This window comes from Streptomyces flavidovirens DSM 40150 (assembly GCF_000429085.1).
In the GTDB taxonomy this organism is placed as follows: Bacteria; Actinomycetota; Actinomycetes; order Streptomycetales; family Streptomycetaceae; genus Streptomyces; species Streptomyces flavidovirens.
In genome coordinates, this window is record NZ_AUBE01000003.1 from 1 (window position 1) to 115,343 (window position 115,343).

Genomic DNA, 115,343 nt, shown 5'->3' on the forward strand with positions numbered 1-115,343 from the left:
TCACGAACTCCGGCAACATGGCGGACAGTCAGCTCGCTACACTCGAAAACAAGCCTTTGACCAGCGGCAATAGCAAAGTGCAACTGGAGTACTAGCAACGTGAGGTGTCTACGTAACGTAACTGCACGCAGTGCGCGAACATGAGCCAGGGCGTGGGGGGTCCATGGCAATCTACGCAGTGGTTCGGGGACGCTGGCGAGCAGAGTCCTCCTAGACTCTGCGGATGCGGTGGGAGTGCGGGGCACAGAGGAAGTGGTGCGGCGAACGCCGAACGGTTCCCGATCGAGCAGGATCGAGGAGGATGCAGCCGGATGGAAACGGGTAGATATGTCCGATCCTTCGGCATCTTCGCAGGTGGGACGCGTCACTGAACTGGGTTCGAGTCCCACCCGCCCCACCAAAGAAAAACGTTCTGACCTGCGGAAACGTCCCTGCAGGGGTATTTTCTCGTGTGGCGATTGCTTCTCGTTGGTGCGAGGAAACGGGCGCCACTGCTCCGCCTGGCCGCGGCCCTGCCCTTCTTGACCTGGGCGTTTACAGGGAACGTGGGAGTGGAGCCACGACGATGATCCCACGGCCCCCACCTGTGACACGCCGCACACCATGCCGGTTTTTCTGCGTCCTTGTCGACCCCCTTGTCCGGCTGGTAGCTGGGGCCGCTCGTGATGACCTGGTGGCTACACCCAACCTCGAGGGCGAGGTCCACAGCGGCACCGGCGGAGAGATCCAAGGGGGCGGGGGGCTTGCGGAAAATGAAGAAGCCTTCACCGGTGTTCCTAGAAGCATCTGAGTTCGGGTATAGACACGGGGTCATCGGCTGGCGGCTCCAGGACCCGCTCGGTGTCCAGGAGGCTGTAACCGGTGAGAAGCGCCCCGCCTCGTCGCTCGCTCGGCGGGGGACCACGCCCACGCAGGCCGCGAGACGTCCGCGGCTGACGCGTGCCGATCGTATTCTGGGAGGCGACGGGAAGGAGCCGCTGATGAGCGTCGAGGCGATCATGCACACCGAGTTCCCCGAGGGATACACGGTCTTCTTCGGTGCCGACGGGAAGGTGATCATGACTCCGCAGAGCCTGGAGCACTCCAGCACGATCCGCTCTATGCAGATCGACACGCTCGCTCTGGGACGTCAGGCGAAGGTGACCTCCGATGTGTACATCGACTTCCCGGCCGACGAAAATTCCGCCCCCGATCTCGCGATCCTGCGCGAGGACGCGCAGAAGCAGGGCAAGCGCTACAGGTTCGAGGACGTCCTGCTGATCGCGGAGGTGGTGTCCCTCTCCTCGGCACGCAAGGACTACGACGACTGCACCGCCAAGTACGGCCGCTACGGGATCCCCGTCTACCTGGTGGTGGACCCGTACGCGGCGGAAGTCGTCGTCCACACCCAGCCCACCGGAACCGGCTACATCGCAGCGCACACGCACAAGTACGGCACCGGCAAGCTCCCCATCGATCTGGCCGACGGGCGCACCTTCACACTCGACCTGGACGAGTTGCCCCGGCCCGAGCCGGAGACCAGCGCGCGCTGACGAGCCGGCTGCTGGTGGCCGGGAACAAGCTGGCGTGTCATGGGCTGTCCCTCCGGCGGGCCAAAGCGATGGCGCATCCGAGTGCGTGCCATAGCTGGCACAGTAGACCGACCCGGCTCGAAGGCTGCGGGGTCAACACCAGATGTCAGCCCGCGCATGCGGGCAGCACCCGCGTGCCCCGAGGGCCGGTGCGATCACTCGCCCGGTATAGACGCCCAAAACGTCACCGTGTGCACGTCGCGGCTGATGTGGCGAAGGGCCCATCGTGTACCGGGAGTCCGCGCCCATCACACCTCATGTCCATGGGTGTGGCCACCAGGTGTCGCAAGTCTGTCTTGCGGCGCAGGGTTGCAGCCATCACTCCGAGGGGGTAGCCACGCCGAACCGAACGCGTCGTAGCCGAGTTCCCTAGGTTCTGTCGTCAAATGTCACGCCCACATCAGGAGTGATGCGAGGGTGACGGCTGCTTCGTAGGGCGGGGCGGTCTTGTCATAGCGGGTGGCGATGCAGCGCCACTGCTGGAAGCGTTTGAAGAGCGTTCCACGACGTTGCGACGCTTGTAGACCTCGCGGTCGAAGGCCGGCGGGCGGCCTCCGCGGCTGCCTCGCCGGGCCCGGTTGCGGGCTTGGTCGCCCGCTCGGGAATCGTGTGCGCGATGCTGCGGCGGCGGAGCCAGGTGCGGATCGCTCTCGAGCTGTAGCCCTTGTCGCCCAGGACATGATCGGGTCGCATCCGGGGTCGCCCCGGCCCCATGCGGGGCACCCGGATCGCCTCCATCACGGCGGTGAACCGGGTGGAGTCGTTGGTGTTGCCGCTCGTCACGACGAAGGCGAGCGGACGGCCCCGGCCGTCACAAGCCAGGTGAACCTTGCTGGTCAGACCACCTCTGGACCGGCCGAGTGCCGGGTCGCGGAGCCCCCTTTTCGGGCTGTCGCCGTGTGCTGGTGAGCCCGGACGATAGAGGAGTCGACCGACACCAGCCACTCGATGTCACCCGCCGCGTCCGCTTTCGCCTGCGCGGCCCGCAGTATCCGGTCGAACGTCCCGTCCGCCGTCCACCGGCGAAAACGCAGCAACGGCCGGACAAACTCCCACTCGGCATCGGACGGTTCATGGCGACGTATCACGACACCATGCTCCACCATGCGAGATCATTTGAAGACGCTGCCTAGAGAGGTCGCTGGGGTAGCCGTCGTGCGCGGTCATGTTTCTTCAGATGTACTGCGGGACCGCCGGGCTGGCGAGCGGTCACAGGGGGTCTGTTCGGGCGTGTTGGAGTGAGACGGGTAGAAATCCGGGTGAGACACGCCTTCGCGGGCGCACGGAAGACGGAGCTCTCACCAGACCCTCCAGCACTAGAGCGGTCCAACGAGTCCCGCAGCACGATGGCGTCGTCCCCGGCGACGCCATTCATTGAATGGAACCCGCAGTGACTGAGGTTAATCTCGAACCGACCGACCCCCATCGAGCTACGAGGCGACGCAGTCAGTTTTCCCGGGCGTGTGGGCAAGTGGTACAGGGGGCGGCGCGCGAAACATTAGCTGCTTTATCCCGCACCCCACTCTGCTGGAGTTCGTGACGCAGTCGGGCGGTCCCCTTCATCTGACAGTTTCCAACACTCGCGGTTACTCTCGTGCCTACGATGCCGCAGGGTTGGAAATGCCCTCTACTTCACGGACGTCGATCTATCGTTTTCGAATCAGGGACCGTGTTTTTGGATCTATGTCGCCGTGAGGGAAAATCCGGGCGCCCCGCAGAGCGGTAACTTGAATGTGTCGTTCAACGTGGCGGGGACCATTTCGAATTCCGGCACGATGTCCATCGTAAGTTAGTCGATAACCCGCCGACCTCTTCCACCCTCGCAAGCGCAGGGCATCCCGCAGACCAGCGATGGCCCATCAACGGGAACGATGAAGTGTGCCGTCGGCGCCGGCCGACCGCCGATGTCCGGCCGGCACCGCGCCGGCCAGCGAACCCACCACCCGACGGATGCTCCAGAACGTCGACGCCGCCCACACCTGCCGCGGCACCGTCGCGTACCTGGTAGAACAGCGTCACGCCGACTACGTCCTGGCGGTCAAGGGCAACCGGGCGGCCCTGCTCGCCCGGGTCCAGGCAGCTCTGCCACCCGCGGTCCCCGAAGCGGAGGAGCACGTCCAAACCGAGCGTTCCCACGGTCGGATCGTCCGCCCGTCGGTTGGACGGCCCCGGCGCCTGATCAACTGACTTTGACGCTGCCCTGGGGGCACATGGCTGAATCCCATAATTCGGCCATTCATTCGGGACGGCGGATCGCGAAGTGGAGCGGACGGCGGGCAGCGGACTCGGTCGTCTACAAATGCGCTGGCCGAATCGATTCTTCGAATGGCCCTTCGGTCAAGTGTCCGCTTTCGGCAGCCCGTAAAATACTCTAAATCCCCTCACGTAAAAGTGCGTTTGACGGAAAAGGGGTGTCCATTTCCAGGTTCCAGGCCGGTGTTTTCCAGACGTAATGGCCGGATGACTGTGCCACGCACACGCTCCGTATTGATGTTTCCGTGAACCTCGCATATTTTATTTTCCGTAACGGCACATAACGGCACAGGGGCCCCGCAGTTCCGCGGGCGCCTCACCCAACCGTGTCCACAGGCAGGGGTCACCCATGGCGCTGACGGTCGACGAACTGGTTGCACTGTTCCCGGCGGGGGGTGCCGGTACGTTCGAGCTCGACACCGGGCGGCTCGGGCTGACCGGCGAGTCCGAGTCCCTGGAGCACCTGCCCAGCGGCATTCTGACCCTCACTGAGGCGACTGCCGACAGCGCCGCTCTGACAGTGACCGGCAAAGTCACTTTGGCCGGTGAGGAGATGCCGGCCAGCGCCCGGTTCTTCGCCACCGGCACGGCGGTCGACGCGCTGCTCTTCGAGGCGAGCCCGGCGACCTGGCTGCTCCAGACCGCCGTCGCCCGCGTCGACCTGTCCGGACTGTCCGGCGGCCGGTCACTGCGGGTCCTGCTGGCCGCCGGACAGTCCGCGGCCACGGCCGGACGGTGCCCCGGCACCGGGCCCTGGGTGGGCTTCCAGCTCGGCGGGGCGGTCGCCGACCCGCTGGAGTTCCGCGCCGAACTGCGCAAGGAGTCCATCGGCACGGCCCAGCCCCTCGACGGACCGCCGCTGCTGATCACCCCGCTGCTCGAAGCCCTCGGCGAGTACGGCGTCGAACTGCCCGGACCGCTGGTCGACTGGCTGGAGCGGGTCCAGCTGCACCAGCATCCGATGGGCAAGATGGACAACCTGATGGTCACCGCCGAAGCGCCGGTGGACCACGGCACCGGAGCGAACCCAGTGGAACTGCTGGTGTTGCGGACCACGGTGCTCGGCCGCACCGGCCAGGACGGCAAAGTCAAGGCCACCACCGTCGCTATGGTCCGGGCCCGCACGGACTGGGACGGTTCCGGGCTGCCGGTAGTCGGACCCATGATCGGCAACGGGCTGCTGTCCCTGCCCGCGCTCCAGATCATGTACGTCTCCGAGAACCTCAGCGCCGAAGACGTCATCAAGATCAACCGGGTCGTCACGGAGTACAACCTCGGCCCGCTCCAGCAGTTGCCGGTGGTGAACGCGGCGGCAGGGGTCCCGCTGGGCAAGAACGTGAGCGCGGCGGTCCACCTCGCGGTCATGGGCAATCCCACCCCGGCACTGGTGATCACCGTCCCGCCGAAGTTCGGACCGGCTCCGGAGAGCCCGGACAAGCCGAAACTCGAATACGAGTTCGTGATCGGCAAGCAGTTCGGGCCGGTCTACCTCTCGTCGATCGTATTCCGCTACGACTTCAAAAAAGGCCTGCTGATCGAGCTCCAGGGCCAGGTCACGATCGGTTCTCTCACCTGGCAGGTCGCCGGACTCGGCTTCTACGTCGGCATGAGCGGCGGCTTCCCGCTGCTGCCCTTCCTGCACGGCATGAACGTTGAAGCCACCGCCGCCGACGGGCTCATCGGCCTCAAGGGCGGACTGCTCAACAAGACACCCGACGACCCCACCCTCGACTTCGAACTCGCCGGACTGATCCTCGTCCAGGCGATGGCGGTCGAACTCGGCGCCCAGGCCGTGTGGGCACGCAGCGTCGAAGGCTGGCACTCAGTCTTCATCTACGGCGAGATCTCCCTCCTCGGCGGCGCCTCAGTCTTCGGCCCGCCACCCTTCACCGTCACCGGCTTCTCCGCCGGATTCGGGATCAACAGCTCCTTCAAGAAGGTCCCCACCGGCGCCGAGATCGCCGAATTCCCTCTGGTGGCAAGGCTGGACGCCGCCCAAGCCCTGCCCGGCCTGCCGGCCCCGACGCCGTACACCCCCGAGGACGCGCTCAAGGCCCTCACCGGGCCCACCGGCTGGATCCGCCCCACCGAGGGCCAGTACTGGATCGCCGCCGGAGTGAAGTTCACCAGCTTCGGCTTCATCGAGACCAAAGCCCTCGCCGTCATCGAACTCGGCGACTCCGTCAAAGCCATGCTGCTCGGCCGCACCTCCGTCAGCCTGCCGCGCACCCTCAACCCGAACGCCCGGGCCATCGCCAAGGTGAACATCGGCCTGAGCCTCGGCTTCAGCTCCGCCGAGCACTGCCTGTCCATGGACGTGGCTCTGCTGCCCGGCAGCTATGTGCTCGATCCATCAATCGAACTCACCGGTGGCATTGCCGTCTACGTCTGGACTGGCGGAGGCCGCGCCGGGGACTTCGCCATCAGCCTCGGCGGCTACCACCCCGCCTTCAACGTCCCCACGCACTACCCCCGACCCAAGCGACTCGGGTTCGTGTGGTCCCCGGCCAGCGACATCACCGTGCGGGCCGAGGCCTACGCCGCGATCACCCCCGCCGCGTTCATGTTCGGCGGGCGCCTGGCCGCCGTCTACGACAAGGGCATCTTCTCCGCGTGGTTCACCGCACACCTCGACGTGCTGGTCCAGTGGAAACCCTTCTACCTCGATGTCCGGCTCGGCATCAGCATCGGCGTCGCGGCCACCATCAAGGTCTGGTTCGTCCGGGTCCGCATCTCCGTCGAGGTCGGCATCGACCTCCACCTGTGGCTGCCGCCCTTCGGGGGCCGGGCCACCGTCAAACTCTGGTTCATCTCCTTCAGCTTCGGTTTCGGCTCCTCCCGCGACAACACCCCCACCGTGGACTGGCCCGAGTTTCGCACCCAGATCCCCGCACCCGTCCGGGTCATCCCCAACGATGGCCTGCTCGCCGACGCCGATCAGGGCGAGATCGCCCGGCGTGCGGCTGCCAAGGAACCGACCCTCGTCTCCTCGGCCGGATTCACCTTCACGACCGAAGCCGGCATCCCCGCCTCGCACCTGTACATCAACGAACGGCTGATCAAGCAGTCCGACGAGGGAACCATCGACATCCGCCCCATGCGGAAAACCGGTGTCACCTCCGCCCACCGGGTCACCATTACCAAGGACGGCACGACCTTCCACCCCACCGACAATCACTGGGTGGTCAAACCGGTCACCGGCACGGTCGCCCCCGGCCTGTGGGGCAAGCCCCTGGCCAAACCCGGTGATGCGCTCGACGGCGACGAACTGCTCGAAAACCGCCTCACCGGACTGAGGATCACCCTCCCCAAGCCGGACTACGGCACCGACACCGGGCCCGTCACCTCAAAGGCGCTTTCGTACGAAGGACTCCCGGAGGGTCGCATGCCCCTGCGCGTGTCCGACCCCGCCGGGCCAGAGCCGCGGGCCGACGACCAGAGCGTCCGGACCATCGTCAACACCGTCGCCGCCCCCACCGTCGAGGCCCGCCGCACCGCCGTGCTCAGCACCCTCGCCCGGCTCGGCGCGGGACCCGGCGCCGATACCGACAGTCCGCTCACCGGCTACGCCGCACTCGCCGGCCGCAGCCTGACCACCCCGCCCCTGACCACCACCGCGACGAGGTGACCGGCCGTGACCGCTGAACCGGATCTGCGCATCCACTTCCTCGACCACCTGATCCCGCGTGCCACCCCCGGCGACTACCGGGTCGTGGTCAAGAACACCCTCAGCGACCCCGGCGGCGAACTGGACGCCCAGGACAAGCTGCTCCCGTCCGAGGAGACCTTCGAGATCAAGGCCGTCCGCTTCGTGCTCAGCGAAGCCTCCGTCCACGCCTACTACCCGCCGCGCGAGAGCACCGGCGCCTACACCAGGACCCTGCCGCACATCACCCTCAGCCGGTCGATCCTGCCCTGGGAACGCAACCTCGCCGGAACCCGCGTCGAGCAGCCCCCGGCCCGCCCGCCCTGGCTCGCCCTGCTCGTCTTCGGCGAGAACGAACTGCCCGACGACCCCGCCGCGTCCGGGGACACCGTGCTGCGCACCGTCGAGGAGCTCCGGAACCCTGCCGAGGCGGGGGTCAAGGGCCCGAACCTGCCGTCCGGCGGCGTCGACGAGGCTGAGGCCCGGAGCAAGTGCCGGACCATCGACGTCCCGGCGGACCTCTTCAACGCGGTCGCCCCGCGCGACGACGAGATGTACTACCTCGCCCACGTCCGCAAGGTCGTCGACGTGAACAAGGCCCGGGCCGACGGCGAAGTCCTCGAAGAAGGGGAGTACGCGGTCGTCAACGCCAACCGCTTCCCCCACAACCCCGGTAACTACGCCGTCCACCTCGTCTCCCTCGAAGGCTTCGAGGGCCGCCTGTCCGGCACCCTGCCCGGCGGCACCACGGCCGTACGCCTGTGCTCGCTGCACAGCTGGAGCTTCACCAGCAGCGAAGGGCCCGCCGCCGACCCAGGAGCGCTGCTGGAGAACCTCGTCGCCCACGGCGCCGAGGATCCCGAAGAGCTCGCCCTGCGTCTGTCGGTCACCGCACCGGTCACCGACGACACCGAGGACGACTACGTCCGCGACCGCCTTGCACTCGGCTACACCGCCGTCCCGCAGCTGACCCTCTCCGGCGAACGCACCTTCGCCTGGTACCGCGGCCCGGCCACCCCGGTCACCGCTTTCGACGTGCCCACCGAGCACAGCCCCGGCCCGCACACCACCTCCGACCACGCGCTCATCTATGAGCCCGAGCACGGGACCTTCGACGTCAGCTATGCCGTCGCCTGGACTCTGGGTCGCACCATCGGCCTGGCCGACCCCGAATACACCACCGCCGTCAGCCGGGCCCGCCGCGAACTCGCCAATCAGGCGACGACGTTGATGGCGCTGGCCGGAGATCCGGCGCGCGCCTCGGTCGACCCGGATGCCCCGCCCGCCCTCGGCGCGCTGCGCGAACTCGCCTCCGCAGGCTTCCGTGAGCGGCTCAGCACCGGGCTCAAGAGCCCCCAGGTCTCGGACGACGCCGGACGCAGGACGCCGCAGCTGAGAGTGACACGTACAGAGTCAAGGTCCGTGCTCGCGGAAGAACGTGCTGTCTCCCTGCTGCGGACCACCGCGGAACGCAACGCCGGGGCCATCGCCACCTGGCAGGCCCGCCTCGGCCTGCTCCAGGGCGTGCCGTTCCACCACCTCGTGCCCGACCCGCGCATGCTGCCCCTGGAATCCCTCCGGATGTTCCGCCTCGACCAGGGCTGGCTGGACGCGCTCGTCGCCGGAGCCGCCGACGTCGGCGTGCACACCTCCGTCGACAGCCGCCTCGCCCCCGAGCTCAACCGGGCCACCGCCCGGTCGGGCAGCGCGAAGCGGGCCGCCGGCGGGCTGCTCATCCACTCCGAACTCATCCCCGCCTGGCCGGATATCAAGGTCAACGCCTACCTCAAGGACGGCACCGTCCTCACCGAACTGCGCCGCGCCAAACCGGACAAGAGGATCCTGCTCGTCCTCTGGGACGGCGTTCCCGACAAGGTCGTCATCCGCGAACCGGGACAGGGTATCCACTACGGCATCGACTCCGGGAACCGCCTCGGCCTGCGCAGCCTGGCCGCCGACCCGCCGATCGGCACCCCACTGGAGACCTACTACCCGGCCACCGGCAGCCTCTTCGACCTCCACCTGCGCTCCGACCCGGACGCCGGACCCGCGGTGCTTCAGATGTTCGGCACGGGCGGCCTGGTGCCCGCCCTGGCCCGGGAGTTCGGGCTCACTGACCTGGATCCCGGACAACTAGCCCTGGAACTCGTCAACGCCCCGCTGGAACAGGAAATCCTCAGCCCCACCGGCACCGCTGCCCGGACGGAGACCGCCTGATGAGCGCCACGGACCTGATCGTCCCCGTCAAGGTGAACGCCCTTGTCGTCAACCGGCTGACCCGCACCGCCGAGACGTTCAACCGGTGGACGCCGAACTTCGACGCCATGATCGAGGAGGGCGCGGGCGCGGAGCCGCCCCCCGGCGTCGGCACCGAGACCATGGGCCCGGACAGCGAAGGCGTCTATGTCCAGTGGCAGTTGCCCGAGGCGCTGGCCAACGGGCACTACGACCAGGCGACGGGGGAGACGACCTTCCCCTTCGTCCCCAACCGCTGGCTGGTCGTGCGCTACAGCACCACAGCGGCGGCGGCGGATCGCAAGGCCGTCGGGTGGATCGTGCAGAGCGACTACCTGGAGAGCCGCCCGGTCCAGGACGCCGACGGCAACGACGTGTACGGCACCAACAAGCACCCGAACCCCGATTCGCCGAACGGCGCTCCGCTGGAGCTGACCTTCCTCGGCCGCCGCCACGACCTCACTCAGGCGCCGTGGACCGAACCACCTGCCCAGAAGCCGCACCTGACCGCGGCCGGGCCCGGACTGCCCGGCTTCGCGGCCTACCAGCCGTACAACAAAGACGTGTTCTCGATCCACGACACCCTTGAGGACCTCAAAGGCGGCCTGGACAACTACCCGCCCGACGCGATGTTGAGCTACTTCGTCGTCGGCTGGTACAGCGACGACGCACTCGACTACCTCAACCGCGCCGCGTCCGTACCCGGCCTGCTCCCGCCGGGCGCGGGCGGGACGGCCGACCTCCTCGAAGCCCTCGGCTGGGACACCCCCGAAGGCACCGCCGCCGACGCCCTGGACCGCACCCTCTACAGCGGCTCGGCGCTGGGAGTCGACTGGCAGCGCGAAGGCGCCACCCATGAGTCCGACAAACCGAGCAACATCGAGCTCAGCGAGATCCTCACGCTGGGCAGCAGCAGCGCCGAAGCCCTCGGCCGGCTGGCCGCCCGCCAGACTCGGTCCGCGCGCACCGGGGACCTCGTACGCTCGCTCTTCCACGGCACCCTCGAAACACTCGACACCGCCGACGGCGAAGAGGACCTCGACACCCTCACCCATCACTCCTGGTTCTCCGGCTCCAACGGCGGCTATGTGTGGAAGGTGACCGCGCGCCCCGTCGAAGGCGACGACGAGCTGCCGCCCCCGCCGCCGGAACCCGGGTGGCTGACCGAACTCAACGATGTCCAACGGCAGTACGACGACCTCACGCCCAGGCTCCGCCGTTCTCAGCAGCGCCTGTGGAACATCTGGTGGCTGCGCAACAAGCCGGTTCCCGCGTTCACCCCTGAGCACCCCGCAGGGTTCGACGCCGCAGCTGATGTCCAGCTCAACGAGAGGGATGCGACGAGTCTGGCCGGGCGGACCAAGGCTTTGCTCGACGAACAATTCGTGCTGTTGAGGCAACTGCCCACCGGTGGCACCCCGGAGGAACTCGCGGCCGACATCGTGGAGTACGCGACCGAACGCGGACTCGACCCGTGCTACCAGCTGGAGCGCACCGCCCGCGAGTCCTACTACCGCCCCGCCGACCCGGTCGTGCTCATCAAGGACACCGGTGCCAAAGAACCCCTCACCCGGGACACACCGCTGCCCTGCCGCCTTCCCGAGGCCCTGATCACCCGGGTCACCGTCGGAGGCAAGACCTACGACCGGCCCACCACTCCGCCCAGCCCGGGACTGGCCGGGCTCCCCGACGCCTGCACCCCGCTGCTCGCCGAGTTCGCCCTCCTGGACCAGGTGGCCCGGGTCCCCGGTGCTCTCGACGCGGCTCTCGCGGACCCTGCCGCCGTCGCCGGGCCCGTCCCCGAGCACACCGCGCCGTGGCGGCAGCCCTGGCTGCCCATGCACCTCGAATACGAACTGAAGTACTGCCCCACGCCCTTCCAGGCCGGCGACACCACCTACTGGACCTTCAACGGCAGCCGCTACGAATGGTCCGGCCGGGGAGCCCAGCCCGGCGGAGGCGAAGCCGACCTGCGTTGGCTCACCTTCAAGAACCGGGCGTTCCTCACCCCGAGCGCGCCGTTCGTCCTGCAGAAGCAGATCGACCGCTACCTCGACACCTACTCCGGCGCTCCCACCGAAGGCCTCCTCGCCCTGCGCGAGGAACTCGGCGACCCCGGAATGCTCTCCCAGGGCCTCGACGGCTTCCACGACTGGCTCGTCCAGCAGGACGGCACCGCCAGGACCACCGTGCACGTCCCCGAGGCCATCGCCAGGCTCGTCGGCGACATCCAGAGCGTCCCGGAAGGCGGCCCGCTCGAACCGCCCGCCGACGACCCCGGAACACCGTTCCAGCCGGTCCGCGCCGGCCAGTTCGCCTTTCACGACCTGCGCATCGTGGACCGCTTCGGCCGCACCTACGACATCGTCAACAGCGGCAACTACGAACAGGTCTCCCTCACCCTCGCGGAGAGCGTTGCCCCCGACAGCGTCCTGCACGAGGACCTCATCGGCACGGCCCGCTTCGTCCAGCTCGGCCCGCGTCTCCTCCAGGGCGCCCGCGTCCGGCTGGAGACCGTACGCGCCGTGGACGGACAGCGGCTCTCGCCGATGGCCCGTGCGGCCACGACGGAAGACCCCCTGGCCGGCTGGCTGCTGCTCAACCACCTCGACCAGACCCTCGTCGTCCACGGTCCCGATGGCGTCTCCCTCGGCGAACTCCGCGTCGTCAAGGACATCGACGGCGCGGACGACAGCGTGTGGCTACCGCTCCCCGGCTCGCCCTATCCCGACGTCGACGCCCAGGAGTTCGAGGACGCCATGCCGCACCTGGCTCGGTTCGTCCGCACCCTGAAGGACAAACCCGCCGCCGCACTCACCGGTCTGCTCGACACCATCGACCAGACCCTCGACACCATCCTGGACGACGCCGCCCAGGAGGACGGTTCTCCGCTGCGGCTCATCGGCCGCCCGCTCGCACTGGTGCGCGCCGATCTGGGCGTCGAGCTCGAAGGGCCGCTGCTGAGCAACCCGAGTTGGGACCAGGTGCTGGGGGAGTCGGAGGAGGAGTACGACGGCTACCGCTGGCCGGTCCGGCTCGGCAACGAGAAGCGGCTCGGCGACGGCCTCATCGGATACTTCGCCGGGGCGACCGGGCCCGACCAGGAGACTTCGTACGAGCTCTTCCACGCGGTCATGCCGGAGGGCGGCGGGGGCTATCTGACCCCGATCGACAAAGGCCACGGCCTGGCCGTGCCCGCGCGCACCCCGGACCAGCCGGTGACGCACCACCTGACGCTGCTGATGGATCCGTACGCGGCGGTGCATGCCACCACGGACATCCTCCCGGTGACCAAGGTCCAGCTGCCCGACGACCTGGTGTCAGAGGCGATGCGGCGGATCCGGGCGTCTTTCCGGCTCGGCCCACTGCTCGCGGCCGAGCGGGTCGACAAGGCCGAGGAAGCCCGGCGGACGCGGGCGGGGGAGGAGCCGACGGAGGCAGGTGTGGTGCTACCGCAGCCCGCGTCGTGGCACGGAGCGTGGAGTTGGGTTGAGCCGCGCGGGTCGGAGACCGAGTGGGTGGAGCTGCCGATCGTTCCGGCTGATTCCGCGGCGCACTTCGGGGATCCGCAGGCGGAGGCCCGGTATGGGTACCTGCTGCTCGACGCGACCGAGATGTCCTGAACCTCCGTTTCTAGAAGGGCTGTTGCATGAGCGTCGTCATGGTGAACGCCACCAACCTGCTGCCGTACGAACCGTCGACCGACCCGAAACCGTTGCGGGTGAGCTCCGCCGAGGAAACCGAATACGGCTCCGTCAACATCAATGTCGGCGGCGGCATCACCACGTCGGCCTGGTGCAACAAAATCACCGTCCGGGTGCCGGTCGGAACGGGGGCCGAGCACCTCACCACCGAAGGCGCCGACATCAAGACCGGCGCCAGCACCGGCTGGACGCCGTCCGCCGCCACCGTCTCCGGCGGCTTCGCGGTCATCACCTTCACCCCGGCCCGCGGGGTGCAGTTCACCGGGCAGATCGTCACCCTCACCCTGTCCAACATCGCAGTCAACCGCACGGCGGGTCAGGTCTCCATCGCGATCGTCGAGAGTTCGTCAAGGACGAACGGGAGCTTCACCAACAAGGACGCTGCGGTCGTGGTGGACAAGTTCCCGGCCGGGTTCGTGTTCCGGAATTTCGCGCCCGAGAAGATCATGGTGGAGAACGGTGAGGTCGCCGTGCTCCGTTGGGAGGGCTCGGACGCGAAGTACACGATGCACTGGGGCGACACCCCCGCCGGAGTCTCCCTCGACAAGGAACGTGTCTGGCCCACCCCGCGCGGCCTGACCACCGTCACCGGTTTCATGCTCCGCGCCGAAGTCACAGCCGGTGGCGTCACCCTCACCCACACCCTGACCACGGCGGTCACCGTACGCATTCCTGACCTCGTCGTCAGGAACCTCACCGTCCAGGGCCCGGCCACATTCGCCGACAGCGTCAGTCTCAGTAACACCGCCAAGGACCTGACGGTGGCCGGATCGGTGCGCGGTGCGGGCAGCAACCCCTTGAGGGTCAGCCAGAACGCGGGCCTGAAGGTCGACGCGGTCCTCACCGTCACCGGGGCGAGCACCTTCAACAACAACGTCACCGTCGCCACGGGCAAGACCCTCCGGGCCGCCGGGCCGGTTGAGTTCGCCGGTACGGTGCAGGGGTTCGGCCACCCCGCCTACCGGCGCTCCTGGACGCAGGGGACCGTGCCGGCCTACAGCAACTGGTTCCTCGCGGACGCCCCCACCGACGGAATCCTGTCCGGACAGGTAAGGGGTCCGAACGGATCCGACATCAGCACCAGTCTGATTGTCTTTACCGACGGCCGCTACAACTACGTCACCCCTCCGGCGCTGCCCGGCATGGCATCGTTCTCGATTCCGCTGCGCAAGAACCAGGCGTTCTACATCTACTCAGAAGTGAACTCTGACTTCTGGCGCCTTTTCATGACGCTGACCCTGCTCTGGTTCCCGCTGGGCCAGTCCGTCGACCTCCGGGTGCACTCCGCGGGAGCTCCGGCACCGACGGCAGAGACCGCGCAGGAGCCCGGGACCGAGCCTGTCCCGCAGGAGTTCGTTCCGCTGAAAATGCCTGAAGACATTCCTGAGGCCGCCCCTGAGGCGTGAATCTGGGAAGCCCAGAAAGGGGCCATGGGGTGATCTTGAAGCCCTAGAGGCCCGCCCGGCGTGAGGCACATGTGTTGGGCCTGGCTTGCGCGTCGGAGAGCCCGGGGAGCATTTCGTGAGGGTGGATGGCTTCCTGTACGACGGTGTGGGTCTTGGTGTTGTACCGGATGATGCGGTGCTCCGCGGCGCCGGACCAATACCTGCTGATGTACAGGTCGGTGGGGCTGCCCGGCACTGGGCAGACGGCGCCGAGGTGGACGACATGGCCGCTGGGCAGTCCGGGAAACCCATCCTCGATAGGGCGGGGGCCCACCCTTGTGTGCGTCTTCGCGTTGTACTGGATGTACTTGTCATATGCGAACAGCCAGATGTCGGTAGCGCTGCCCGGTACGCGGCAGCCCGTGTCGAGGTTGCGGCCGTAGTGGGTAGTCCAGCTGGTGCCCTTCAGACCGGGCAGTACTTCCTGGACGTTTTGGACCGGCGAGTGGGCCTGCTCGACCCTCACGTACAGGGTGAACTTGCCCTCGCCGCGTCCCAGCTGTTCGCGGCCGTTGAAGTAGAAGCCGATGTCCTTCATGTTCAGGGCCCGCAGGGTGGCGCGGTCTAGGGTGCACGTCTCATCCGCGATGGAGTCGTCCTCCATCGCGTTGGTGAGCGCTTGGAGCATGGCCTGTGGTGATCACGGCGCAGGTTGTCCGCGATGTCGCTCGGCGCCGACGCGTCGCCCCGATGCTTCCACCACCGTCGGGCCGCCCGCTACTTAACGTAGCTGTGCTGTCAGCAGTGAACAGGCCCAAGGCTTGTGAAACCCGTCGTCGCCGGATGGTGATCCGCCAGTTCGGGGAGCCGAGAGCCCCCGTACCCCCCGGAGGGCATCGGGGGGGCAGAAGCTGGTGTGGCGAACGCCTAACCGATCCCGATCGAGCGGGATCGAGGAGGATGAAGCCGGATGGAAACCGGCGTAAAAGTCCGTTCCTTCGGCATCTTCGCAGGTGAGACGCATCACTGGAATGGGTTCGAGTCCCACCCGCCCCACCACGCAGTGGTCGCGCAGAATCGTTTCTACTTGCGGAAACGTTGGGACGGGGGTCGCCACTCCAGGGTGATGACCCCCGTTCATTCGTTCAGATCAAGATCTAGTGGAGCGCAGTGGACGCGGGTGTCCAGAATGCCGCCCATGTCTCGTTCATCCTGTGATGTGATCACGAATGGCTTGCTGGCAAGTGGTTGACGGGCGGCGTCCGGCGGACGGTGCACCGGCCGGGAGCACACCGAGTGGATCCACCTGAGAGGCTTACCCGTCAGGTCTTTCTGAGGTCGGCAAGGGATCTCGGCATGCTTCGCGGCGACGTCAGCCCTAGCGTTTACAGGTCGTCGGGCAAGAGCCGGAAGGCTTTGTGGCCGGTCAGGGGTCGGACCATGCGGAAGTGGCGGTGCGTGGTGAACACGGCGTCGGTTCGGTACGCGGCGGCCAGGGCCACGTTCATTGCATCGGTCAATCCCATGCCCTTCCCTCCGTCAGCGTCTGCGTACCCTTCGGCGACAGCGATCGCTGCGCTCAGGTGCTCGGCGACAGAGGGCACCTCGAACCGGCGGGTGGCCGTGTTGCGTTCGATGAACCGGGCCGCGGCCAGAGCCTTGCGGAGCCCGCCTCTTGCCGCGATCAGGTAGTCCAGTTCGGCCAGGACCATGGGGGAGACGATGAGGTGACTGATGGCTGCCAGCGCCTCTTTGTGCTCCTCGTGCCCGGTGAGTTTCGGGTCGAGCAGACGGTAGAGGGCGTTGGTGTCGGCGATGGCGACCAGGCTCACGAACCCATCCCCCTGAGCGCGTCGTCGATCTCATCGTTGGTGAGGTCAGGAAGGTCGAGCTCCGGCAGGTCGATGGGGCCCATGGGATCCGTGGGGTACGGGGGGATGTCCTCGTCGGTGATCGGGACGACGCGCGCGACGGCGACGCCGTTCTTGGTGACGACGACGGTCTCGCCCCGTGCTGCAGCGGCGAGGATCTGCGAGGACTTCTGATTGAACTCGCGGGCGGTAGCCTCCATGTACTACATGTTACTACCGCGCGGGCTCCATCCCTCGGGTGAAGAGGGTGGCGGCTTACTTATCGGTACGGCGCCCCGATGTGCGGCCAGATGCAGCGCATGTTCCGTGGGGTGAAGTCGCACTCGAGATCGCGGAATGTGTGACACGGGAGCGTCACTGCCCAGAGTGAATTGCTGAAACGGCAATAAGGCTGGTTCTCCCAGTAGCGTCGGCGGAATGATCGGCCCTCAGGCCCGGCCCGGCGGATCGGCGGCGGTCGTGGCCCACGCAGGCCGATGGATTCGGAGTACTCATGCCCCCGCACCTCACGGATGTCTCTCACCGCTTAGTCTCCTCACCGGCAGGCCGGATCCATCTGGCCGAACAGGGAACCGGGCCGCTGGTGCTGCTCGTGCACGGTTTCCCCGAGTGCTGGTATTCCTGGCGCCACCAGCTACCGGTACTGGCAGCGGCCGGATATCGCGCGGTCGCCATTGATGTGCGCGGCTACGGCCGCTCCTCCAAGCCCGCTGACGCGGCCGCGTACCGGATGCCTGACCTGGTGGAGGACAACGCCGAGGTGGTGCATGCCCTGGGCGAGGAGACGGCCGTGATCGTCGGCCACGACTGGGGGGCGACCATCGCCGCCAACTCCGCCCTGCTCAGGCCGGAGGTTTTCCGCGCGGTGGGGCTGCTCAGCGTTCCCTACACACCACGCGGCGGACCGCGGCCCAGCGAGGTCTTCGCGAAGATGGGTGGGGACGAGGAGATTTACGTCTCCTACTTCCAACAGCCAGGCCGGGCCGAGGCCGAGATCGAACCCGATGTGCGCGGCTGGCTCGCGGGTTTGTACGCGGCCATGTCGGGCGACACCATGCCCGCGTCAGGGGCTCCGGACCCGCACTTCGTCAGCAACGGCGGCATGTTGCGTGACCGGTTCCCGGCCGGCCGGCTGCCCGCCTGGCTCAGTGAGGATGATCTGGACGTTTATGCCGGGGAGTTCGAACGTACCGGCCTGACCGGAGCCCTGAACCGCTACCGGAACATGGATCGCGACTGGGAAGACCTCGCGGCCTTCGACGGCGCCCCCGTCGCCCAGCCGTCGGTGTTCATCGGCGGCCGCCTGGACGCCTCCACCATGTGGCTGGCCGACGCGATCAACGCGTACCCCACCACGCTGCCCGGACTGAGCTCCTCCCACCTCCTCGACAACTGCGGCCACTGGATCCAGCAAGAACGACCCGCCGAGGTCAACAAGATCCTGACCGACTGGCTGACAACCCTGCCCCGCTGAAGCACCCGCGCAGGGCCGTCCCGTGTGGCTGCCTCAACTTGCCCTAACGTGAGGGGAGGGTGTGGGTATGCGGCTTGTCCGATACGGGTGGACAAGCCCTCGGCCATGCCATTCCGGCCACGTATGCTGGAGCGCTTCGATCTTTCGAAGGTCGGCGGGGCAGAGAAGGAGTAGGCGCGGCCATGACAGAGCGGCGGATGCAGATCGGCGAGGTGGCCGAACGGACGGGCTTGTCGCTGCGCACGATCCGGCACTACGAGGAAGTCGGCCTCGTCATCCCCTCGGCCCGCAGCAAGGGCGGTTTTCGCCTCTACACCGACGCCGATGTCGAGCGGCTGATGGTGATCCGCCGGATGAAGCCGCTGGACTTCTCCCTGGAGGAAATGCGGGATCTGCTGGACATCACCGACCGAATCGCTGCTACGGACGTTCCGGCCACCGGTGAGGAGCGAGAGCGTCTCCGTGAGCGTCTCGACTCCTACCGCAAGGTCGCAGACGCTCGCTGCCAGACGCTGCGCGCGCAGTTGATGGCCGCTGAGGATTTCGCGGCGACGCTGAGGCGCCGGATGCGTGCGGGGCACTGACGTGTACCTCCGCGACCCTGACGCGGGTGGGGAAGGTACGGGGTCAGAGCGTTCGCTGCATAGCGCCTTCCGCTGGAGGTTGCGGCTGAGCGGATTCGAAGCGGGCTCCGCGACGCCAGGCCAGCGATATCTACCTCGATGTTAGAGTTGGGTGCTCGGCGCTGATGTCTCGTTGCCCCTGCGGTTCATGGTGCGGACGGGCTCCGAGACTGGGGCCTGAGCCAGGACCGGGACTGGGACCCCGATCGGGACCGACGATGTTCCCGGCGACGATCGACGGATATGGCGGGAGGTCGCGTGCTACTGGCCACGATGTCGTATCCCGGCCTGCCCGCCTGACGCGCTGCCCGGTGGCGCACCACCTGGCGTTGTCCGCTCCCTGAGGGCCCCCAGGCCCGCCGCTCGCGGGCGTTCTGCGGGATGCCACCCGGCCTCTCGCGCTTCCATGCATGCTCCACCCACGGTGTCGCGGGCGTGCCCGAGTACGACAGGTCCTGCTCCTCTTGTCTTCTTCCGTACGGTCCGCCGCCGACCGGCTGCGTGATTACCGCCCGTCCTGGCTGTCCCCCAAGGTCTTCCGCACAGAGGTGCTCGCCGGCCTCGTGGTGGCGCTCGCTCTGATCCCCGAGGCGATCTCGTTCTCGATCATCGCCGGCGTCGACCCTGCCATCGGCCTGTTCGCGTCCTTCACCATGGCTGTGGTCATCTCGATCGTCGGCGGGCGGCGGGCGATGATCTCCGCCGCGACCGGCGCCGTCGCCCTGGTCATCGCGCCTCTCAACCGCGAGCACGGCCTCGGCTACCTGATCGCCGCCGTCATCCTGGCCGGTGTCATCCAGGTCGCGCTGGGTGCGCTCGGTGTCGCGAAGCTGATGCGGTTCGTGCCGCGCTCGGTGATGGTCGGTTTCGTCAACGCGCTCGCGATTCTCGTCTTCATGGCCCAGGTGCCGGAGATGCACAACGTGCCGTGGCCGGTCTACCCGCTGATCGCGGCAGGTCTGGCGCTGATGGTGTTCTTCCCGAAGATCACCACCCTGATCCCGGCGCCGCTCGTCTCGATCGCCATCCTGACCGTGATCACGGTCGCAGCCGGCATCGCGGTCCCGACGGTGGGCGACAAGGGCGCCCTGCCGTCATCGCTGCCGGTCCCGGGCCTGCCGGACGTGCCGTTCACGATGGACACCCTGGCGACGATCGCTCCGTACGCCTTCGCGATGGCACTGGTCGGCCTGATGGAGTCGCTGATGACGGCCAAGCTCATCGACGACATCACCGACACGCGCTCCTCCAAGACGCGTGAGTCCATCGGCCAGGGCATCGCGAACATCGTCACCGGCTTCTTCGGCGGCATGGGTGGTTGCGCCGTGATCGGCCAGACGATGATCAACGTGAAGGTGTCCGGAGCCCGCACCCGCCTGTCCACGTTCCTGGCGGGCGCGTTCCTGATGGTGCTGTGCATCGTCTTCGGACCGGTCGTCTCCGACATTCCGATGGCCGCCCTGGTCGCCGTCATGGTCATGGTCTCGTTCGCGACCTTCGACTGGCACTCCATCGCCCCCAAGACGCTCCAGCGGATGCCGGCCGGTGAGATCGCCGTCATGGCCATCACCGTGATCTGCGTGGTCGCCACCGGCAACCTCGCCATCGGCGTCGTCGTCGGCTGCGTCACCGCCATGGTCATCTTCGCCAAGCGTGTCGCCCACCTCGCTAACGTCACCGCCGTCACCGGCCCCGACGGCTGCAGCGTCGTCTACGGGGTCACCGGCGAGCTGTTCTTCGCCTCCTCCAACGACCTGGTCACCCAGTTCGACTACGCGGGCGACCCGGACAAGGTCGTCATCGACCTCTCGGCGGCCCACATCTGGGACGCCTCTTCCGTCGCCGCCCTCGATGCCATCGAGACCAAGTACAGGCAGCGGGGCAAGACGGTGGAGATCATCGGGCTGAACAATCCCAGCGCCGATCTGCACAGCAAGCTCAGCGGCGAGCTCACCAGTCACTGACCCGTCCGTTCAAAGTAGGACTGGAGCCGGATTCATCGGATCAATGTGCCGGTTTCCTCGGGGAAATTGGGTTTTAGGGGTGTCGGAGGGGCCGAAAGGTCTGATAAATATGCGTCGCGGACCGACGCAGGCGGGACCCCGGCCGCGTCCCCCGTACCTTCCCCGGTGAGGAGCGGTCCGATGACTGGCAGGACAGTGCGGAACAGGACACGAGCGGCACGCGCGGTGGCACCGTGACCCCGGCCCGGACCCCAACACGCCCCCGCATCACCGCCGTCGAGACGTACGACATCAGGTTTCCCACCTCGCGGCAGCTCGACGGCTCCGACGCCATGAACCTCGACCCCGACTACTCCGCCGCCTATGTGGTGCTGCGCACCGACGCGCCGGACGGTCACGAAGGGCACGGATTCACCTTCACCATCGGGCGCGGCAACGACGTCCAGGTCGCGGCCATCGAGGCCCTGCGCCCGCACCTCCTCGGGCGGCCGGCCGACGAACTGTGCGCCGACCCGGGCACGCTCGGCCGCGACCTGACCGGGGACAGCCAACTGCGCTGGCTCGGCCCGGAGAAGGGCGTGATGCACATGGCGATCGGGGCGGTCGTCAACGCCGCCTGGGACCTGGCCGCCAAGCGGGCCGGCAAGCCGCTGTGGCAGTTCCTCGCCGACGCCGAACCCGAGTGGCTCGTCTCGCAGGTCGACTTCCGCTACATCGCGGACGTACTGAGCCCCCAGGACGCGCTGGGGCTGCTGCGGCGGGGCCGGGAGGGGCGCGGCGAGCGGAAGGCGCTGCTGCGCGCGAACGGGTACCCCGGCTACACGACGTCGCCGGGCTGGCTCGGTTACTCCGACGAGAAGCTGACCCGGCTCGCCCGGCGGGCCGTCGCCGACGGCTTCACCCAGATCAAGCTGAAGGTCGGCGCGGACCTCGCGGACGACATCCGCCGCCTGCGGACCGCGCGCGCCGCCGTCGGCCCGGACATCCGCATCGCGATCGACGCCAACCAGCGGTGGAACGTCGGTGAGGCCGTGGAATGGACGCGGGCACTGGCCGAGTTCGCCCCGTACTGGATCGAGGAGCCGACCAGCCCCGACGACGTCCTCGGGCACGCCGAGATCCGCAAGGCTGTGGCTCCGGTGAAGGTCGCCACCGGCGAACACGTACAGAACCGCGTCATCTTCAAGCAGTTGCTCCAGGCCGGGGCCATCGACGTACTACAGATCGATGCCGCGCGGGTCGGTGGCGTCAACGAGAACCTGGCGATCCTGCTGCTCGCGGCGAAGTTCGGGGTGCCGGTGTGCCCGCACGCGGGCGGGGTCGGGCTGTGCGAGCTGGTGCAGCACCTGTCGATGTTCGATTACGTCGCGCTCACGGGGACCACCGAGGACCGTGTCATCGAGTACGTCGACCACCTCCACGAGCACTTCACCGACCCCGTGGTGCTGCGGGACGGGCACTACGCGGCGCCGGACGCGCCCGGGTTCTCGGCGACGATGCGGCCCGGCTCGATCGCCGAATTCACTTATCCGGGCGGGACGTTCTGGGCGGCGGACCTGGCCGGCGCCGCCGCTGCCACCGGTGCCGCCGCTGCCACCGGTGCCGCCCGTGCCCCCGCTGCCGCCCGTGCCGCCGCTTCCACCGCCGTCGAGGAGAGCGCCGTATGACCGACCGGACCAGTGCCCCGGACACCGACCCCAACCGCCTCGACGGCCTCAAGGCCCTGGTGACCGGCGGTGCTTCCGGCATCGGCCTCGCCACCGCCCGGCTGCTCGCCGCACGCGGCGCCGACGTCGCCGTACTCGACCTGGACCCGTCCGGTGCGCGGGCGCCGCTGCACCGGATCAAGGCGGACGTCTCGGACGACACGTCCGTACGGGAAGGAGTCGGCGCGGCGGTGGAACGGCTCGGCGGGCTCGACATCCTGGTCAACAACGCGGGCATCGGCGCCTCGGGCACGGTCGAGGACAACGACGACGCGCAGTGGCACCGCGTCCTGGACGTCAACGTTCTCGGCATGGTCCGCACCACCCGAGCCGCGCTGCCGCACCTTCGGCGCTCCGCGCACGCGGCGGTCGTCAACACCTGCTCGATCGCCGCGACGGCCGGTCTGCCGCAACGTGCGCTGTACAGCGCGAGCAAGGGCGCGGTGCTGTCGCTGACCCTCGCGATGGCGGCCGACCACGTACGGGAAGGGGTTCGCGTGAACTGCGTGAACCCTGGTACGGCCGATACCCCCTGGGTCGGCCGCCTGCTGGACGCCGCCGACGACCCGCAGGCCGAGCGCGCCGCGCTCAACGCCCGCCAGCCCATGGGCCGCCTCGTCAGCGCCGAGGAGGTGGCCGCCGCCATCGCGTACCTGGCGAGTCCGGCGGCGGCCTCTGTCACCGGCACCGCGCTCGCGGTCGACGGCGGCATGCAGGGCTTGCGACTGCGCCCGGCGGCGGCCCGGTGAGCCTTCCGGGGGACGTCGCCACCCTCGGGCGCAGCGGTGTGCCCGTCACCTCCCTGTCCTTCGGGGCCGCCGCGCTCGGGAACCTCTTCGCGCCCGTCACCGACGAGGCGGCCGCCGCGGCGGTCGAGGCCGCGTGGGACGCCGGTATCCGTTACTTCGACACCGCCCCGCACTACGGCCTCGGGCTCTCCGAGCGGCGGCTGGGGGACGCCCTGCGCGGGCGGGCCCGTGACACGTACACCCTCTCCACCAAGGTGGGACGGCTGCTGGTCGCGGACGGGCGCGGCGGTACGGACGGCGAGGGCTTCGCCGTGCCCGCCACGCACCGCCGCGTCTGGGACTTCAGCGGCGACGGCATCCGCCGATCCGTCGAGGACAGCCTGCGGCGGCTCGGCCTGGACCGGATCGACGTCGTCTACCTCCACGACCCCGACGACCACGCCGAGCAGGCGTTCCGCGAGGGCTACCCGGCGCTGGAGCGGCTGCGCGCCGAGGGCACCGTACGGGCGATCGGCGCCGGCATGAACCAGACCGCGATGCTCACCCGCTTCCTCCGCGACACCGATGTGGACACGGTGCTGTGCGCGGGCCGCTACACCCTCCTCGACCAGCGCGCGGCCGACAGCCTCCTGCCCGAGGCCGCCGCGCGCGGCAAGAGCGTCGTCGTCGGCGGGGTCTTCAACTCCGGCCTGCTGGCCGACCCGCGCCCCGGCGCGACGTACGACTACGCTCCCGCGTCGGTGAACCTCCTCGGCCGCGCCCTGCGCACCGAGGCCGTCGCCGCGCGCCACGGCGTCCCGCTGCGCGCCGCCGCCCTGCGTTTCCCCTTCGGCCAGGCCGCGGTGGCGAGTGTGCTGGTCGGAGCGCGGTCGGCGGCGGAAGTGGCGGACGCGACCGCCATGTTCGCGACACGCGTGCCGGCCCGGATGTGGGAGGAGCTGCGCGGGGAGGGTTTGCTGGGGGCGGACGTACCGGTCCCGGTCGAGGTCGGGAAGCAACCATGAGAGTCGCCCTGTGACCGCTGTACGTCGCCTCGTGGACGCGCACCACCACGTGTGGGACCTGTCCGTACGCGCACAGGACTGGATCACCGGGCCCGAACTCGCCCCGATCCGGCGCGACTTCCTGATCGACGACCTGGTTCCGGAGGCCGCGGCCTCGGGGGTCGACGCGACCGTACTCGTCCAGACGGTCACCGTGCCCGATGAGACCCCGGAGTTCCTCGCCCTGGCCGCCACCAGCGATCTGATCGCGGGGGTGGTCGGCTGGACCGACCTCGCCGCGCCGGGCGTCGCTGACGCGCTCGCCGGACTGCGCGAACTCCCCGGCGGCGACCGCCTGGTGGGCATCCGCCATCAGGTGCAGAGCGAGCCGGACCCCGAGTGGCTGCTGCGACCGGACGTGCGGCGCGGGCTGGCGGCGGTGGCCGGTGCGGGGCTCGCGTACGACCTGGTGGTCCGGCCAGGGCAACTCCCCGCCGCCGCGAAGGCGGCGGCCGCGCACCCGGATCTGACCTTCGTCCTCGACCACCTGGGCAAGCCGGCGGTCGCGGCCGGGGAGCTGGAGCCGTGGGCCTCGGACGTACGCCGTGCCGCCGCCTTCCCCAACACCGTCTGCAAGCTGTCGGGGCTGGTCACCGAGGCGGACTGGGCGGCCTGGACGGTGGCGGACCTGCGCCCGTACAGCGACACGGCACTCGACGCGTTCGGGCCGTACCGGCTGATGTTCGGCTCGGACTGGCCGGTGTGCCGATTGGCGTCGTCGTACGCGGGGGTGCTGGCGGTGGCGCGGGAGCTGATGGCGGGGCTTGGCGAGGCGGAGCGGGCGGAGGTCTTCGCGGGGACGGCGGACCGGACGTACGGACTGAGGGGGTAGGGCAGGCCGCTGAACCCTCCTCGCGCTCAAAGCGGTGCCTCCCAGGTGGCCGTTGTGTTGCGCCGCCCCGCCTCCTCCGTCCCGTCGTCGGTCACTGTCAGGCGTACGCCGTCCCGCCCGTCCGCCAGCCTCGCCTTCGCGTCGATCTCGACGCGCACCGCCGTGACCCCCGCCCGCCGGTGCGCCGCCGCCAGCGCGCCGCGCAGCTCGGTGAGCAGTTGTCGGCCCACCGGTTCCGGGACCAGGGCGTCCACCGCGCCCGCGAAGTGCACCGACGGCTGGAAGCCCAGCAGCGTGGCCGCGCCGGCCGTCTCGCGCAGGACCCGGCCCCGGAACGTGGCGGGCACGTCCGCCGGGGGCTGTTGCAGCGCGAAGATCGTCGTCCGTACCTCCTGGATGGTGGAGTCCAGCTCGTCGACGGCCGCGCCGAGCAGTTCGTCCATGTCCTGCGGTGTTTCCGCCGCCGCGGCCGCCCGCCGCCGGGTGGACTCCAGCATCATCTCGGTGGCGAACAGCCGCTGTACGACCAGGTCGTGCAGGTCACGCGCGATCCGGTCGCGGTCCTCGAACACCGCGAGCCGCTCCCGGTCCTGCCTGCTGTCCGCCAGCACCAGCGCCAGCGCCGCCTGCGAGGCGAACTGTGAGGCGAGCAGCCGGTCGACCGCCGAATACGGAGGGCCGCCGCGCCGCCGCGGCAGGGCGAGCGTGCCGATCAGCCTGCCGCCGCTCCGGAGCGGCAGCATCATGCTCGGCCCGAAACGGGCCCGTACGCGCGTCGTCATGCGCTCGTCGGTCGCCGAGTCCTCGATGAACACCGGTTCTCCGCCGAGCAGTTGCTCCAGGACCGGACTGCCGGACTCGATGACGGTGCCGATCAGGTCGGCGGGGTCGTCGTGGGTGGACGCGGCGACGATCTCCATGCCGCCCCCGGCGGTGGGCTGGAGGACCACGCCCGCCGAGGCGTCGGCGAGGATACGGGCCTGCTCGGCCACCGTCATCAGCGCGTCCTCGGCACTCTCCCCGGTCAGGAGCGCGGTGGTGCAGGCGGCGGCGCCCTCGATCCAGCGCTCGCGCCGGCGGGCCGTCTCGTACAGCCGCGCGTTGCCGATCGCGATGCCCGCCTGCGAGGCGAGGACGCGCAGCAGCGCCAGGTCGTCCGTGGTGAAACCGGCCGCTCCGGCCGCCGCGTCGGCCGCCCCCTGTTTGTCGGTCAGGTAGAGATTGCCGAAGATCTCGGTGTGGACCCGGATCGGGACGCCGACGAAGGACTTCATGGCGGGGTGACCGGGTGGCAGGCCGGCCGAGCGTACGTCGGCCGACAGGTCGGGGACGAGCAGGGGCCGCCGCTCCTGGAGGAGGTGGCCGATCAGCCCGGTGCGTCCGTCGGGCAGCCGGCCGATGCGCTCGCGCGTCTTGGCGTCGATGCCCGAGGTGAACAGCTCGGTGATGTCGCCGCGCTCGGGATCGACGACTCCCAGCGCGCCGTACCGCGCCCCGGCCAGCTCGGTGGCGGTGTCCACGATCTGCTGGAGGGCGGCGTGCAGCTCACGCTCGGAGCCGACGTTCAGCACGGCTTCCAGCAGCATCGGCAGCCGGGGCGCCACGCCCCCGCCGCTTTCCGGGTTCATGCGCCGCCCTGTACGCGCGCCGCGCCGCTCAGCCCTAGGGGGTGTCTTGCCGATCTTGCCGGGCTCGCGACGCCTGGCACCGCACCTCGCCGCGTTGTCGTCGGTCGCCAATGCTCCGCAGTGGCTCCCTCCTCCGCCTTGCGATCCACGGCACCAGACGCCGCTCCCTGATCCGGCCTGATCGACAAGACACCCCCTAGCCGCTGATCGGGTTGAGGGTCATCGGCTGGATCTTGCCCTCCAGCATCGCCCCGAGCCCGAGTACGGAGCAGACGTCGGGCCGCTCCGCGATGTGCACCGGCATGCCCGTCGCGTCGCGCAGCATCTGGTCGAGGCCCGGCAGCAGAGCGCTGCCGCCGACCATCATGATTCCGCGGTCGGCGAGGTCGGCGACCAGGTCGGGCGGGCAGTCGCGCAGCACCTTCCCGATGCCGTCGATCACAGCGGTGAGGGGGGTGTGGATGGCCTGGCGCACGGCGGCGGTGTCGACGTGCACGGAGCGGGCGAGGCCGGTGGCCACGTCCCGGCCGTGGATCTCGGTGGACGCGGGGCCCTCCGCCGTCAGGCCGTTGCCCCTGAGTGCAAGCTGGAGGGGGCGTACGGACTGGCTCGGCAGCATCAGCTCGTGCTCCTGGCGCAGGTGCTGGATCACCGCGTGGTCGATGGCGTTGCCGCCGATCGGGATGCGCTGAGCGGTGACGATCGAGCCGAGCGAGAGCACCGCCACCTGGGTGGCCGCCGCACCACACACCATGATCATGGTGGCCGACGGCTGTTCCACGGGCAGCCCGCAGCCGACGGCCGCGGCGATGAGCGTGTCGACGAGTTCGACGCGGCGCGCGCCGAGCCCGATGAGGGTCTCGACGGCCGCGCGCTGGGCGAGCGGGTCGCTGTCGTGCGGTGTGCAGGCGGCGGCACGAAGGCGCGGCTTGCGGCGGAGCTGGCGCCGGAGCTTCTCACCGAGGAGGTGGCGCAGCATGCGCTGGGCCATCTCGATGTCGACGACGGTGCCGCCCTTTACGGGGCGTACGACACGGATGTAGTCGGGCGTACGGCCCGTCATCTGTTCGGCGAAGGCGCCGACGGCGATGAGCGCGCCGGTGCGGGTGTTCACGGCGGCCACACTCGGCTCGTCGACGACGAGCCCCACACCCTTCACGAAAACCCGGGTCCTGGCGGCCCCGAGATCGACGGCGATATGGCAACGGCGCAACTGCTCAAGACTGACGGTCACGGCAGGGTCTCCCGAGAGCGCTGACGGACCGGCGGGTGCCGGTCCTGCTTCGCATCGTGCGGGGGCCGGTGACCGGGCGCGCGCTGGGTGAGCCGGTCGGGCGTACGAGCTGACACCGTGCCAGGAGCCGGTCCGCGCCGCTCCGGCCCATGTCATGCGCCGTCAGGAAACCCCACGCGCTGCAACAAACCCCAGGTGAACTCCGCGACACAGGGTTTGCCGCCAGGCAGCGTCAGCCCGAGCCGCCACCGGGTGGGCGCCGTTCCCTCCATCGGGCGAGCCGGGGGGAAGGCGCGGGCCACCTCGTCGACGGTGCACGACCAGGGGCGCAGGTCACCGGCCGTACGCAGCTCGGGGCCCGGCGCGCAGGGGGCCCGGACCAGCCACTCGTTCCATACGGCGCCGCCCGGCGCGGTCAGCACCTCGAAGCGCAGGCCGGGCCAGAGCGGCACCGGCCAGGCCAGGGCGTCGCACTCCAGGTCGCCGATCCTGCGGCGTACGGACGTCTCGGGCTCCCCGAGCACCGAGCGGTAGCGCGCCACCGAGCCGCGCGCCCGCGGCGAACGCACCATCGCCTGCCAGCGGCGATTGGCCTCGCGCAGCTCGGCGAGCGTCACACCGAGCTCGCGGCGGGCGTCCTCGACCAGCCCCGGCTGGTGGTCCGCCATCCGGCGCAGCAGCACGAGCTGGAAGTCGAGCGGCCCGAAGGGGTGCGTGCCCGTATGCATACGTCCATCCTGCCCTGCCCCACTGACACGCCGCGGAATACGCGCTTCCACACAGGATCCTCACATCATCGGCTCCCGATGTTGACCCTGTGACGCATAGCCTGCGGGCGCCATGGACTACTGCTACTCCTGCCGCAGGCACCTCAACGGCGCTCTGGCCTGCGCCGGATGCGGAGCCCCCGTCGGTGCACTCGGCCACGCCGCGCCGGAAAGCTATGCCGCGCCCGCGAGCCAAGCCGGGCCCGAAAGCTACGCCGCGCCCGCGAGCTACGCCGCGCCTGAGGTGCCCGCCGGACACGACGTCCATCACCCTCGGGACGTTCCCGACGCTTACGGCGGGCATAGTGTGCACGGCGTCCACGGTTACGACGTTGCCGAGGCGCAGGGCAGGGACGGCAGTCACACCGCGGCCGCCGAGCCCGACGCTGACGCGGCGACGCCCGGCGACGAGACCACCCCCGCTGGCCCCGGCCGCGCGGCCCGGCGTACGGAGCGGGCCCGCAGTGGCCGCAGGGCGCACCGGCGCCGGGGCCGCAAGGTGGTCCTCGTGAGCATGGGGCTGGTGCTGGCCGGCGGTGCGCTGAGTCTGGCCGAGCTCGCCACGGAGTCCTCGGGCCGGGGGTGGGTGTCCGGGGTCGTGGGGGGCGGCGACGACGAGGATGAGGATGAGGACGAGGGCGGTCCCGGCGAGCCGGGCGCGACCAGTGACGGAGGGACCGCCGGCGCCGACGAGGCCGTGGGTGCGGTGGCGGGCCCCTCGGCGTCCGGGCGTACCGCGTCCGCCTCCGCGTCGGCCTCCGCGTCGGACAGCGGCTCGCCGTCCGCCAAGCCCTCGAAGTCCGCTTCGGCGAAGGCCACGGACACCGCCGGTGCCACCGCCTCCGATCCCCAGTCGGCACCCGCCGACGCGCCCGCGCAGCCCGGCGGCGGTGCGTCGACCACACCCGCGCCCGAGCAGCCGGCCCCGCCCCCGCCGCCGCCGTCGTCCACGGACCCCGGCCCCGCACCCCAGCCGACACCGGAGCCCACGCCGACCGAGACCTGCGACCGGTTCCTGTGGTGGTGCACCTGAGGTGCGCCTGAGGTGCGCCTGAGACGGGCCGGGTCGTGCCTGGGCCGGAGCTGCCCCTGGGGCGGTCAGTTCCCGAGCATCCGCTTCAGCAGGTCGCGCAGTGCGGTGCGCTCGTCGTACGACAGCCCGCCGAGCGGCTCGCGCGCGAAGTCCAGCGATGCGCGCAGCCTGGCCGCGGTGCGCCGCCCGTCCTCGGTGACGGCGGCGAGTTTGACGCGCCGGTCGGCCGGGTCGGGCCGTCGCTCGACCAGTCCGCGCGTCTCCAGCCGGTCGACGATCCCGGTGACGTTCGACGGCTCGCATTTCAATTTCCTGGCGATACGACGCATGGGCATCGCTTCCAGGGAGAGCAGAGCCAGCACGCGCGCCTGGGCGCCGGTGAGTGAGTGTTCGGCCGCCGCCTCGTCGTACTCCTCGTGGTAGCGGGAGACGACCTCGCCGATGAGCTCGACGACTTCGAGAGTCAGCGGGTCTGTGAGAGGCGGGTCTGTGCGAGGGGCCATGCAACCCATCGTAGCGATTTGCTTGACAAAGTGAAATATCCAGGCGCATGGTTGTTTCAGTACCTGAAGCTTTTTGAAGGAGGTCGCATCGCATGACCGCACTGCCCACGACCGGCCGCTCCTGGCACCTCGTCGCCCGCCCGCACGGCTGGCCCAAGCGCGAGGACTTCGCCCTGCGCGAGGCCCCGGTGGCCGAGCCGGGCGCGGGCCGCATCCTGGTCCGCAACCTCCACTTCTCGGTCGACCCCTATATGCGCGGCCGTATGAACGACGTGAAGTCGTACGTCCCGCCGTTCAAGCTGGACCAGCCGATGGACGGCGGCGCGGTCGGCGAGGTCATCGCCTCCGCCGACGAGCGCTTCGCCGTCGGTGACCACGTCCTGCACGGTCTCGGCTGGCGCGAGTACGCCGACGTCGACGCCAAGCACGCCACAAAGGTCGACGCCGCGCTCGCCCCGCTCTCCGCCTACCTCGGTGTCCTGGGCATGCCGGGCCTCACCGCCTACGCGGGCCTCTTCGAGGTCGCCTCCTTCAAGGAGGGCGACGCCGTCTTCGTCTCCGGCGCGGCCGGCGCCGTCGGCAGCCAGGTCGGCCAGATGGCGAAGCTCCGGGGCGCCTCGCGTGTCATCGGTTCCGCGGGCTCCGACGAGAAGGTCAAGCACCTCGTCGAGGACCTCGGCTTCGACGCCGCCTTCAACTACAAGAACGGCCCCGTCGCGGACCAGCTCCGCGAGGCCGCGCCCGACGGCATCGACGTCTACTTCGACAACGTCGGCGGCGACCACCTCGAAGCGGCCATCGGCTCGCTGAACGTGCACGGCCGGGCGACCATCTGCGGCATGATCGCGCAGTACAACAACACGGAGTCGACGCCGGGTCCGCGCAACATGGCGCTGATCATCGGCAAGCGGCTGCGCCTCCAGGGCGTTCTGGTCAGCGACCACGCCGCGCTCCAGCCGCAGTTTGTCGAGGACGTGTCGGCCTGGATCCGCTCCGGCGAGCTCAAGTACAGCGAGACGTTCGTCGAGGGCATCGAGAACGGTTACGACGCGTTCGTCGGTCTGCTCCGCGGCGAGAACACCGGCAAGATGGTCGTTTCCCTCACCCGATAAGCTCACCACCAGCCGCCGCGGTCGTGGGCGCGAGTCGCGGCGTACAAAGCAGGAGGAATACCTCAGCATGACCATTCTCGACATAGACGTGAAGTACACCGCTGTCGCCACCGCCGAGAACGGCCGTGACGGCCGCGTCGCGACGGACGACGGCAAGCTCGACGTCGTCGTCAACCCGCCGAAGGAGATGGGCGGCAGTGGCGCCGGCACCAACCCGGAGCAGCTGTTCGCCGCCGGCTACAGCGCCTGCTTCCAGGGTGCGCTCGGTGTCGTCGCGCGCAAGGAGAAGGTGGACATCTCCGGCTCGACCGTGACCGCGAAGGTCGGGATCGGCTCGAACGGGAACGGTGGGTTCGGCCTTGAGGTCGCGCTCTCCGCGCACATCCCGAACGTGGACGAGGCGACCGCGCTGGACCTGCTGGAGAAGGCGCACCAGGTGTGCCCCTACTCGAACGCGACCCGCGGCAACATCAAGGTCGACCTGGCCGTCGTCTGACGTACGGACGCGTCGTCGTCCGGCGTACGGACGCGTTTGCTCCGCGTCGCGTCGCCTGACGTGAAAGGCCGCACCCCGGTGATGGGGTGCGGCCTTTCGTCATGGCCCTGGGAAGCCGCTGCCCCAGGCCCCGATCCTCCAGCGCCGGAGGGGCTGGAGTGCCCCGAGGGGTTGTTCGCGGCTCAGCCCGCCGAGTTGATCAACGCCCGGCCGACCTGCGCGAAGGCGCCCTTCGGGTGCGCGCGGAACAGCGGCTCCGTGCCGAACAGCACGACTCCCGCGCCCTTCGCCGACGTACCACTGACGACAGCCGCCTTGCCTGCCGCGTCCCGCGGGCCGCCGCTGCCGCCCTCCGCCGCCCGCCAGTGGCCGGAGACGAGAGGGTTGCCCGCGCCGTAGGACTGCTCGACGCGTACGCCCGGACCGAGGTCGGTGAACCACATCGGCGAGTAGACGAAGGTGTGCTCCGGCGCGCCGCCGGACACAGCGCCGCCCGCGTTGACGACCCGGACGACTCCGTTGGCGTCCCCGTTGCCCTCGACCGGCTTCGCCGCCAGCAGACCGGCTTCGGCGTTGAGCGCCGCCCCCGCCGCGCCACGCCCGACCACGCCGCCGCCCCCGGCCAGGAACGCGTCGAGCGCGCCCCGCGCGGCCGCGTCGAGCTTCCCGTACTCCAGCCCGGACGACACGAACAGCACGTCCGCCTTCGACCAGTCGAAGCCCGCGTTGAGCGCCGCCGTCGAGACCGGCAGCACCTCGAAGCCCATCTCGCGCAGCGCGAACAGCTCGCCGGACGTGACCGCCGCCGCGACCCTGGTGCGGTGCAGCGCGACCACCCCCTTGGCCTTGGTGGCGTGGAAGGCGACGCCGTACCGGCCGGCGAGAGCTGCGGCCTTCTTGCGGGCCGAAGCGGTCACGAGCGCGCTGCCGTCGGCCGTACGCCGCACCTTCACGCCCTCCCTGAGGAGGGAGTTGAGCGCGGCGAGCTCCCTGGGATCGTCGAGCCGCAGCTGAAGGTCACCGCGCGGAGCGACGTAACCGGCCGATGACGCGGCATGCACCGGACGTCCCGGAACATCCACCCCACCCGGTGCCTTCCGCACCTTGTCCACACTCGCGCCCCACAGCAGACCGAGGCTCCAGCCCGAGATGTCGTACATCGTGGAGACGTCCCCGCTGATGTCCCGCCCCTCGTGCAGGATCACGTTGGCCAGCCCGCGCTTCGGCTGGCGCATGTCGACGACGTACGACCCCGCCTCGTACGACCGCCCGCCCAGCCGGAAGTCCCGGCGCGCGCGCTCGACGCGGACGTCATTGGCGACGAGGTGGTCGACGAGCCGGGCGGCGGCCGTCGCGGAACGCTGACTCCGGCCCGCCGGGACGACGTACGCCCGTGGGAAGTCCGTCGTGTACACGTCCTCGGGCCCGATGCCGGGCACCCCCGGAACGGTCTCCTCCGACACCGGCACCTGGGCGGCACCCGTCGCGCCGCGCCGAAACGTCTCGATCTGGTCGGCGACGACCGACGACCGTTTCGCGGCCGTGTAGTCGAGGGTCGCGCGCATCGCCGCGCCCGCGATGTCCGTGTTGATCGCGGCCCTGCGGCGCAGCTCGGCGACCGGCAGGGTGTCGTACGACCGGTTGTTGACCTGCATCGGGAACTCGATGGTGTGCGCCGCGACCGCGCCCTGGAAGGGCATGTACTGCGGCGTGAAGATCGGCGGCCAGTCGTCCCAGCCCTCCTCCTGGTCGCGGAAGGGGATGACGGCGGGCTCGACGCCGTCCTTCTCCGCCGTGTAACCGAGGCCGTTGACGGCGGCCTCCATGCCGAGCGCGTTGGCGTAGGAATTCTTCAGGAAGAGGTCGTACTCGTAATTCTCGCCGTGCGGCGGGGTCGTCGGCTCGATGAGCGTGCCGTTGACGTACCCGTGCAGGTCGATCATGACGGCCGGCTGCTTGTCGATGGCGATCTGCCGGATCGCGCGCGCCTCGGGCTGGGTGGCGGTGATGAAGTCCCGGTTGAGGTCGAAGCCGTTGGCGTTGGCGCGGGTGCCGGCGATGCGCCCGTCGGGGTTGGCGGTCACGTTCAGATAGATACGGGTCTTCGCCAGCAGATCGGCGGTCTTGCGGTCCTTCGCCTTCGCCAGCTCCTCGACGAGCTTGAGGGCGGCGTCCGTGCCCTCCCACTCGTTGCCGTGGATGTTGTTGTTGATGAACACGGGCGCCTTGTAAGCGGCCTTGATACGCCGGTCCTTGGCGGCGGCGGCCGGCGCGTTCTCGATCAGCTCCCGCATCCGCTCCTGCTCGCGGGCCTCGCGGGAACTCTCGGGCGCGGTGACCGTCACCAGATAGAGCTGATGTCCGCCGGCGGACTTCCCGGCAACCTCGACGCTGACCCGGTCGCTGCCCAGCTTCTGCAGCTCGTTGAGTTTCGGGGCGATGGAGTGGTACGGCGTGAGCCCCAGCTTGATGGATTTGTCGGCCGGATTCGGAGCGGGCGCGGTGAGGTGCGTACGGCGCGGATACCCGCCAGTGCTCCGCCGCGGCCCGGAGTACGCCCGGTCGGCGTCGAGCGCCTGCGCGGCGGCGTCCGCCGGGGTGCGGGCCGCCGACCCCTGCCCGGCGGCCCGCTCCCGGTGCACGCCGTCCCCGTCGCCGCCGGACCCGGGCGGGCCGGGCTGTGCGGTCGCGGTGACGGGGAAGAGCAGGACCGCGCTCGCCATGGCGGCGGTCGTGAGGAGGAGGGGTCTCGGTATGCCTGTGCCCATGCGTGTGTCTCCGGGTGCGTCGGAAGCGATCAGAGAAGATCGTTACGCAGGGTCTACCTGCTGAATCCCGCAACGACAAGGGGGCCTTGAACGCAAGCCCCGCGTGCCGGTCCCCTCCCTCTCCCCGCGCGAGCTCCTCCGCGCCCCCATGCCAGCCCCTCCGCGCCGGGCCCCCATGCCGGCCCCGGTCAGGATGGGAAACCCGAGTGACGAGCGCAGCCGCGCGCTGTACGGTCCCGGCCATGCCGCCTCCGCCGCCGCCCCTGCCTCCCTCCGTACACCTGACGCGCCTGCGGGACGGGCACGCCGAGGCAGTGCTTGCCTTCGAGCGCGAGAACCGCGGCTACTTCGCGCGCTCCGTGCCCGACCGGGGCGACGACTACTTCACCCGGTTCGCGTCCCGGCACGCCGCCCTGCTCGCCGAGCAGGAAACCGGCCTCTGCCACTTCCACGTCCTCCTCGACGACCACGGCGCCGTACTCGGCCGCGTCAACCTGGTCGACGTCGCGGACGGCAGCGCCGATCTCGGCTATCGCATCGCCGAACGCGCCACCGGGCGCGGCCTGGCCGCAGCCGCCGTGCGCGAGATCCGCGCCCGCGCCGCCACCGACTACGGCCTCACGGCCCTCACCGCCGCCACCACGCTCGACAACCCCGCCTCCCGCGCCGTCCTGACCCGCAACGGCTTCGTCCCGGCGGGCGACATCGAGCTGGACGGCCGGCCGGGTACGCGGTTCCGGCTCCGCATCGGCCAGTGGATAAGCTCGTCACATGCGTGATCTCAGGGTGGGTTTCGGTTACTTGATGAAGGGCCAGCGCTGGGCCGGCCGGCACGGCAAGTCCTACGGCTTCGGACTGCTGCCCGGCCTGGTGACCTTCGTGCTGTACGCCGGTGCCCTCATCGGGCTCGCCTACGGCGCCGACGACCTCACGGCCTGGGCCACGCCCTTCGCCGACGACTGGGGCTCGCCCTGGCTCGGCCTCTTCCGGGGTGCGCTGACCGCCCTGCTCTTCGCCCTCGCACTGTTCCTCGCGGTGATCACCTTCACCGCCGTCACACTGCTCGTCGGCCAGCCCTTCTACGAGGAGCTGTCCGAGCGCGTCGACCGCTCCGTGTCCCCCGACGGGACCGCCCCCGAGTCCGGCCTGCCGCTCATCAGGGAGCTGTGGATCTCCGCCCGCGACAGCCTGCGGGTCCTCGCCCGCGTGGTGCTGTACGGCGTCCTGCTCTTCGCCTGCGGTTTCATCCCCGTCGTCGGCCAGACCGTCGTTCCCGTGATCGGCTTCTGTGTCTCCGGGTTCTTCCTCGCGGAAGAGCTGACGGCGGTGGCCCTCCAGCGCCGCGGCGTCGAGCTGAAGCAGCGCCTCACCCTGCTGCGCGGCCGCCGCATGCTCACCCTCGGCTTCGGCGTCCCGCTCACCCTCGCCTTCCTCGTGCCGCTGGTCGCCGTCTTCCTGATGCCGGGCGCGGTGGCCGGTGCGACGCTGATGGCACGCGACCTGCTGGAGGAGCCGTCGGCCGACGCGGACGACACCGCAGGCGACGCGGCGCTGCCGCCCGCTACGGCGTAGGTACGCCGGCGAGCGCGAGGCCCGCCGCGTCCGGCGCCGCCTCGGCCAGCGCCGTACCGTCGGGGCTCCACACCCCGCTCAGCCCGCAGCCGTCGTACGCTCCCGCCTGCCCCACGTGGTTGGCGAGGACGACGTACAACGCGTGGTCCTTCGCCCGCACCGGGTGGACGGCGGCACGCTCCCGCTCGTCGTTCCCCTTCCAGTACAGCGAACTCGCCAGGTACACCCGGCACTTGTCGTCGGCGGCGCGTTCCGCGATCTCCGGGAAGTGGCTGTCGAAGCACGTCGCCAGCGCGAACCGCACCCCGTCCAGCTCGAACCGCCCGTCGCCCCGGCCCGGCGCGAAAACCTCGCTCTCGCTCTCGTACAGATGCTGCTTGTCGTAACGGGTGAGCAGTTCGCCGTCCGGCCCGAAGACGAAGGACGCGATGGCGGGGCGGCCGCCGCCGCCTGTGGCGGGGGCCGCGCAGTTGACGACGGCCGCCGTGGCCGTCTCGCGGCAGGCCGCCCTGACCGGTTCCAGGCGCGGGTCACCGGGCGTGACGAGCAGCGACGGGTCCCGCATGAGGAGTTCGAGCTCGTACCCCGTCAGGGCCAGTTCGGCGAAGACGGTGACGCGGGCTCCGCGCCCGGCCGCCTCCCGCACATACGCCGCCATCCGGTGCGCGTTCGCCTCGACGGAACCGGGCTCGGACGTGAACTGTGCGGCTGCGACGATCATGCCGTCCATTCTGCCTCCCCGAAAACGTGGACAGCACTTGATCGGCCGATGCGCGACGGCCAGCATCACCCCATGACAGAAGTGATAGCCGTAGCCGTCATCACCCTCCTCGCCGTCATCAGTCCGGGCGCCGACTTCGCGATGGTCGTCCGCAACAGCTGCCTCTACGGGCGTACGACCGGCCTGTTCGCCGCCGCCGGAGTCGCCGCGGGCGTCCTCGTCCACGTGACGTACACGATGCTCGGCGTCGGACTGCTGATCGCCTCGTCGACCGAACTCTTCACCGTGATCAAGCTGGCGGGCGCGGCGTACCTCGTCTACATCGGCGTACGGACCTTCATCGCCCGCGCCGACCTCACCGTCGACCTGGAGTCGAAGCCGGAACTCGGCCCGCTCGGCGCGCTGCGCTCCGGCTTCCTCACCAACGTCCTCAACCCGAAGACCACCCTTTTCGTCGTGTCGACCTTCACTCAGGTGGTCGGCCCGGAAACCCCGGTGTGGCAGCAGGCGGGCTACGGCCTGTTCATGTCGGCGGCCCACCTCGGATGGTTCGGTGCGATCGCGCTCTTCTTCTCGGACTCCCGGCTGCGCGCGGCCATGCTGCGCCGCCAGAAGGTGCTCAACCGGGCGATCGGGTCGGTGCTGGTCGGCCTCGGCGTCACGCTCGGATTCGCTCGCTGAACCGCGTGGGCGTCTACCTGTCGGCGGAAGCTCCCTGGCGAGCTTCCGCCGCCACCCGGACGATCGCCCGTACCTGCGCGACGATGTCCAGCCGGTTGCGTACGAACTCGGGGTCGCTCACCTCGGTCGTGTTGCCCGCACCGAACTGGAGCACCGGGGTGTGCACATGGCCGCCGGGCAGTTCACTCAGCCCCAGGCGGTCGCGGAGCAGCGTCGCGCGGTACGCGATCTCGTTGGAGAGGTAGTCGCCGCCCCCGCCGGCGCGGGCGGTCGAGCCCGTGGTCGGGCCGTCCGGCCGGACCACGGGGGCGGTGGCGCCCGCCGGTATCTCGGTCACCGACGTGTTGTCGTACACCGGGAAGCGGCCGGTACCGGCGGCCACGATCTCCTTGTACGGGAGCGTGGTCGTGGTCCACTGCGGCTGCGAGGCGGGATCGCCGACCGGAACGGTCTCCTTGCGCGAGACGTTCTCATTGTCCGGGAAGCCGCCGCGCCAGGCCCCGTTGAAGCGCTCGACGTCGATCCGTCCGACCCTGCCCTGGCTCACGGTGGTGAAGAGGTCGAGGTGCGGCAGGTGCGGGCGCAGGGTGCGTTCGACCGTGCCGTCCGCGAAGTCCTGCCACCGGACGGGGAAGACGGCCGTCTCGATCCGCGCGAGGCCGTCGGCGGTCCGTACGACCGTGCCGTCCAGCGCGAGCGCCGTCGCGCCCGACGGGTTGCTGATCCGGATGTCCCGGTCCAGCGTGAACGGATCGAAGCCGGTGACGAGCACCCGCTTGACGCCCTTGCCCTTGCCCTCGTCCATGCCCGCAGCCGTCGCCGTAGCCGTCGCTGCCGGGAAGCGGATCGTGTCCTGGCCGCGCGAGGACCGCTCAAGCCGGTCAAGGAGCTTGGCCCGTGCCGCGTCCGAGAGCCCGAACGGTGCCTGCCACTGGCGCAGTTCGCGCGTCATGCCGAGCCGCGCCCAGTACAGCGGCCGGTCGTCGTCCCGGCTCAGGTCCCCGCCCGCCGGCCTCCGTCCCTGCGCCCGCTCCACGGCCCGCCGCCACAGCCGCGATCCGTGCCGTACGACGGCCCGCTCGGCAGCGGCGTACGACCGCGCCTCACCCAGCGTCGCCCGGAAGTCCTCGGCCACGGCGTCGAATCCGCTGCGCCGCAGGATCTCCTGCGGGACGGCCCGGTCCAGCCGCTGCTCCTCGACGGTCGCGGGAGCGGGAGCGGAAGCGGGAGCCGGCTCGGCGGCCGACGCGGGCAGCGCCCCGAAGAGGGGCGCGAGGGTGAGGAGGGCGACGCCAAGTGCGTACTGCCGGGGGCGTATCGGGGACACAGTGATCCTTCCGTCGGGTGGCGGCAGTATCCCGGTACGCCTGTGGCTTGCGCTACAGGGGCCACGTTCAATCACGAAGGAGTAACGAACCCTACCGGTCAACAGGTATGCGAGTGACGATAGAAAGCGCGATCAGCGACAGAACGACAGACGGATCAGGACTTCAACGAGGAGGTACGGACGTGGCAGTCGATCCCAGCACCCGGAGCACCCCCGACCGGATGCGCGAAGAGGCCGTCGAAGCGGCCCTCGGCAAGCTCGGTCTCGAAGCCAAGGCGAGGCTGCTCGGCGGCCAGGACATGTGGTCCCTGCCGGCGCTCCCCGAAATCGGCCTGAAGTCCCTGGTCATGTCCGACGGACCGGTCGGCGTGCGCGGCGTCCGCTGGACCGCCGACGACCCGTCGGTCGCGCTGCCGTCACCGACCGCGCTCGCCGCGACCTGGGACCCGGAACTCGCCCGCCGCGCCGGCCGCCTCCTCGCGCAGGAAGCCCGCCGCAAGGACGTGCACGTACTCCTCGCCCCCACCGTGAACCTGCACCGCTCGCCACTCGGCGGCCGGCACTTCGAGTGCTACTCCGAAGACCCGTACCTCACCGGTGAGATCGGCTCCGGTTATGTGCAGGGTGTCCAGGACGGTGGTGTCGGCACCACCGTCAAGCACTTCGTCGCCAACGACGCCGAGACCGACCGCTTCACCGTCGACAACATCATCACCCCCCGCCCCCTGCGCGAGCTGTACCTCGCACCCTTCGAAGCCATCGTCAAGAACGCCCACCCCTGGGGCATCATGGCGGCGTACAACCAGGTCAACGGTGTGACGATGACCGAGCACCGCTACCTCCAGAACGAGGTGCTGCGCGGCGAGTGGGGCTTCGACGGCTGCGTCGTCTCCGACTGGATGGCCGCCCGTTCCACCACCGGCGGCATCGAGGGCGGCCTCGACGTCGCCATGCCGGGCCCCGCCACCGTCTACGGTGACGCGCTCGCCGGGGCGGTCCGCGCGGGCGAGGTCGACGAGGCCGTGGTCGACGACGCCGTACGCAACGTCCTGCGGCTCGCCGCCCGCGTCGGCATCCTGGAAGGCGCCCCGCCGGTCGTCACCGAGCCGCCGGAGCCGGTGGACGGCCAGGCGCTGGCCCGCGAGGTGGCCCGCCGCGCGTTCGTCCTCCTGCGCAACGAGGTACGCAACGAGGTACGCGACGAGGTACGCGACGCAGTACGCGACGAGGTAGGCGACAAGAACCGCGTCCTCCCCATCGACGCCTCGAAGACCCGCAAGCTCGCCCTGATCGGCGCGGCGGCCCGTGACGCACGCGTCCTCGGCGGCGGCTCCGCCACCGTCTTCCCCGAGCGCGTCGTCGCCCCCCTGGACGGCCTCGCCACCGCACTGCCGGACTCCGTGCTGACGTACACCGTCGGGGCCGACCCCAGCGAGGAACTCGGCCCCGCCGACAAGGGCTTCACCCTCCACGCCGTCTGCCGCGACGCCACGGGCGCCGTCATCGGCAGCCGCTCGCTGCCCGGTGGCCAGGTGCAGTGGATCGGCGGCGACCTGCCCGACGGCGTCACGCACGAGACGCTCCACAGCATCGAGATCAAGGGCACCTTCACCCCGCGCGAGAGCGGCGAGCACGCTTTCGGTACGCGCGGCGTGGGCGCCTTCACGCTGACGGTCGCCGGCGAGGTGCTCTACGACGACATCCAGCCGATGTCCGACGCTTCCGACCCCTTCGAGGCGTTCTTCGGCAACCCGGCCGAGCGGGGCCGGGTCCGTCTCACCGCCGGTGAGCCGGTGGAGGTCTCGCTCGTCCATCCCGTCGACAAGCCGGACGACGCCCCGCTCCCGGCGGTCGCGTTCTCGCTCCTCCACGGGGAGCCGCAGCGCGACGCCGACGAGCTGATCGAGGAGGCCGTCCAAGCGGCGCGCGCCGCCGACACGGCGGTCGTGGTGGTCGCCACGACGGAACGCGTGGAGTCGGAGGGCTTCGACCGTATGGACCTGCGCCTGCCGGGCCGCCAGGACGACCTGGTCCGCGCGGTGGCCGCCGCCAACCCGAACACCGTCGTCGTCGTCAATTCCGGCTCACCGGTGGAGATGCCGTGGCGCGAGGACGTGGCCGCGGTGCTGCTGAGCTGGTTCCCCGGGCAGGAGGGCGGCGCGGCGCTCGCCGACGTGCTGCTCGGCGCGGCGGAGCCGGGCGGCCGGCTGCCGACCACCTGGCCGGCGTCGCTCGCCGACGTACCGGTGATGGAGGTCACGCCGACGGACGGCGAACTGCACTACAGCGAGGGGCTGTACGTCGGCTACCGCGCCTGGGACAAGGCGGGCGTCACGCCGGCGTACGCGTTCGGTCACGGCCTGGGCTACACCACCTGGGAGTACGAGTCCCTGGAGGCGACCCCGGCGACGGCCAAGGTCCGCGTACGCAACACCGGATCCCGCGCCGGGCGGGAGGTCGTCCAGGTGTACCTGGCCCCACAGGCGGACTCGGTGGAGCGGCCGGTGCGGTGGCTGGCGGGGTTCGCGAGTGTCGAGGCGGAGCCGGGGGAGTGGGCGGAGGCGGAAATCACGCTTCCGGGCCGCGCGTTCGAAATCTGGGACGAGGAGGCCGGGTCCTGGTCCTTTGTCCCCGGCGTGTACGAGGTCCGTACGGGCCGTTCCCTGACCGAAACGCGCCTGACCGCAACCCTGGACATCCAGGCCTGACCCCCTGGGGCGCAGCCCCGGCCCCCGGTCCTCAAGCGCCGGACGGGCTGGAGGTGGCCGGGGTGTGCTGGGGCTCCGCCCCAGACCCCGCTCCTCAAACGCCGGAGGGGCTGGATTTGGTTGCGGCAACCATCCAGCCCGTCCGGCGTTTGAGGACACGCCCGTAGGGCGTCCGGGGGTCTGGGGGCTTGCCCCCAGTTCGGGAAGGGGCGGGTAGGGGAAAGCCCCGCGCAGCGGCCACAGCACCCGCACCGCGCCCGCGCCCGCACCCCACCGCACCTGTGCCCGCACCGCACCCGTGCCCGCGCCGCACCGCACCCGCGCCCGCACCGCGCCCGCTCCGCACCGCACCCGCACCGCACCCCACCGCCCCCGCCCCCTACCCCCGCACCCCAAACCCGTACACCGTCGCCGACGCGAATACCTCGCCCGGTCGCAGGACCACCCCCGGAAACTCCGGGCGGTTCGGTGAATCGGGGAAGTGCTGGGTCTCCAGCGCCACCCCGTCGAACCCGTCCGGCGTGTACACCTGCACCCCCGGCTCCGTCGTAGCGACCGTCACCACCCGCCCCGACCCGGCGTCGTACAGCTCGCCCACCACCTCGGCCCCGCCCGTAACACCCTTGTCCAGCACGAAGTTGTGGTCGTACCCGCCCCCGAGCACCCGCGCCGCGCGGAAGTCGAACCGGGACCCGGCCACCCCCCGGATCTCCCCCGTCGGTATCCCTCCACCGTCCACCGGCGTCATCGCCCCCGCCGCGAGTCGCAGCTCGTACGGGCCGCCACCCCCGAGACTCCAGTACGTGTGGTTCGTCAGGTTCACCACCGTCGGCGCGTCCGTCACCGCGCGGTAGGCGATCCGCAGCGCCCCGCCCTCCTCCAGCGTGTACGTCGCCGAGACCTCGACACGCCCGGGAAAGCCCTCCTCACCGTCGGGGCTGACCCGCGAGAGCCGCACGCCGTACGGAGTGGCCCGCGCGTCCCACACCCGCTTGTCGAAGCCGCGCTCGCCGCCGTGCAGACTGTGCGGCCCCCCGTTGCGCGCCAGCGCGTACGTCCGCCCGTCCAGCGTGAAGGTCCCGCCCGCGATCCGGTTCGCGTACCGCCCGACCAGTGCCCCGAAGTACGGCTCCGGGCAGTCCAGGTACCCCGCGAGATCATCGAAACCGACCACCGCATCGCTCACACTCCCGTCCCGGTCCGGCGTCCGGACCGACTGGACGATCCCGCCGTACGTCAGAACGCGCACCACCACCCCGTCCCGTTCCAGGACCCAGCGATGGATGGGCGTGCCGTCGGCGAGCGTGCCGAAGAGTTCCGCGGTCATGACCGGAAACCCTATGCGACCTACGCCGGAGGCTCTTTCGCCGTGATGTTGCGGTACGCGATCTCCGCCAGCCGCCGCTGCCCGTTCCTGCTCGGGTGGAACCAGTCCCACTGGCTCAACTGGTCGCCGGAGAACCGGTACTCGAAGACCGCCCCGCCGTCGTACCGGCAGCGGGTGTCCTTCGCGCACACATCCTTCAGCACCTCGTTGTACGCGACGACCCGCTCCCGCACCGACTCGCGCCGCGCCACCGCCACCGCGTCCATCGCGTCCGGGGACGCCAGCATCGACTGGCAGATCCCCAGCTTCCAGATCTCCTTGCCCAGCGGGTTCACGCGCCCCTCGGACCACAGCCGCTTCAGGTCAGGCACGCTCGACACGTACAGCTGCGACTTGGGCAGTTCGCTGCGGAGCTTCTTCACCGACGTCTCGAAGTACGTCCGGAAGTCAGCCACCGATGTCATGTGCGACACATCGTCACGGCAGGCGTCGTTCGCCCCCACCATCACCGTCACCAGCTCCGGCCTGTCGGCCACCGCCCGCGTCATCTGTTCCGGCAGCTCGGCCATCCGCGCCCCCGACTTGGCATGGTTCCAGGTACGCCCGGCCGCGCCCGCCGCGCCGAGGAGCCGCCACGCCACGCTGCGCACCGTGGCGTCCGTACCCGTCGCCCAGGACACCTCCGGGCAGTCGGCGAGGACCGTGCACGCGTCGAAACCGCGGGTGATGGAGTCCCCGACAGCGGCGATGGACGCCGGACTGCGGTCCCAGGCGGGAGTGGGCCGGGGGGACGGCCGTGGTCCGGCCGTCGAACGGCCCGCGTCCGCGTCTTCCCCCGCGTCACACCCGGCGAGCGCGCCCAGCAGGACAAGCAACGCCGCCGTCGCGGTGGCGACGGCGGCGTACGGCCGGCGCTCCCGGCCGCGTACCCGGCGGCGTATCCGCATCCCCTGATCCCCTCCGTGGCGTCCCCGTGGCGTCCCCGTGGCGTCCCCGTGGCCTCGCACTGGCGTCCTGGCGAGTGAAAGCTTCGTGTCCACGGCCGCCCGGACCGACAGTACGTCACCCGTCGGACGCCACCGCACGGTAGTTTTTCCCCGTCGAACCAGCAGCGCCCTTCGCCCATCCGGGGTTCCGGTAAATTACATCACGTCACATACTGTCCCTTTTCAGGAGATTAACTCCCGATGCTGTTTACTGTTGACAACCTCGGGAGCCGACCGGGAAGAGGCGGTACGGGCGCGAGGCCGCTGGGGAAGGCGAACCTCGTCCCACACTGGAGGTCCCGGTGACGACACGTGGAGTTCTGTACGTTCACTCCGCACCGCGCGCGCTGTGCCCGCACGTCGAATGGGCAGTAGCGGGCGTACTCGGTGTGCGGGTCAATCTCGACTGGATCAGACAGCCGGCCTCGCCCGGCACCTGGAGAGCGGAGTTCTCCTGGCAGGCCCAGCCGGGCACCGCCTCCAAGCTGGCCTCCGCCCTGCGCGGCTGGCACCTGCTGCGCTTCGAAGTGACGGCCGAACCGTGCCCCACGGCCGAGGGCGAGCGCTACAGCTCGACCCCCGGCCTCGGCATCTTCCACGCCGTCACCGGAATGCACGGCGACATCCTGATCCCGGAAGACCGGCTGCGCGCCGCTCTCGCCCGCTCGGTGGGCGGCGAGACCGACCTGGAGGCGGAGGTCGCCAAGCTCCTCGGCAAGCCGTGGGACGACGAACTCGAACCCTTCAGATACGCCGGTGAGGGCGCCCCCGTGCGCTGGCTGCACCAGGTCGTCTGACCCTCCGTACCGCGCCGGCCCGCCCGCCATATACATTCCGCCCCACAGTGCACACGCGGTGCACCACCGGTGGGGAGTTGGTTGTGCGTATACGACCGGCGGCCAAAGTGGCCGCCGTCCTGTTGTCATCGGTCGTGATCTGCTGGGCCATTCTCTTCCATGCCCTGGGCTGGACCGCGCTGGTCCGGGAGAGCGGCGGCTCCTGCGCAGGCTCCGACTGCCCGGAGGGCCTGCCCGCCGTGCTCATCCTGGCGTTCGTGTTCTCCGTCGGCGGCCTGGTCCTCCTGGGCAAGGCGTGGCAGGCGGCGGCATGGGGCCGAGGCGCCACCGCCGCCGTTGTGGTGGCCGGCGTACTGGCTGGTCTTCTGCCCGGCCTGTACGGCTATCAATGGATTCGTGGGGAGAAGGTGGAGACCGCCTCCCCGTTGAAGGCCGCCGACCGGCTGGAGATCACCTGGCGGGCGCCGCAGGAACGTTCCGGCGCCGTCAAGGGGCTGCGCGGCTGGTCGGCCGGTGACACCGTCGTCCGGGTCCGTACCGACGGCCTGTCCGGCTACGCCGTGAAGGACGGCAAGGAGCGGTGGAACGTCGCGGCGCCGGTCCGCGAGTCCGTGTGCGCCCAGAGCGCTCACCCGTCCAAGGGCATAGGACTCGTCGCCTACGGGCGCCACAACAAGCCCTGCACGACCCTGACCGCCGTCCGGCTCGACGACGGCGCCACCCTGTGGAAGCGGACGCTCAAGGGCGAAGGCATCGGCAAGGGCATCGCGCTGGGCGGCGCCACCGCCGTAACCCTGGAGGACCGGGCGGTACGCGGACGATCGGCCGAGGCCGGTGGCGAACGGTGGCAGCGGCCCGTGCCGGAGCGCTGCCAGACCCTGGCGATGGGGGCGACCGCCGCCCGCACCCTGGTCGTCGAAGAGTGCCTCCCGGCGAAGCCCGACGGCATCGTCACCGCGCGGCTCCTCGCCCTCGACACCCGTACCGGGAAAGAGGAGTGGGCCGCGAAGCTGCCCGTGCAGAGCGCGGGTACCGCGTACGTGTACTCCGTCGAACCGGCTGTGATCGGCTTCCAGGAGACCGACCAACGGGGCGTCCGCGCGGTGCTCGCCTTCGACGAGCGGGGCGCCCGGCGCGCGGCCGTGCCGTTCTCCGGCCGGTCCGGTGACCTCGACATCAGGCGGTCCGAGAGCGACCTGAAGGCCGAGGGCCCCTTCGTGGCGGGCGACACGCTGGTCGCCGCCGTGCAGAAGCCGGGCGACATCGTGCCCCAGTACGTCGCCGGTTTCTCCATCGCGGACGGCCGGGAACTGTGGCGTACCGGGGATCTCGGCAACATCGGCGCGCTCGCCCTCCGCGACGACGGCCGGGTGGCGGTGCTGACCGCCGAATGGCCCCGCTCGGACATCGTCGTGCTCGACCCCGCGGCCGGGGGCGCGGTGACGAAGAAGACGACGCTGGGGAAGGAGGCGCCGGTGTCGATCGACGCCGACATGCTCGCGGTCCGTGACTCCTATGTCGTCGTCAACCGGTACACCGACGGCGAACCGCCGGTCTTCGCCCTGCGCTGACCTCGCGACAGGTACGGAACACGGAACGGCGAAGGCCCTGCCGGGAAGCACGGAGCTTCCCGGCAGGGCCTTTCGGCTGTGTGCGGTCGTGGCTGTGTGCGGTCGTGGATCAGACCGAACGGAAGGCCAGGACCACGTTGTGGCCGCCGAAGCCGAACGAGTTGTTGATCGCGGCGATCGTGCCCTCGGGCAGCGCGCGCGGCTCGCCGCGCACGATGTCCGCGTCGACATCGGCGTCGAGGTCGTCGACGTTGATGGTCGGCGGGGCCGTCCGGTGGTGCAGCGCCAGCACCGTCGCGACGGTCTCGATGCCGCCGGCGCCACCCAGCAGGTGGCCGGTCATCGACTTCGTGGCGGAGATCGCCACATGGTCGAGGTCGTCACCGAGGACCTTGCGCAGCGCCTTGATCTCGGCGACGTCGCCCTGCGGGGTCGAGGTGGCGTGCGCGTTGAGGTGCACGATCTCGGCCGGCTTGAGGCCGGTGTCGTCGAGCAGGTTCTGCATGGCGACGGCGATACCGCGGCCGCTCGGCTCGGGCTGCGCGATGTGGTGGGCGTCCGCGGACAGACCCTGGCCGACCACCTCGCAGTACACCCGCGCACCACGCGCGGCGGCGTGCTCGGCCGACTCCAGGACGACGACGCCCGCGCCCTCGCCGAGGACGAAGCCGTCACGGCCCGTGTCGTACGGACGCGAGGCCTTCTCGGGCTCGTCGTTGCTCTTGGACATCGCCATCATGTTGGCGAAGGCCGCGATCGGCAGCGGGTGGATCGCCGCCTCGGTACCGCCGGCGACGACCACGTCGGCGCGGCCGGTACGGATCATCTCGACGGCGTAACCGATGGCTTCGGCGCCCGACGCGCACGCGGAGACCGGAGTGTGCACGCCGGCCTGGGCGTTGACCTCAAGGCCGACGTTGGCGGAGGGGCCGTTCGGCATGAGCATGGGCACGGTGTGCGGGGAGACGCGGCGTACGCCCTTCTCCTTCAGCACGTCGTACTGGTCGAGCAGCGTCGTGACGCCACCGATACCGGACGCGATGACCGTGCCCAGCCGGTTGGGCTGGATCTTGTCGTCCTCGCCCGCCTTGTCGGTGTAACCCGCGTCGGCCCACGCCTCACGGGCGGCGATCAGCGCGAACTGCGCCGAGCGGTCCAGCTTGCGGGCCAGCGGGCGGGGAAGTACGTCGCCCGGGTCGACGGCCGCCAGGGCCGCGATACGGACGGGCAGTTCGGCGAAGCGCTCGCCCTCCAGGGGCTTGACGCCGGAACGTCCGGCCAGCAGACCTTCCCAGGTCGATGCGGCGTCGCCACCCAGCGGTGTTGTTGCGCCGATACCGGTGACGACCACGGTGCGATTGGTCGGGCTCACAGGAATTCTTTCTCCACGTGTAGAGGGTGCTGAATTTTCACGGCGCCACCGCCGGGCGGCGACACAGGACCGGCCGGATCAGGCCTGGTGCTTGAGGATGTAGTCGGCGGCGTCGCCGACCGTCTTGAGGTTCTTGACGTCCTCGTCGGGGATCTTGACGTCGAAGCGCTCTTCGGCGGCGACGACGACCTCGACCATGGACAGCGAGTCGACGTCCAGGTCGTCGGTGAAGGACTTGTCCAGCTGGACGTCCTCGGTGGGGATGCCGGCGATCTCGTTGACGATCTCGGCGAGACCGGTGACGATCTCTTCCTGAGTGGCGGCCATTGTGGCGCTCCTTCGGTGTTGAGCAGAGGGAATTGAGTACTGCGGCAGGTCCGGAAACCGTCCGGACGTGCCTAGGGGAGGGTAACGACCGTCGCGGCGTAGACGAGACCCGCCCCGAAGCCGATGACCAGCGCGGTGTCGCCGCTCTTCGCCTGTCCGGTCGCCAGAAGCCGCTCCATCGCGAGCGGAATCGAGGCGGCCGAGGTGTTACCGGTGGTTTCGATGTCACGGGCGACCGTGACATGCTCCGGCAGCTTGAGAGTCTTCACCATCGAGTCGATGATCCGCATGTTCGCCTGGTGCGGAATGAAGACGTCCAGATCCTCCGCGGTGATCCCGGCCGCGTCCAGCGCCTGCTGGGCGACCTTCGCCATCTCGAAGACGGCCCAGCGGAAGACCGCCTGGCCCTCCTGCGTGATGGCCGGGAACTTCGCGACCTCACCGGCGTTGCGGTAGTCCGACCACGGAACGGTCTGCTTGATGGTCTCCGACTTGTCGCCCTCGGAGCCCCACACGGTCGGGCCGATGGCCGGTTCCTCGGCGGGCCCGACGACGACCGCGCCCGCACCGTCGCCGAACAGGAAGGCCGTCGCGCGGTCCTCCAGGTCGGTCAGGTCCGAGAGCCGCTCGACGCCGATGACGAGGACGTACCGCGCACTGCCTTCGACGACCATGCCCTTGGCCAGGGTCAGACCGTAACCGAAGCCGGCGCATCCGGCCGAAATGTCGAAGGCGGCGGGCTTGTTGGCGCCGATCTTGTCCGCGATCTCGGTCGCGACGGCCGGGGTCTGCTTGAAGTGCGAGACGGTGGAGACGACCACGCCGTCGACCTGCTCGGCGGTGATGCCGGCGTCGGCCAGCGCCTTGCCCGCGGCCTCGACGGACATGACGGCGACCGTTTCCTCCTCGGAGGCCCAGTGGCGGGTCACGATGCCGGAGCGGGAGCGGATCCACTCGTCGGACGAGTCGATCGTCTCGAGGATCACCTCGTTGGGCACGACACGGGTCGGACGGTAACCGCCGACGCCCATGATGCGCGCGTACGGGGCGCCCTGGCTGGGCTTGATCTTCGCCATGCTCTCTCGGGCTCCTATCGCGCCGCGTGCTCAGCGATGAGCGCGCGGGCCGCGTCGAGGTCGTCGGGGGTCTTGAGCGCGAGGGTCCGCACACCGGGCAGTGCGCGCTTGGCGAGCCCGGTCAGCGTGCCGCCGGGGCACACCTCGACGATCGCGGTGGCGCCCAGCTCCTTGAGGGTCTCCATGCACAGGTCCCAGCGGACCGGGCTGGAGACCTGGCTGACCAGGCGCGAGACGACCTCGGGGCCGGTGGAGACGGCCTTGCCGTCGGCGTTCGAGACGTACGTGACGGCCGGATCGGACACAACCAGATCCTGCGCCGCCTTGCCCAGCTCGGTGACCGCCGGGGCCATGTGCTGCGTGTGGAACGCGCCGGCGACCTGGAGCGGCACGACGCGGCGTACGCCCTCGGGCTTGTCCTCGGCGAGCGCGGCGAGCTGCTCCATCGTGCCCGCCGCCACGATCTGGCCGGCGCCGTTCACGTTCGCCGGGGTCAGGCCCAGCTTCTCCAGGTGCGGGACGACGACCTCGGCGTCGCCGCCGAGCAGCGCCGACATGCCGGTCTGGGTGACGGCGGCGGCCTTGGCCATGCCCAGGCCACGGATGCGTACGAAACCGAGGGCGGCCTCTTCGGTGAGCACACCGGCGTACGCGGCGGCGGTGATCTCACCGACGCTGTGACCGGCGACCGCGGAGACGTCCGAGCGGGCGTCGAGCGCGGCGGCGGACAGCAATCCGGCGGCCACCAGCAGGGGCTGGGCGACGGCCGTGTCGCGGATCGCGTCCGCGTCGGCCTGCGTGCCGTAGTGGACAAGGTCGAGCCCGATGGCGTCGGACCAGGCGGCGAGCCGGTCGGCGGCGCCGGGGAGGTCGAGCCAGGGAGTCAGGAAGCCGGGCGTCTGGGCGCCTTGGCCGGGAGCGACGAGTACGAGCACCCTCACACTCTCTCTTGTGGACGGTACTGCGGACCCGTGGGGACAGGGACGAAGAACCGTCGGGGGATTTGTTGGTGTTCGACAAAAGTCTAGGACTGCGGTTCCGCGTCGGCCAGACGCCCCAGGATCAGAGCGATGCGCAGAGTGAAGGCGGATCGAACATCGGAGGGTGACCAGCCGGTGACGTCCGTCACACGTCGGAGCCGGTATCGCACGGTGTTGGGGTGCACGAAGAGCATCCGCGCCGCGCCTTCGAGGCTGCTCGCCTGCTCCAGATACACACTCAGTGTCTCAAGGAGCGCCGAGCCCGCCTCCTCCAGCGGTCTGTAGATCTCCTCCACCAGTTGATCCCGCGCGGCAGGATCCGAGGCGATGGCCCGCTCCGGCAGCAGATCGTCCGCGAGGACCGGGCGCGGGGCGTCCTGCCACGCCTGGCACGCCTTGAGGCCGGCGGCGGCGGCCTGCGCGGACCGCGTGGCGGCGAGCAGGTCGGAGACGACAGGTCCCGCGACGACGGGCCCGGCGGCGTACGGCCCGATCAAGGCCTTCGCGACCTGGAGCGGATTGTCGCTGCCGCCCGCGATGACGACCAGGCGACTGCCGAGCACCCCGGTCAGTACCTGGAGCTTGGCGTGCCGGGCGGCGCGCCGGATCGCCTCGACGGTCAGCTCGGAGTCCCCGTCGGGCGCGGTACCGAGCACGACACACACATGCTCGGGGGAGTTCCAGCCGAGCGCGGCCGCGCGGGACACGGCCCCCTCGTCCGCCTCCCCGGACAGCACCGCGTTGACGACGAGCGATTCGAGCCGGGCGTCCCAGGCACCGCGGGCCTCGGCGGCCTGCGCGTACACCTGGGCGGTCGCGAAGGCGATCTCGCGGGCGTACACGAGCAGGGCCTCGCGCAGGACCGACTCGTCACCGGGCGCCGCGACCTCCTCGATCGCGGTCTCCATGACCTCGATCGTCGTACGCACCATCTCCACGGTCTGGCGAAGGGTGATCGCCCGCGTCAGCTCGCGGGGCGCGGTGCCGAAGACGTCGGTGGAGATGGCCTGCGGGGTCTCGGGATGCCGGAACCACTCCGTGAAAGCGGCGATACCGGCCTGGGCGACCAGGCCGATCCACGACCGGTTCTCCGGGGGCATGGCCCGGTACCACGGCAGCGTCTCGTCCATGCGGGCGATCGCGTTCGCGGCGAGCCGGCCGGAGGACTTCTCCAGCCGGCGCAAGGTCGCGGAATGCGGGTGGGCGGCTTTCGCGGCGGGCTGTTCAGGATCGGGTTGGGGCACGGGACAAGACTGCCTTATCGGAACCCCTGGCCGGTGGGCCGGGGCTACGGTGGACCTCGTGATTTCCGTACGGCGCTCCACGGACCGCTTCCACGGAGGCGACGCCTCCGCCGGTATAGAGTCCCTCCACGCCTTCTCCTTCGGCCACTTCTACGACCCGGACCACCTCCGCTTCGGCGCGGTCCTGGCCTGCAACGAGGAACGCCTCGAACCCGGATCCGGATTCGACGAGCACCCGCACAGCCACACCGAGATCGTCACCTGGGTCGTCGAGGGGGAGCTCACTCACCGCGACTCGGCCGGGCACGCCACCGTCGTACGCCCCGGTGACGTGCAGCGGCTCAGCTCGGGCGCCGGCGTCCGGCACGTGGAGCGCAACGACGGCGACCTACCGCTGGTCTTCGTGCAGATGTGGCTGGCGCCGAAGGACCCCGGAGGCGAACCCTCGTACGAGGTGGTGCGGGGCATCGCGGACGCGACGCCGTACGCCCTGCCGGCGGCCGGCGCGCTCCTGCACGTGCGCCGGCCGGGCGCCGGCGAGCGCACGGCGGTCCCGGACGCGCCGCTGGTGTACGCCCATGTCGTACGGGGCCGCTTCGGCCTCGGGGAGCACGACCTGGGGCCGGGCGACGCGGCCCGTATCACGGGGGCCGACGGCCTGGAGCTGGTGGCGGCCGCCACCCCCGCCGAGGTGCTGCTGTGGGAGCTGACCGGCTGACCGGCGCGCTGGGGCCCTTGAGCGGGCTCTTCATGGCCGAGGCCGGGCCGCCACCTGCGACTAGCGGGCGTTCGGGCCGAACCGGGCGAGTACCGCGTCCGTGAACGGCGGCCACACCTCGACGGCCCACGGCCCGAACGCGCGGTCCGTCAGGGCGACGCAGGCGAGACCCGCGTCGGGGTCCACCCACAGGAACGTACCGGACTGGCCGAAGTGTCCGAACGTACGCGGCGAGGACGAACCACCGGTCCAGTGCGGGGACTTGGAGTCGCGGATCTCGAACCCCAGACCCCAGTCGTTCGGGTTCTGGTGGCCGTATCCGGGCAGTACGCCCTTCAGTCCGGGATGGACGACGGCCGTGGCCTCGGCGACGGTCCGCACGTCCAGCAGCCGCGGGGCCTGCAGCTCGGCGGCGAAACGCACCAGGTCGTCGACGGTCGAGACGCCGTCCTTGGCGGGTGAGCCGTCCAGCGACGTGGCCGCCATCCCGAGCGGCTCCAGAACCGCCTGGCGCAGATAGTCGGCGAAGGGAATGTCCGTCGCCTTCGCGATGTGGTCACCGAGGACCTCGAAACCCGCGTTGGAGTAGAGCCTGCGCTCACCGGGCGGCGCCGTCACGCGGTGCTCGTCGAAGGCCAGACCGCTGGTGTGGGCGAGGAGGTGGCGGACCGTGGACCCCTGCGGCCCGGCCGGCTCGTCGAGCTCGACGGCACCCTCCTCGTACGCGACGAGCGCGGCGTACGCGGCCAGCGGCTTGGTGACCGACGCCAGCGGGAAGCGGTGCGCGGTCGGGCCGTGCGACCCGACGACGGTGCCGTCCGCCCGTACGACGGTGGCCGCCGCGGTGGGTACCGGCCAGTTCTCGATCAGCGACGCCAGGCTCTGCATGCGTACGAGCGTAAAGGCTCCACCGATTCAGCCGCGTCGAGGGTCGGGTCTGGGGACGGAGCCATGACGCCGGAGGCCGGGCGGCCCGTGCGGAAACTTCTCTCCGTTTACGGTTGCTTGGAGTGCACTCCAAGGTCCTAGCGTGGAGGTCATGACCGTGACGGAGACCGCCCCCGTACGCACCGCTTTCTGCGCCAAGCAGCCGCCACGGGCGCACCCGCGCCCCGAAGGCCAGGACCACTACACGATCAGCGAGGTCGCGGCGCACACCGGGCTCACGGCGTACACCCTGCGCTGGTACGAGCGGATCGGGCTGATGCCGTACGTCGGCCGCTCGCACACCGGCCAGCGGCGGTTTCGCAACAGCGACCTGGACTGGCTGGCCTTCGTCGGCAAGCTGCGGCTGACCGGCATGCCGGTCGCGGACATGGTCAGGTACGCCGAGTTGTTGCGGGAGGGCGAGCACACCTTCGAGGAGCGGCAGGAGCTGCTGGAGTCGACACGGCGGGATGTGCGCAAGCGCATCGCCGAACTCCAGGACACGCTCGCCGTACTGGACTACAAGATCGACTTTTACGCGGACGCCCGGCGGGCGTCGGAGAGGGCCTGAAACCCATATGAGCGACGACAGCAAGATCGAAAAGGTGCGGCTCGGAACGGACGGGCCCGAAGTCGGCGTACAGGGCCTCGGCTGCATGGGCATGAGCTTCGCGTACGGACCCACGGACGCCGACGAGGCGCGGGCGACGCTGGAGCGGGCGCTGGAACTCGGCATCACGCTGTACGACACGGCGGACGCGTACGCCGCCGGGGAGAACGAGAGGTTCCTCGCGCCGTTCGTCCGGGCGCACCGGGACGAGGTCGTCATCGCCACGAAGTTCGCGCTGGCCATGGACCCCACCGACCCGCAGAAGCGGATCATCCGCAACGACCCGGCGTACATCCGCCAGTGCATTGAGGGCAGCCTCCAGCGCCTCGGCGTCGACGAGATCGACCTCTACTACATGCACCGGCGTGATGTGAACGTCCCCATCGAGGAGACGGTCGGCGTGATGGCCGAGCTCGTGCGCGAGGGCAAGGTCAAGCACCTCGGGCTGAGCGAGGTGACCGGCGGCGAGCTGCGGGCCGCGCAGGCCGTGCACCCGATCGCGGCCGTGCAGTCGGAATGGTCGCTCTTCAGCCGCGACATCGAGGCGGGCGTCGTACCCGCCGCGCGCGAGCTCGGCGTCGCGCTCGTGCCGTACTCGCCGCTCGGCCGCGGCTTCCTCACCGGCTCCTTCACCAGCGCCGAGAAGGACCTGGGCGAGGACGACTTCCGCCGGCACCAGCCCCGCTTCAACGGTGACAACGCCGCGGCGAACGCCTCGCTGCTCGACCCGGTGCGCAAGCTCGCCGAGGGGCGCAACGCCACACTCGGGCAGGTCGCGCTGGCCTGGGTGCAGCAGCAGGCGCGGGTGCACGGACTCGCGGTCGTACCGATTCCCGGAACGCGCAAGCGCACGCGGGTCGAGGAGAACGCGGCAGCCACCCGGCTGCTGCTCACCGAGAGCGAGATGGAACTGCTCGAACCGATCGCGAGCCAGGTCGCGGGCGGCCGGTATGCGGACATGACGTTCACGTCGGCCGGGCGGGAGTAGGGGGAGGGGTACGGGTGACACGGGAGGGGCTGGATGTCCGACGCGACCACATCCAGCCCCTCCGGTCGCATGTGAGCAGCGGGGCTGGGTCCGGTCGCATGTGAGCAGTGGGTCTCGGCGCCGCCCACCCCTCACGCCAGCCCCAGCGCGAACACCGCGAACCCCGCCGCGAGCAGCCCCGCCGCCGCCCGGCGGGTCTTCGTCGCCTTCCTCCACGGCGCTTCGAACCCCCGCGCGTAACGCCCGATCAGGATCAGCACCCCCGCGAACACCGGCAGCCACGCGGCCCTCGCCAGGACCCAGCCGAGCGAATCCGGCGCCTGCGTCAGCCCCGGAACCGTACCCACCAACGAACCGGGGACGGCCGCGGCGAGCATCGCCGTCTGGTGCCAGCACAGGATCGTCATCGCCGACAGGTTGATCACGACGACCGGCGCCCACAGCGCCGGCCTGCGCAGCAGCCTGCCGATGCGGTCGCGCAGCAGGATCGCGGCGCCGCACTGGGCCGCCGCGAGGGCGAGGACCAGCAGGGACGGCGGGTGCGAATTGGTGCGGGTCTCGCCCGGTACGCCCACCATCGACGCCGGGTAGTGGAAGGCGGCCAGCAGCACGGCGAACAGGGCGGCGCCGCCCACCAGCAGTAGCGCGCCGCCGCGCCGGCCAATGCGCTTCTCGGCCCAGGAGACGCCGAGTTGGTACGCGAAGAGCCAGCCGGGCAGCAGGTTCAGCACGCTCAGCCACGACGGCACGGCCTCGGCGTACGGCCCGTACCGCAGGAAGTCGACGACCGCGACGGAGCCGATCAACGGCGCGGCGGCCCAGGCACCCATCCTGCGGGAGGCGCGGACGCAGTACGGGGTCAGGGCGGTCACCGCGACGTACACCCCCACGAACCACAGCGGCTGGATCACCAGCGTGGCCCCGGTCCGCAGGGTGGTGTCCGGCACGCCCATCGCGTACAGCACCGGAATCATCGCCGCCCACACGGCGCTCACGCCGAGCACCGGGCGGCCGAGCCGCGCGATCCGGCCGCGCAGCCACGCGCCGGCCGGGCCCTGGTGGCGGCGGTACGACAGGACGGACGCGTAGCCGCCGACCAGGAAGAAGATGCCCAGCATCTGAAGCACCCAGCTCACCGGCGCGAAGAAGCCGAACGATGTGAGCGGACTGGCATTGCGCAGAACGCCGTCGCCGTCCAGCGTGAAACCCCCGAGCAGCCAGTGCCCGGTGGCCACGGCGAGCAGAGCGAGCGCGCGCAGGCCGTCGACGGCGCGGTCGCGGTGGGAGGGGGTCCGCGCGTCGATCTTCGCTGCCAGCCCCCTCATCACACCGCTCCTACGGTGATCGAGGCGAAAGTACGGAGCGACTCCGTACCAGGGGCGAAGTAACCGGTGTGGCCTTCGGCGTCACCGGCCGGGACGCGGCGGGCGCCGAAGGCGGGGCCGGTGGGGTCGGCGCCGTGGCCGAGACCGGCGAACTCGACGTTCGGGACGTTGTCGATCCAGTCGGACGGGTCCTTGGCCGCCCATACGCGGGCGTCCGTGTGCAGGTCGTCGACGCTGTCCGCGCGCATTCCGGGGGAGCCGAGCACGACCACGTCCGAGGCGTCGAGGCGAAGGGCGGCCAGGCCGCAGACCACGGAGCCGTAGCTGTGGCAGAAGACGGCCGGGTCCGGGGCGCCGGTGGCGTCGAGCCCGTCGGTCAGCCGGGCGAGGCGGTCGGCGCCGGCTTCCGCGAGGTCGCCGGTGGCGGCGTCCACGCCCACGCCGACGGGGGTGGTGTAACCGGTCCAGGCGATCACGGCGGTGCGGTGGCCCTTCGTCGCGTCGCGCAGCGACTTGGCCATGCCGGCCGGGGTGCCGTAGGGATCGTTCGTACGGTCGAAGGTACGGGCGTCCATGTCCGAACCGGGGACGACGACGGCCACGTGCTCCGCCCCGCTCAAGTCGCCGTACACCTCGGCCACTTGCCCCCGGCCGCGCGGGTCGAGGGCGAGGATCTGACGGCCGGGCTCCGCGAGCTGTTCGAAGCCGTTGGCCTTCGCGGTGAGGGAGTTGGCGGCGTAACGGAGCTTCACGGGCGCGCCGTCGAGGTTGCCCACGACGGTGGGGTGGCGGCGGAGGAGGTCCTGCTGCCGGTCCTGGCTGAGCGCCGCGAAGAAGTGGGCGACCTGGGCGGGCGTGGTCGAGGCGGGGTCCGGCAGACCCTCGTGCTGCCAGGCGGCGGTGCCGGGGGGCGGGCCGGTGACGGGCTCCTGCGCGTTGCCGGAGGCCCAGCCGGCGGTGCCCGAAACGACAGTTGTCGCGAGAGCGACGGCGACCAGGGTCCTCTTGCAGCGGCGCATGTTCCTCTTCCTTGTCCAGTGGACGGCGGAGAGGAAGGTAGGAAGACGGCGCCTGAGGGGGCGTCACCCCGGAGAGCCAAGTCGGGGGCGCTACTGAGGTATGACGGGTACGGGGATCGAACCCCCGTCACGGATCCCCGTCACGAACCCCAGTCGCGAACCCCCGTCACGACCCCGGCGAAACCAGCCCCGACTCGTACGCGAAGATCACCGCTTGCGCGCGGTCGCGCAGGCCCAGTTTGGCCAGGATGCGGCCGATGTGCGTCTTCACCGTCTGCTCGGCAAGGACCAGCCGCCCCGCGATCTCCTGGTTGGACAACCCTCGGGCGATCAGCTCCAGGACCTCCGTCTCGCGCGGCGTAAGCCCGTTGAGCCGCAGCGACGGGTCCTTCCGGGGAGCGGGCCGCTGCCGCGCGAAGTCCGCGATCAGACGCCGTGTCACCGACGGTGCCAGCAGCGCCTCTCCGGCCGCCACCACCCGCACCGCCGAGATCAGGTCGGCCGGCGGTGCGTCCTTCAGCAGGAATCCGGACGCCCCGGCGCGCAGCGCCTCGTACACATAGTCGTCGACGTCGAACGTCGTGAGCATCAGGACCTTCGGCCGGTGGACGACCCCGGCCGGCGGGTCCAGGAGCTCGCGCGCCGCCGCGAGCCCGTCCATCTCCGGCATCCGTACGTCCATGAGCACCACGTCGGGGTGCGCGGACCGGCTGACCTCGACCCCCTGCCGCCCGTCCGGCGCCTCGCCCACCACGTCGATGTCGCTCTGCGCCGACAGCAGTGCGGCGAACCCCGCCCGCACCATGGCCTGGTCGTCGACGATGATCACGCGGATGGGGATGGTCATGGGGAGGTGGAGTCCTTCGCGCCGATGGGTAGCCGGGCGGCGACCCGGAAGCCGCCGTCGGGCAGCGGGCCGGTGTCGAGCGTGCCGCCGGTCAACCGTACGCGTTCACGCATCCCGACCAGGCCGTGTCCGCCCGCCCCGCTCGCCTCCACGGGTGACGGCGGCCCGGCGGGAGGCCCGTTGACGACGAGCACGGTCAGGTCCGTGCCGTCGGAGGAGACCGAGACCCGGGTCGTGGCGCCGGGTGCGTGCCGCACGACGTTCGCCAGGGCCTCCTGCACGATCCGGAAGGCCGAAAGGTCGATGGACTGCGGCAGTTGAGCCGGGCCGGCGAGGTCCGCGCCGAGGGACAGCTCGGCCGGCACCCCGGCCCGTACCGTCGCTTCGACGAGCTGCTGGAGCCGGTCGAGGCCGGGCTGCGGGGCGCGCTCGCCGGTCGCGTCCTCGCTGCGCAGCACCGACAGGAGGCGCCGCATCTCGGTCAGCGACTCCCGCGCGCTCGCGGCGATGGAGGCGAACTCCTCCCGCGCCTCGGGCGAGAGACCACCGACGCGGTACGGCGCGGAGTCCGCCTGGACGGTGATGACCGACATGTGGTGGGCGACGACGTCGTGCAGTTCGCGGGCGATACGGGTGCGTTCTTCGAGCAGCGTACGGCGGGCCCGCTCGGCCACGCTGATGGTCTCCTGCTCGACGAGTCGCCGCTGCGCCTCACCGCGCTCGTGCAGCGCGCCGCCGATCACGAGGACCACCGCGCTGAGCACGATCAGCAGGACATTCGTACCGTTGCTCTCCTCGGGGAAGAGCTGGCCGAGAACGAGACCGGCCGCGCCGGTGACGATCCAGACCCCGATGAGGGCCTGGCGCGTCTCGCGAAGGGCCAGCGCGAGCATGAGGAACAGGTACGCGACGATGACGGGCGGGGTCCACGGCCAGGGCTCCCCCCTGCCGAGCCCGTCGAGGACGAACAGTCCGCCGACGACATCGGCGGGCAGGATGATCCACCAGGCCTGGAGCGGCCGGTGGGCGATCATCAGCAGCGGAACGGTCTGGGCGGCGGCAACGGCCCCGGCGAGCCCGCCGGGAACGCCGTAGGCGGTGGTGAGGACGTTGATCGTGACGGGGAGGAAGGTGGCGACGAGGGCGATCACCACGGCGTACGGCACCAACCGCTGCCACCGCTTCGGGGCGTCGGCGAACAGGGGCGTCGGCGCGTGGGAGGGGTGCGTGACGGCGTACCCGAGAGCCCGCAGATTGCGCCGCCCGGCGCTGATGAGACCGTCGGCGGGGGGCTGCGGCGGGGCCGGGGGAGCGGAAGTTTCGGTCATGTCCCGGCCAGCGTAGACAGCAGACCGCCGCACGGGCGTCATACCGCGGTCCGGACCCCGACGTCATACCCAGGTACGACACGCCGCGCGGGCAGGGCGGCGATCATGAACCCGCCCCGTGCGCCGCGCAATTCAGCCCGTCGGGGGTGCCGGACGGAGCCGGTGCCGGGTGTGACGGGCCCGTGCGGGCCATGAACCCGCCCCGTGAGCCACGCAATTCAGCCCGTCCGGCGTTTGAGGACCGGGGTCCGGGGCAGAGCCCCGGTTTCGGGAAGGGGCGGGGAGGGGCACAGCCCCGCAGGGCCGCCCGACCCCGGCCGCGCGCCTCGGTCCCTGCCTAAAGCTCCGCCAGCAGCTCCGCCTTCTTCGCGGTGAACTCCTCGTCCGTGACCAGGCCCGCCTCGCGCAGGTCACCGAGGTGGCGTATCCGCTCGGCGATGTCGGCGGGGTCGCGCCGCGCAGCGACGGGCACCGGCACGGGATGGGCCGGCGCCGGGTCCGGCGGGGCCGCGCTCCCCGTGCGTACCGCACCGAGTACCGCCGCCGCGAACGGCAGGGACTCGTGCACCGGCCCGTACCCGAGCCCGAAGACGACGGCCGCCGGATCCTGGTCGGCCTGGGCCGACTGACGCGGCGGCGGGAACGCGGTCAGGCCCCCCGCGCCGTTGTCGCGCCGCAGCAGCCGCAGGTACCCGTCGAAGACGTCGGGGGAGCGCCACTCGACGCCGTTCAGCTCCTGGATGTGGAAATTCTGGTCGCCCGCCTTCCACTTGGCGGAGGACGCCCCCGTCCAGAACCAGCGGAAGGAAACCCGCGACCCGTCGAAGGACGCCTTGCCGTCGTACGCCTTGAAGTGCAGCGGCGCCTGCGGGGCGGCCACCAGGAACTTCTCGGCGGGCCCCTTCGCCTCGGGGGTCAGCAGGGCGCGCAGCTCGTCGCCGTAGTACTCCGCGAGGGTCTCCCGCTCGGCGGGCAGCACCAGCCGGTACGGGTCGGAGCCGTCCCGCAGCTGACCGGCCGCGGCCTCCATCAGCGGGTCGGCGCCGGGTCTTGGGATCGCGTGCAGAACGACTGTGCCGCGCTTTCCCGGCGCCAGAGTCACCGACGCCAGCGCCTCGTGCGGGATGCGTCTTTCGCCGAGCGCCTGGAACAGCTTCGGCGTGCGGATCCCCCGTTCGAAGCGGATGAGCACGGAGTCGCTTTCGAACTCCCAGGTGGCATGAATTCCGGCCAGCACATCACCCATGCGGTTCATCGTATGCGGCGCGCGCCCGCGCGTCGCCCCTCGGTGCCGGGCACGGTGTTCCGGCTATGCTCCGGCCGAACTCCGGTCGCCACGAGGTTCTACGCGCGTCAGTTCGCTTCCGCGCCGGAAATTCCACTCCGGCAGGCGTCGCCGTCGCCCGCGCAGCTCACCGCTGAGTACGAGCCGACGCCTATCCCCGCGAAGTTGCTGAGGCTTTCTGTCCCCGGCTCGAAATAGCCCGCGTGCCCCACCGCACCGCTCGCCGAGAAGACCCGCGCCCCGAATTCCGGCGTCACCGGATCCGCGCCATGGCCGAGCCCGCCGACCTCCAGGTACGGCACGTCCTGGATCCAGTCGTCGCGGTCCCGTGTGGCCCACACCCGCGCCCCGGTGCGCAGTTCCGCCGCGCTCTCGACCCGCATGCCGGGACTGCCGGCGACCGCGATGTCCGAGACCCTGGGCGGCAGCGCGGGGGCGGCGACGCCGCACACCACCGAGCCGTAGCTGTGGCAGAAGAGCGACACCTTCGAGTCGCCGGGCAGGGCGCGCACGAGGGCGTCGAGCCGCTTCGAACCGTCCCTGGCCAGCCGCCCGATGGCCGCGTCCATGCCGACGCCGACGGGCGAGGTGTAGTCCGCCCAGGCGATGACGGCGGTACGGGTACGGGGCGACGCGGCGCGCTCGGCGGCGTACAGCGACTTCGCCATGCCGACCGGCGCGGTGTACTTCCGGCGGGTCCGCTCGAAGTTGACCACATTGGTGTCGACACCGGGAACGACGACCGAGACCCGCTCGGCGCGCCCGAGGTCACCGAATACCTCGGCGACCTGACCCGAGCCGACGGGGTTGAAGGCGAGGATCTGCCGCCCCTCGCCCATCAGCGACTCGAAGCGCCGCATCCTGCGCTCCGCCGTATGCCGGCCCGCGGGGGTGAGCCGTTCGTCCTGCGTACGCTCCCGCTCGACCCCGCGCGCCCGGGCCAGAGCCAGGTGGTTGGCCCGGTAGCGCAGGGTGAGCGGGACGCCGTTCAGGTTGCCGACGACCAGCGGGTAGCGGTCGACGAGGCGGGTGCGCTGGGAGGCGGTGAGGCCGGCGAAGAAGCGGGAGAGCCGGTCGGGCGCGGAGGTGATCTCCGGCAGTGCGCGCCCGTCGATGCCGTCCCGCGCCCAGGCGGCCAACGACGCCGTGCGGAGGTCGGGATCGCCCTTGTGGTGGCGTATCGCGGTCCAGCCCGTGGTGGCCAGCAGGACGAACACCACGGCGAGAGCGAGCAGCGCGCGCCATGCGTTGAGGGTGGGGGAGGAGTCGAAGGAAGTCACTGCTGGCCACCCTAGGAGAAGCTCGGGGCTCCCCGCGAAATCCGTGACGCACATCACGTTTCAGCCCGGAAATGGCTGAGGCTCCGTCACGCTTCGTGTACGCCCGGCGTGTCCGGCGTACGCGCGGGGGCGCGCCAGTCCGCTGCGAGCGCCGGTTCCAGGTGGTCCAGGTAGAGCGCGGTCAGCGTTCTGATCGACTCCATGCTGGTGTCCTCGCCCTGCCCCCACAGCCGCCCCGTCACCCGCATGACGCCGTGGAACGCCGCGACGGCGATACGCGGCCGCGGGTCGGCGTCCAGGTCGAGCCCCTCGCGGTCGGCGATGATCCGGGCGGTCCGCTCCTCCAGCTCGGTGGAGCGGCGCAGATGGGCGGCGAGCAGGGCGGGCGTCGACTCGATCATCAGGTAGGTGCGCATGTGCAGTTCGACCGGTACGAGGGCTTCGATCGCCTCGCCGATGGTGTCCCACGAGACGAGGACCGCGTTGCGCATGGCGGCGAACGGCCGCTCCCGCGCGGGGCGCGCGCGCAACTCCGCCACGAAGTGCGACTCCACCATCTCCTGGACGGCGAAGGCGACTTCCTCCTTGCTGGCGAAGTAACGGAAGAAGGTCCGCTGGGAGACCTCGACGGCGTCGGCGATCTCGTCGACGGTCGTGTGCTCGTACCCCTGCGTGGTGAACAGTTCGAGCGCGACCCGCAGCAAGGCGTCGCGCGTGCGCTGCTTCTTGCGCTCGCGCAGTCCCGTCGTCGTCGGCTCGGTGGCCACTTGCTGGTCGGTCATTCGTAGGTGCGCCTCTTCGCCGTTTGTCCAGCTCAGAATACCTGTGAGCTACGTGACAGTTACCGGCTAGTGAATTCGTTTGTCAACTGTCAGCGGCTGTCATTAGCCTCTTGGCATGACTAGTCAGACCACCATCGACAAGGCGCCGCCGCCGCAGGATCCCGCGCCCGCGCAGACCAAGGGGCTCCGTGGCCACCCCTGGCTGACGCTCGTCGCAGTTGCCATCGGCGTGATGATGGTCGCGCTCGACGGCACGATCGTCGCGATCGCCAACCCCGCCATCCAGAAGGACCTCGGCGCCTCGCTCGCCGACGTCCAGTGGATCACTAACGGCTACCTCCTGGCCCTTGCCGTCGCCCTGATCACCGCGGGCAAGCTCGGCGACCGCTTCGGCCACCGCCAGACCTTTCTGATAGGCATCGCCGGCTTCGCTCTCGCCTCCGGCGCCATCGGCCTCTCCAGCGAGATATCCCTGGTCATCGCCTTCCGGGTACTCCAGGGACTGTTCGGCGCGCTCCTGATGCCGGCCGCGCTGGGCCTGCTGCGCGCCACCTTCCCGGCCGAGAAGCTGAACATGGCCATCGGCATCTGGGGCATGGTCATCGGCGCGTCCACCGCCGGTGGCCCGATCGTCGGCGGTCTGCTCGTCGAGCACGTCAACTGGCAGTCCGTGTTCTTCATCAACGTGCCCGTCGGAATCGTCGCGCTGGTCTTCGGCCTGGTGATCCTCAAGGACCACCGCGCGGAAAACGCCCCGCGCTCGTTCGACATCCCCGGCATCGTGCTGCTCTCCGGCGCGATGTTCGCCATGGTCTGGGGCATCATCAAGGCCGGCGAGTGGGGCTGGGACAGCCCCAGCACCTGGGCCTGGCTGGGCGCTTCCGTCGTCCTCTTCGCGGTCTTCGCCGTGTGGGAGACGAAGGTCAAGGAACCGCTCATCCCGCTGGCCATGTTCCGGTCCGTCCCGCTCTCCGAGGGTGTCGTCCTCATGGTCCTCATGGCCATCGCCTTCATGGGCGGCCTGTTCTTCGTAACGTTCTTCCTCCAGGGCGTGCACGGCATGAGCCCGGTCGACAGCGGTCTGCACCTGCTACCGCTGACCGGCATGATGATCGTCTCCTCGCCCCTCGCGGGTATGCTCATCACCAAGTTCGGCCCGCGGGTCCCCCTGGTCGGCGGCATGGTCGCCACCGCGACCGCCATGTTCGGCATGACGACGCTCACGGCCGGCACCAGCACCGTCATGATGTCGCTGTGGTTCGGCCTCCTGGGCCTCGGCCTCGCGCCGGTCATGGTCGGCGCCACCGAGGTCATCGTCGGCAACGCCCCCATGGAGCTCTCCGGTGTCGCCGGCGGTCTCCAGCAGGCCGCCATGCAGGTCGGTGGCGCGCTCGGCACCGCGGTCCTCGGCGCGATCATGTCCTCGAAGGTCAGCGCCGACTTCGCGGGCAACTGGAAGGAAGCGGGGATCCCGATCCCGGCGGACCCCAAGCTGGAAGAGGCGGCCGAGTTTGCCGCCGTGCCGACGAAGGAACTGGCCGAGGCAGGCCTGCAACAGCCCATGATCGACAAGATCGGTGGCGTCATCCATGACACTTTCGTGTCGGGCATGCACCTCGCCTTCACCGTCGCCGGCATCGTCGCGGTCGTGGCGGCGCTCGTCGCCACCCTGACGAAGCGCGGCGAGAACGCGGACGCGGGCGCGGGCGGCGCCCACATCTGACGTCAACCCGGTACGTACGACAGCCCCACCGGACCCGTCCGGCGGGGCTGTCGCCCATCCGGGTGGAACAGCACCGGGCACCTTCCGTCGCGGCGCTCCCGCAGCTCAGGGTGGGGGCCAACTGAACGCGACACACGGGGGATTGATTCCGATGATGCGTACGACGACCACGACCGTCCTCGCGGCCGGCGCCCTTGCCGTCACCGCACTGCTGCCGCAGCCGGCCCACGCCGGGCCGCCGCGCCTCGGGGCCTGCTCGGCCGGCGAGCTCTGCCTTTGGTCCAAGCCGGACTTCAAGGGCGGTCGCCAGGCCCACGAGCTGTCCGGCCTCGACATCGAGAGCTGCGTCCCGCTCCCGCCCGGCACGGACGCCCAGGCCCTCGCCAACCGCACCGGCCGGCCGGTGACGACGTATCAGTCCGCGGAGTGCGCGGAGACCGGCGAGTTCGAGACCTATCCGGGCGGCGGGACCTGGGTGCCCCGGTCGCCGTACCGCGTGCGGGCCTTCAAAATCTGGGAGAACTGAGGGGGATGAGCGCCGGAAAGCGGGGCAACTGGTGGTCAAGCCCGGATCACACGAATTCCAGGGCACGACCTAGGGAGTGACCATGGCGAGCAACAGCCGCGCACACAGTCCGTCCAACACCAGCACCCTCAGCTGGGTCTCGCTCATCTGCGGCATCGTCGGCTTCTTCACCTTCGGCATCGTCCTCGGTCCGATCGCGCTGATCACCGGCTGGATCGCCATGGGCAAGCGCTTCAACACCGGCAACGTGCCCGCCGTGATCGGCTTCGTACTCGGCCTGATCATCACCGTCCTCGCAGTCGTCGCGCTGGTAGGCGGCGGCGCCGTCTACGGCATGTCGATCTGACGCGCCTGCTCCGAACGCCGCGGCGAGGGGGCCGCCCGCACGGGCGGCCCCTCACCCGTGCCGTGCGCCGGGACCGGTGCCCCCGACGTCAGCTCCGAGACCTGCGCCCGCAGGGCCCGCACCTCCGCCGTGAGCAGCTCGATCGCCGCCGTCTGCCGGCGTTCCTCGATGTCGTCCCGGTCGAAGCGGGAGATGAACCAGGCCGCGATGTTCGCGGTCACCACACCGAGCAGCGCGATCCCCGAGAGCATCAGGCCCACCGCCAGCACGCGCCCGAGCCCGGTCGTCGGCGAGTGGTCGCCGTACCCCACCGTCGTCATCGTGGTGAATGACCACCACACGGCGTCACCCAGTGTCTTGATGTTCCCGTCGGGGGAGTCCCGCTCGACCTCCAGCACGGCCAGCGACCCGAACATCAGCAGGCCGACGACCGCGCCCCCGACGTACGTCGTGAGCTGAATCTGGGGTGCCATCCGGGCCCGCCTGCCGACCAGCAGCAGCGTGGAGACGAGCCGCAGAAGCTGGAGGGGCCGCAGCAGCGGCAGGATCACCGCGAGCAGGTCCAGCGGATGGCTGCGGACGAACAGCCGCTTGCTGGGCGACAGCGCCAGCCGTACGACGTAGTCCAGGGCGAACGCGCCCCACACCACCCACTCGGTCACCCAGCAGACCTCGCGCACCGCGCCGTGGGCGTCGGGCGCCACGATCGGGACCGCGTACGCGAGGGCGAAGACCCCCGCCAGCCCCAGCAGGAGTCCCTGTGTGCGCTGTTCCCACCGGATCTGCGCCGTCTGCACCGTCATGCCCGCATCGTAGGGAACGCCGAAGGGCGGTGAGACGCTCGGGTCTCACCGCCCTTCGCACGGACAGAGCTGTTACGCGTCGCCCCCGGCCGCACCGGGATCGGCCGCCGTCACGTCGAGCAGCTGGTAGCGGTCGACCGCCTGCTTCAGCGCCGAGCGGTCGATCTTCCCCTCCTTGGCGAGCTCGGTGAGCACCGCCAGGACGATCGACTGCGCGTCGATGTGGAAGTAGCGGCGGGCCGCCCCCCGCGTGTCCGCGAAGCCGAAGCCGTCCGCGCCGAGCGAGGTGTACGTACCCGGCACCCAGCGGGAGATCTGGTCCGGAACCGAACGCATCCAGTCGGAAACCGCCACGAACGGGCCCTCCGCGCCGGAGAGCTTCTGCGTCACGTACGGGACGCGCAGCTCCTCCTCCGGGTGGAGCAGGTTGTACTCCTCCACCGAGACGGCGTCGCGGCGCAGCTCGTTCCAGGACGTCGCGGACCACACGTCGGCCTTGACGTTCCACTCCTCGGCGAGGATCCGCTGAGCCTCGACCGCCCACGGCACCGCCACACCGGAGGCCATGATCTGGGCCGGAACCGCGCCCTTCTCGCCCTCCTTGAAGCGGTAGATGCCCTTGAGGATGCCTTCGGCGTCGACGTTCTCGGGCTCCGCCGGGTGCTGGATCGGCTCGTTGTAGACGGTCAGGTAGTAGAAGATGTCCTCGGCGTTGTCGCCGTACATCCGCTTCAGACCGTCCTGCACGATGTGCGCGATCTCGTACCCGAACGCCGGGTCGTACGACACACAGCCCGGGTTCGTCGAGGCGAGCAGCTGCGAGTGGCCGTCCGCGTGCTGGAGACCCTCACCGGTCAGCGTCGTACGGCCGGCGGTCGCGCCCAGGACGAATCCGCGCGCGAGCTGATCGGCCATCTGCCAGAACTGGTCACCGGTCCGCTGGAACCCGAACATCGAGTAGAAGACGTACACCGGGATCAGCGGCTCGCCGTGCGTCGCGTACGCCGAACCCGCCGCGATCAGCGACGCAGTGCAGCCCGCCTCGGAGATGCCGTCGTGCAGCATCTGCCCGGTCGGCGACTCCTTGTACGCGAGCAGCAGATCGCGGTCCACCGCCTCGTACTGCTGACCGAGCGGGTTGTAGATCTTCGCACTCGGGAAGAACGCGTCCATACCGAAGGTGCGGTACTCGTCGGGCGCGATCAGCACGAAACGCTTGCCGATCTCCTTGTCCCGCATGAGGTCCTTCAGTACGCGCACGAACGCCATCGTCGTGGCGATCGACTGCTGACCGGACCCCTTCTTCGCAGCCGCGTACGTCTTCTCGGCCGGCAGCGGCAGCGGCTTCGCCCGTACGACACGCGTCGGTACGTACCCGCCCAGCGCGTTGCGCCGGTCGTGCATGTACTGGATCTCCTCGGACTGACGGCCCGGGTGGTAGTACGGCGGGTAGCCCTCGTCCAGCTGCTTGTCCGTGATCGGGATGTGCAGCCGGTCGCGGAAGCGCTTCAGGTCCTCGACCGTCAGCTTCTTCATCTGGTGGGTCGCGTTGCGGCCCTCGAAGTTCGGCCCCAGCGTCCAGCCCTTGACGGTCTGGGCGAGGATCACCGTCGGCTGGCCCTTGTGCGCCTTGGCCGCCGCGTACGCCGCGTACACCTTCTTGTGGTCGTGACCGCCGCGGCCCAGGTGCAGGATCTGGTCGTCGGTCATGTTCTCGACCATGGCGCGCAGCCGGTGGTCACCGCCGAAGAAGTGGTTGCGGATGTACGCGCCCGTCTCCGTCGCGTACGTCTGGAACTGACCGTCGGGCGTCGTGTTGAGCTTGTTGACCAGCACACCGTCGCGGTCCTGGGCGAGCAGCGGGTCCCAGCTCCGGTCCCAGACCAGCTTGATCACGTTCCAGCCGGCGCCGCGGAACTGCGACTCCAGCTCCTGGATGACCTTGCCGTTGCCGCGCACCGGGCCGTCGAGGCGCTGGAGGTTGCAGTTGACGACGAAGGTCAGGTTGTCCAGGCCCTCACGGGCGGCGATGGACAGCTGGCCGAGCGACTCGGGCTCGTCCATCTCGCCGTCGCCGAGGTACGCCCAGACATGCGACTTGGAGGTGTCGGCGATACCGCGCGCCTCCATGTAGCGGTTCATCCGCGCCTGGTAGATCGCGCCGAGGGGGCCGAGGCCCATCGAGACGGTCGGGAACTCCCAGAAGTCCGGCATGAGCCGCGGGTGCGGGTACGACGACAGGCCGTAGGGGGCCTTCGACTTCTCCTGGCGGAAGGCGTCGAGCTGCTGCTCGCTCAGCCGGTCAAGCAGGAACGCGCGGGCGTAGATACCGGGGGACGCGTGCCCCTGGAAGAAGATCTGGTCGCCGCCGTCGCCCTCGTCCTTGCCGCGGAAGAAGTGGTTGAAGCCCACGTCGTACAGCGAGGCGGAAGAGGCGAAGGTGGCGATGTGGCCGCCCACACCGATCCCCGGACGCTGCGCGCGCGAGACCATCACGGCCGCGTTCCAGCGGGTCGCGTTGAGGACCTTGCGCTCGATCTCCTCGTTGCCGGGGAAGAACGGCTCGTCCTTGGTGGCGATCGTGTTGACGTAGTCCGTGCTGCGCATCTCGGGGACGGCCACACGCTTCTCGCGCGCGCGCTCGATGAGGCGCAGCATCAGGTAGCGGGCGCGGTCACGGCCCCGCTCGTCGACGGCGGCGTCGAGGGAGTCGAGCCATTCCTGGGTCTCTTCAGGATCGAAGTCCGGGACCTGGCTCGGAAGGCCGCCAATGATGATCGGATTACGATCGGATCCGGAAGCCACGCTGTTCCTTCGCTGGTTGGGTTTTGGGGGTGTCGCGCCGCCTCCATCGTGTACCCCGGAATCGCAAACGTCATCTCTACCGAGGGGTAACCACCACTCGGTGAGAGGCTCGGCGTCAGCCCGAGGATGGGTCCGGCCAAATCGCAACCTTACGCCCAACGCGTTTATGTGTTCCGTAAGGCTGTTCGGGACTGAATGGCCCACCGAAGCCGCGTAGGCTTACAAAGGTGTCGCAATGGTGTGGGATGGATCACCGAACCGCTCTCCGGCAGGGTCTGGAGTTGCGGTGAACCGGCCCCATCCGTCACCGTTTCGGCTGTCTCCACGGCCGGGTACTTGCGCGATCGGTCCCGCACGTGTGGACTACGGCCAACGTCCACGCACGCGCGTGGGCTGAAGGCATCCCCCAAAACATGATCAGGAGGCAATCCGTGAGCGCGACCGCGGACCACGCGGAGGAGCGGACCAACCCGGCAGTACGCCTGGGGTTCGTGCCCGGACAGGTGGTCCAGGAGATCGGCTACGACGACGACGTCGAGCAGGAACTCCGTGAGGGCATTGAGGCGATCACCGGCCAGGAAATCGTCGACGAGGACTATGACGACGTCGCTGACGTCGTTCTTCTCTGGTTCCGTGACGAGGACGGCGACCTTACGGACGCGCTGGTGGACGCCATTGGTCTGCTCGAGGAAGGCGGCGTCGTACTGCTGCTGACCCCGAAGACCGGCCGCGACGGCTACGTCGAGCCCAGCGACATCAGCGAGGCCGCCCAGACGGCAGGTCTGTCCCAGACCAAGACCTTCAGCGCGGGCAAGGACTGGAGCGCCGGCCGGCTGGTGACCCCCAAGGGCAAGCGCTGAGCCACCGCCGCGTCCGAGCAGACTCCTCATGAGCAGGCTGCGCCCAAGGCGAAACAGGGTCCCCGCCGACGTCTGTCGGCGGGGACCCTGTGCGTAGGCTGGCCCGGACACAAACGGCCCAATGAGGGGGTACGCAGCCATGGCGATCGAGGTCGGCACCCCGGCCCCGGACTTCGAGCTGAAGGACAACCACGGCCGGACCGTGCGACTGTCCCGGTTCCGGATCCCCGGCGACGCCAGGAACGTGGTGCTGCTGTTCTACCCGTTCGCCTTCACCGGTGTCTGTACGGGCGAGCTGCGCGCTCTGCGCGACGAACTGCCGAAGTTCGTCAATGACGACGTACAGCTGCTCGCCGTCTCCACCGACTCGATCCACACCCTGCGCGTCTACGCCGAGCAGGAGGGGTTCGAGTACCCGCTGCTGTCGGACTTCTGGCCGCACGGCGAGGTCTCGCGGGCGTACGGCGTCTTCGACGAGGACAAGGGCTGCGCGGTGCGCGGCACCTTCGTCATCGACAAGGAGGGCGTGGTGCGCTGGACCGTCGTCAACGGCCTGCCCGACGCCCGTGACCTCAACGACTACCTCAAGGTGCTCGACGCTCTCTGAGCGAGTTGCCGAACGCCCGGAAAATCGGGACACCGGGCATGCTGCGTACGGGAACCGGTCACTAGGATCGACTCGTTGATCCGATGCCAGCGCATTACGGGGGGCCCTCGGCCCCTCAACACTCATGGGAGGACTCGTGGGAGTCAGCCTCAGCAAGGGCGGCAACGTCTCGCTGACCAAGGCCGCCCCCAACCTGACCGCGGTCATCGTCGGTCTCGGCTGGGATGCTCGTACCACCACCGGGGGTGACTTCGACCTCGACGCCAGCGCTCTGCTGACCAACGCTGAGGGCAAGGTCACCAACGACGCGAACTTCGTCTTCTTCAACAACCTCAAGAGCCCCGACGGCTCCGTCGAGCACACCGGTGACAACACCACGGGTGAGGGCGAGGGCGACGACGAGGTCATCAAGGTGAACCTGGCCGGTGTCCCGGCCGACGTCGCCAAGATCGTGTTCCCGGTCTCGATCTACGAGGCCGAGGCGAGGCAGCAGAGCTTCGGCCAGGTCCGCAACGCGTACATCCGCGTCGTGAACCAGGCCGACAACACGGAGCTGGCGCGCTACGACCTGAGCGAGGACGCCTCGACCGAGACCGCGATGGTCTTCGGCGAGCTGTACCGCAACCAGGCGGAGTGGAAGTTCCGGGCCATCGGCCAGGGTTACGCCTCGGGCCTGCGCGGCATCGCGCAGGACTTCGGCGTGAACGTCTGAGCGAGCCCCTCCTTCACCGTCCGGCGCCGCACGCGTGCGTGTGCGGCGCCGGACGCGCCTCACCACTCATTCCGTACTGCGGGGAGGAAGCAAGATCATGGGCGTCACGCTCGCCAAGGGAGGCAATGTCTCCCTCTCCAAGGCCGCACCGAACCTCACCCAGGTGCTGGTCGGGCTCGGCTGGGATGCGCGCTCCACCACCGGAGCCCCCTTCGACCTCGATGCCAGCGCGCTGCTGTGCCAGAACGGCCAGGTGCTCGGCGACGAGTACTTCGTCTTCTACAACAACCTCAAGAGCCCCGAGGGCTCGGTCGAGCACACCGGCGACAACCTGACCGGTGAGGGCGACGGCGACGACGAGTCGATGATCATCGACCTCACCCTGGTGCCCGAGAACTGCGACAAGATCATTTTTCCGGTCTCGATCCATGACGCCGACAATCGCGGACAGACGTTCGGCCAGGTCAGCAACGCCTTCATCCGGGTGGTGAACCAGGCGGACGGTCAGGAACTGGCCCGTTACGACCTCTCCGAAGACGCCTCCAGCGAGACCGCGATGATCTTCGGAGAGGTGTACCGGTACGGCGGCGAATGGAAGTTCCGAGCCGTTGGGCAGGGGTATGCGTCGGGTCTGCGAGGCATCGCCCTAGACTTCGGGGTCAATGTTTCGTAAAGCCGCGCACGGCGCGGGGGAGACCCGTACTTACACGATGGGGTAGCCAGTGGTTCTGAAAACCTTCGGCTGGTCGTTTGCCGTCACGGCACTCGGACTGGCTTTCGCCGCCTGGCAGTGGGGGTGGGAGGCGTTCGGGATCGTACTGATCCTGTCGATCCTCGAAATCTCACTGTCCTTCGACAACGCCGTCGTCAACGCCGGAATCCTGAAGAAGATGAATGCCTTCTGGCAGAAGATCTTCCTCACGATCGGCATCCTGATCGCCGTCTTCGGTATGCGGCTGGTCTTCCCGGTCGCCATCGTCGCGATCAGCGCCAAGGTCGGCCCCATCGAGGCGATTCAGCTCGCGATGGACAAGCCCCAGCAGTACGAAGCCCTGGTCACGGACGCCCACCCGGCGATCGCGGCCTTCGGTGGGATGTTCCTGCTCATGATCTTCCTGGACTTCATCTTCGAGGACCGGGACATCAAGTGGCTGGGCTGGCTGGAGCGCCCGCTGGCCAAGCTCGGCAAGGTCGACATGCTGTCGGTCTGCATCGCGCTCATCGTCCTGCTCCTCACGGCGATGACCTTCGCGACACACGCGCACACCAGCACGGGATACCAGGACAAGTCGGCCACGGTACTGCTCTCCGGCGTCGCCGGCCTGATCACGTACCTCGTCGTCGGTGGTCTCTCCAGCCACTTCGAGAACAAGATCGAGGAAGAAGAGGAACGCGAGCACGAGGAGGAGGAGAAGGCCAAGGTCGAGGGCAAGGAAGTGTCCGCCGTCGGCCTGGCCGGCAAGGCCGCGTTCTTCCTCTTCCTCTACCTGGAAGTCCTTGACGCCTCGTTCTCGTTCGACGGTGTCATCGGTGCCTTCGCCATCACGAACCACATCTTCTGGATGGCGCTCGGCCTCGGTATCGGCGCGATGTACGTACGTTCGCTGACGGTCTACCTGGTCCGCCAGGGCACCCTCGACGACTACGTCTACCTGGAGCACGGCGCGCACTACGCGATCGGCGCGCTCGCGGCCATCCTGCTGATCACCATCGAGCACCAGATCAGCGAGTTCATCACCGGTCTCGTCGGTGTCTTCCTGATCGCCGCCTCGTTCTGGTCCTCGATTCGCCGCAACAGGGCGCTCGCGGCCGCCGAGGGCGGCGACGGGCCGGCCTCGGGGGACAAGACTGAGGTCCCGTCCGGGGTGTGACCTCGTAGGGATTGAGGAACGCTCTGAGCGGGGCGGTCACGAGGCGTCGGCCTCGGGGCCGCCCCGCTGCCGTGCGGGGCAGCTCTCACGAGACACCTGGGGGTGGGATGGCTATCTGGGACAGCCTGCGGCGGGACAGGTTCGCGGAGCAGTTCGCGTCCGGCAATGCCGCGGCCAACGCGATCGAACTGACCAAGCGGAACCCGTCGGTCTCGCTCACCAAGCAGGGCGCGACCACCGGCAATCTGCGCGTCAACCTCTCCTGGCGGATGCGCACTTCGGACATCGGGGGCAAACAACGGCGCAGTGGCAGTCTGCTGCGCCGGCCGTTCACGTTCTTCCAGCCGGAACTGGTACAGGCGCACACGCAGGGCGTGGTCAACGTCGACCTGGACCTGGGCTGCCTCTACGAGCTGGTGGACGGCACCAAGGGCGTCGTACAGCCGCTGGGAAGCTTCTTCGGGAGCCTGAACGCGCCGCCGTACGTCAAGCTCAGCGGCGACGACCGTTTCGGCGCCCCGTCGGGCGAGACGATCTATGTGAACCTCGACCACCGCGAGGAGATAAAGCGGCTGCTCGTCTTCGTCTACATCTACGACCAGACGCCGGCCTTCGACCGCACACACGCCGTGGTGACGCTCTTCCCGAGCAACGGCCCACGCATAGAGATCGAACTGGACGAGGACGCCCCACAGGCACGCTCGTGTGCCGTCTTCACCGTCGAGAACGCCAAGGGCGACCTGGTGGTGCGCCGGGAGGTGAAATTCGTCTACGGCTTCCAGGCGGAACTGGACCGGCTGTACGGGTGGGGCCTGCAGTGGGGCCGGGGCTACAAGACGAAGACGTGACGAGGGGGGGCTCCCCCCGGCACCTCCTACTGGGCGCGTACGAACTGCGGCCCCTGCGGCGGCAGCCGGAAGTTCGGGTCGGGAGCGAACGCCGCGGCGGCAGCGGGCTGCGGATACCCGTAGGCGGGCTGAGTCGACGCCGACTGGGGAAAGCCGTAGGCGGGCGCGGCCGGGGTAGCGGGCTGCGGATACCCGTACGCGGGCTGCATGGGCTGTGTCGGCTCCGCCGGCGACGCCTGGGGCGCCGCGGACCCCGACGCCTGCGTGGCGGACCCCGCGCCCGCCTCCTCCGTGCCGTCCGTACCGTCCGCGCCGGTCGTACCGTCCGTGCCGTCCGTGCCCTGCGTCTCGTCCACGGAGATCCCGTGATCCGTGGCCAGCCCGATCAGCCCGTTCGAGTACCCCTCGCCCAGTGCCCGGAACTTCCAGCCCTCGCCCCGCCGGTAAAGCTCCCCGCAGATCAGCGCGGTCTCCGCGCCCGTCTCGGGCCTGACCTCGAAGTACGCGAGCGCCTCACCGCTTCCGGCCGCGGTGGCGTCGTACACCTCGATGCGCAGATCCCGTACGCGCTCGAACGGCACGTCGTCCGTCGAGGCGACGATCAGGATCCGGTCCACGGCCGGTTCGAGCGCCGCGAGGTCCGTCTGCACCGAGTCGGTCACGCCGTCGGGCAGTCGCTTCTTGCCCAGGCTCCGGACCAGGCCCGAGGGGTGGCGGGGCTGGTTGTAGAAGACGAAGTCCTCGTCGGAGCGTACGCGCCGGTCGACGTCGAGCAGCAGCGCCGAGGCGTCCACCTCGGGGACGTCGGGGCCGGGAGTCCAGCGCAGCACAGCCCTTACGGCTGTGGCTTCGAGCGGGACGTTCGAGCCCTTCAGCATGGCGTGCGTCATGCCTGTCATCCTGCCTCGCCGGGGCCCGCGCCTACAACGCGGGGCCCCTTACCCGCATAGGTGGATTCACGTGGGTAACCTGAAATTCATGTATGCAGGGAACTCTTGACACCCTTCCCTACGTACTATTACCGGCCACACAACGATGGGCCGATACGGCAGCACGGGGGGATTTTCATGCGTCATTTCGGGCATATCCCGCCCACTGTCCGGGAGAACTTGTTCCACCAGGAGCCGGTCGTATTCGACGCCGGCTCCTCGGCCCGTACGCTCTCGGCCGCTCTCGGGGCCACGCTCTACAGCCCGGCCACCCGGCCGCGGCTCGCCGACGACGTGGCGAAGCAGGCGGGGCGCGGGGTCGTCTCGATGGTGCTCTGCCTGGAAGATTCCATCGACGACGCGGAAGTCGCCGGAGCCGAGGAGAACCTCGTCCGGCAGTTCGCGGAGCTCGACGCGCGTGGGCCGGAGCTGCCGCTGCTGTTCGTCCGGGTTCGGGAGCCGGGCCAGATTCCCGATCTGGTGCGGCGGCTCGGAGCCTCGGCGCGGCTGCTGTCCGGATTCGTACTGCCGAAGTTCACCGAGGAGCGCGGCGTCGCCTTCCTGGAGGCGCTCACGGCCGCGGAGGCGGCGAGCGGACACCGGCTGTTCGCGATGCCCGTACTCGAATCGCCGCAGCTCCTCCACCTGGAGACGCGGGCCGAGACGCTCGCCGGCATCGCCCGCACCGTGGACAAGTACCGGGAGCGGGTGCTGGCGCTGCGGCTGGGCGTCACCGACTTCTGCTCGGCGTACGGACTGCGCAGGGCGCCCGACATGACGGCGTACGACGTGCAGATCGTGGCCGGGGTCATCGCCGACGTGGTGAACGTGCTCGGGCGCTCGGACGGCACGGGCTTCACGATCACCGGTCCGGTGTGGGAGTACTTCCGCGTCCAGGAGCGGATGTTCAAGCCGCAACTGCGCCGCAGCCCCTTTACCGGGCAGGCGGAGGCGCTGCGCGCGTCGCTCATCGAGCACGACATGGACGGGCTGCTGCGCGAGATCTCGCTCGACCGCGCGAACGGACTGCTGGGCAAGACCTGCATCCATCCCTCCCACGTCCTGCCCGTGCACGCGCTGTCGGTGGTCAGCCATGAGGAATTCAGCGACGCGCAGGACATTCTGCGGCCGGAGCGGGACGGTGGTGGAGTGATGCGTTCCGCGTATACGAACAAGATGAACGAAGTGAAGCCGCACCGCGCGTGGGCCGAGCGCACGCTGCTGCGGGCCGAGGTCTTCGGCGTGGCGCGCGAGGACGTCGGCTTCGTAGAGCTGCTGACCGCCGGAATAACCGGCTGAGATGGAGACGGACGACGTGGTGTGGTCGGGAACGTGGGTCGCGGAGCGGCTGGGCGTCGAACTCGTCGCCGACGGCGAAGGGCGGCGCACCGGCGGCCAGAGCACCGGCGGCGGGAGCTCGGACGGCCAGAGCTCCGACGGCCTGACCACCGCCGGCCAGAGCTCTGTCGGCCTGCACGACCTGCACGACCTGCTGGGCCTGGCCCTGCGCCGCAATCCGAAGCGGGCCCATCTGCTGGTCTCGAACGTGCTGGGCAAGCACGTGCCGCAGCGGCCGTCGCGGGTGTACGGGGCGGGTTTCGCCCTCGGCGAGGACGTACGGAAGCTGCTGGGCGAGGAGGCGGCCGCGTGCGCGGTGGTCCTCGGGTACGCCGAGACCGCGACCGGGCTCGGCCACGCGGTGGCGGACGGCGTGGGCGTAGCGCCGTACCTGCACTCGACACGCCGGCCGGTCGACGGCGTCGCGAAGGCGGGCGGCTTCGAGGAGTCCCACTCGCACGCCACGTCGCATCTGCTGCTGCCGGAGGACCCCGGACTGCTGGCCGGCGCAGGACCGCTGGTGCTGGTCGACGACGAGTTCTCCACAGGCAACACGGTGCTCAACACCATCCGTGACCTGCACGAGCGCTACCCGCGCGAGTGGTACGTGATCGTGGCCCTGGTCGACATGCGTTCGGCACGGGACCGCGGGCGGCTGGCGGAGTTCGCGCACGAGATCGGCGCCCGCGTCGACCTGATCGCGATGGCCTCGGGCACGGTCCGCCTGCCGGAGGACGTACTGGCGAAGGGCCAGGCCCTGGTAGCGCACTACGACCCCACCCCGAGCCGCTCAGCGCCGGAGGGCCCCTCCGCCCGCGCGTCGACAGGGCCGGCAACGCCCGCCGAGGCTGCCACCGACGCCGCGACCGGCCCAGCCCACGGCCCCAGGGCCATGGCTCCCGGCCGGAGCCACCCAGCACCGGAGGGCACGCCCTCCGGCCGCGCGCCGACAGGGCCAACAACGCCCTGCGAGGCTGCGACCGGCCCCGAGGCCAGGGGAACGGTCGACTCGCGGAACTCAGCCCACGGCCTCAATGCCATGGCCCCCGGCCCGAGCCGCACCGTGCCCACCGGCGCCGGGCCGGAGGGCACGGCTTCCGGAGCCACCCGACCGGCTCCGGCCCCCGAGGCTGCGATCGACGCCGCGGCCGGCCCCGCGTCCACCGGAGCGGTCGACTCGGCGCGGGCAGCGCGCGGACCCGGTGTCGACCCGAGCCGCAGCCGGGCCGGTCGCGCCGGGGCTGGGGCTGCGACCGTTCGTGTGGAGCTGGGCTGGCCCCGTGGCGTGCCCGACGGTGGGCGGCACGGGTTCGTGCCCGCGCACCGGGCCGCGCTGGAGGCCGCGCTGCCGGGCATGGCGGAACGTATCGCCGGGGCGTTGCCCGAAGGCGCCCGCCGCGTACTGGTCCTCGGCTTCGAGGAGCTGATGTACGCGCCGCTCAGGCTGGCCACCGCGCTGGAGGAGCGTGTCGACGCCGAGGTGCGGTACTCGACCACCACACGCTCGCCCGTACTCGCCGTCGACGACCCGGGCTACGCGATCCGCACGCGGATCGTCTTCCCCGCGCACGACAACCCCGCCGACGGCCCCGGCACGCGTTACGCCTACAACGTCGCGGGCGCAGGCTTCGACGCCGTCGTCGCCGTTGTCGACTCCGCCGCCGACACTCCCGAACTGCACGCCCCCGACGGCCTGCTCGCGCGCCTCGCCGCCCACACCGGCCACGTAGTGCTGGCGGTCGTCCCCTCGTACATACCCGGTGCGCCCCCCATACCCGGCACACCCGAGCAAGCCCCCCAACGGCAGGAGCCGCCCATGCCCGAGCCCCTTCGCGGCCCCGCCTTCTCCTCCTACGCGCCCGAGGACGTCGGCTGGCTCCTCCAGGACCTCTCGGACGTCGAGCTGGAGGCCCCGACGGAGGAGCGCGAGGAGGCGATCCAGAGCGGCGGCGCGCACTACGCAGAGTCGCTGCCCGTGGAGTACCAGCCGACCGCCCAGTACCAGCAGCTCTTCAAGGCGGCCCTGGAGACCTCGGCCGCCCGTATCGCCAAGGCCGTCGCCACCGTCACCGAGACCGTCCTCGCCGAACGCTCGCCGCGCCCCGTACTGGTCTCCCTCGCCCGCGCCGGCACGCCCGTCGGCGTACTCATGCGGCGCTACGCCCAGCACCGGCACGGGCTCGACCTCCCGCACTACGCCGTCTCCATCGTCCGTGGCCGGGGCATCGACGAGACCGCCCTGCGCTGGCTCGCCGCCCACCACGATCCGGCCGACGTCGTCTTCGTCGACGGCTGGACGGGCAAGGGCGCGATCACCCGCGAACTCGCCCAGGCCCTGGACAACTTCGCCGCCACCACCGGCATCCACGGCTTCGACGCGGAGATCGCCGTCCTCGCCGACCCCGGCGGCTGCGTGCGGACGTACGGTACCCGCGAGGACTTCCTCATCCCCTCCGCCTGCCTCAACTCCACGGTCTCCGGCCTGATCTCGCGTACGGTCCTGCGTTCCGATCTGGTCGGCCCCGACGACTTCCACGGGGCGAAGTACTACCGCGAACTCGCCGCCGACGACGTGTCCGGACTCTTCCTCGACACCGTCGCCGCCCGCTTCGACGAGGTCGCGGACGCCGTCGACGCCGAGGTGAAGGAACTGCTGTCGGCGGACCGCGCCCCCACCTGGGAGGGCGGGGCGGCCGTCGAGCGGATCAGTGCGGAGTACGGCATCCACGACGTGAACCTCGTCAAGCCCGGTGTCGGCGAGACCACCCGCGTCCTGCTGCGCCGCGTCCCCTGGAAGATCCTCGCCAAGCGCGACGCCGGCGCCGACCTCGACCACGTGCGTCTCCTGGCGGAGCAGCGCGGTGTCCCGGTCGAGGAGGTCGACGGGCTCCCGTACACCTGCGTCGGTCTCATCCACCCCAAGTACACGCGCGGCGCCACCGGCGCGGACGGCAAGGCGGTGGCAGCGAAGTGACCAGCGTGAACAGCCACCCTCCCGTCCTGGTCGCCAGCGATCTCGACCGCACCCTGATCTACTCCACCGCCGCCCTCGGCCTGCGCATGCCCGACGCCGAGGCGCCGCGCCTGCTCTGCGTCGAGGTGTACGAGAGCAAGCCGCTCTCCTACCTCACCGAGACCGCCGCCGGCCTGATGGCCGAGCTCGCCGCCGGGACCTGCTTCGTACCGACGACCACCCGCACCCGCGAGCAGTACCACCGCATCCAACTCCCTCTCCCCACCCCCCGTTTCGCGATCTGCGCCAATGGTGGCCACCTCCTGGTCGACGGAGTGTCGGACCCGGACTGGCAGGCCGAGGTGGCCACGCGGCTCGCGGACGAGTGCGCCTCCCTGGCCGAGGTCCGCGCCCACCTCGTCGCCGCCGCCGACCCCGCCTGGCTGCTCAAAGAGCGGGTCGCCGAGGACCTTTTCGCCTACCTCGTCGTCGAACGCGCCCTGCTGCCGGACGAATGGGTCAAGGAACTCGGGGAGTGGGCGGAGGAACGAGGCTGGACGGTCTCCCTCCAGGGCCGCAAGATCTACGCCGTACCGAAACCGCTCACCAAGAGCGCGGCCATGCGTGAAGTGGCCCGCCGCACCGGCGCCACGCTCACCCTCGCCGCCGGTGACTCCCTCCTCGACGCGGACCTGCTGCTCGCGGCGGACTACGGGTGGCGGCCGGGACACGGCGAGCTGGCCGACACGGGCTGGACCGCCCCGCAGGTCACGGTCCTGCCGGAGGCGGGTGTCGCGGCGGGCGAGGAGATCCTGCGCTCCTTCATCCGCGCCGCCGGCCGACGCCCGGCCTGAGCAACCGGCGGCCCACGAAGAGCAGTACCACCAGTGCGGCCCCCACGAGGATCACCTTCGAGTACGCGGACACGTAACCCGTCACGTCCTGCCAGTTCTCGCCCAGCGCGTAACCGGCGAGGACGAAGACGGTGTTCCATAGCGCGCTGCCGAGCGTGGTGAGCCCGAGGAAGACGGGCAGCGGCATGCGCTCGACCCCCGCGGGCACCGATATCAGGCTGCGGAAGACCGGAATCATCCGCCCGAAGAACACCGCCTTGGTGCCGTGCCGCTCGAACCAGGCTTCGGTCCGCTCGATGTCGGACACCTTCACCAGCGGCAGCCTGGCGGCCATCGCGACGGTCCGCTCACGCCCGAGCAGCGCCCCCAGGCCGTACAGCGCGAGCGCACCGGTCACCGAGCCCGCCGTGGTCCACAGCAGGGCGGCGATCAGGCTCATCCGCCCGGTACTGGCGGCGAATCCGGCCAGCGGCAGGATCACCTCGCTGGGCAGGGGCGGGAAGAGGTTCTCCAGGGCGATGGCAATGCCCGCGCCAGGCGCCCCCAGGGTGTCCATGAGGGAATTGATCCACTGTGGTGCGCCGCTTCCGATCATGCGCGTCACAAGAGAATTCCGCGCCTGAAGCCACGCTGAAGAAGGCCAGGCCCCCGGCCGACTACCGGCCGCCCGGCCGACTACCGTGAGGGAACGCGATGAGCAAAGGAAACAGCACTCCACTCACCGACGAGCTGTACGCGTACATGCTGGCGCACAACCCGCCGCTGGACAGCGGGCAGCGGGACCTCGTCGAGACGACCTACCGGCAGCTGCCGGAGCACGCGGGCATGCAGTCCGCCGAGGAGCAGGGACCCCTGCTCGCCTTCCTCGTCCGGCTGACGGGGGCGCGGCACATCGTCGAGATCGGTACGTTCACCGGTTTCTCCGCACTGTCGATGGCGCAGGCACTGCCCGCCGACGGCCGGCTGGTCACCTGCGACATCTCGGAGGAGTGGACGGCGTACGCCCGCGAGGCCTGGGCGAAGGCGGGCGTAGCCGACCGCGTCGAGCTGCGCATCGGCCCGGCCCTCGACACCCTGCGCGCGATGTCCGCCGAGCCGCACATCGACTTCGCCTATCTCGACGCCGACAAGGGCAATTACGTTCCGTACTGGGAGGAGTTGGTGCCCAGGATGCGGCAGAGCGGGGTGATCGCCACCGACAACGTCTTCTTCCACGGCGGCGTCACGGACCAGGACGCGACGGGCGCGGCGGCCGCGATCAAGGAGTTCAACGACCGGGTGACGGCCGACGACCGTATGGAGAGCATCATGATCCCGGTGGCGGACGGCGTGACGCTCTCCAGGAAGCGCTGAACTTCAGCAGCCGCGCTTCATCCACCGCCGACACGTCGGCGGCGCACCACCCGCCGCCGAAGCACCTCAGCGGCGCACCACCCTCAGCCGCAGCAGCCGCCTCCGCAGCAACCGCCCCCGCCTCCGCCACCGCCAGAGGGCGCGGGGGCGGCGGACTTGGCCGTTCCGCCCACGGCCACGGCGGACAGCAGCTTGACGGTGTCGTCGTGCCCGTCCGGGCAGGTGGCGGGCGCGGAGGACTCGGCCATCGGCCGGTTCAGCTCGAAGCTGGTGCCGCAGGAGCGGCAGCGGTACTCGTAACGGGGCATGCTCCCAGGTTACTGAGTCGCCGTCCGGGTCACAGAGTCGCCGTCCGGGTCACCGGAGCGGCCGCCGGGTCACGGAGCGGCCGCCGGGTCACGGAGCGGCCGTCCGGGTCACGGAGCCGCCGTCCAGGTCAGGAGCCCCCGCCCCGTTCCTCCCGGATGTCCGACACGACCCGTGCCACCGTGCGCCGTACCGCCTCCGTCTCGGTCAGGAAGTGCCAGTAGTCGGGGTGACGGCCTTCCAGACCCGCGACGGCCCGGTCCAGCCGCGCCACCGAATCGTCCAGCGGACGCGCGTGCCGGGGATCGGGCGTATTGCGCCCGGCCATGGCCAGCCGCTGGGCGTCCCTGATCGCGAACCGGGTCCGCTCGATCTCCTGCTGCGGGTCCTTGGACACGGCGTTGAGCCGCTGCAACCGGTCACCCGCAGCCGACACCGCCTCGTCGGTGGAGTTCAGCAGCGCCCGTACCGTGCTGAGCAACGAGACGGCGTCGGGCCACCGCTGCTCGTCCCGCGCCTTCGCCGCCTCTTCGATCTTCTCCTCGGCCTGCCGGACCGTGCTCGCCGTCTGCGCGGGCACGCCCTGAAGGTCCTGCCAGCACGCGACTGTGAACCGGCGGCGCAGCTCGCTCAGGATCGGCTCGACCTTGCCCGCCCGGGTCGTCAGCGCCTGCGCCCGGGTGCGCAGCGACACGAGCCGCCGGTCGATCTCGGCCGCCCGCTCCGGCAACCGCTCGGCCTCGGTACGTACGGCCTCCGCGTCGCGCACCACCCGGTCCGCGCGCTGCAGCGTCTCCGGTACGCCGTGCCGCCCGGCGCCCTGGTTGAGCTTGGTCAGCTCGGGTGCGAGGGCCGCGAGCCGCGCCGCGAGATCGTCGGCCCTGAGCCCGGAGGCCCGTACCGCGTCGAGCGCGTTGCTCGCCGAGAGAAGCGCCTGACGGGCCCGCTCCACAGCGGGCGCGAGCCGGGCGAGCTGAGTCTCCGCCGTGTCGAGCAGCGGCCCGAGCGCCTGCGCGTACCGGTCGAGCTCGCTCTTGACCCGTACGAGCTCGTCCTTCGCGCTGGTCAGCTCCGCCCGCGCCCTGGCGGCGGTGGATGCCTCCAGGTCGTCGCGATCGAGGTCGTGCGCGTCGACAGCGGTGATGTACGTGTGACTGACCTCGTCGATACGCCGCCCCAGCGCCGCGAAGTCCTCCACGGCCTTGCGGCCCTTCGGTGAACTGTCGACCGCCGTAATCGTCTCGATCGAGATCCGCAGGTCGCGCTGGGCCGTGTCCAGCTCGTAGAAGGCCGCGGCGGCGGCGTCCTTGGCGGCCTGGGCGTCGGCGCGCACATTCTCCGCCCGCCCGCCGAACCAGCGCCTCGTACCCCCACTGCCGCCGGCGAAGGCGAAGGGAAGCGCGACGAGCAGCGGCACCGGCAGAAGCACGAGCGCGACGACGTCCCTGACGGCACCCGCTTTCGTACGACGGCGTACTCGCTGCGTGTACGGCTGCGCGTGTGTCGCCGTCACATCCCTCTCCCGTGCCGTGTGTCCGCCCTGCCCGGTTCATTCTCCCACCAGGTAGGACGAACACACGGGCCGGTTAGTTCGCGCTTCGCAGGGTGACTTCCCCGTTGTCGCTGTGCGCCCTCACCACGTGCGGGCTGTTCGGGTCGCGCTCCACGTCGACCTTGACGTCGCCGTTGTCGCTCCTTGCCGTCACGCTGTACGTGGCCCTCGGCAGGTCGATGCCGATCTCGCCGTTGTCGCTCCCGCTCTCCACCAGGTCGGGGACGCTGGTGAAGGCCATCCGGACACTCCCGTTGTCGGCGTCCGCGGTCACCCGCTTGGAGGAGATCCCCTCCGCGACGATTTCCCCGTTGTCAGTGTTCAGCTCCAGGGGCCCGCTGGAGTCCTTGACGGTGACCGCGCCGTTGTCGGAGCGCAGCTTCAGTGGGGTGTCGAATCCGGCGGCCGTCACACTCCCGTTGTCGTCCCTCACGGTGACGGCGACCCCGCGCGGCACCTTCACCCGGTGCCACGACTCGCAGTCGCTCGCGACGGCGTCGCAGCGCTGCCGCAGAACGAGCTTGGCGCCCTCCATCTCCCACGTGGCCTCGGGCCCCTCCCCGATGAACACCCACCCGTCGGCCCGCCGCGTGACCTCCACGTCCTTCACATCGGCGGGTACGAGCTCGAGGGCGGAGTTGTCCGCCTCAATGGTCAGCGTGTCCCCACTGAACGCGAACGTCCGCTGCTCGGCGGGCGCGTCCTTGGCCTCGACGCCACAGCCACTCAGAGCGACCACACCGACGACGGCCCCGCCGGCGGCGAGGAGGGTGCGGGTACGAAGTGCCATGGTGATCGATCCCCCAAGTAGTCCCACGTGCGAGCCTCCACCGTACGAACGCCCCCACCCCCACACGATCCGGCCCACCACCGAACCATGGTGGGGTTACCCCCACCGCCCCCAGACCAGCCCCGACCAGCCAACCGATTGCAATCCCTCCCCCCGGTCGATGTACGCTGTTCCCTCATCCACGGGTGCGTAGCTCAGGGGTAGAGCGCTGCTCTTACAAAGCAGATGTCGGCGGTTCGAAACCGTCCGCGCCCACAGAGGTAAGCAGCAGGTCACAGCCTGTTCAGGCCCTCCGGTCCTTAATCGACCAGGGGGCCGCTTTCATGGACGGTTCAGTGAAGGGCCCCGGTCGGCCGGCGCTGGGCGACTGGCCGGGGCGGTAGGTCAGCCCTTAGGTGCGGGGACGATGAATCCCCTGACCGGCCTGGGCTGGGGGGCACGCGAATCCGGCTGCTGCGCGCGCTTCCACGCTGCGACCAGTTCCGCGTACCGGGGGTCGATCCATTCGGACATGAGCCACCTCCTGTGCTCAGGCTAGGGCCACTCGGGTTTGGGCATGGGGCGGATCGTGCACGAGGGGGCGTGCTGGCACTTCGCCGCGACGGAGACGAGCAGGTCGTCGGTGGGCGGTCGCCACAGTTCCTCGTCGACCATGAACCCTGCCTGCTCGATCATCTGACGCGTGCGGTCGAGGGTCGGCGGGTCGTAGTGCGTCGGGTCCCAGCCGGGGTAGTGGTGGACCATCCGCCGAACTGATCGCACAGCTTGGCGTAGGCCGCGGAGTGCAGGAGCAGCGCGTGCCAGCCGTCGTCGACGATCCGGGACGGAGCCATGCCTACGCCGGGATTCTTGGCGCAGGCGACGACGAACTTGATGCTCTCGTCGGTGATGCGGCCGGCCGTGTCCTCGGCCATGTCCGGGTTGGCGTCGAGAATGGTGCGGCGAACGCTCTTGTACGTCTCCTCGGGGAGGAGAGTGCGGGCGTCGAGGATGGTGGTACTCATGGACGTGCCTCCGAATCTCGTAGTGGAGGTGCATGGACCCGTCTCGGCCGCTGTCCTGCCAGGGAATGAGCGGTCGGGGCGGGGGCTTGGTGGGGTGCTGGCCGAGTGCGCGTTGCGCCTTTGAAGTCGGCGGTGCCGTCGGCGGGGCGTGAGGCTCTGGCGCCAGGTCTTCGGGAGTGCTGGTGCTCCGCGCGCGCCAGAGCGGGGTCACCCCGTGCTCGTCGCACCGAGCACCATTCCCGTTCTCGATGGATAACTCGTGGTCGTTGTCGCCCTTGGGGCGTTGCGTCACCGCCGCGCCTTTCGCTCGGCCCGCCGCAGGCGGTTACCGACCGGGCAGCCGGACTCATGACAGTTCGGACACTTCGCCGCGTGGTCAAGGACTGCCTTGTACGCCGCGTCGGGGGGGTGCCGTCGCGTCCCGCGCGAACGCCTGCGCATGGTTCGTTCCCGGCACCGTGAACGTCGGGGCGGCTCGCCGTTCCGTGCGGACATGAAGGAGCAGGGCCGCGCCGGTACTTGGGAGTCGCCCAGCCAGGCCCGCACGCCGGCCCCCGAGGACATCGCCGAGCGCCTGGCTGTCGAGCCGGGCGACCTCTGTGTCGTCACCCGCTACGAGTTCCTCGCCGATGGCTTGCCCGTTCAGCTTTCCGAGTCCTGGGAACCCATGGCCATCACAGACGGAACTCCGGTCGTCCTCCCGGAAATGGGGCCGCATGCCGGGGCCGGTGTCGTCGAGCGGATGCGCGCTGTCGGTGTCGAGATCGACACGGCGGTGGAAGTCCCGCGCCCTGCTCGCGCCAGCCAGGAGCAGGCGAACCTCCTCGGCATCAGCGTCGGTGACCTGATCACCGAGATTGAGCGGACGTACTACGACACCGACGGGCGACCGGTCGAGACCGCGAACATCGTCGTCGCAGACGTGCGCTGGGAGATCGCCTACGAGTTCGGCATACAGCGCGACTGACGCCGGAAGTCGTCCAGCAGCTCAGCACCGGCGCGGCCGTCGCAGCTAACCCAACCTCGGACAGGTGCGCCAGGTCATGCCCGCCGTGCCGGTGGCGAGTTCCCTCGAGCCTGCTCCAGTACGGCCGGGAGCTGCTGACGGGCTGCCACCAACCCACGCTTGCCGCACAGGTGGCTCCTACAGCGTGCCGCAACCGTGCCAAAACAGCCGGACGGTATTGTTCCGCGGTCCCACGGTTCGGTGAGGGCGCCGCCGTGGCGCGCGTCGGTTGCCTCCGCCTCTGCGGCTACTCGCTGGGCATCGACGGGCCAGTCGTCTGAGCCAGGCACCTTGGCCTGGATGACCAACTCAGGTGGGCGACCCGGGCGCCCCTCGTGCGGCCCCGGTAGATGCTTGGGGTAATGCGTGCGCCCCCGGTAGCCGCCGTGGGTCGCCGTGCTCCGGTTCGTGGGGTGGTGCGCCTTCCGGCGGTGGGACTCGGCCCGTGACCCTGGACAGGTCCGTGCGGCAGCCGAGACCAGGGGTGGGAATCATGGCTCGTACGCAGTCCAGGTGTGGAGCGCTGACAGAGAAGGGAACCCGGTGCCGGCGACTGGCTATGGTCGGCGCGTCGCGGTGCGATCTGCACCGTGGCGACTGGTCCTCCTACACCGTCCAGAGGCGCAAGGAAGCCGAGCGTAAAGCGAAGGCGCGCAGGGGGCGCAAGTGACACAGCCACCGGGCTTCATCGTTTCGGCTGTTCGACGGCCGTGCAGGCGATGAGTGACTGGCCGTCCTCGTCGAGGAAGAGCATGTAGACCCACGATCGGTCGGGCTCGTCCACCCGGCCGAGACGCACCGTGGCGGCGTGGCTACGGAGAAGTCGTACCGCGCGCTCCAGGTCCAGCGTCGCCGGGCCGATGCGGCGGGTGTGGCGGGGGCGGCGTTCGTAGACGCGGGCGAGCGACTCGGCAGAGGGGCTCCCCACGCTCCCGTCGCTCCCGTCCCAGGCCACGTAGGCACTGGCCGCCCAGCACGGCGGCGCGAGCGGCCGTCGCGGCCTCGGTGCCGTCCGTGAGCAGATTGACGAGCGCTGCGCGTTCCTTGGTTGCCTCCGCCGGGATTTTGCGGCGCGGCCGCCCGCGCGGGGGGTGGGTTATGTTGAGCGTCTGTGGGACGAGAGGGAGGCACGCCGGTGCCATCTAGGCAGCAGGCACGCGCGCAGGCGTCCGCGATTACGCCGGGACGGCAGTCCCCGGACACGGAGGCGTCTCCCACGGACAGGGTTCGGGCGCTCTTCGGAGGGCACCGGCTGTCGCCCGCGCAGCGGCGCATCGCCCAGTACATCGTCGATCACCTCACCGAGGCCGCGTTCCTGTCGATCACCGACCTGGCGGAGCGGGTGGGGGTGAGCCAGCCGTCGGTGACGCGGTTCGCGTCGTCCCTGGGCTTCAGTGGGTTTCCCGCCCTCCGGGAGGCCCTGCAGCCCATCGCGCTCAGTTCGGTGGCCGGTACTCCCGACACGCGGGAGGAAATCCGCCGCAACGAGCTGCAGGCAGCCGTCGATGCCGAGATCGAGAACCTGGAGAGCCTGCGGCGTACGCTCGCCGATCCCAGCCGGGTGCTCGACATCGGCCGGGAGCTGGCCCGTTCGGTGCCTCTGACGGTTCTGGGGCTGCGGATCTCCGTGTCGTTGGCGGAGTACTTCGCCTACGCGGCGCGGCGGATTCATCCCGACGTACGCCTGGTGACGCGCGGGGGCAGCGTCGCCTACGACGCCCTGCTCCAGTCGCGGGAGGCCGGCGGGACGTGGGTGGTGGCGTTCGCGATGCCGCGGCACGCCAACGAGACCCTGGCGGCGATGCAGGCCGCCCGCAGCACGGGGCTGCGCGTCGCGCTGATCACCGACCTCACGCTCGGGTCGCTCGTCGACGAGGCCGACGTGGCTCTCACGGCCGGTACCGGATCCCGCCTCGTCTTCGACTCCTACTCGGCGCCGGGGGTCCTGTCCGCCGCCGTACTCCAGGCCATGGCCGACGCCGATCCCGTACGCACGCAGTCGCGGCTGGAGGGGTACGAGCAAGTCGCGGAGCAGCACGACTTCTTCCTGGAGGAGTAGCCACCTCCCCGCCTGCGCCGGTTACGCAGCGCGGTCTTTCACACCACACAGGGTATGAATTTTTTCATACCCTTGCATACTCGGCGGTATATATGTTTACTGCGGGTGGCCGACAGAGCCCTCGCGCATCACAGAACTGGACATTCACGGGCGGCGCACTCCTCCTCACGCCGCCCTCGGGTGTTCCACCGGGCTCCGCTTTCCTCGGCGGAGGCCCGCTTGGCGGTCCCGGTCTACCCCTGGGCCGGGACCGCCGCATACCTCCCGCGGCATCCCGCGATCAGAGCCCGTCCACCACCCGCCGGAGCGACGACGATGTCCCCCACCCTTTCCCGGATCAGCCCGGACTGGCCGTGTCAGGTCAAGGCCCCCGGCAGCCACGACTGGGAGCGCACGGCGGCCCGTTGGCTGCGCGACCTCCTGCCGGCCCGTTACGCCGGATACTCGACGCTCACCCGCCACCCCGTCCTCCTCGCCCGCCACGCGCAGTTCCAGGTCGAGCACGAGATCCGGGCCGTGCGGGTCGCGCTGCGGACCTGCCGGGCGGAACTGCCGGCCCTCGGCGTCTCCGAGACGGTCATCGAGGGCACCATCAAGCTGTACGCCGTCGAGCTGGAGCAGCTCAACCGCCTGGCCCGCGCCGTCCGGCTCATCACCGAAGCGCTCCTCGCAGGTAGCGGCGCCGGCGCTGGTACCGGGCCCGGTGCCGGTGGCGGTGGCGGGCGGGGATGGGCGGGGCGTTAGGGATTCCCGTCCCCGACGGCCGTGCCAAGGGGTGGGGTCCGGGGATACCGTCGTCTTATGTGCCGCAGCATCAAGACGCTCCCCCCGCCCGTCCTCCCCGAAGAGGCCACCGAGGAGGACATCCGCGCGGCTGCCCTGCAGTACGTGCGCAAGGTCTCCGGGTTCCGGGTGCCCGCCGCCCACAACCGTGAGGTCTTCGACCGGGCCGTCGACGAAGTGGCCGAGTCGACCCGCAAGCTGCTCGCCGGGATCGAGGTACGGGGAGCGCGAGGAGGCGTGGGGGCGCGAGGAGTGGCCAGGTAGCGGCTAGAGCGCCGCGGCTGCCTCTGCCGCCGCCGGAGCCGGTATCGGGCGGCGTACGAACAGGGCCGCCAGCGAGCCCGCCGCGAACAGTGCCAGCAGCGAGACCGCCGCGCCCAGCCACGTCGCGCCCAGCCACTGGCCGCCGAAGTAGCCGAGCCCCACGCTGTAGCCCGCCCACGCCATGCCCGCCAGGGCCGACCAGGGCAGGAACTCCTTCACCTTGCGGTGCGCGGCTCCCGCCCCCAGGGAGACGACGGAGCGGCCGGCGGGCGCGAAGCGGGCGATGACGACGAGGATGCCGCCGCCACGGCTGAGCGCCGTGCCGAGACGTTCCTGCGCGGTGGTCAGGCGGCGGGAGCGGGCGATGGCCCGGTCGAGGCGCTCGCCGCCGCGCCAGGCCAGCCGGTACGCCACGAAGTCGCCCAGTACGGACGCGGTCGCCGCGCACGCCATCAGCAGGAGGATGTCGGGCACCTGGTGCGCCACCTGGCCGGCGGCTCCGGCGGCGGCGGTGGTGGTGCCCGCCGCGGCGGCCGTGGCCGCCGTGATCACCAGGACTCCGCTGGGGAGGACCGGCAGGAAAACGTCCATGACCACGAAGACCACGACCACCGCGTAGATCCATGGGCTGCCGGTCAGCGCCCCCACACTTTCGAACAACGTGACTCCCCGGTTCGTAACAACGCCGCGACGTCGCAGGGGAGCGGCAGGGGCGGCAGTACAGCCATACAGCGTACGCCTGCGATATCGGCGGAGATCGTCAGGGGTGGGACGATGTTGGACATGTCACGTTCCACGGGTTGCCGGGAACAGGCACGGGAACAGCCGCGGTAACGGCGGAGGGAAGGGGCCGTACGGCGCAGCTCAGGTCGCTGTCGTCCGGTTCGCCGGCGGGGAGCTGAGGACCACGGTCGTACGTACCGTCACCGCCGCCCGCAGCGCCGCGCGCGCCACCGCGTCCGCGTCCGTCAGCGTCACCGAGTCGACGCCCGGCCTGGCGCCCGCCGCTGTCACCCAGTGCACACCCTCCGTGGGCACCCCGAACGCGAACCGGCGTGGATGCGCCCGCCCCTGACTGTCTATCAGGCGGTACGGGCGGCGGGTGACGTCGAGGCCGCCCGTTTCGTACCCGTCGACCGTGTGCGGACGGCACTGGCCGGTCTTCAGGAGGCGTGCGAGGAGTTCGTCCGACGTACGCCGCAGATCGGGTTCCGGCAGCCGGGCCTCGATGAGGGTGGTGGCCGTGACCTCGGACCCCGCTATGTCGGGGGACGCGGCGACGAAGGCGCCGTCCGCCGTTCCCACCGTCATGCGCGGGCCGATCACATCCAGTACGCCCGCCTCGATCAGCGCCGTCATCTCCTCGATCCTCCTGCGGGGCGGGCCGATCGAGAGAAAGGCGTTCAGCGGCGTGTACCAGCGGTCGAGGTGGTCGCGGCGGGACGAGCCCGGCAGGCCGGCGTGATCCACGATCTGCCGCAGTTCGTTGCGTAGGTCGCGCAGTACGTCGAGGGCGGCCTTGCGCGGGCCCGCCACATTGCCGAGCGCCGCGTGCGCCGCGTCCCGCCGCAGGTGGCGCAGGAGCCAGGCGCGGTGGTCCGCGGGGTCGCGGAACGTGTGGCCGGTGTACGGGCGGGCGGCTCGCTCCCAGCACCAGCGTTCCTCGTGCGGTACGCCGAACTCGCCCAGTACGTCCGCCTCCTGGGCACTGCGGTGCGCGGTGGCGAGGAAACGCCCCCGGAAGCCGGTGCCCCGGGCGGCGGCGCCCAGCAGCGTCTCGTAATAGACCGTCTCCACCTCCTTCGCGACCAGCGGCCATATCTCGGCCAGGAAGTCGGGCGGATTCCCCGCGTCCGCACGGGCGCGGAAGGCCGCGATCACGCGGGGGGTGAGGAGCAGCGGCTCGTGCCTGCCGTACGGGCCCTTCGCGTTGTCGCCGCGAGCCTGGTGCGGTACGCCGCGCCGCGACCCCGCGTACAGGCGCGGCTCGCGGCCCGACGGGTGGTAGACGAGGCCGCCGCCGGGTGCGCGCGTGAACGTTCCGCCGCGCCCGGCGGTCAGCAGCGCCATGTGGTCGAAGAAGTTGAGGCCGAGGCCGCGCAGCAGGACCGGTTCGCCGGGTGCGAGGCCGGACAGGTCGAGGTCGGCGGGGTTCGCCGGGGGAAGGTGGCGCAGGCCGTGGTGGGCGGCGTACGCGGCGAGGTGCGACTGGGACCCGTCCGGGTGCGCCGGCAGGTGGCCCTGGGCGAGGACGACCGCGCTGAGGCCGGTGAGCGTCTCGCCGTTGTCGAGGGTGAGCGTCTGGGGGGAGCCGGGGCCGCCGGGGGCGTCCTGGAGGCTTACGGCCCGCGCCGCGTGCACGCGTACGGTCACCGAATCCGGCGCGCCCCGCACCACTTGGCGGAACACCCACTCCAGGTAGCGGCCGTAACAGGCGCGGGTCGGGTAGTCGTCGGGGCCGAGCGCGGGCCTGCCGCCGAGGGAGGCGCCGCCGGGCGACTCGGCGCCCTGGGAGGCCGCCCACTCGTACAGGCTCGGCCCCGGGCGTATCGGGCCCTCGCAGCCGACGCTCGCGTCGGTGAAGAGCGTGACCTGCGAGGCGACCGTGTTCATCAGCAACTCGGCGGGCTGTCCGGTACGCCAGACCTGGCCCGCCCCCGGCGGCGCGGGGTCCACGACATGCACCGTCAGCCTGACGTCCGGGGCCAGCGCGGGCACGGAGGCACAGAGCCTTTCGAGCACGCTGGTGCCACGGGGGCCGGCGCCCACGACAGCGAGGGCTTGGTGCACTGCGGACAAAGCGGTGACTCCCGGTGCGAGCGTGGTGCGGGGGGCGCTGGAGGCGGAGGGTCCGCATCATCATGCCGGTGGAGTGCGGGAAGTCGTAGCCCTGTCGCACAGGATCTCCCCTGCTGTGGGAAGGATCACGGGGCGGTCGCCGGAGTGGCCCATGGGCCGGCCCGAGCCGCGCCCGAGGCGCGGCCCGAGGCGCGGCTCAAGGGGGGCCGCAGACGTGGTTGCGGACGGGGCCGTGGCTGCGGACGTGGCCGCAGACGGGGCCGGGCCGTGGTCGTTGACGTGGTCGCAGATGTGGTCGTAGACGAGGCCGTGGACAGGGCCGTGGACGGGGCCGTGGTCGTGGACGCGGCCGCAGGATGTGGTCATAGACGAGGCCGGGGCCGTGGCTGCGGACGGGGCCGTTGACGTGGTTGAGGATGGGGCCGTGGCTGCGGACCGGGCCGGGCCGTGGCCGTTGACGTGGTCGCGGACGGGGCCGTAGAGGAGGCCGTGGCCGCAGATGTGGCCGTGGACGTGGTCGCGGACGTGGCCGTAACCGTTGACGTGGCGCAGATGTGGCCGTAGGCGAGGCCGTTTACGAGGTCGTATGGCTCGGTCAGGGCCGCCGTGCCGTCTGGTCCGGATCCAGGGCCGTCAGTTCCCTCTCCAGTACGGTCGCCAGCCCCGCGCCCCCGCGCCTCCTCGCCCGCGCCTGGTCCAGTCGCAGTACCGCCGACCGGCCCCGCAGCGTCAGCGTCATCAGTTGGTTGCCGAACCACGGGCCCGAGGTCTGCCGCCAGCCGATGCGCGGCTCCGCCACCCGCCCGTGCCGCGCCAGGAAGCGGCCGAGGCGCCGCCCCGTCCTGCTCCAGCCGAAGCGGAAGCCGAGCCGGATCGACGCGGGAATGCTGTTGTGCACGGGCGAGCAGGTGAGCTGGAGCACCCGCGCCGCCGGGCCGGCCGCGCCGCGCCAGTGCGGTTCGGCGACGTACGCGTGATGCACATCGCCGGACAGTACGCACACCGTCGCCGGCGCCGCGGGGCCCGAACCCGCCTCCGCGATCAGATCCGTCAGCTGCTCGAAGGACGCCGGGAACGCCGCCCAGTGCTCCAGGTCCGATCTCCGGCGCAGATTCTCGCCGAAGCGCGCCCAGCACCCGCCGCGCCCGCCCCGCTCGCCCCGGCACAGCGCCGCGTTCCAGCCCTCCGCGTCGTGGATGAGCGGCGGCAGCAGCCAGGGCAGCGAGGTCCCGATCAGCAGGTGGTCGTACGAGCCGGGGCCCTCCAGCGCCTGGTCGCGCAGCCACGATGCCTCGGCGTCGTCGAGCATCGCGCGCCGGTCCTCGTCCAGGACACGGGCCGCCCGCGTGTCGACCATCAGCAGCCGCACCCGGCCGAAGTCGCGCCGGTAGCTCCAGCGCACACGGGCCGGGTCGGCGTCGGCCCGCGCCGCGAACTCGCGCAGGCTTTCCGTGCCGTCCGGGGCCGCCCGCAGCGCCGCGTACAGCTTGTCGTCCGCGAGCTCGGCCGGCGAGAGATTGCCCAGGTGCTGGTAGACCCAGTACGACATCAGGCCGCTGAGGACCCGCTCCCGCCACCACGGTGTGGCGCGCATCTCCGCGAGCCACGACGCGCTGGTGTTCCAGTCGTCTATCACGTCGTGGTCGTCGAAGATCATGCAGCTCGGGACGGTGGACAGGAGCCAGCGCACCTCCGGGTCGAGCCAGGACTCGTAGTACAGGCGGGTGTACTCCTCATAGTCCGCGACCTCCGCTCCCGGCGGCTCGCGCAGGTCGCGCCGCGCGGCCAGCCAGCTCCGCGTGGCCTGCGATATCTCGTCGGCGTACACCTGGTCGCCGAGCAGGAGCAGTACGTCGGGGCGTGTCGCCGCCGGGTCTGCCGCGAGGCTCGCGGCGAGCGTGTCCAGGGCGTCCGGGCCCACGGGGTCCTTCTCGCCCTCGGCCGGCGCCGCCCACCGGCAGGAACCGAAGGAGACGCGCACCTCATCGGTGACCGTGGCGGGTGTACGGATGGTGCTCGGCGGGAAGCGGGAGTCTTCCAGGGGCCACACCCGCCGCCCGTCGAGCAGCACCTCGTACGCCGTCTCCGAGCCGGGGCGCAGGCCGGTCACGGTGACGAGCGCGTAGTGGTGCCCGGCGATCTGGAACGTACGGGACGAACCGCCCGCGCCCCCCGAATCACCCGCGCCCCCTGTCCCGCCCGCGCCCCCCGTCCCGCCCGCGCCGTCGTCGCACCGCACCTGCGCCGTGCACGGCCGGTCCGTCTCGACCCACACGGTCGCGGCGTCACCGGTCTCGCGGTCGACGTGCCGCAGCAGTGGTCCCAGCCGAAGCCCGGCCATAAGTCGTCCTCCTCCGTCGCCCCGTACGGTACGGAACGACGGAGGAGGACGGGGAGGCTCCTGGTCGGCCCAGTTGCTCAGCCCAGTTGTTCAGGCCCAGTTGTTCAGCAGTTGTTGAGCACGCCCTGGAGCGCGCTCTTCTCGGCGGAGTCCACGGTCAGGTTCCAGTGGTGCTTCACGTGCACCCACATCCGGGCGTACATACAGCGGTAGGCGGTGCGCGGCGGGAGCCATTCCGCCGGGTCCAGGTCGCTCTTGGCCTGGTTGACGTTGTCGGTGACGGCGATGAGCTGCGGGCGCGACAGATCGTTGGCGAAGGACTGCCGCTGGGCGGTCGTCCAGCCGCTCGCGCCGGAGCGCCAGGCCTCGGCGAGCGCCACGACGTGGTCGATGTCGAGGTCGGACGCGGCCGTCCAGGTGGCGCCGTCGTACTCGGAGTACCAACTGCCGCTGACCGCCGCGCAGTTGGAGTCCTGCTGGACGTTCGTACCGTCGCGCTTGAGGACGACCTCGCGGGTGTTGCAGGTGCCCGACTGGGTGCTCCAGTGCGGGAACTTGTCGCGGCTGTAGCCGGTGGACGAGCCCTCGGCCCGTTCGGTCAGCTGCCCGAGGTACGTGCGGGCGGTGGCGGCGCTCACGGGGGTGGGCGGGGCTGCCTGGGCGGTGGGGGCGGTGAGCAGGATGCTCGTGCCGGTGAGGGCGGCGGACGCGGTGAGGACGGCTATGCGGCGGACTGCTCGGTGCGATGCGCGACGCGCGTAGACACCTGACATGCGGACTCCCTGATGTGGGGGGGGCTGGCCGGGACCGGGTCCGGACGGAGGACGGACGTGATCCGGTACTGCCCGTCGCCGGGCTCGGCCATCGTGGCGGCGCCAGATTGCCGGGGGATGGGCGCCAGGTAACAGCGTGACGACATGAGCACGTCACATCAAGGGGTGTGACGCACCGACACCGCCCCTCCACCGCCCTAGAGTTGAGCGGTGCCCGCCCCGCCAGCGACACCTCTCGCCGCCGACGCCCAGGTCCTGCTGCCCGTCAACCTCACCCTCGGAGCGGTACTCGCCGTCCTGCTCGCGGTCGCGGTGACCGTCGTCGCCTGCGCCCGCCTCTCCGACGACGGATCCCGCCGCCGGGCCCGCTCCGTCGCCACCGCCGGCCTGCGGGCGGCCGTCCAGCTCGCCGCCGTGTCGCTCCTGATCGGCTGGGTCGTACGCTCCGGATGGCTGCTGCTCGCCTTCCTCGTCCTGATGTACGCCGTCGCCGTACGCACCGCCGGCCGCCGCGTCACCCCCAACGCCACCTGGTGGTGGGCCGCCCTGCCGATCGCCGCCGGTGTCTTCCCCGTCGTCGCCGCGCTGCTGCTCACCGGGCTCGTACCGGCCAACGGCATCGCGCTCGTCCCCGTCACCGGCATCCTCATCGGCGGCGCCCTCACCGCGACCGTGCTGGGCGGGCGCCGCGCGCTCGACGAGCTCGCGGTGCGGCGCGGCGAGGTGGAGGCGGGCATGGCGCTCGGGCTCATGGACCGCGACGCCCGGCTGGAGATCGCCCGCCCCGCCGCCTCCGACGCGCTGCTGCCCGGCCTCGACCAGACCAGGACCGTGGGTCTGGTCACGCTGCCGGGCGCCTTCGTCGGCATGCTGCTGGGCGGCGCGTCGCCGCTGCTCGCCGGCGTGGTGCAGCTCTTCGTCCTGGTGGCGCTGCTCGCGGTGCAGGCGGTCGCGGTCGCGACGGTGCTGGAACTGGTGGCGCGGGGGCGGCTGCACCGCGAGGACGGGGAAGCGGCGGAGGAGCCGGGGGACCAAGGGCCCTGACCGGGGGCGGGGCCGGTCGCGTACCCTGTTCGGAGCAGAAGGGGAGTAGCTCTTCGCCGGACCGTCGACATACTGCTGAGCACGCCTCAGCCGGCGCCCGGAGGTGGACAGGCATCCAGCAGGATTTGCCGGCCCGCCAGCGAGACCTTCGGCCGCAGTGTTGTTGTCTTTTACGACGCTGCCGTGCCGAAGCGACCCCTGATTCACGCAGGTTTCTCTCGGTGCGGGCAGCCCGACCGATTGAGGAATCCAGCCCCCATGATCAGTTTCACCGTCATGGCGATCACCTTCGGCACCGTCTTTCTCGCCGAACTCCCCGACAAGACCGCCCTGGCCGGCCTCGTGCTCGGCACCCGCTACCGCGCGTCGTACGTCTTCGCGGGCGTCGCGGCCGCTTTCGCCGTGCACGTGGCCCTCGCCATCGCGGCGGGCAGCGTACTGACCCTGCTGCCGCACCGGCTGGTGCAGGCGGTCGTGGGCGTTCTCTTCCTCGCGGGCGCGCTCGTGCTGCTCTTCAAGAAGGACGACCACGAGGAAGAGGTCAAGACCCCCGCCGACCAGTCCTTCTGGAAGGTCTCCGGCGCGGGCTTCATGCTCATCCTGGTCGCGGAGTTCGGTGACCTGACGCAGATCATGACGGCCACGCTGGCGGCCCGCTACGACAACCCGGTGTCCGTGGGCATCGGCGCGGTGCTGGCGCTGTGGGCGGTCGCGGCCATCGGCATCGTGGGCGGCCGCACGCTGATGAAGTACGTGCCCCTGAGCCTGATCACGAAGGTGGCGGCGGCGCTGATGCTGTCGCTGGCGGCGTTCAGCCTGTACGAGGCCGTCGCCGGCTGACGCCGGAGCGGACCGTTCCTGGTCAGGCGGTGATGTGCAGCCGCACCGTGCCGTCGGGCAAGGCCTCGATCCGTACTTGCGTGAGGTCGTTCACATGCACCGTGGGGCTGTGGACGGCCGCGCGCGGTCCCACGCCCACCACGCGCATGCCGGCCGCCCTGCCCGCTGTGATGCCGGCCTCCGAGTCCTCGAACACGATGCAGTCGGCCGGGGCGTGGCCGAGTTGTGCCGCGCCCTTCAGGAAGCCCTCGGGGTCCGGCTTGCTCGCGCCCACCAGCTCCGCGGTGACGCGCGTGACGGGCATCGGGAGCCCGGCCGCCGTCATGCGGGCCCGGGCCAGGGCCTCGTCGGCCGAGGTGACCAGGGCGTGCGGGAGACCGGCCAGCGCGGCCATGAAGGCGGGGGCGCCGGGGACCGGTACGACGCCGTCTACGTCGGCGGTCTCCTGGGCGAGGAGCGCGCGGTTGTCGGCGTGGTTCTGCTCGACGGGACGGTCCGGGAGGAGTACGGCCATGGTCGCGTACCCCTGGCGGCCGTGCACGACCTTGAGGGCCTCCTCCGGGTCCAGGCCGTGATCCTCGGCCCAGCGGCGCCAGACGCGCTCCACTACGGCGTCGGAGTCGACCAGCGTGCCGTCCATGTCCAGCAGGAGCGCGTCGGCGTTCAGAACGGTGGTGGTGGCCGGCATCGGCGTACTCCAGAGCGCGCAGGAAAAAGACAAGCGGCCCCGCCCGCCGGTCAGGGAAAACGGACGGAGGCCACTTTGTTCCATCACGATACAAAATAAAGGTGCGCAGCGCCACCCCGCCCAGCCGGTCCCCGGGCTCGGCAGGCCATATCGGCCCACAACGATCAGGATGGAAGGGTGCACGACTCCCAGGGGACCCGAGGAGTAGTCCATGGCCCAGCAACCGAGCGGCGCCCCCGCCGCGGCCCCGGTAGCCGGCCCCGGCACAGGACCGGGCGACAGCCGACGGACCATTCTTGTAGCCATCGGAGCGCTGCTGCTCGGCATGCTGCTCGCCGCGCTCGACCAGACCATCGTCTCGACCGCCCTGCCGACGATCGTCAGCGAACTCGGCGGCATGGAGCACCTGTCGTGGGTCGTGACGGCGTACATGCTCGCCGCGACGGCGGCCACCCCCCTGTGGGGCAAACTCGGTGACCAGTACGGCCGCAAAAAACTCTTCCAGGCCGCGATCGTCATCTTCCTGATCGGCTCCGCGCTGTGCGGCGTCGCGCAGGACATGTCGCAGCTCATCGGCTTCCGCGCGGTCCAGGGGCTGGGCGGCGGCGGCCTGATGGTGCTGTCCATGGCGATCGTCGGCGACCTCGTGCCGCCGCGCGAACGGGGCAGGTACCAGGGCCTGTTCGGCGCGGTCTTCGGCGCCACGAGCGTCCTCGGACCGCTCCTCGGCGGCCTGTTCACCGAGCACCTGAGCTGGCGCTGGGTCTTCTACATCAACCTTCCCGTCGGTGTCGTCGCCCTCCTCGTGATCGCCGCCGTACTGCACATCCCGGTCCGCCCCTCCCGCCACACCATCGACTACCTCGGCACCGCCCTCATCGCGTCGGTCGCCGTCTGCCTCGTCCTCGTCGCGTCCCTCGGCGGCACCACCTGGGCCTGGGGCTCGGCGCAGATCATCGGGCTCGCGGTCCTCGGCGCCGTACTGCTCGTGTGGTTCGTCCGCGTGGAGCGCAAAGCCGCCGAGCCGGTCCTGCCGCTGAAGCTCTTCAAGCTCAGGACGTTCACGCTCGTCGCCGTCATCAGCTTCGTCGTCGGCTTCGCGATGTTCGGCGCGATGACCTATCTGCCGACGTTCATCCAGGTCGTCCAGAACGTCAGCCCCACCATGTCCGGCGTGCACATGCTGCCCATGGTGCTCGGCATGCTGATCACCTCGACCGCGTCCGGCCAGATCGTCAGCCGTACGGGCCGCTGGAAGGTCTTCCCGATCGCCGGTACGGGCATCACCGCCCTGGGCCTGCTGCTCCTGCACCAGTTGACCGAGACCACCGGCGCCTGGGAGATGAGCGCGTTCTTCTTCGTCTTCGGCGCCGGACTCGGCCTGGTCATGCAGGTCCTGGTGCTCGTCGCGCAGAACGCCGTCCGGTACGAGGACCTCGGCGTCGCCACCTCCGGCGCGACCTTCTTCCGCTCCATCGGCGCGTCCTTCGGCGTCGCGGTCTTCGGCACCATCTTCGCCAACCGGCTGATCGACAAACTCGACCAAGCCCTCGCCGGGCAGCGGCTGCCGCCCGGCATCGGCCCCGAGCAGGTCGCCGCCGACCCGCGGGACATCGCCCTGCTGCCGCCCGGACTGCGCCCCTCCGTCCTGCACGCGTACTCCACGTCCATCACCGACGTCTTTCTCTACGCCTCTCCCGTCGTGCTCATCGCCTTCGTGATCGCCTGGTTCCTCAGGGAGGACAAGCTGCGCAGGTCGGTGACGGCGCCCGACGCGGGCCAGACGCTGGCGTCCAACCCGGTCGAGCGTTCGTCGTACGACGAATGCGTCCGGGCCCTGTCGGTGCTCGCCACGCGGGAGGGGCGGCGCAGGGTCTACGAAACGATCACCGCGAAGGCGGGTTACGACCTGCTGCCCGCGGCCAGTTGGCTGCTGCTGCGCATCAAACGCGCGGGCGCCGTTGAGCCCGCCTTCCTCGCCGACGTGACGCCCGTACCGCTGCGGGTCATCACCGAGGCGTCCCGGCAGGTGGAGGAGCGCGGGCTCGCCCGGCGCGAGGGCCTGCGACTCGTGCTGACGGAGAAGGGAACGGCGGCCGCGGCGAAGCTCGCCAAGGCCCGCGAGGAATCCCTGGCCGAGCTGCTCGGCGACTGGTGGGGGCCGGACCGGCCAACCGATCTGATCAAGCTGGTCGAGGAGTTGAGCGCCGAGCTGAGCGGCTCCGACGAGGACCGGCCGTACACCAAGGGGCCCACACCCGACCACCACCTGTGAGGCTGTGAAGCACGGGCGCTCTGACGCATCCGCGCCTCAGAGCGACTTGGCGAACCAGTGCTCGGCGTACGGGCCCTGATTGAACGCCGGGACCTCGACGTACCCGTGTCGCGCGTACAGCGCGCGGGCCTCCACCAGGTCGCTTCGGGTGTCCAGCCGCACGTGCTTGACGCCGAGTTCGCGGGCCGCCGTCTCCGTCGCGGCCAGCAGCAGCGCGCCGCCTCCGGTGCCGCGGAAGGCGGGGCGTACGTACACGCGCGTCAGCTCGGCGGTGTCCGGGTCCATCACGCGCAGGCCCGCGCAGGCGGCGGCCTTGCCGTTGTACCGGCCTACGAGGAACTCGCCCGTGGGCGGCACGAGGCGTTCGGCGCCGTCGTCGGTGAGCCCCTCGTCGACCTCCCGCGTCGTCGCGGGGCGCCCCCAGTAACGGCCGGCCACCTCGCCGTAGTAGTCGCGGCGCAGGGCCGTCGACTCGGGGGTGTCGAAGCGCTCGGGGGTCACGTTCCAGGTCATGGTCACGTCTGTACCGGAACGCCCGGCCGTTTGGCCAACGGATTACTGGCAACTCGCAGCGTGACAAGCCGTTGACAGACCGAGAACCGGGAAGGCACCCATGTCCACAGTCTGGATCATCGCCCTGATAGCGGTGGTCGTCATTCTTCTCGTCGCCGTGTTCCTCGTCGCCGGACCGGGCCGGCGCGGTGGCGGGCGCGGGCTGAAGAGGCGGTTCGGTCCCGAGTACGACAGGGTCGTCGCCCACCACGACGGCGACACCAAAGCGGCTGAGCGCGAGCTCGAAGAGCGCGTCAAGCGGCACGGGTCGCTCGAACTGCGCCCGCTGACCCCCGAGACACGCGAGCAGTACGTCGCCCGCTGGGCGGGCATCCAAGAGCAGTTCGTCGACTCCCCGCAGCTCGCCGTCGCCGAGGCGGACCGGCTGGTGGTGCGGCTCGCGGGCGACCGCGGTTTCCCGGCCGCCGGGCAGCACGACGAGCTGGTCTCCGCGCTTTCGGTACACCACCCGCAGCAGGTGCACGGCTACCGCAGGGTCCACCGCGCGGCGCACACCGAAAGCAGTACGGAGCAGATGCGCGAGGCCATGCTGGACGCGCGTGAGCTGTTCGAGACGCTGGTCACCGCGAAGCCGGTGGACAGCGGCAGGCACCGCCCGCAGCGCACCGACGACCGCCACCGCCGTTCGCACGCACCGTGGTCGCTGGGCAAGGGCCACCACCCGAAGGGGAGTGGTGCGTAATGACGTACGACGCCGATCCGGAAACCAGGGCCCAGCAGCAACAGCCGCCGCTCGCGGTCCCCGAACGAGGCACCCCGTAGACGGCAGCCGGCCCCGGCCCGCTCCCGAACCCGCAGGCCGCCCCGGCGAGCACCTCCGCCGAGGCCCGGCTCATCCCGCAGGGCGAACGCGACAAGCTGGCCCTGCGCCTCCAACAGGCCGTCAACACCTTCGTCGACGGCCCCCGGCGCGCGGTCGAGGAGGCCGACAGCGTCTTCGAGGAGGCGGCCCGCCGCCTGACCGATGCCATGGCCGAACGGCGCGGCACCCTCCGCTCGGCCTGGTCGGGCAAGAACCGCGAGGTCGAGACGGAGGAACTGCGGGTCGCCCTGCGCACGTACCGCGAGGCGACGGAGCGCCTGCTGCGGATGTGAGGAGGCCCGGCTGTCAGCCGTTCTTCGGACCGGCCTGCTGGACGACCTCGAACGACCACAGCGTGGAGCCGGAGGCGGCGGGCTTGGGACGCTCGCCGCCTTCACCCGCGCCCGGCCCCTGGTGCGCGGCCTTCATCGGCCCCTCCATCCAGGCCTGGAACGACGCCTCGTCGGCCCACCGGGTGTAGACGAGGTACTGGTCGGTCCCCTCGACGGGCCGCAGCAGCTCGAACGACTCGAAACCGTCGGAGTTCTCCACGGACCCGGCCCGCGCCGAGAACCGCTTCTCCAGCACCTCACGCTGCTCGGCCGGCACAGTCAGCACATTGATCTTCACGATGCTCATGCGGCCATCCTGCCGTACGAACCCTTCGAACCGTACGAAGCCCGCAGTTCACGGGCTTCTTCCTCGGTCGACACCGACGGCGGTGAGCCCGGCAGGGGCCTGCGGGCGCTTTCCGTCATGAAGAAGACCGCGATGCCGCCGACGACGGCCGCGGCCATCATGTAGTAGGCGGGCATCATCATGTCGCCGGTCGCGCCGATCAGCGCGGTGACGACCAGCGGGGTCGTGCCGCCGAAGAGCGAGACGGAGATGTTGAAGCCGATCGACAGGGAGCCGTAGCGCACCCTGGTCGGGAAGAGCGCGGGCAGCGCGGACGGCATCGACGACGTGAAGCAGACCAGCAGCAGGCCGAGTGCCCCCATGCCGAGCGCGATGGCGAGCAGCGAGCCCTGACGGATCAGCAGCAGGGCGGGCACGGAAAGGGCCAGGAAACCGGCGCAGCCCGCGGCGATCACCGGGCGGCGGCCGACGCGGTCGGTGAGGCGGCCCATGAAGAGCTGCGCGCACATCATCAGCACCATCACGCCGAGGACGACGAGCAGGCCGTGCGTCGCGTCGTACTTGAGCTGCTCGGTGAGGTACGTGGGCATGTAGGACAGGAGCATGTAGTCGGTGACGTTGAAGACGAGCACCAGGGCGACGCACAGGAGCATCGCCCGCCACTGCCCGACCACCATCTCCTTCAGGCCGGTCTTCTTCCCGCGGGCCACCTGATCCGCGCGGGCCTCCTTCTCCAACTGGGCGAAGGCCGGGGTCTCTTCGAGGCGCAGGCGCAGATAAAGGCCGATGATGCCCATGGGACCCGCGATGAGGAACGGAATGCGCCAGCCCCACGCGACCAGGTCGTCGGCGCTGAGCAGGGCGGTCATCAGGGTGACCAGGCCGGCGCCGCCGATGTAGCCGGCGAGGGTGCCGAATTCGAGGAAGCTGCCGAAGAAACCGCGGCGCTTGTCGGGGGCGTACTCCGCGATGAAGGTGGAGGCGCCGCCGTACTCGCCGCCGGTCGAGAAGCCCTGGACCAGGCGGGCGAGGAAGAGGAGCGCGGGCGCCCAGATGCCGATGGTCGCGTACGAGGGGATCAGGCCGATGGCGAAGGTGCCCGCCGCCATCATGATCATGGTGATGGCGAGGATCTTCTGGCGGCCGATGCGGTCGCCGAGCGGACCGAAGACCATCCCGCCGATGGGCCGTACCAGGAAGGCCGCGGCGAACGCTCCGAACGTCGACAGCAACTGCGCGGTGGGGTCGCCGGAAGGGAAGAACACCTTCCCGAGCGTGACCGCGATGTAGCTGTAGACGCCGAAGTCGAACCACTCCATGGCGTTGCCGAGAGCGGCGGCCTTCACCGCCCGCCTGACCATCGCCGGGTCGGTGACGGTGATGTCGGCGGGCTTGGGACGGGAGTCAACAGGTATGGGGGTCGGCACGAATTTGCCCGCCTGCGCTTTCTGTGGATGGATGACACGGCAAACGTGACCATAGGCGCTTAACCGGTCTTTACGGACGGTGTGGAGCTGATCGCTCCTCGTCCACCTGACCAGCAGCGAGCTGGGCAAACGTGCCGCGCGCCGAGTCCGCCGCGACCCCCTCGTTTGTGATCCATCTCGCGCCCCATCGGCGGAACGGGGATCGTGGGAAGGGAGGTCTTCCGGACAAAACCGGGTGACAGTCAGGCGAAGCGGGGGTTGCCTGAGTCTTCCGTGCGGGGCAGTGCGAGGCTCTACGCACCATGCAGGTGGGGTGCGGGGACAGGTGGGGAGGGTCAGCGCGACGTGGCGAATGCGGAGCGGGGGGTACCGGGCGGCGCCGTTGGGGCGATGGGTGCCGGGAACAGGATCGCGGCGGCGCGAATAGCCCTGTGGGCCGTTGTGGCCGCACTGGGCGCGCGGCAGATCGCGATGGTGCTGCGTACGCCGCCGGGCGAGCGCCTGACCGACCTGGAGACCTGGATCGGCGACCGGGGCGTACTGCACCTGGCGGGCTCCCTCTACGACACCGACCGCTTCATCGGTACGCCCTTCGCCGGGCTCGTGCTGAAGCCGCTGGCCCGCTCCGCCGAGCAGAGCCTCGGCGTGGCCTGGACCTTCGGGACGCTGCTGCTCGTCGCCGTACTGGGCATGGTCGTCGCCCGCGCTCTGCCGGGCCCGGTTTCCCGGCGCACCGCGCTGCTCGCCGCGCCCGTCGCCATCAGCCTGCTGATGCTGTCGCTGCCCGTCCGCAATACGCTCCACCTCGGCCAGACCAGCGTCATCCCGGTTCTCTTCGTCCTCCTCGGCTGCTTTCAGGCGCGCGGGGAACGCAGTTGCGGCGTCCTCATCGGTGTCGCCGCCGCCCTTCAGCCCACCGTGCTGCTGTTCGCGCCCCTGCTGTGGCTGACGGGCCGCAGACGGGCCGCGCTCACCACCGGTGCCACGTTCGCCGCCGGCTCGGCGCTGGCCTGGGCCGCGCTGCCGCAGGACTCGTGGACGTACTGGGTGCACCATGTGGCCGGTGCGGGGCTGGGCGCGCGACCCGACAGCCTCGCCAACCAGTCGCTGCACGGCGCGTTGCTCCGGTTCGGCCTCGAAGGCCCGCTGGAGATCGCCCTCTTCCTGCTCCTGGGCGCGGCCGTCGCCGTACTCGGACTGCGGCGTGCCGTCCGTTACGCCCGCGACGGCCAGCTGCTCCTCGCCGTCGCCCTGACCGGCTGCGTCGCCGTCGCCGTGTCGCCGACGGCCTGGCAGCACCAGCTCCTGTGGGTGCTGCTCGCGGTGGTCGGCCGGGTCGGCAGGCGGGCCTCGGACCGGCTGGTGTGGCCCGCGGCCGTCGTCCTGGTGATGACGCTGCCGGGCACGATGCTGCTGCCGAACGTCGGCCCGCTCATCGCGGTCCGCGACAACGTCCTGCTGGTGGCGGCGCTCGCGGCGGCCTGCGCGGTGCCGTTCGTGTCGCGCACGTCGCCGTACTGGCTCCAGCCCCTGCCCACCGACTACGCGAGACCGGTCGCGGGCCGCTGGAGACGGGTGCCGCTGCTGCCGTTCTGGCGCCGGGTCCTCACCCGCCCCAACCTGCTCCTGGAACTCCTGCTGATCCGCTCCGGTTACTCCGCCTACTCGCAGGTGCGCACCGCCGCGACGGGCGGGCGCGCCACCGCCGAGGAGAACGCCCGGCAGATCGTCTCGGTGGAGCAGTTCCTGCACATCGACATCGAGCGCTGGATCAACCACGCGGTGGTGAAGTCGGACGGTCTTGAAGCCTTCTTCAACTTCTACTACTCCTCCTTCCACTTCCTCGTACCGCTGGCGATCCTCGGCGTGCTGTACGTCCGCCGCCCCGCCGACTACCGCTGGGCCCGCAGCTCCCTCGGCTTCGCGACCGTGCTCGCGCTGGCCGGTTTCTGGCTCTATCCGCTGGCCCCGCCGCGCCTGATGCCGGGCCTCGGTTACGTCGACACGATCCACGGGCCGCAGGATCTGGCGAGTCCCGAGTACGGCGCGCTGACCGCCCTGACCAACCAGTACGCGGCGATGCCCTCACTCCACTTCGGCTGGTCGCTGTGGTGCGGGCTGGTGGTGGTCCTGATCGCGCCGAAACTGTGGATGAAGCTGCTCGGCCTGCTCCACCCGTTCTTCACGGTGTGCGCGATCGTCGCCACCGCCAACCACTGGGTGCTCGACGCGGTCGGCGGGGCGGCGGTGGTCATGGCGGGCTTCGGCCTGACGTACGTCCTGGCAGGCCCGCGCGAGCTCCTGCAGCCCGCGTCGGACGCGGCACCACACGAACCGTCACGCCCCAGAGACGACAGGCGCGCAGGACGTGAAATCCCGGCGGGCAGCGCCGGATCGGGGTCCGGCACGCCGAAGTAGGGGCCGACCTCGCCCTGTCCGGTGACGTTCGGTGGTTACCATGGCCAAGGCCCAGCGGAATATCACCGTCAACTTGTCCCCGTCCGCCAGCACATGGCGACTTCCGCTGCCGTCATCCCCCCGCACACCGTCTGAGGGACCGTGCTATGACATTGCCCGCCGCCGCCCGCCCGCGCCGTGCACCGGGGCGGCGCCCGCCCTGGACCCTGTCGGCGGCCGGCCTGACCGCCGTCGCCGCCGCCGGTGGCACCGCGGTGGCGCTGGCCCCGGACGCGGCACACTCCTGGGTGCTCGGGACAGTCGTCGCCGGCGGCCTGTGTGTCGTCGGACTCGTCGTCACCGCTGCGGTACTGGCCCACCGGCTCGCCGCCGCGCGGCGCGCCGCCCACGACGAACAGGCCGAACTGCGCGGGCGAATATCCCGGAGCACCGGGGACATCGCGCACCTGGTCAACATCACGCTGCCGCAGATGGTGCAGCGCCTGCGCGACGGTTCCGACGCCTTCGGCGCCCTGGGGTCCGCCCAGCGCCCCGCCGACCCCCAACTGGAAAGCCTCCTGCGCGTCTTCACCACCGAGCTGGGGGACGCGTCCGGACGCGCCGCGGCGGCGGAAGCCGCCCACGACGACGCCGTACAGCAGATGCGCCGCGGCGTGGACGAACTGGACCGCCTGACGGCGACCGCCCTGCCCGCCGCCGTGGCGGCACTGCGCCGGGGCGCCTCCGCCGACACGGTCCTCGCCGGACTCGACATGCCCGCCGATGAGCGCCTGCGCGTACTGCTGGAGCAGATGGTGCGGGAACTCGCCGTCAGCGAGCGGCGCGCGTCCGCCGCACAGGCCGCGAGCGCCAAGGCGCTGGGCCGGGTGCAGGCCAGGGCCGTCAGCATGCTGGCCGACCTCCGTGAGATGCAGGACCGGCACGGCGCCGACGTGTTCAGCGACCTGCTCAAGCTGGACCACAGCACTTCGCAGCTCGGGCTGCTCACCGACCGCCTGGCCATTTTGATGGGCGGCCGGGCGAGCCGGGCGTGGAACAAGCCCATCGTCATGGAAAGCATCCTGCGCGGCGCGGTCGGCCGGATCGCCGACTTCCGCAGGGTGCGGCTGCACTCCGCCAGCACCGTCGCGATCGCGGGGTTCGCGGCGGAAGGCGTCATGCACCTGCTGGCCGAACTGATGGACAACGCCGCCAACTTCTCGCCGCCCATCGACGAGGTCCACGTGTACGTGGAGGAGCGCAGCGCGGGCATCGTGGTCACCATCGAGGACAGCGGCCTGCGGATGGCCGACGCCGCGATGCGCCGCGCCGTGGAAGCCGTCTCCGGCAGGTCCACCGACCTGGCGACCCTGCAGGGCACCCGGCTCGGCCTCGCGGTGGTCGGGATCCTGGCCGCGAAGTACGGCATCTCCGTGAACTACCGGCCCTCCTCACGGGGCGGCACCGGCGTGGTGGTGCTGCTTCCGCCGCAACTGCTGGCCCAGCAGCGCGGCCCGGTGCCGGCACCGGCGCAGCCGCGTACGACTCCGGTGCCTGCCGCGCGGACGCGTACGGCCGTACGGGAGGCACCCGCGCCCGCCTCCACCCGCGCGCCCGCCTTGGCCCCGGCCCCCGCCCCCGCTCCGGACTCCGCCGCCGCGCCCGCTCTGCCGCCGCTGCCCGCGCGCGTCACCGACGCCGGCGGGGCCGCCGAAGGCCCCGCTCAGGTCGCGACGGCGGGCGGCCTGCCCGTACGGCCGCCGGGACGCACGATGGCCGCCGCCGACCGGGGACGCGCGGCGACCGAGGCCGACGACCAGCCGCCCGCGCCGCCCGCGCGCAACCCCGGTGCGAGTTTCGGTGCCTTCCACCAGTCACAGCGCCGTAAGGACCCACGCCCACCCGCCTGAGCCCTGAGCGGGAGCCCCCAGCACCACCGTGCTCGAACCCCCGCGTGCTGCCGCCCCGACAGGCGGCTGTCCCCCTCACCCGACCCTTCAGATTGGAGGCACGGGCCGACCGGAGCATCACCCCCAACCGGCCCATGACCACCGTGCAGACCACCGACACCAGCCTGACCTGGCTCCTGGACAACCTCGTGGAGCGCACCCCCGGCACCCGGCACGCCCTGGTGCTCTCCCGCGACGGCCTCAAGCTGTGCCGCAGCAGTAACCTCACCCTCGACCAGGCCGACCAGCTCGCGGCCATCTCCTCCGGAATGCAGTCCCTCGCCCACGGCGCCTCGGTGGAGTTCGGCGACGGCACCGGCGGCGTCAACCACCTGATGGCCGAGTTCCACGGCGGACTGCTCCTCATAGTCGAGGCCGGCGAGGGCGCCCACCTCGCCGTCGTGGCCGCCGACAACGCCGACCCCGGCGTGGTCGGCCACAACATGAGCGAGCTGGTCGAGCAGATCGGCGAGCACCTGCGAGCCGAACCCCGCAGCCGTGCGCAGGACAGTCCGACGTCATGACCCGCCGCCCCGTCGACACCGGGTCTCCGGACCGCCTCTACACGGTGACCGGTGGCCGCAGCCACACCGCGGACACCACGGTGTTCGATCTGGTCACCCTGGTGGTCAGCGAGTGCGACCCGACGCCGGGCATGCAGTCGGAGCACGTACGCATCCTCACGCTGTGCCGCCATCCCGCCGCGGTGGTGGAGATCGCCGCCGAACTGCGCATGCCCATCACCGTCGTACGGATCCTCCTGGAGGACCTGCTGGCCGCCGGACGGATCACCGCCCGCCGTCCCAGGGCCGCCGCGGCCGCCGCCGACCTGCCCGAATCCGCCCTGCTGAAGGAGGTGCTGCATGGACTCCGCAATCTCTGACGCGTCCGCGATCTCCGATGCGCCGGCGCAGGCCCCGGAGCGTACGCCGCTCGCCGATGCCGCCGACACCGGACTGAAGATCGTCATCGTCGGCGGTTTCGGCGTGGGCAAGACCACGCTGGTCCGGTCCGTGAGCGAGATCCGGCCGCTGAACACCGAGGAGTACATGACGCAGGCCGGTGTCGGCGTCGACGAGACCACGGGGCTCGCCCACAAGACCACCACGACGGTCGCCTTCGACTTCGGCCGCATCAGTCTCAACGAGACCAAGGTGCTCTACCTGTTCGGCGCTCCCGGCCAGGAACGGTTCTGGTTCCTCTGGGACCGGCTGTTCTCCGGCACCCTCGGCGCGGTCGTCCTGGTCGACACCCGGCGCATGAGCGACTCCTGGTACGCCATCGACCGCCTCGAACACCACCGGACGCCCTTCGTCGTGGCCGTCAACCGGTTCGACGACGACGCCGCGTACTTCTCCCTGGCCGAGATCCGCCAGTCCCTGGCACTGCCCGAACACATCCCCCTGCTCGACTGCGACGCCCGGGTGCGAAGCGACGGCAAACGTGTCCTGATCACCCTCGTCGACCATCTCTACAAGCTGGCCCTGGCCCAGGAGACGACCACATGAGCGACCCCACCGCCGCCACTTCCGGGGCGACTCCTCCGCCGGGCTGCCCCGCGCACGACGCGGGCGCGATCCGGCTCAGCGGCCTCCAGTACCAGCAGACGCCCGCCGAGCTGTACCGGGAGATGCGCCGCGAACACGGCGCCGTGGCCCCGGTGCTGCTCGACGGCGACATCCCGGCCTGGCTGGTCCTCGGCTACTCCGAGGTCTCGTACGTCACCACCCACGACGACCTGTTCGCCCGCGACTCGCGGCGCTGGAACCAGTGGGACTCCATCCCCGCCGACTGGCCCCTGCTGCCGTACGTCGGCTACCAGCCGTCGGTCCTCTTCACCGAGGGCCTCGAACACCAGCGCCGCGCCGGAGTCATCAGCGAGGCCCTGGAAGCGGTCGACCAGTTCGAGTTCGGCTACAACTGCCGCCGGATCGCCGACGAACTCATCGACGGCTTCGCGGGCAGCGGCCAGGCCGAGCTGATGGCGGCGTACGCGCACGCCCTTCCGATGCGCGCGGCGGTCCAGATGTGCGGAATGCCGGCCGGCGGCACCGACACCGACGACCTCGTGGAGGATCTGCGGATGTCCCTGGACGCGGCGGAGGGCGACGACCCGGTGGCCGCGTACGGGCGCGTGGGGCAGCGCCTCCAGCAACTCGTCGCCCAGAAGCGGGCCACGCCGGGCCCCGACGTCATCTCCCGGATGCTCCACCACCCGGCGGGCCTGACGGACGAGGAGATCGTCCAGGACCTCATCTCCATCATCGCCGCCGCCCAGCAGCCGACCGCGAACTGGATCGGGAACACGCTGCGACGGCTGCTCACCGACGACCGGTTCGCCCTCAACGTATCCGGCGGGCGGCTCAGCGTCGGGCAGGGCCTCAACGAGGTCCTCTGGCTGGAAACACCCACCCAGAACTTCATCGGCCGCTGGGCCGACCGCGACGTCCAGCTCGGCGGCCGCCACATCAAGGCCGGCGACTGCCTGGTCCTCGGCTTCGCCGCCGCCAACACCGACCCGCAGATCTGGCCCGAGGGCCACGTCGGCGCGGAGGGCAATTCCTCACACCTGTCGTTCAGCAACGGCGAACACCGCTGCCCCTACCCCGCGCCGCAGCTCGCCGACGTCATGGCCCGCACGGCGGTCGAGGCCCTGCTGGAACGCCTCCCGGACGTCATGCTCGCGGTCGAGCCCGAGGAGCTGGCCTGGAGGCCGTCCATCTGGATGCGCGGGCTGACCACCCTGCCGGTGTCCTTCACACCGGTCTCCCACTGAGGGACAGGCTGCTCAGCAGGCCATGCCCTGGGAGCGCAGCCACTCGCACATGGTCTCACCGGTCGTCCTGCCACCGTCGTGCGCGCGCGGGTCCTTGTAGCCGGGGCCCACGGGCTCGTGCTGTTCGAAGACGCCGTCGCCGTCCACATCACCGCCGTTGGGATCGATGGTCCCGCCGGGGTCGGGGTTGCGGCAGGCGGACCGGTCGGCCGGGTCCGTCGTGCAGACCTTCCCGCTGTCCGTGGCGGAGTCGGGCTGTCCGGCCCGCTCGGCCGCGGCCCTGCGTTCGGCTGCCTCGCGTTCGGCCGCCTTGCGTTCGGCGGCTTCCTTGGCCGCCGCGTCCCGCGCCGCCGTGACCTGCGCGCCCAGCGCGCCGGTGAGCGAGGGGCTGAACTCCGGAGCGACGACAGCCGGTTCGCCGGCCTGCTGCCCCGCTGGAGGTTCAGGCGAACCGCACGCCGACAGCGTGAACGGGAGCCCCGTAACCAGGAGGACTGAACCGGCGAAGACAGCCGCCCGGCGGCGGGCGTGGAACATAACGGCCATTTTGAGCCCAATGAGCGATTAGCGCTGTTAGTCCGGTCAACACTACGGCGATGCCCGAGAGCGGGTCAACGAATCCCCGCACGGCCAGTGATCGCCGGACTTCGGAGGGGTTGACACCCCAGTAACTTGCGCGCAAAATCGCCGCACCGCACGACATTGCCGAACGATGTTCGGGATCTCCCCCTCGAAGGAGCCGTCCGCGCCCCCCCCGGCTCCCGCTCGCCTGCGAACCTCCCAAGGACCCCCTGTGCCGAGACTGCGCTCCACCCTGGCCGCCGCCGCTCTCGCGGTCACCGCCGCCGTCGCCGGACCCCTTCCGTCCGCCGTCGGCGACACCACCGACATCTCTCCGCCCGGCGCCAATGACTGGTCCTGCGAACCCAGCGCCGAGCATCCGGACCCGGTCGTTCTCGTGCACGGCACGTTCGAGAACATGGCCAAGAACTGGCCGACGCTCAGCCCCCGGCTGAAGGATGAGGGCTACTGCGTCTTCGCACTGAACTACGGCGGCAACGCCATGGGGCCCATTGCGGAGTCGGCGAAGGAGCTGGACGCGTTCGTCGGCGCGGTGCTCGGCGCGACCGGCGCGCGCAAGGTCGACCTCGTCGGCCACAGCCAGGGCGGCATGATGCCCCGGTACTACATCAAGAACCTCGGCGGCGCGACGAAGGTCGACGACCTGGTCGGGATAGTTCCGTCCAACCACGGGACCGAGAGCGCGCTCGTGCGGCCCGCCGGTATCGAGAACACGGCCTGCCCGGCCTGTGACGAACAACAGGCGGGCTCGGAGTTCCTGACCGGCCTGAACGCCAGGGACGAGACGCCGGCCGGCCCTCACTACACCGTCGTCACCACCAGGTACGACGAGGTCGTCACGCCGTACACCAGCGCCTTCCTGGACGGATCGGCCCGCGAGGTCACGAACGTCACGCTCCAGGACGCGTGCCCGCTGAACACCATCGAGTACGACCAGGCACCCAACCACCCGGTGGTCCACCAGTGGGTCCTGCGAGCGCTGGAGCGCACAGGTCCGGCCGACCCGGCATTCAGGCCCTCCTGCGGCGTCTGACGGCTCACGCCGGGTGACGACAGGCAGCCGAACGCTCACCGCCCCGCGCCGGAGACACCCGGCCACGGCGCGGGCGGGCGGAGCTGCCCTCAGCCGACGGGCGTGAACGCCACCAGCACGGCCCGCGGCCCCCGCGTGAACACGCCCTGCTCGACGATCTCGGCACCGTCCGCGAACCGGATGTCCGGCATCGCGTCGAGCAGCTGGTTGACTCCCGCCCGCACCTCGGCCCTCGCCAGCAGGGCGCCGACACAGAAGTGCCGTCCGAGGGCGAAGGCCAGGTGATCGGCGGCGGCGGAGAAGGCATTCGCCGTGGTGAGGTCCTCGCGGAAAATGTTGAACGCATCCGGGTCGGCGTACCGGCTCTCGTCCCGGTTGGCGGACCCGATCAGGCACGTGACGGTCGCGCCGGCGGGGATGGTGCCGCCGCTGAGCGTCACGTCCGCCGCCGTCTGCCGCATGATCATCTGTACGGGCGGAGTGAAGCGCAGCGTCTCGGCGAAGGCCCGGTCGATGAGGCCGCGGTCCTTCTGTACGGCGGCCAGTTGGTCCGGGTGCGCGAGAAGGTTGGCGAAGAGGGCCGCGATCGCCTTGTCGGTGGTCTCGCCACCGGCGGCGAGCAGCAGGCTGCAGAACGCCTTGATGTCCTCGTCACTCATCCGCACCCCGTCGACCTCGGCCGCGCACAGCGAGGACAGCAGGTCGTTCCCCGGAGCCTTCCGGCGTTCCTGAATGACCGGGATCATGTACTGGGCGAACTCGACGCGGGTACGCTCACCCGCCGCCGCCACCTCGGGGTCACCGGCCAGATTGCCGAGGAACGCGATCACGGTGGTGTACCAGTGGTGGAACTTCGCGTGGTCGCCCTTGTCGAGACCGAGCATGTCGGCGATGACGTTGACCGGGAAACGGGTCGCGAACGCGTCGACGAGATCGACCGTACCCCGGTCCCGGAAGGTGTCGATCAGCTCGCGGGCGTTGCGCTCGATGACCGGCAGGAACATCTCCTGGAGGTCCTTGCCCCGGAAGGCGGGCGCCACCAGTGCCCGGCGCACCGCGTGTTCCCGGCCGCTGAGCTGAAGGATCGTCTTCCCGTGCACGGGCTCGATCTGCCAGTCGTAGTTGTCGGTCGTGAACACCGACTCCTTTTCCTTGAAGGCCCGTTCCACGTCCTCGTACCGGGATATGACGTAACTCTGCATCGCCTCGTGCCAGAAGAGCGGCGCGGACTCGCGCATGACCCGGTAGGCGGCGTACGGGTCCTGCGCGAACTCGGGCGAAAGCAGGTCGGGGACGTGCGGGGCCGTGGCCATGGGCAAACGCTCCTTTGAGCGGTAAACAATCGGTCGGCCCAAAGTTATTGATCAATCGTCAATACGGATAGACCGCCCCCGCTCACGGGCCAACATGGTGACCTGAAGTTCCTTGATGCCGTTCAGCCAGGCCGAGCGCAGGCGGCGCGGGTCGCCCGCGAGTTCCAGGTCGGGCAGGGCGTCCGCTATCGCGTTGAAGATGAGGTTGATCTCCAGTACGGCGAGGGACTTGCCGAGGCAGAAGTGGGGGCCCCCGCCGCCGAATCCGAGATGCGGGTTCGGGTCGCGGGTGATGTCGAAGGTTCCTGGATCGGTGAAGACCTCGGGGTCGTTGTTGGCCGAGGAGTAGAAGAGGCCGACGCGGTCGCCCTTCTTGATCCGCTGCCCGCCCAGTTCGAGATCCTGCGTCGCCGTCCGCTGGAACGACACCACGGGCGTCGCCCAGCGCACGATCTCCTCGGCGGTGGTGTCCGGGCGCTCCCGTTTGTAGAGCTCCCACTGCTCGGGGTGGGTCAGGAAGGCGTGCATGCCGTGGCTGATCGCGTTGCGCGTCGTCTCGTTGCCGGCCACCGCCAGCAGGATCACGAAGAAGCCGAACTCGTCCGGGCCCAGGTTCCCTTCGCCTTCCGCCGCGACGAGCTGCGACACGATGTCCTTGGCCGGGCACTCCTTGCGGGCCGCCGCGAGGTTCATCGCGTACGAGACGATCTCCATGGCCGCCTCGGTGCCGACCTCCTCGGTGATGGCGTACTCGGGATCGTCGTACGCCGCCATCTTGTTCGACCAGTCGAAGATCTTGGTCCGGTCCTCCTGCGGTACGCCGATGAGTTCGGCGATGGCCTGGAGGGGGAGTTCGACGGCGATGTTGGTGACGAAGTCGAAGGTGTTGTCGTCGGCGGCGTTGGCGATCGCCGTCTCGACGATCGAGTGCGCGCGGGTGCGCAGGGCGTCTTCCAGCGAGCGGATCGCGCGCGGGGTGAAGCCGCGCTGGACGATCTGGCGGACGCGGGTGTGCTCGGGCGGGTCCATGTTGAGCATGATCAGCTTCTGGACCTCGATCTGGTCGCGGCTGATCGACTCGTTGAAGCGGATGACGGCGGTGTTGGTATGGGAGGAGAACAGCTCCGGGTGCGTGGAGACGTACTTGACGTCGGCGTGCCGGGTGACGGCCCAGTAGCCCGCGTCGTCGAAACCGGAGATACCGGGGGGCTGCACGCACCACCACACCGGCGCGGTCTGCCGCATCCGCGCGAACTCCGGATGCGGTACGCGGGCTTGCAGCAGGTCGGGGTCGGTGAAGTCGAATCCTTCGGGCAGCGCGGGGCAGTGCATCGGCAGCTCCCATGTCTGACGACCCATCAGAAGTTGCCGGGAATGTAGTAACGGGTTCTACAAGTGGCAAGGCCTGCGGCGTCATTCGTTGCGTGTGGAGTGCGCGCACAAGGCGTGCAAGACCCTTGCGCTGCCGGGGTGGCACTCATAAGACTGCTCAGAGAACTAGAACGCGTACTAGTTGCTCGCAGCTGCCGTGGGTGCCGGGGGACGTCCTGCGGACGAGGAGAGGATGGCTCATGGCCGCGGAACCCGTCATCGTCGAAGCTGTACGCACCCCCATCGGCAAGCGCGGCGGCGCGCTCGCCAACCTGCACCCGGCCTATTTGCTGGGTGAGACGTACCGCGAACTCCTCGGCCGTACCGCCATCCACGCCGACTGCGTCGAACAGATCGTCGGCGGTACGGTCACCCACGCCGGCGAACAGTCCATGAATCCGGCCCGCAACGCCTGGCTGGCGGTCGGCCTGCCGTACGAGACGGCCGCGACGACCGTCGACTGCCAGTGCGGCTCGTCCCAGCAGGCCAGCCACATGGTCGCCAACATGATCGCCGCCGGGGTCATCGACGTCGGCATAAGCTGCGGTGTCGAAGCCATGTCGCGGGTGCCGCTCGGTTCCGGGTCCAAGCACGGGCCGGGGAAGCCGTGGCCGGACGAGTGGAACGTAGACCTGCCCAATCAGTTCGAGGCGGCCGAGCGGATCGCCCGTAAGCGCGGGCTGACGCGCGAACGCGTCGACTCGCTGGGCCTGTTGTCACAGGAGCGGGCCGCGACGGCATGGGCCGAGGAGCGCTTCAAACGGGAGACCTTCGCCGTACAGGTGCCGACGACCGAGGAGGAGCAGGCGGCGGGGCAGGGCATGTGGCGGCTCGTCGACCGGGACGAGGGGCTGCGCGACACGTCGATGGAGGCGCTGGCCGGGCTCAAGCCCGTGATGCCGACCGCCGTGCACACGGCGGGGAACTCCTCGCAGATATCCGACGGCGCGAGCGCGATCATGTGGGCGTCCAAGCGGATGGCCCGCGCCCTCAAGCTCAAGCCGCGCGCGCGGATCGTCGCCCAGGCGCTGGTG

At 70.4% G+C, this 115,343-nt stretch carries 101 protein-coding genes, 1 tRNA gene and 2 pseudogenes (1 of these 104 running past the window's edge); 56 read left to right on the plus strand and 48 right to left on the minus strand.

What is annotated here, in order from left to right:
* Positions 1–980: 980 nt before the first annotated feature.
* Positions 981–1,532 (plus strand): Uma2 family endonuclease, encoded by a 552-nt coding sequence (locus G412_RS0105255; protein WP_028811138.1) that lies wholly within the window; start codon positions 981–983, stop codon positions 1,530–1,532.
* A gap of 428 nt (positions 1,533–1,960) precedes the next feature.
* Here the strand turns inward: G412_RS0105255 and G412_RS37735 are convergent.
* Positions 1,961–2,677 (minus strand): annotated as a pseudogene (locus G412_RS37735) (IS5 family transposase).
* An 844-nt stretch (positions 2,678–3,521) separates the two neighbouring features.
* Between G412_RS37735 and G412_RS0105265 the strand changes: the two are divergent.
* From G412_RS0105265 to G412_RS0105285, 5 genes are all read left to right on the plus strand, one after another.
* Positions 3,522–3,758 (plus strand): hypothetical protein, encoded by a 237-nt coding sequence (locus tag G412_RS0105265; protein ID WP_157839062.1) that lies wholly within the window; start codon positions 3,522–3,524, stop codon positions 3,756–3,758.
* 415 nt (positions 3,759–4,173) lie between these two features.
* Positions 4,174–7,452: a DUF6603 domain-containing protein gene (locus tag G412_RS0105270; protein WP_051338157.1), complete on the plus strand. Its 3,279-nt coding sequence runs from the start codon at positions 4,174–4,176 to the stop codon at positions 7,450–7,452.
* Between the two features lie 6 nt (positions 7,453–7,458).
* Positions 7,459–9,687, plus strand: a complete 2,229-nt coding sequence (locus G412_RS33415; protein WP_051338158.1) for a hypothetical protein — start codon at positions 7,459–7,461, stop codon at positions 9,685–9,687.
* Positions 9,687–13,328 carry a hypothetical protein gene (locus G412_RS0105280; RefSeq protein ID WP_028811142.1) on the plus strand — a complete coding sequence of 1,214 codons (3,642 nt, stop codon included), beginning with the start codon at positions 9,687–9,689 and terminating at the stop codon, positions 13,326–13,328. Before G412_RS33415 ends, G412_RS0105280 begins: the two co-directional genes overlap by 1 nt.
* 26 nt (positions 13,329–13,354) lie before the next feature.
* Positions 13,355–14,815 carry a hypothetical protein gene (locus tag G412_RS0105285; protein WP_157839063.1) on the plus strand — a complete coding sequence of 487 codons (1,461 nt, stop codon included), beginning with the start codon at positions 13,355–13,357 and terminating at the stop codon, positions 14,813–14,815.
* Between the two features lie 43 nt (positions 14,816–14,858).
* On the opposite strand, the gene G412_RS0105290 is transcribed toward G412_RS0105285, so the two are convergent.
* The 3 genes from G412_RS0105290 to G412_RS0105300 all read right to left on the minus strand — a co-directional run bounded on the left by G412_RS0105290 (position 14,859) and on the right by G412_RS0105300 (position 16,865).
* Positions 14,859–15,482 (minus strand): hypothetical protein, encoded by a 624-nt coding sequence (locus G412_RS0105290; RefSeq protein WP_028811144.1) that lies wholly within the window; start codon positions 15,480–15,482, stop codon positions 14,859–14,861.
* Between the two features lie 697 nt (positions 15,483–16,179).
* Positions 16,180–16,626 (minus strand): PIN domain-containing protein, encoded by a 447-nt coding sequence (locus tag G412_RS0105295; protein WP_028811145.1) that lies wholly within the window; start codon positions 16,624–16,626, stop codon positions 16,180–16,182.
* Positions 16,623–16,865: a type II toxin-antitoxin system Phd/YefM family antitoxin gene (locus tag G412_RS0105300; RefSeq protein ID WP_028811146.1), complete on the minus strand. Its 243-nt coding sequence runs from the start codon at positions 16,863–16,865 to the stop codon at positions 16,623–16,625. Before G412_RS0105300 ends, G412_RS0105295 begins: the two co-directional genes overlap by 4 nt.
* 293 nt (positions 16,866–17,158) lie before the next feature.
* Between G412_RS0105300 and G412_RS0105305 the strand changes: the two genes are divergently transcribed.
* The 7 genes from G412_RS0105305 to G412_RS0105335 all read left to right on the plus strand — a co-directional run bounded on the left by G412_RS0105305 (position 17,159) and on the right by G412_RS0105335 (position 25,056).
* On the plus strand, positions 17,159–18,139 hold the full coding sequence (locus G412_RS0105305) for an alpha/beta fold hydrolase (protein ID WP_028811147.1): 981 nt from the start codon (positions 17,159–17,161) through the stop codon (positions 18,137–18,139).
* A 182-nt stretch (positions 18,140–18,321) separates the two neighbouring features.
* Positions 18,322–18,723, plus strand: a complete 402-nt coding sequence (locus tag G412_RS0105310; protein ID WP_028811148.1) for a MerR family transcriptional regulator — start codon at positions 18,322–18,324, stop codon at positions 18,721–18,723.
* Positions 18,724–19,226: 503 nt separating this feature from the next.
* Entirely contained in the window at positions 19,227–20,726 is a 1,500-nt protein-coding gene (locus tag G412_RS0105315) for a SulP family inorganic anion transporter (protein WP_028811149.1), read from the plus strand.
* Positions 20,727–20,959: 233 nt separating this feature from the next.
* Complete coding sequence (locus tag G412_RS33420) at positions 20,960–22,393, plus strand: enolase C-terminal domain-like protein (protein WP_078606810.1); 1,434 nt, start codon at positions 20,960–20,962, stop codon at positions 22,391–22,393.
* Positions 22,390–23,181 carry an SDR family NAD(P)-dependent oxidoreductase gene (locus G412_RS0105325; protein ID WP_051338159.1) on the plus strand — a complete coding sequence of 264 codons (792 nt, stop codon included), beginning with the start codon at positions 22,390–22,392 and terminating at the stop codon, positions 23,179–23,181. The genes G412_RS33420 and G412_RS0105325 overlap by 4 nt, the downstream gene beginning before the upstream one ends.
* Positions 23,178–24,185 (plus strand): aldo/keto reductase, encoded by a 1,008-nt coding sequence (locus tag G412_RS0105330; protein ID WP_028811151.1) that lies wholly within the window; start codon positions 23,178–23,180, stop codon positions 24,183–24,185. Before G412_RS0105325 ends, G412_RS0105330 begins: the two co-directional genes overlap by 4 nt.
* 10 nt (positions 24,186–24,195) lie before the next feature.
* The gene (locus tag G412_RS0105335) at positions 24,196–25,056 is read left to right on the plus strand and encodes an amidohydrolase family protein (protein ID WP_028811152.1); all 861 of its coding nucleotides are present in this window, start codon (positions 24,196–24,198) and stop codon (positions 25,054–25,056) included.
* Positions 25,057–25,082: 26 nt separating this feature from the next.
* On the opposite strand, the gene G412_RS0105340 is transcribed toward G412_RS0105335, so the two are convergent.
* The 3 genes from G412_RS0105340 to G412_RS0105350 form a co-directional block, all read right to left on the minus strand.
* Positions 25,083–26,684 (minus strand): sensor histidine kinase, encoded by a 1,602-nt coding sequence (locus tag G412_RS0105340; RefSeq protein WP_028811153.1) that lies wholly within the window; start codon positions 26,682–26,684, stop codon positions 25,083–25,085.
* A gap of 196 nt (positions 26,685–26,880) precedes the next feature.
* Positions 26,881–27,918 (minus strand): rod shape-determining protein, encoded by a 1,038-nt coding sequence (gene mreB, locus G412_RS0105345; protein ID WP_028811154.1) that lies wholly within the window; start codon positions 27,916–27,918, stop codon positions 26,881–26,883.
* Between the two features lie 152 nt (positions 27,919–28,070).
* Positions 28,071–28,646 carry a hypothetical protein gene (locus G412_RS0105350; RefSeq protein WP_028811155.1) on the minus strand — a complete coding sequence of 192 codons (576 nt, stop codon included), beginning with the start codon at positions 28,644–28,646 and terminating at the stop codon, positions 28,071–28,073.
* A gap of 112 nt (positions 28,647–28,758) precedes the next feature.
* On the opposite strand from G412_RS0105350, the gene G412_RS0105355 reads away from it, so the two are divergent.
* Positions 28,759–29,718 carry an SCO2400 family protein gene (locus G412_RS0105355; protein ID WP_028811156.1) on the plus strand — a complete coding sequence of 320 codons (960 nt, stop codon included), beginning with the start codon at positions 28,759–28,761 and terminating at the stop codon, positions 29,716–29,718.
* A gap of 65 nt (positions 29,719–29,783) precedes the next feature.
* Here the strand turns inward: G412_RS0105355 and G412_RS0105360 are convergent, their stop codons facing one another.
* A complete protein-coding gene (locus tag G412_RS0105360; protein WP_028811157.1) occupies positions 29,784–30,221 on the minus strand; it encodes a MarR family winged helix-turn-helix transcriptional regulator in 438 nt (145 codons plus the stop codon).
* 92 nt (positions 30,222–30,313) lie between these two features.
* Here G412_RS0105360 and G412_RS0105365 point away from each other — a divergent pair, with 92 nt between their 5' ends.
* Complete coding sequence (locus G412_RS0105365; protein WP_028811158.1) at positions 30,314–31,333, plus strand: NADP-dependent oxidoreductase; 1,020 nt, start codon at positions 30,314–30,316, stop codon at positions 31,331–31,333.
* A 67-nt stretch (positions 31,334–31,400) separates the two neighbouring features.
* The gene (locus G412_RS0105370) at positions 31,401–31,829 is read left to right on the plus strand and encodes an organic hydroperoxide resistance protein (RefSeq protein WP_028811159.1); all 429 of its coding nucleotides are present in this window, start codon (positions 31,401–31,403) and stop codon (positions 31,827–31,829) included.
* Between the two features lie 182 nt (positions 31,830–32,011).
* On the opposite strand, the gene G412_RS0105375 is transcribed toward G412_RS0105370, so the two are convergent.
* Complete coding sequence (locus G412_RS0105375) at positions 32,012–34,597, minus strand: M14 family zinc carboxypeptidase (RefSeq protein WP_028811160.1); 2,586 nt, start codon at positions 34,595–34,597, stop codon at positions 32,012–32,014.
* Between the two features lie 242 nt (positions 34,598–34,839).
* Between G412_RS0105375 and G412_RS0105380 the strand changes: the two genes are divergently transcribed.
* Positions 34,840–35,376: a GNAT family N-acetyltransferase gene (locus tag G412_RS0105380; RefSeq protein ID WP_051338181.1), complete on the plus strand. Its 537-nt coding sequence runs from the start codon at positions 34,840–34,842 to the stop codon at positions 35,374–35,376.
* Positions 35,369–36,169 (plus strand): EI24 domain-containing protein, encoded by an 801-nt coding sequence (locus G412_RS0105385; protein WP_028811162.1) that lies wholly within the window; start codon positions 35,369–35,371, stop codon positions 36,167–36,169. Before G412_RS0105380 ends, G412_RS0105385 begins: the two co-directional genes overlap by 8 nt.
* Here the strand turns inward: G412_RS0105385 and G412_RS0105390 are convergent.
* Complete coding sequence (locus G412_RS0105390; protein ID WP_028811163.1) at positions 36,159–36,890, minus strand: carbon-nitrogen hydrolase family protein; 732 nt, start codon at positions 36,888–36,890, stop codon at positions 36,159–36,161. The genes G412_RS0105385 and G412_RS0105390 overlap by 11 nt on opposite strands.
* A 72-nt stretch (positions 36,891–36,962) precedes the next feature.
* On the opposite strand from G412_RS0105390, the gene G412_RS0105395 reads away from it, so the two are divergent.
* Complete coding sequence (locus tag G412_RS0105395; RefSeq protein WP_028811164.1) at positions 36,963–37,571, plus strand: LysE family translocator; 609 nt, start codon at positions 36,963–36,965, stop codon at positions 37,569–37,571.
* A 13-nt stretch (positions 37,572–37,584) separates the two neighbouring features.
* On the opposite strand, the gene G412_RS0105400 is transcribed toward G412_RS0105395, so the two are convergent.
* Positions 37,585–38,898, minus strand: a complete 1,314-nt coding sequence (locus G412_RS0105400) for a pyroglutamyl-peptidase I (RefSeq protein WP_028811165.1) — start codon at positions 38,896–38,898, stop codon at positions 37,585–37,587.
* A gap of 221 nt (positions 38,899–39,119) precedes the next feature.
* On the opposite strand from G412_RS0105400, the gene G412_RS0105405 reads away from it, so the two are divergent.
* Positions 39,120–41,606: a glycoside hydrolase family 3 protein gene (locus tag G412_RS0105405; RefSeq protein WP_037647938.1), complete on the plus strand. Its 2,487-nt coding sequence runs from the start codon at positions 39,120–39,122 to the stop codon at positions 41,604–41,606.
* Between the two features lie 379 nt (positions 41,607–41,985).
* On the opposite strand, the gene G412_RS0105410 is transcribed toward G412_RS0105405, so the two are convergent.
* Both G412_RS0105410 and G412_RS0105415 read right to left on the minus strand, forming a co-directional pair.
* A complete protein-coding gene (locus G412_RS0105410; RefSeq protein ID WP_037647842.1) occupies positions 41,986–42,933 on the minus strand; it encodes an aldose epimerase family protein in 948 nt (315 codons plus the stop codon).
* 20 nt (positions 42,934–42,953) lie between these two features.
* On the minus strand, positions 42,954–43,880 hold the full coding sequence (locus G412_RS0105415) for an SGNH/GDSL hydrolase family protein (protein ID WP_037647844.1): 927 nt from the start codon (positions 43,878–43,880) through the stop codon (positions 42,954–42,956).
* 341 nt (positions 43,881–44,221) lie between these two features.
* Here G412_RS0105415 and G412_RS0105420 point away from each other — a divergent pair, with 341 nt between their 5' ends.
* Both G412_RS0105420 and G412_RS40060 read left to right on the plus strand, forming a co-directional pair.
* A complete protein-coding gene (locus tag G412_RS0105420; protein WP_028811169.1) occupies positions 44,222–44,716 on the plus strand; it encodes a DUF3145 domain-containing protein in 495 nt (164 codons plus the stop codon).
* An 83-nt stretch (positions 44,717–44,799) separates the two neighbouring features.
* Complete coding sequence (locus tag G412_RS40060) at positions 44,800–46,287, plus strand: outer membrane protein assembly factor BamB family protein (protein ID WP_167546443.1); 1,488 nt, start codon at positions 44,800–44,802, stop codon at positions 46,285–46,287.
* Between the two features lie 109 nt (positions 46,288–46,396).
* Here the strand turns inward: G412_RS40060 and fabF are convergent, their stop codons facing one another.
* The 5 genes from fabF to G412_RS0105450 all read right to left on the minus strand — a co-directional run bounded on the left by fabF (position 46,397) and on the right by G412_RS0105450 (position 51,286).
* Complete coding sequence (fabF, locus tag G412_RS0105430; protein ID WP_028811171.1) at positions 46,397–47,659, minus strand: beta-ketoacyl-ACP synthase II; 1,263 nt, start codon at positions 47,657–47,659, stop codon at positions 46,397–46,399.
* A gap of 78 nt (positions 47,660–47,737) precedes the next feature.
* Positions 47,738–47,986, minus strand: a complete 249-nt coding sequence (locus G412_RS0105435) for an acyl carrier protein (protein ID WP_028811172.1) — start codon at positions 47,984–47,986, stop codon at positions 47,738–47,740.
* Positions 47,987–48,057: 71 nt separating this feature from the next.
* Positions 48,058–49,062: a ketoacyl-ACP synthase III gene (locus tag G412_RS0105440; RefSeq protein ID WP_028811173.1), complete on the minus strand. Its 1,005-nt coding sequence runs from the start codon at positions 49,060–49,062 to the stop codon at positions 48,058–48,060.
* Positions 49,063–49,076: 14 nt separating this feature from the next.
* On the minus strand, positions 49,077–49,997 hold the full coding sequence (locus G412_RS0105445; RefSeq protein ID WP_028811174.1) for an ACP S-malonyltransferase: 921 nt from the start codon (positions 49,995–49,997) through the stop codon (positions 49,077–49,079).
* An 89-nt stretch (positions 49,998–50,086) separates the two neighbouring features.
* On the minus strand, positions 50,087–51,286 hold the full coding sequence (locus tag G412_RS0105450) for a PucR family transcriptional regulator (RefSeq protein ID WP_028811175.1): 1,200 nt from the start codon (positions 51,284–51,286) through the stop codon (positions 50,087–50,089).
* A gap of 58 nt (positions 51,287–51,344) precedes the next feature.
* On the opposite strand from G412_RS0105450, the gene G412_RS0105455 reads away from it, so the two are divergent.
* Positions 51,345–52,004: a pirin family protein gene (locus G412_RS0105455; RefSeq protein WP_028811176.1), complete on the plus strand. Its 660-nt coding sequence runs from the start codon at positions 51,345–51,347 to the stop codon at positions 52,002–52,004.
* Positions 52,005–52,064: 60 nt separating this feature from the next.
* On the opposite strand, the gene G412_RS0105460 is transcribed toward G412_RS0105455, so the two are convergent.
* Complete coding sequence (locus tag G412_RS0105460; protein ID WP_028811177.1) at positions 52,065–52,892, minus strand: serine hydrolase domain-containing protein; 828 nt, start codon at positions 52,890–52,892, stop codon at positions 52,065–52,067.
* A 151-nt stretch (positions 52,893–53,043) separates the two neighbouring features.
* Here G412_RS0105460 and G412_RS0105465 point away from each other — a divergent pair, with 151 nt between their 5' ends.
* Positions 53,044–53,502, plus strand: a complete 459-nt coding sequence (locus G412_RS0105465; RefSeq protein ID WP_028811178.1) for a MerR family transcriptional regulator — start codon at positions 53,044–53,046, stop codon at positions 53,500–53,502.
* 7 nt (positions 53,503–53,509) lie between these two features.
* Positions 53,510–54,529 (plus strand): aldo/keto reductase, encoded by a 1,020-nt coding sequence (locus G412_RS0105470; RefSeq protein WP_028811179.1) that lies wholly within the window; start codon positions 53,510–53,512, stop codon positions 54,527–54,529.
* A gap of 131 nt (positions 54,530–54,660) precedes the next feature.
* Here the strand turns inward: G412_RS0105470 and G412_RS0105475 are convergent, their stop codons facing one another.
* The 7 genes from G412_RS0105475 to G412_RS0105505 form a co-directional block, all read right to left on the minus strand.
* Complete coding sequence (locus tag G412_RS0105475) at positions 54,661–55,854, minus strand: acyltransferase family protein (protein WP_028811180.1); 1,194 nt, start codon at positions 55,852–55,854, stop codon at positions 54,661–54,663.
* Positions 55,854–56,873 (minus strand): alpha/beta hydrolase, encoded by a 1,020-nt coding sequence (locus G412_RS0105480; protein WP_028811181.1) that lies wholly within the window; start codon positions 56,871–56,873, stop codon positions 55,854–55,856. The genes G412_RS0105475 and G412_RS0105480 overlap by 1 nt, the downstream gene beginning before the upstream one ends.
* A 166-nt stretch (positions 56,874–57,039) precedes the next feature.
* Positions 57,040–57,714 (minus strand): response regulator, encoded by a 675-nt coding sequence (locus tag G412_RS0105485; protein WP_028811182.1) that lies wholly within the window; start codon positions 57,712–57,714, stop codon positions 57,040–57,042.
* Positions 57,715–57,716: 2 nt separating this feature from the next.
* Positions 57,717–59,090, minus strand: coding sequence for a sensor histidine kinase (locus G412_RS0105490; RefSeq protein WP_037647847.1), 1,374 nt, complete (start codon positions 59,088–59,090; stop codon positions 57,717–57,719).
* 295 nt (positions 59,091–59,385) lie between these two features.
* Positions 59,386–60,294, minus strand: a complete 909-nt coding sequence (locus tag G412_RS0105495; protein WP_028811184.1) for a DUF4429 domain-containing protein — start codon at positions 60,292–60,294, stop codon at positions 59,386–59,388.
* Between the two features lie 107 nt (positions 60,295–60,401).
* Positions 60,402–61,613, minus strand: a complete 1,212-nt coding sequence (locus G412_RS0105500; RefSeq protein WP_028811185.1) for an alpha/beta hydrolase — start codon at positions 61,611–61,613, stop codon at positions 60,402–60,404.
* An 86-nt stretch (positions 61,614–61,699) separates the two neighbouring features.
* Positions 61,700–62,395 (minus strand): TetR/AcrR family transcriptional regulator, encoded by a 696-nt coding sequence (locus tag G412_RS0105505; RefSeq protein WP_028811186.1) that lies wholly within the window; start codon positions 62,393–62,395, stop codon positions 61,700–61,702.
* 115 nt (positions 62,396–62,510) lie between these two features.
* On the opposite strand from G412_RS0105505, the gene G412_RS0105510 reads away from it, so the two are divergent.
* The 3 genes from G412_RS0105510 (at position 62,511) to G412_RS0105520 (ending at position 64,990) form a co-directional block, all read left to right on the plus strand.
* Entirely contained in the window at positions 62,511–64,118 is a 1,608-nt protein-coding gene (locus G412_RS0105510) for an MFS transporter (protein WP_028811187.1), read from the plus strand.
* Between the two features lie 154 nt (positions 64,119–64,272).
* A complete protein-coding gene (locus tag G412_RS0105515) occupies positions 64,273–64,644 on the plus strand; it encodes a peptidase inhibitor family I36 protein (protein ID WP_028811188.1) in 372 nt (123 codons plus the stop codon).
* Between the two features lie 82 nt (positions 64,645–64,726).
* A complete protein-coding gene (locus G412_RS0105520) occupies positions 64,727–64,990 on the plus strand; it encodes a hypothetical protein (protein ID WP_037647849.1) in 264 nt (87 codons plus the stop codon).
* Here the strand turns inward: G412_RS0105520 and G412_RS33425 are convergent.
* The gene (locus G412_RS33425) at positions 64,972–65,793 is read right to left on the minus strand and encodes a potassium channel family protein (RefSeq protein ID WP_051338161.1); all 822 of its coding nucleotides are present in this window, start codon (positions 65,791–65,793) and stop codon (positions 64,972–64,974) included. The two genes, G412_RS0105520 and G412_RS33425, sit on opposite strands and share 19 nt — an antisense overlap.
* A gap of 72 nt (positions 65,794–65,865) precedes the next feature.
* Positions 65,866–68,598, minus strand: a complete 2,733-nt coding sequence (aceE, locus tag G412_RS0105530) for a pyruvate dehydrogenase (acetyl-transferring), homodimeric type (RefSeq protein WP_028811190.1) — start codon at positions 68,596–68,598, stop codon at positions 65,866–65,868.
* A gap of 431 nt (positions 68,599–69,029) precedes the next feature.
* On the opposite strand from aceE, the gene G412_RS0105535 reads away from it, so the two are divergent.
* From G412_RS0105535 to G412_RS0105560, 6 genes are all read left to right on the plus strand, one after another.
* Positions 69,030–69,458, plus strand: coding sequence for a DUF3052 domain-containing protein (locus G412_RS0105535; RefSeq protein WP_028811191.1), 429 nt, complete (start codon positions 69,030–69,032; stop codon positions 69,456–69,458).
* 139 nt (positions 69,459–69,597) lie between these two features.
* Complete coding sequence (locus G412_RS0105540) at positions 69,598–70,065, plus strand: peroxiredoxin (protein ID WP_028811192.1); 468 nt, start codon at positions 69,598–69,600, stop codon at positions 70,063–70,065.
* Between the two features lie 136 nt (positions 70,066–70,201).
* Positions 70,202–70,777, plus strand: a complete 576-nt coding sequence (locus tag G412_RS0105545; protein WP_028811193.1) for a TerD family protein — start codon at positions 70,202–70,204, stop codon at positions 70,775–70,777.
* Between the two features lie 97 nt (positions 70,778–70,874).
* Positions 70,875–71,450, plus strand: coding sequence for a TerD family protein (locus G412_RS0105550; RefSeq protein WP_028811194.1), 576 nt, complete (start codon positions 70,875–70,877; stop codon positions 71,448–71,450).
* A 49-nt stretch (positions 71,451–71,499) separates the two neighbouring features.
* On the plus strand, positions 71,500–72,648 hold the full coding sequence (locus G412_RS0105555) for a DUF475 domain-containing protein (protein ID WP_028811195.1): 1,149 nt from the start codon (positions 71,500–71,502) through the stop codon (positions 72,646–72,648).
* A 107-nt stretch (positions 72,649–72,755) separates the two neighbouring features.
* On the plus strand, positions 72,756–73,496 hold the full coding sequence (locus G412_RS0105560; RefSeq protein ID WP_028811196.1) for a TerD family protein: 741 nt from the start codon (positions 72,756–72,758) through the stop codon (positions 73,494–73,496).
* A gap of 26 nt (positions 73,497–73,522) precedes the next feature.
* Here the strand turns inward: G412_RS0105560 and G412_RS0105565 are convergent, their stop codons facing one another.
* A complete protein-coding gene (locus G412_RS0105565) occupies positions 73,523–74,386 on the minus strand; it encodes a TerD family protein (protein WP_028811197.1) in 864 nt (287 codons plus the stop codon).
* A 177-nt stretch (positions 74,387–74,563) separates the two neighbouring features.
* On the opposite strand from G412_RS0105565, the gene G412_RS0105570 reads away from it, so the two are divergent.
* Genes G412_RS0105570 through G412_RS0105580 form a run of 3 tightly spaced genes read left to right on the plus strand, consistent with a single transcriptional unit; the run spans position 74,564 to position 79,570 of the window.
* Positions 74,564–75,724, plus strand: coding sequence for an HpcH/HpaI aldolase/citrate lyase family protein (locus G412_RS0105570; RefSeq protein WP_028811198.1), 1,161 nt, complete (start codon positions 74,564–74,566; stop codon positions 75,722–75,724).
* A gap of 1 nt (position 75,725) precedes the next feature.
* Positions 75,726–78,737 carry a phosphoribosyltransferase gene (locus G412_RS0105575; RefSeq protein ID WP_028811199.1) on the plus strand — a complete coding sequence of 1,004 codons (3,012 nt, stop codon included), beginning with the start codon at positions 75,726–75,728 and terminating at the stop codon, positions 78,735–78,737.
* 5 nt (positions 78,738–78,742) lie between these two features.
* Positions 78,743–79,570, plus strand: a complete 828-nt coding sequence (locus G412_RS0105580; RefSeq protein WP_037647941.1) for a haloacid dehalogenase — start codon at positions 78,743–78,745, stop codon at positions 79,568–79,570.
* On the opposite strand, the gene G412_RS0105585 is transcribed toward G412_RS0105580, so the two are convergent.
* Complete coding sequence (locus G412_RS0105585; RefSeq protein WP_028811201.1) at positions 79,539–80,165, minus strand: DedA family protein; 627 nt, start codon at positions 80,163–80,165, stop codon at positions 79,539–79,541. The two genes, G412_RS0105580 and G412_RS0105585, sit on opposite strands and share 32 nt — an antisense overlap.
* Positions 80,166–80,263: 98 nt before the next feature.
* Between G412_RS0105585 and G412_RS0105590 the strand changes: the two genes are divergently transcribed.
* A complete protein-coding gene (locus G412_RS0105590) occupies positions 80,264–80,923 on the plus strand; it encodes an O-methyltransferase (RefSeq protein ID WP_028811202.1) in 660 nt (219 codons plus the stop codon).
* A gap of 83 nt (positions 80,924–81,006) precedes the next feature.
* On the opposite strand, the gene G412_RS0105595 is transcribed toward G412_RS0105590, so the two are convergent.
* From G412_RS0105595 to G412_RS0105605, 3 genes are all read right to left on the minus strand, one after another.
* Positions 81,007–81,231 (minus strand): FmdB family zinc ribbon protein, encoded by a 225-nt coding sequence (locus tag G412_RS0105595; RefSeq protein ID WP_028811203.1) that lies wholly within the window; start codon positions 81,229–81,231, stop codon positions 81,007–81,009.
* 128 nt (positions 81,232–81,359) lie between these two features.
* On the minus strand, positions 81,360–82,742 hold the full coding sequence (locus G412_RS0105600; protein ID WP_028811204.1) for a hypothetical protein: 1,383 nt from the start codon (positions 82,740–82,742) through the stop codon (positions 81,360–81,362).
* 73 nt (positions 82,743–82,815) lie between these two features.
* Positions 82,816–83,571 carry a DUF4097 family beta strand repeat-containing protein gene (locus tag G412_RS0105605; protein ID WP_028811205.1) on the minus strand — a complete coding sequence of 252 codons (756 nt, stop codon included), beginning with the start codon at positions 83,569–83,571 and terminating at the stop codon, positions 82,816–82,818.
* Positions 83,572–83,754: 183 nt separating this feature from the next.
* Here G412_RS0105605 and G412_RS0105610 point away from each other — a divergent pair.
* Positions 83,755–83,826, plus strand: a tRNA-Val gene (locus tag G412_RS0105610).
* 129 nt (positions 83,827–83,955) lie between these two features.
* Here G412_RS0105610 and G412_RS41345 read toward each other — a convergent pair.
* From G412_RS41345 to G412_RS33430, 3 genes are read right to left on the minus strand one after another with little or no spacing between them, the layout of a single operon-like run.
* Entirely contained in the window at positions 83,956–84,084 is a 129-nt protein-coding gene (locus G412_RS41345) for a hypothetical protein (protein WP_279626756.1), read from the minus strand.
* A 21-nt stretch (positions 84,085–84,105) separates the two neighbouring features.
* Positions 84,106–84,246, minus strand: a complete 141-nt coding sequence (locus tag G412_RS41555; RefSeq protein WP_341860532.1) for a hypothetical protein — start codon at positions 84,244–84,246, stop codon at positions 84,106–84,108.
* Positions 84,243–84,575 (minus strand): hypothetical protein, encoded by a 333-nt coding sequence (locus G412_RS33430; protein ID WP_341860533.1) that lies wholly within the window; start codon positions 84,573–84,575, stop codon positions 84,243–84,245. The genes G412_RS41555 and G412_RS33430 overlap by 4 nt, the downstream gene beginning before the upstream one ends.
* A gap of 394 nt (positions 84,576–84,969) precedes the next feature.
* Between G412_RS33430 and G412_RS33435 the strand changes: the two are divergent.
* Positions 84,970–85,542, plus strand: a pseudogene (locus G412_RS33435) (UTRA domain-containing protein); the annotation flags it as partial.
* Positions 85,543–86,266: 724 nt separating this feature from the next.
* Here the strand turns inward: G412_RS33435 and G412_RS40735 are convergent.
* On the minus strand, positions 86,267–86,509 hold the full coding sequence (locus G412_RS40735; protein WP_244282863.1) for a hypothetical protein: 243 nt from the start codon (positions 86,507–86,509) through the stop codon (positions 86,267–86,269).
* Between the two features lie 207 nt (positions 86,510–86,716).
* Here G412_RS40735 and G412_RS0105630 point away from each other — a divergent pair, with 207 nt between their 5' ends.
* The 3 genes from G412_RS0105630 to G412_RS33450 all read left to right on the plus strand — a co-directional run bounded on the left by G412_RS0105630 (position 86,717) and on the right by G412_RS33450 (position 88,687).
* Complete coding sequence (locus tag G412_RS0105630; RefSeq protein WP_028811206.1) at positions 86,717–87,640, plus strand: MurR/RpiR family transcriptional regulator; 924 nt, start codon at positions 86,717–86,719, stop codon at positions 87,638–87,640.
* 315 nt (positions 87,641–87,955) lie between these two features.
* Positions 87,956–88,384 carry a hypothetical protein gene (locus G412_RS33445; RefSeq protein WP_037647853.1) on the plus strand — a complete coding sequence of 143 codons (429 nt, stop codon included), beginning with the start codon at positions 87,956–87,958 and terminating at the stop codon, positions 88,382–88,384.
* Between the two features lie 57 nt (positions 88,385–88,441).
* Positions 88,442–88,687 carry a DUF2277 domain-containing protein gene (locus G412_RS33450; protein ID WP_037647855.1) on the plus strand — a complete coding sequence of 82 codons (246 nt, stop codon included), beginning with the start codon at positions 88,442–88,444 and terminating at the stop codon, positions 88,685–88,687.
* A 3-nt stretch (positions 88,688–88,690) separates the two neighbouring features.
* On the opposite strand, the gene G412_RS0105645 is transcribed toward G412_RS33450, so the two are convergent.
* The 4 genes from G412_RS0105645 to G412_RS0105665 form a co-directional block, all read right to left on the minus strand.
* Positions 88,691–89,347: a DedA family protein gene (locus tag G412_RS0105645; RefSeq protein ID WP_028811207.1), complete on the minus strand. Its 657-nt coding sequence runs from the start codon at positions 89,345–89,347 to the stop codon at positions 88,691–88,693.
* Between the two features lie 204 nt (positions 89,348–89,551).
* Entirely contained in the window at positions 89,552–91,486 is a 1,935-nt protein-coding gene (locus G412_RS33455) for an FAD/NAD(P)-binding protein (protein ID WP_051338162.1), read from the minus strand.
* A 595-nt stretch (positions 91,487–92,081) separates the two neighbouring features.
* Positions 92,082–93,827 (minus strand): alkaline phosphatase D family protein, encoded by a 1,746-nt coding sequence (locus G412_RS0105660; RefSeq protein ID WP_028811208.1) that lies wholly within the window; start codon positions 93,825–93,827, stop codon positions 92,082–92,084.
* A 104-nt stretch (positions 93,828–93,931) separates the two neighbouring features.
* Positions 93,932–94,600: an HNH endonuclease family protein gene (locus tag G412_RS0105665; RefSeq protein ID WP_028811209.1), complete on the minus strand. Its 669-nt coding sequence runs from the start codon at positions 94,598–94,600 to the stop codon at positions 93,932–93,934.
* 210 nt (positions 94,601–94,810) lie between these two features.
* On the opposite strand from G412_RS0105665, the gene G412_RS0105670 reads away from it, so the two are divergent.
* Entirely contained in the window at positions 94,811–95,644 is an 834-nt protein-coding gene (locus tag G412_RS0105670) for an ABC transporter permease (RefSeq protein ID WP_051338163.1), read from the plus strand.
* Positions 95,645–95,902: 258 nt separating this feature from the next.
* A complete protein-coding gene (locus tag G412_RS0105675) occupies positions 95,903–96,484 on the plus strand; it encodes a TMEM165/GDT1 family protein (protein ID WP_028811211.1) in 582 nt (193 codons plus the stop codon).
* A gap of 22 nt (positions 96,485–96,506) precedes the next feature.
* On the opposite strand, the gene G412_RS0105680 is transcribed toward G412_RS0105675, so the two are convergent.
* A complete protein-coding gene (locus tag G412_RS0105680) occupies positions 96,507–97,172 on the minus strand; it encodes an HAD-IA family hydrolase (RefSeq protein ID WP_028811212.1) in 666 nt (221 codons plus the stop codon).
* A gap of 211 nt (positions 97,173–97,383) precedes the next feature.
* Here G412_RS0105680 and G412_RS0105685 point away from each other — a divergent pair, with 211 nt between their 5' ends.
* The gene (locus G412_RS0105685; RefSeq protein ID WP_028811213.1) at positions 97,384–99,447 is read left to right on the plus strand and encodes an MDR family MFS transporter; all 2,064 of its coding nucleotides are present in this window, start codon (positions 97,384–97,386) and stop codon (positions 99,445–99,447) included.
* 36 nt (positions 99,448–99,483) lie between these two features.
* Here the strand turns inward: G412_RS0105685 and G412_RS0105690 are convergent, their stop codons facing one another.
* A complete protein-coding gene (locus tag G412_RS0105690) occupies positions 99,484–99,960 on the minus strand; it encodes a GNAT family N-acetyltransferase (protein ID WP_028811214.1) in 477 nt (158 codons plus the stop codon).
* A 100-nt stretch (positions 99,961–100,060) separates the two neighbouring features.
* Between G412_RS0105690 and G412_RS33460 the strand changes: the two genes are divergently transcribed.
* Entirely contained in the window at positions 100,061–100,702 is a 642-nt protein-coding gene (locus G412_RS33460) for a hypothetical protein (protein WP_037647857.1), read from the plus strand.
* Between the two features lie 287 nt (positions 100,703–100,989).
* Positions 100,990–101,115 carry a hypothetical protein gene (locus G412_RS41350; RefSeq protein WP_279626757.1) on the plus strand — a complete coding sequence of 42 codons (126 nt, stop codon included), beginning with the start codon at positions 100,990–100,992 and terminating at the stop codon, positions 101,113–101,115.
* Positions 101,116–101,128: 13 nt separating this feature from the next.
* Here G412_RS41350 and G412_RS0105705 read toward each other — a convergent pair whose 3' ends face one another.
* Positions 101,129–101,461 carry an antibiotic biosynthesis monooxygenase family protein gene (locus tag G412_RS0105705; RefSeq protein WP_028811215.1) on the minus strand — a complete coding sequence of 111 codons (333 nt, stop codon included), beginning with the start codon at positions 101,459–101,461 and terminating at the stop codon, positions 101,129–101,131.
* Positions 101,458–102,888 (minus strand): glycine betaine/L-proline transporter ProP, encoded by a 1,431-nt coding sequence (proP, locus tag G412_RS33470; protein ID WP_051338164.1) that lies wholly within the window; start codon positions 102,886–102,888, stop codon positions 101,458–101,460. The genes G412_RS0105705 and proP overlap by 4 nt, the downstream gene beginning before the upstream one ends.
* A 390-nt stretch (positions 102,889–103,278) precedes the next feature.
* On the opposite strand from proP, the gene G412_RS33475 reads away from it, so the two are divergent.
* The 6 genes from G412_RS33475 (at position 103,279) to G412_RS0105740 (ending at position 110,010) form a co-directional block, all read left to right on the plus strand.
* Entirely contained in the window at positions 103,279–105,306 is a 2,028-nt protein-coding gene (locus tag G412_RS33475) for a bifunctional glycosyltransferase 87/phosphatase PAP2 family protein (protein ID WP_051338165.1), read from the plus strand.
* A 146-nt stretch (positions 105,307–105,452) separates the two neighbouring features.
* Complete coding sequence (locus G412_RS0105720; protein ID WP_028811216.1) at positions 105,453–107,195, plus strand: ATP-binding protein; 1,743 nt, start codon at positions 105,453–105,455, stop codon at positions 107,193–107,195.
* A gap of 134 nt (positions 107,196–107,329) precedes the next feature.
* Positions 107,330–107,758 carry a roadblock/LC7 domain-containing protein gene (locus G412_RS0105725; protein WP_037647859.1) on the plus strand — a complete coding sequence of 143 codons (429 nt, stop codon included), beginning with the start codon at positions 107,330–107,332 and terminating at the stop codon, positions 107,756–107,758.
* Entirely contained in the window at positions 107,755–108,117 is a 363-nt protein-coding gene (locus G412_RS0105730; protein WP_028811218.1) for a DUF742 domain-containing protein, read from the plus strand. Before G412_RS0105725 ends, G412_RS0105730 begins: the two co-directional genes overlap by 4 nt.
* A complete protein-coding gene (locus G412_RS0105735; protein ID WP_037647860.1) occupies positions 108,098–108,742 on the plus strand; it encodes a GTP-binding protein in 645 nt (214 codons plus the stop codon). The genes G412_RS0105730 and G412_RS0105735 overlap by 20 nt, the downstream gene beginning before the upstream one ends.
* Positions 108,739–110,010: a cytochrome P450 gene (locus G412_RS0105740; protein ID WP_028811220.1), complete on the plus strand. Its 1,272-nt coding sequence runs from the start codon at positions 108,739–108,741 to the stop codon at positions 110,008–110,010. Before G412_RS0105735 ends, G412_RS0105740 begins: the two co-directional genes overlap by 4 nt.
* A gap of 12 nt (positions 110,011–110,022) precedes the next feature.
* Here the strand turns inward: G412_RS0105740 and G412_RS0105745 are convergent, their stop codons facing one another.
* Positions 110,023–110,547: a hypothetical protein gene (locus tag G412_RS0105745; protein ID WP_037647862.1), complete on the minus strand. Its 525-nt coding sequence runs from the start codon at positions 110,545–110,547 to the stop codon at positions 110,023–110,025.
* Between the two features lie 256 nt (positions 110,548–110,803).
* Between G412_RS0105745 and G412_RS0105750 the strand changes: the two genes are divergently transcribed.
* A complete protein-coding gene (locus tag G412_RS0105750) occupies positions 110,804–111,625 on the plus strand; it encodes an esterase/lipase family protein (RefSeq protein ID WP_028811222.1) in 822 nt (273 codons plus the stop codon).
* 89 nt (positions 111,626–111,714) lie between these two features.
* On the opposite strand, the gene G412_RS0105755 is transcribed toward G412_RS0105750, so the two are convergent.
* On the minus strand, positions 111,715–112,938 hold the full coding sequence (locus G412_RS0105755; RefSeq protein WP_028811223.1) for a cytochrome P450: 1,224 nt from the start codon (positions 112,936–112,938) through the stop codon (positions 111,715–111,717).
* 51 nt (positions 112,939–112,989) lie between these two features.
* A complete protein-coding gene (locus G412_RS0105760; protein WP_028811224.1) occupies positions 112,990–114,270 on the minus strand; it encodes a cytochrome P450 in 1,281 nt (426 codons plus the stop codon).
* Positions 114,271–114,509: 239 nt separating this feature from the next.
* Here G412_RS0105760 and G412_RS0105765 point away from each other — a divergent pair, with 239 nt between their 5' ends.
* Positions 114,510–115,343 carry the 5' portion of a steroid 3-ketoacyl-CoA thiolase gene (locus tag G412_RS0105765; protein WP_028811225.1) on the plus strand. 336 nt of this gene lie beyond the right edge of the window, so 834 of the gene's 1,170 nt are visible here — the first part of the coding sequence; it begins with the start codon at positions 114,510–114,512; its stop codon lies beyond the right edge, outside the window.

Coding starts and splice junctions, on each gene's coding strand:
- G412_RS0105255 (WP_028811138.1), top strand. CDS start 981: ATGAGCGTCGAGGCGATCATGCACACCGAGTTCCCCGAGGGATACACG.
- G412_RS0105265 (WP_157839062.1), top strand. CDS start 3,522: ATGCTCCAGAACGTCGACGCCGCCCACACCTGCCGCGGCACCGTCGCG.
- G412_RS0105270 (WP_051338157.1), top strand. CDS start 4,174: ATGGCGCTGACGGTCGACGAACTGGTTGCACTGTTCCCGGCGGGGGGT.
- G412_RS0105280 (WP_028811142.1), top strand. CDS start 9,687: ATGAGCGCCACGGACCTGATCGTCCCCGTCAAGGTGAACGCCCTTGTC.
- G412_RS0105285 (WP_157839063.1), top strand. CDS start 13,355: ATGAGCGTCGTCATGGTGAACGCCACCAACCTGCTGCCGTACGAACCG.
- G412_RS0105290 (WP_028811144.1), bottom strand. CDS start 15,482: ATGCTCCAAGCGCTCACCAACGCGATGGAGGACGACTCCATCGCGGAT.
- G412_RS0105300 (WP_028811146.1), bottom strand. CDS start 16,865: ATGGAGGCTACCGCCCGCGAGTTCAATCAGAAGTCCTCGCAGATCCTC.
- G412_RS0105305 (WP_028811147.1), top strand. CDS start 17,159: ATGCCCCCGCACCTCACGGATGTCTCTCACCGCTTAGTCTCCTCACCG.
- G412_RS0105310 (WP_028811148.1), top strand. CDS start 18,322: ATGACAGAGCGGCGGATGCAGATCGGCGAGGTGGCCGAACGGACGGGC.
- G412_RS0105325 (WP_051338159.1), top strand. CDS start 22,390: ATGACCGACCGGACCAGTGCCCCGGACACCGACCCCAACCGCCTCGAC.
- G412_RS0105340 (WP_028811153.1), bottom strand. CDS start 26,684: ATGAACCCGGAAAGCGGCGGGGGCGTGGCGCCCCGGCTGCCGATGCTG.
- G412_RS0105350 (WP_028811155.1), bottom strand. CDS start 28,646: ATGCATACGGGCACGCACCCCTTCGGGCCGCTCGACTTCCAGCTCGTG.
- G412_RS0105355 (WP_028811156.1), top strand. CDS start 28,759: ATGGACTACTGCTACTCCTGCCGCAGGCACCTCAACGGCGCTCTGGCC.
- G412_RS0105360 (WP_028811157.1), bottom strand. CDS start 30,221: ATGGCCCCTCGCACAGACCCGCCTCTCACAGACCCGCTGACTCTCGAA.
- G412_RS0105365 (WP_028811158.1), top strand. CDS start 30,314: ATGACCGCACTGCCCACGACCGGCCGCTCCTGGCACCTCGTCGCCCGC.
- G412_RS0105370 (WP_028811159.1), top strand. CDS start 31,401: ATGACCATTCTCGACATAGACGTGAAGTACACCGCTGTCGCCACCGCC.
- G412_RS0105375 (WP_028811160.1), bottom strand. CDS start 34,597: ATGGGCACAGGCATACCGAGACCCCTCCTCCTCACGACCGCCGCCATG.
- G412_RS0105380 (WP_051338181.1), top strand. CDS start 34,840: ATGCCGCCTCCGCCGCCGCCCCTGCCTCCCTCCGTACACCTGACGCGC.
- G412_RS0105385 (WP_028811162.1), top strand. CDS start 35,369: ATGCGTGATCTCAGGGTGGGTTTCGGTTACTTGATGAAGGGCCAGCGC.
- G412_RS0105390 (WP_028811163.1), bottom strand. CDS start 36,890: ATGATCGTCGCAGCCGCACAGTTCACGTCCGAGCCCGGTTCCGTCGAG.
- G412_RS0105395 (WP_028811164.1), top strand. CDS start 36,963: ATGACAGAAGTGATAGCCGTAGCCGTCATCACCCTCCTCGCCGTCATC.
- G412_RS0105405 (WP_037647938.1), top strand. CDS start 39,120: ATGCGCGAAGAGGCCGTCGAAGCGGCCCTCGGCAAGCTCGGTCTCGAA.
- G412_RS0105410 (WP_037647842.1), bottom strand. CDS start 42,933: ATGACCGCGGAACTCTTCGGCACGCTCGCCGACGGCACGCCCATCCAT.
- G412_RS0105415 (WP_037647844.1), bottom strand. CDS start 43,880: ATGCGGATACGCCGCCGGGTACGCGGCCGGGAGCGCCGGCCGTACGCC.
- G412_RS0105435 (WP_028811172.1), bottom strand. CDS start 47,986: ATGGCCGCCACTCAGGAAGAGATCGTCACCGGTCTCGCCGAGATCGTC.
- G412_RS0105440 (WP_028811173.1), bottom strand. CDS start 49,062: ATGGCGAAGATCAAGCCCAGCCAGGGCGCCCCGTACGCGCGCATCATG.
- G412_RS0105460 (WP_028811177.1), bottom strand. CDS start 52,892: ATGCAGAGCCTGGCGTCGCTGATCGAGAACTGGCCGGTACCCACCGCG.
- G412_RS0105465 (WP_028811178.1), top strand. CDS start 53,044: ATGACCGTGACGGAGACCGCCCCCGTACGCACCGCTTTCTGCGCCAAG.
- G412_RS0105470 (WP_028811179.1), top strand. CDS start 53,510: ATGAGCGACGACAGCAAGATCGAAAAGGTGCGGCTCGGAACGGACGGG.
- G412_RS0105475 (WP_028811180.1), bottom strand. CDS start 55,854: ATGAGGGGGCTGGCAGCGAAGATCGACGCGCGGACCCCCTCCCACCGC.
- G412_RS0105480 (WP_028811181.1), bottom strand. CDS start 56,873: ATGCGCCGCTGCAAGAGGACCCTGGTCGCCGTCGCTCTCGCGACAACT.
- G412_RS0105490 (WP_037647847.1), bottom strand. CDS start 59,090: ATGACGCCCGTGCGGCGGTCTGCTGTCTACGCTGGCCGGGACATGACC.
- G412_RS0105495 (WP_028811184.1), bottom strand. CDS start 60,294: ATGGGTGATGTGCTGGCCGGAATTCATGCCACCTGGGAGTTCGAAAGC.
- G412_RS0105505 (WP_028811186.1), bottom strand. CDS start 62,395: ATGACCGACCAGCAAGTGGCCACCGAGCCGACGACGACGGGACTGCGC.
- G412_RS0105510 (WP_028811187.1), top strand. CDS start 62,511: ATGACTAGTCAGACCACCATCGACAAGGCGCCGCCGCCGCAGGATCCC.
- G412_RS0105515 (WP_028811188.1), top strand. CDS start 64,273: ATGCGTACGACGACCACGACCGTCCTCGCGGCCGGCGCCCTTGCCGTC.
- G412_RS0105520 (WP_037647849.1), top strand. CDS start 64,727: ATGGCGAGCAACAGCCGCGCACACAGTCCGTCCAACACCAGCACCCTC.
- G412_RS33425 (WP_051338161.1), bottom strand. CDS start 65,793: ATGACGGTGCAGACGGCGCAGATCCGGTGGGAACAGCGCACACAGGGA.
- G412_RS0105540 (WP_028811192.1), top strand. CDS start 69,598: ATGGCGATCGAGGTCGGCACCCCGGCCCCGGACTTCGAGCTGAAGGAC.
- G412_RS0105550 (WP_028811194.1), top strand. CDS start 70,875: ATGGGCGTCACGCTCGCCAAGGGAGGCAATGTCTCCCTCTCCAAGGCC.
- G412_RS0105560 (WP_028811196.1), top strand. CDS start 72,756: ATGGCTATCTGGGACAGCCTGCGGCGGGACAGGTTCGCGGAGCAGTTC.
- G412_RS0105565 (WP_028811197.1), bottom strand. CDS start 74,386: ATGACGCACGCCATGCTGAAGGGCTCGAACGTCCCGCTCGAAGCCACA.
- G412_RS0105570 (WP_028811198.1), top strand. CDS start 74,564: ATGCGTCATTTCGGGCATATCCCGCCCACTGTCCGGGAGAACTTGTTC.
- G412_RS0105575 (WP_028811199.1), top strand. CDS start 75,726: ATGGAGACGGACGACGTGGTGTGGTCGGGAACGTGGGTCGCGGAGCGG.
- G412_RS0105585 (WP_028811201.1), bottom strand. CDS start 80,165: ATGATCGGAAGCGGCGCACCACAGTGGATCAATTCCCTCATGGACACC.
- G412_RS0105590 (WP_028811202.1), top strand. CDS start 80,264: ATGAGCAAAGGAAACAGCACTCCACTCACCGACGAGCTGTACGCGTAC.
- G412_RS0105595 (WP_028811203.1), bottom strand. CDS start 81,231: ATGCCCCGTTACGAGTACCGCTGCCGCTCCTGCGGCACCAGCTTCGAG.
- G412_RS0105605 (WP_028811205.1), bottom strand. CDS start 83,571: ATGGCACTTCGTACCCGCACCCTCCTCGCCGCCGGCGGGGCCGTCGTC.
- G412_RS41345 (WP_279626756.1), bottom strand. CDS start 84,084: ATGTCCGAATGGATCGACCCCCGGTACGCGGAACTGGTCGCAGCGTGG.
- G412_RS41555 (WP_341860532.1), bottom strand. CDS start 84,246: ATGATCGAGCAGGCAGGGTTCATGGTCGACGAGGAACTGTGGCGACCG.
- G412_RS33430 (WP_341860533.1), bottom strand. CDS start 84,575: ATGAGTACCACCATCCTCGACGCCCGCACTCTCCTCCCCGAGGAGACG.
- G412_RS33445 (WP_037647853.1), top strand. CDS start 87,956: ATGTCCCCCACCCTTTCCCGGATCAGCCCGGACTGGCCGTGTCAGGTC.
- G412_RS33450 (WP_037647855.1), top strand. CDS start 88,442: ATGTGCCGCAGCATCAAGACGCTCCCCCCGCCCGTCCTCCCCGAAGAG.
- G412_RS0105660 (WP_028811208.1), bottom strand. CDS start 93,827: ATGGCCGGGCTTCGGCTGGGACCACTGCTGCGGCACGTCGACCGCGAG.
- G412_RS0105665 (WP_028811209.1), bottom strand. CDS start 94,600: ATGTCAGGTGTCTACGCGCGTCGCGCATCGCACCGAGCAGTCCGCCGC.
- G412_RS0105675 (WP_028811211.1), top strand. CDS start 95,903: ATGATCAGTTTCACCGTCATGGCGATCACCTTCGGCACCGTCTTTCTC.
- G412_RS0105680 (WP_028811212.1), bottom strand. CDS start 97,172: ATGCCGGCCACCACCACCGTTCTGAACGCCGACGCGCTCCTGCTGGAC.
- G412_RS0105685 (WP_028811213.1), top strand. CDS start 97,384: ATGGCCCAGCAACCGAGCGGCGCCCCCGCCGCGGCCCCGGTAGCCGGC.
- G412_RS0105690 (WP_028811214.1), bottom strand. CDS start 99,960: ATGACCTGGAACGTGACCCCCGAGCGCTTCGACACCCCCGAGTCGACG.
- G412_RS33460 (WP_037647857.1), top strand. CDS start 100,061: ATGTCCACAGTCTGGATCATCGCCCTGATAGCGGTGGTCGTCATTCTT.
- G412_RS41350 (WP_279626757.1), top strand. CDS start 100,990: ATGGCCGAACGGCGCGGCACCCTCCGCTCGGCCTGGTCGGGCAAGAAC.
- G412_RS0105705 (WP_028811215.1), bottom strand. CDS start 101,461: ATGAGCATCGTGAAGATCAATGTGCTGACTGTGCCGGCCGAGCAGCGT.
- G412_RS33475 (WP_051338165.1), top strand. CDS start 103,279: ATGGGTGCCGGGAACAGGATCGCGGCGGCGCGAATAGCCCTGTGGGCC.
- G412_RS0105720 (WP_028811216.1), top strand. CDS start 105,453: ATGACATTGCCCGCCGCCGCCCGCCCGCGCCGTGCACCGGGGCGGCGC.
- G412_RS0105725 (WP_037647859.1), top strand. CDS start 107,330: ATGACCACCGTGCAGACCACCGACACCAGCCTGACCTGGCTCCTGGAC.
- G412_RS0105730 (WP_028811218.1), top strand. CDS start 107,755: ATGACCCGCCGCCCCGTCGACACCGGGTCTCCGGACCGCCTCTACACG.
- G412_RS0105735 (WP_037647860.1), top strand. CDS start 108,098: ATGGACTCCGCAATCTCTGACGCGTCCGCGATCTCCGATGCGCCGGCG.
- G412_RS0105740 (WP_028811220.1), top strand. CDS start 108,739: ATGAGCGACCCCACCGCCGCCACTTCCGGGGCGACTCCTCCGCCGGGC.
- G412_RS0105745 (WP_037647862.1), bottom strand. CDS start 110,547: ATGTTCCACGCCCGCCGCCGGGCGGCTGTCTTCGCCGGTTCAGTCCTC.
- G412_RS0105755 (WP_028811223.1), bottom strand. CDS start 112,938: ATGGCCACGGCCCCGCACGTCCCCGACCTGCTTTCGCCCGAGTTCGCG.
- G412_RS0105760 (WP_028811224.1), bottom strand. CDS start 114,270: ATGCACTGCCCCGCGCTGCCCGAAGGATTCGACTTCACCGACCCCGAC.